This is a genomic window from Lelliottia wanjuensis (assembly GCF_030238365.1).
GTDB classification, from domain to species: Bacteria; Pseudomonadota; Gammaproteobacteria; order Enterobacterales; family Enterobacteriaceae; genus Enterobacter; species Enterobacter wanjuensis.
In genome coordinates this window covers 1-115343 of sequence record NZ_JASSOT010000067.1, presented here as the reverse complement: position 1 = coordinate 115343, position 115343 = coordinate 1, and the positions used below count along the sequence as shown (strand labels likewise).

Below are 115343 nucleotides of genomic sequence, written 5' to 3'. Positions count from 1 at the left end.
GTAACCCCTTTCACAGTGACATAGGTTGTACAAATCAGGCCAGGGACAACAAATCTTGTACAAATTCGGCTTGAACCCTGGTGATTTGTTAGTTATACAATGAGTTTGTACAATCTGCTAAAGTTGAACAGGTTTGGTATGGAAGTATTGCGTTTAAGCATGAGGGAGTTAATGGCCTTATACAGTATCGGCGAAGTCGCCGAACGATGCGGAATCAACCCCGTCACACTGCGCGCCTGGCAGCGACGCTACGGTTTGTTAAAACCGCAGCGCAGTGAAGGGGGCCATCGTCAGTTTGACGAAGAGGATATCCAGCGCATCGAAGAGATCAAACGCCTGATGAAAACCGGCATTTCGGTTGGCAAGGTAAAGGCGTTGCTTGAAGTCGGTAATCCTCTGGTCGACAGCAACTGGGTCTCTTTCCAGGAAGAGATGATGACGGTGCTGCGTTTTGCCAGTCCGGCAAAACTGCGGCTTAAAATTGCGGAATTCCGTCGTGACCACGCCGTTGAAGCCCTCATTGACCACATTTTCATCCCCGTTCGTCAACGTTTAAGCCTCGATCACAATACCGCCCGACACATGTCCAGCCTGCTGGACGGCGTGCTGATCGATTTTATTGCCACGCTTCTGGTCGAAGCGCGTAAAAAACCGGGCAAAGAGGCGTTGCTGATTGGCTGGGATACAGACGATCGTACGCGTTTATGGCTTGAAGCAGGGCGTTTGTCACAGCAGGGATGGCATGTTGATGTGCTGGCTGAGCCGATTGACTCGCCGAAACCGGAACTGTTCCCCGGTCAAAAACTCTTTGTCTGGACCGGCCATGCGCCGTCAAGACGTCAACAGGAACAGCTAGACCACTGGCGAGAGCAAGGTTTTTCCGTCTCTTTCATCGCAGGCTAACCGTCCTGTCGATAGCATAAAGGCCCTTGCGGGCCTGTCGTATTCGTTTTGCTGCTTATTTCCGGCCTACCAGTAGACCAATGATAAGACCAATCGCACCCGCCGCCATCAATCCGGTCAATGGATTATCACGGACTCTGTCTGAGACCTCTGACGCGACGTCTGATGCCTGTGCTGCGTATTTGCGAGCGGCACCTTTCAACTGATGCTTCGGTGAATCCACCGCATCGCCAAACTGTGACTGAGCCTCGCCCGCAAATTCATCGGCTTTGTTCAGGGCTTTCTTCGCCAGGCGATCGGCTTCATTTTCAAAATCATGTGATGACATAGTTATCTCCTTTAGGTGTCAGACTAAAGTTTAGTCCCTCATTGCACACCCGCTCAGGATTCGGTGTTTTCCTGGAGCGATAGACTCTGCGCAAAACATAAGCCACTGTTTTTGGGGTAATCGTTTGATTCTGTAGATTTTCTAAAACCAATTAAATAAATAGGTATTCCCGATACATATTTTCCCCTTGCGCCATTCTCACGCTTTAACCCCCTCAAATGCGTTATACATCAATAGATTAAACAATTTCGACATAGCTAAATAACCTGCGTGGCAGGGTCTATGCTTAATAAAAGTAGCCAAAAAGGGCGGTTTAGCCGAAAGCCCCTGCTGTCAGGGGGTTGAAGTGATAATCGTTATCACTAACATGGTGTAATGCCCCTGGTGGCTTAATAGATGAGGTGGACCTATGGAATTGCATTCAGAAACCTTTAATCCCGCTGATTTTGCCTGGCGTGGTTTGACGCTGACGCCCACGGCGGCGGCGCATATTCACGAGCTGGTGGCGAAAAAGCCGGAAATTGTGGGCTTGCGTTTAGGCGTTAAACAGACTGGCTGCGCCGGATTCGGCTACGTGCTGGATACGGTCAGCGTGCCCGAAAAAGATGATCTGGTATTCGAAACCGACGGGGCGAAGCTGTTTGTCGCCCTGCAGGCGATGCCGTTTATCGATGGCACTGAAGTCGACTTCGTGCGCGAAGGCTTAAACCAGTTATTCAAATTCAATAACCCGAAAGCGCAGAATGAATGCGGCTGCGGCGAAAGCTTTGGGGTATAGGCGGTACTATGTCTCGTAATACTGAAGCAACTGACGATGTGAATACCTGGAGTGGCGGGCACCTCAACTATAAAGAGGGCTTCTTCACCCAGCTGCAAACGGACGAATTAGCGAAAGGCATCAACGAAGAGGTGGTGCGCGCGATTTCGGCCAAACGTAACGAGCCGGAGTGGATGCTCGAGTTTCGCCTGAGCGCGTTTCGCGCGTGGCTGGAGATGGAAGAGCCCCACTGGCTGAAGGCGCACTACGACAAACTGAATTATCAGGATTACAGCTACTACTCGGCGCCCTCCTGCGGCAGCTGTGACGACACTTGCGCCTCACAACCTGGTGCGGTGCAGCAAACCGGGGCCAACACCTTCCTGAGCAAAGAGGTGGAAGAGGCCTTCGAGCAGCTCGGCGTGCCGGTCCGCGAGGGACGTGAAGTCGCGGTCGACGCCATCTTTGACTCCGTATCGGTCGCCACCACCTACCGTGGCAAGCTGGCCGAACAGGGGATCATCTTCTGCTCCTTTGGCGAAGCCATTCACGATCACCCGGAGCTGGTGAAGAAATACATCGGCACCGTGGTCCCGAGCAACGACAACTTCTTTGCGGCGCTGAACGCGGCGGTCGCCTCCGACGGGACCTTTATCTACGTGCCGAAAGGCGTGCGTTGCCCGATGGAACTCTCGACCTATTTCCGCATCAACGCGGAAAAAACCGGCCAGTTCGAGCGCACCATTCTGGTCGCCGACGAAGGCAGCTACGTGAGCTACATTGAGGGCTGTTCCGCGCCCGTGCGCGACAGCTACCAACTGCACGCCGCGGTGGTGGAAGTGATCATCCACAAAGACGCGGAAGTGAAATACTCCACGGTGCAGAACTGGTTCCCTGGCGATGGCAACACCGGCGGCATCCTGAACTTCGTCACCAAGCGCGCCCTGTGCGAAGGCGAAAACAGCAAAATGTCCTGGACCCAGTCCGAGACCGGTTCCGCGATCACCTGGAAATACCCGAGCTGCATTCTGCGCGGCGACAACTCGATCGGAGAGTTCTACTCCGTAGCGCTGACCAGCGGGTATCAGCAGGCCGATACCGGCACCAAGATGATCCACATCGGTAAAAACACCAAATCGACCATCATCTCGAAAGGGATCTCCGCCGGACACAGCCAGAACAGCTATCGCGGCCTGGTGAAGATCATGCCGACGGCGACCAACGCGCGTAACTTCACCCAGTGTGATTCGATGCTGATCGGTACCGACTGCGGGGCGCACACCTTCCCGTACGTCGAGTGTCGCAATAACAGCGCCCAACTGGAGCACGAGGCGACCACCTCGCGCATCGGAGAAGATCAGCTGTTCTACTGCCTGCAGCGCGGTATCAGCGAAGAAGATGCGATTTCGATGATTGTGAACGGCTTCTGTAAGGACGTGTTCTCTGAGTTGCCGCTGGAATTTGCCGTAGAAGCACAAAAACTGTTGGCCATCAGCCTTGAACACAGTGTCGGTTAAGGAATAAACATGTTAAGCATTAAAGATTTACAGGTCAGTGTGGAAGATAAAGCGATCCTGCGCGGGCTGAATATTGAGGTCCGGCCGGGCGAAGTGCACGCCATTATGGGGCCGAACGGCTCCGGGAAAAGTACGCTCTCCGCGACGCTTGCCGGGCGTGAAGATTACGAAGTGGTCGGCGGTTCCGTCGAGTTTAAAGGCAAAGATCTCCTCGAACTGTCACCGGAAGACCGCGCCGGGGAAGGGATCTTTATGGCCTTCCAGTACCCGGTCGAAATTCCGGGCGTCAGCAACCAGTTTTTCCTGCAAACCTCGCTGAATGCGGTACGCAAATACCGTGGCGAAGAGGAGCTGGATCGCTTTGATTTCCAGGATCTGATGGAAGAGAAGATCAAACTGCTGAAAATGCCGGAAGATCTGCTTACCCGTTCCGTGAACGTCGGTTTCTCCGGCGGCGAGAAAAAGCGCAACGATATCCTGCAGATGGCGGTGCTCGAGCCGGAGCTGTGCATCCTGGATGAAACGGACTCCGGTCTCGACATCGATGCGCTGAAAATCGTTGCCGACGGCGTGAACTCCCTGCGCGACGGCAAACGCTCGTTCATTATCGTCACCCACTACCAGCGCATTCTGGACTACATCAAACCGGATTACGTCCACGTCCTGTATCAGGGCCGCATCGTGAAATCCGGTGACTTTACTCTGGTCAAACAACTGGAGGAGCAGGGCTATGGCTGGCTTACCGAACAGCAGTAACGCGCTGCAGCAGTGGCATCGCCTGTTTGAAACCCAGGGCGAAACGCGATCCGAGCAGGCGCAACAGCACCTGCAACAGATGCTGCGCCTCGGTCTGCCGACGCGCAAACACGAGAACTGGAAATACACGCCGCTGGACGGCCTGCTCAACAGCCAGTTCGTCACCCGTCTGGCGGAGGTCACTCCGGCGCAGCGCGATGCCCTGGCGCTGAATGTGGACGCCGTGCGGCTGGTGTTTGTCGACGGGTGCTACCGCCCTGAACTGAGCGACAGCACCGAGGCGAGCGGCTTTGAGGTCGAGATTAATGACCTGCGCCAGACGCTGCCCGCACCGGTTCAACCAGAAGTGTTCCTGCATCTGACCGAAAGCCTCGCGTCGGGTGTGACGCACATCCGCGTGAAGCGCAACCAGCGCCCGGCGAAACCGCTGCTGCTGCTGCACATCACCCAGGGGCTGGATGGCGATGAGGTCAACACTGCGCACTATCGTCATCATCTCGAGCTGGCCGAGGGCGCGGAAGCGACGATCATCGAGCACTACGTCAGCCTGAATGAGACCAAACATTTTACCGGCGCGCGCCTGACGATGAACGTGGCGGCTAATGCCCAGCTGCATCACATCAAGCTGGCGTTTGAAAACCCGGCCTGCCATCACTTTGCTCATAACGACATTTTGATCGGCCCGGACGCGGCGGCATACAGCCACAGCTTCCTGCTCGGCGGAGCGGTGCTGCGTCACAACACCAGCACCCAGCTGAACGGCGAAAACACCACGCTTCGCATCAACAGCCTGGCGATGCCGGTTAAGTCCGAAGTGTGCGACACCCGCACCTGGCTTGAGCACAACAAGGGCTACTGCAACAGCCGTCAGATGCACAAAGTTATCGCCAACGACAAAGGTCGTGCTGTGTTCAACGGCCTGATTAACGTGGCACAACACGCCATCAAAACCGACGGGCAGATGACCAACAACAATCTGCTGCTGGGGCGTCTGGCGGAAGTGGACACCAAGCCGCAGCTGGAAATCTACGCCGATGACGTCAAGTGCAGCCACGGCGCGACGGTCGGGCGCATCGACGATGAACAGATGTTCTATCTGCGCTCGCGTGGGATCGACAAAAACGCCGCGCAGAAGATGATCATTTACGCGTTTGCCGCGGAGCTGACGGAAGCCCTGCGCGATGAAACCCTGAAACAGCAGGTGCTGGCACGCATTGGTCAGCGTTTGCCAGGAGGCGAAGCATGAGTTTTCCCGTAGAGAAAGTGCGGGCGGATTTTCCCGTCCTGACCCGTGAAGTGAACGGTCTGCCGCTTGCCTATCTCGACAGCGCGGCCAGCGCGCAGAAGCCGAACCAGGTGATCGACGCCGAGGCGGAGTTCTACCGTCACGGCTATGCGGCGGTGCATCGCGGCATTCACACCCTGAGCGCCGAAGCGACACAGCGCATGGAGAATGTGCGCACGCAGATTGCCGCGTTTCTCAATGCCCGTTCGCCCGAAGAGCTGGTATTCGTGCGCGGCACCACCGAAGGTATTAACCTGGTGGCGAACAGCTGGGGCAGCGCGCAGGTCCACGCGGGTGACAACATCATCATCACCCAGATGGAACACCACGCCAACATCGTGCCCTGGCAGATGCTCTGCGAGCGCGTGGGCGCCCAGCTGCGGGTGATCCCGTTGAATCAGGACGGAACGTTGCAGCTGGAGCAGCTGGATTCCCTGCTCGACGAGCGCACGCGGCTGGTGGCCATCACTCAGATCTCCAACGTCCTCGGCACCGAAAACCCGGTGGCGGAGATCATCGCTAAAGCGCACCAGACCGGCGCGAAAGTGCTGGTGGACGGCGCCCAGGCGGTGATGCATCACACCATCGACGTCCAGGCCCTGGACTGCGACTTTTACGTCTTCTCCGGTCACAAACTGTATGGCCCAACCGGGATTGGTGTGCTGTATGTGAAAGAGGATATCCTGCAGGCGATGCCGCCGTGGGAAGGGGGCGGGTCGATGATCGCCACCGTCAGCCTGACGCAGGGCACCACCTACGCGAAAGCGCCGTGGCGTTTTGAAGCGGGTACGCCGAATACCGGCGGGATTATCGGGCTGGGCGCGGCGATAGAGTACGTCTCGGCCATCGGTCTCGATGCGATCGCCGAGTATGAAGAGACGCTGATGCGTTACGCCCTGGAGCAGCTGGCCAGCGTGCCGGATCTCGCTCTCTACGGCCCAGACTCGCGCAAAGGAGTAATTGCCTTTAATCTGGGTAAGCATCACGCCTACGACGTCGGCAGTTTCCTCGATAACTACGGCGTCGCCGTGCGTACCGGGCATCACTGCGCGATGCCGCTGATGGCGTTTTACCAGGTCCCGGCGATGTGCCGCGCGTCGCTGGTGATGTATAACACGACAGAAGAGATCGACAGGCTGGTGACGGGGCTAAAACGCATCCATCACCTGCTGGGATAAAAGAGAGGCAAGACATGGCCGCGTTGCCGGACAGAGAAAAGCTGTTGCGTAACTTTAGTCGTTGCGCCAACTGGGAAGAGAAATACCTGTATATCATTGAGCTGGGGCAGCGTCTGCCAGCCCTCAGCGACGAAGCGCACAGCCCGGAGAATACCATTCAGGGCTGTCAGAGCCAGGTCTGGATCGTCATGAACCCGCGGGACGATGGGGTGATTGAGCTTGAGGGCGACAGCGATGCGGCTATCGTCAAAGGGCTGGTGGCCGTGGTGTTTATTCTTTACCACCAGATGTCAGCCCAGGACATCGTCGCCTTCGATGTGCGCCCGTGGTTTGAAAAAATGGCGCTGACTCAACACCTAACGCCTTCCCGTTCCCAGGGGCTGGAAGCGATGATCCGCGCAATCCGCTCCAAAGCGTCCAACATTAGCTAAACTAAAAAGACTGCATTCATTCTGTTTCGCGAGGTGGTTCTCACCTCGCTGGTTTTTCGGCTTTCTGGCGTTCTGCCAGTGAATAAGGAATCTCAGTATGAAGCGCGCGTCGATAATTACACTCTTACTCATCAGTACTTTCGGTGGCCTTAATTCTGCCAGCGCGATGGATTATCCGTTGCCGCCAGCGGGCAGCCGCCTTATTGGTCAAAATCAAACCTACGCTATCCAGGAAGGGGACAAAAATCTGCAGGCGATCGCCCGACGATTTAATACGGCGGCGCAGCTGATCCTCGAAACCAATAATACGATTGCCCCGGTCTATCCCGCGCCGGGAACGGTGATTACCATCCCGTCGCAAATGCTACTCCCGGATACGCCGCGCGAAGGCATTGTGGTGAATCTGGCCGAGTTGCGGCTCTATTATTTCCCACCGGGCGAAAATATCGTCCAGGTCTATCCCCTGGGAATTGGTCAACTGGGGCTGGAAACGCCGGTCAGCACCACGCGCGTGAGCCAGAAAATCCCGAATCCAACCTGGACGCCTACGCCGGGCATCAGAGCGCGTTCGCTGGCAATGGGTATCAAGTTGCCGCCTGTGGTCCCGGCAGGCCCTAATAACCCGCTGGGGCGCTTTGCGCTGCGTCTGGGGATAGGTAACGGCGAGTATCTGATTCATGGCACCAGCGCGCCGGACAGCGTCGGGCTGCGCGTCAGCTCCGGGTGTATGCGCATGAATGCGCCGGACATTAAGGCGCTGTTCGAGCAGGCTCGCGTGGGCACGCGCGTGCAGATCATCAACGAGCCGGTGAAGTACTCGGTAGAGCCTGACGGGAAACGCTATGTCGAGGTTCATCGCCCGCTGGCGCAGGTTGAAGGGGAGAACCCGCAAACCACGCCGATTGTTCACAACGCCGGCTTTGCGTCGTTCGCTTCGCTTGACGGGAATGACAAAGCGCTGATTGATAAAGCCCTGTCGCGTCGCGCGGGCATTCCTGTGGCGGTCTCGGTGGGAAACGTACCCTCCGCGTCGGTGAACAGTTCGGTGCTGTCGGTGCAGAACAGTAGCGCGTCAAGCGCAGTCTCAGAAGTTGAGAAAGAAGTGGTGATGCAGTAGGGCGGAAAAGGGCAAAAAAAATGGCGCACAATGTGCGCCATTTTATTAACAGGTACTATTACTTACGGTATTTAGTAGCCTGGTTGTCCAGACGCTGGTTAGCGCGTGCTGCGTCGTCTTTAGCAGCCTGAACGTCAGAACGGATTGCGTTCACGTCGTTGCTCAGCTGGTCAACTTTAGCGTTCAGAGTCTGAACGTCAGAAGACAGTTGGTCGATTTTAGCATTGCTAGAACAACCAGCCAGCATAGTAGAAGCCAGGATTACCGCGCCCAGTACCAGTTTAGTACGATTCATTATTAATACCCTCTAGATTGAGTTAATCTCCATGTAGCGTTACAAGTATTACACAAAGTTTTTTAGGTTGAGAATATTTTTTTGATGGGAATACACCTATTTTTGATCGTTCGCTCAAAGAAACAACGAATCTGCCCCTTTTGCCGAAAAAGCTATGTTAAAAAAGACATTTTTCATCGGATTCATCTTAGATAATCGTCTCTTAAATAGAAAAACTCGATTTGCATTTTGAATAAATATGGCGACGCCATAAATAAAAAAAGCGCCCAAGGGGCGCTTTTTTACGAAAACAATTCGTTTGGTAATGATTACAGCACGTGAACAGAGGCAGTATTGGTCGTTCCGCTTGGAACCAGAGCACCAGAAACCATCACTACCACGTCGCCTTTACGCGCCAGGCCACAATCAACCAGCTGCAGGGCCACTTCTTTACCCAGACGGTAGAAATCGTCGGTAGAAGCGATCTCTTTCACCAGGTGTGGGATCACGCCTTTGCTCAGAACCAGTTGACGGGCAGTGGTTTCGTTGGTGGTCAGCGCCAGGATGGTGGCGTTAGGGAAGTATTTACGCACAGCTTTAGCGGATTTACCGCCCTGGGTCGCTACCACGATCAGCGGCGCATCCAGTTTCTCAGCGGTTTCTACAGCACCACGGCAAACAGCTTCGGTGATACGCAGTTTACGGCTATCGTTGCTGTTATCCAGACGGCTGGTCATCACGCGGTCAGTACGCTCGCAGATGGTGGCCATGATGGTCACCGCTTCCAGCGGGTATTTCCCTTTTGCGGATTCGCCAGACAGCATCACTGCATCGGTACCGTCGAGGATGGCGTTCGCCACGTCACCAGCTTCTGCGCGGGTAGGGCGTGGGTTTTTGATCATGGAGTCGAGCATCTGTGTTGCAGTGATAACCACTTTACGTGCACGCACACATTTCTCGATCATCATCTTCTGCGCGAAGATCACTTCTTCAACCGGGATTTCAACGCCCAGGTCGCCACGCGCAACCATGATGCCGTCAGAGGCTTCGAGGATTTCGTCGAAGTTGTTCAGGCCTTCCTGGTTTTCGATTTTGGAGATGATCTGGATCTTCTCGCCGCCGTGGGCTTTCAGGTGCTCACGGATTTCGGTCACGTCAGAACGTTTACGGATGAAGGACGCTGCAACGAAATCAACGCCTTGCTCGCAACCGAAGATCAGGTCTTGTTTGTCTTTTTCAGCCAGAGCTGGCAGTGCGATGGAAACGCCTGGCAGGTTAACGCCTTTGTTTTCGCCCAGGTCGCCGTTGTTCAGCACTTTACAAACAACGTTTTTGCCTTCGATAGCGGTCACTTCCATACCGATCAGGCCGTCATCCACCAGAACGGTGTTGCCAACGGACAGGTCAGTGGTGAAGCCTTCGTAAGTTACAGCAACGATGTCGCTGTTACCTACAACGGTTTTGTCAGTGGTGAAAGTGAAGGTCTGACCCGCTTTCAGGGAGACGTCGTTGCCGCCTTCCAGTTTGATGGTGCGGATTTCCGGGCCTTTGGTATCCAGCAGGATCGCTGCTTTTTTACCAGTCTTGCTCATCACGTTGCGCAAGTTCTGAATACGTTGACCGTGTTCAGCATAGTCGCCGTGAGAGAAGTTCAGACGCATCACGTTCATGCCGGCGTCCAGCATTTTGCTCAGCATCTCTTCAGATTCGGTTTTCGGGCCGATGGTACAAACAATTTTCGTCTTTTTCATGACAGTCTTAGTCTTTAAGTTGGGAAGGATATGGAAATCTCGCTCCGGGGGCGCACTGCCGCAGAGTCAAACCTGTGTTGCGAAATTTTAAATGACACGCACTAAGGATAGGTGACATCAAATGAGCGTGCAGAAGAAAGTGTGCCTGAGACCTGGCCCAACGAAGGAGAGGAGAAGTTGTACGTTGTTTTTTGTATTCCAAGCGCTGAAACCATTCACCCAGGGATTAGGCGCGTATTATACGCTGATTTTCAGATAAAAGGAAAATGGAAACGGTGTTTCAAAACCATTCTGTGCAGATTCACAAAGATTGTTATCAAGGCGTTAAGGCTAAACAGCATCTTGTTGCGGCAGACGCGATGTCTGCCGCAATGTGATTAATTTTTCAGCGCTTGTTCAAGGTCAGCGATCAGATCGTTCGCATCTTCAATCCCGACGGACAGGCGAATCAGCTGCGGCACGATGCCGTTGGCTAAACGCTGCTCCAGCGGAATCGACGCGTGGGTCATGCTGTAGGGCTGACTGACCAGGCTTTCAACGCCGCCCAGACTCTCAGCCAGGGTAAACAGTTTCAGCTTGCGGATTATCGCAGTGGCCTGTTGCGCATCACCTTTCACGACCACGGAGATCATCCCGCCCGGGAGCGCCATCTGCTCGCGCGCCAGCTGGTAATGCGGGTGAGATTCCAGCCACGGGAACCACACTTTTTCGACTTGCGGGTGCTGCTCCAGCCATTGCGCAATCGCCAGCGCGTTGGCGCTGTGTTTTTCGACTCGCAGGGCGAGGGTGCGAATGCCGCGCAGCGTCAGGAAACTGCTGAACGGGTCGAGCACACCGCCGACGGCGTTTTGCAGATAGCCCAGCTGCTCGGCCAGTTCGCGGTTATCGCCGACCACCGCCAGACCTGCCACCACGTCAGAATGGCCGTTGAGATATTTGGTCGCAGAGTGGACGACGATATCAAAACCAAACTCCAGCGGACGATGGATCACCGGCGAGGCAAAGGTATTATCCGCCACGCTGATGATGTTGTGGCGGCGCGCAATCTCCGCGATCCCCGCGAGGTCGGCCAGTTTCAGCAGCGGGTTGGTCGGGGTTTCCACCCAGATCATTTTGGTGTCAGGACGAATCGCCGCCTCCAGCGCCGCCAAATCCCCTGGTTTCACCCAGCTCACCTGCAAGCCGGTGCTGCGTTTGCGCACGTTTTCGATCAGGCGATAGGTCCCGCCGTACACATCGTCAATGGCGACGATATGGCTGTCTTTATCCAGTAGCTCCAGCACGGTGGAGATCGCCGCCAGACCGGATGCAAACGCATATCCGCGCGTGCCGCTCTCGAGTTCAGCAATTGCCGTTTCCAGGGCATGGCGCGTCGGGTTGCCGCTGCGGGAATATTCATAGCCCGTATGTTCCCCGGGAGAGGGTTGCGCAAACGTCGAGGTGGCGTAAATCGGCGGCATCACCGCCCCGTGCTGATCGTTAAATTCGCCGCTGTGGACGCTCAGAGTTGCCAGGGTTTTCATCGTTATTGTTCCTTATTGTTGAAGACGGTTGCGCCAGACGGTGAGGACGTCGCTGCGCGTAATCAGGCCGAGAAAGCGATCGCGGTCGTTAATGACCGCCACCAGACCGCGGTCAAAGATCGGTTTCAGTGCGCTCTCAGAGGCGTGTTTGTCGAGCACTTCCACGTGGCGGGTCATTGCCTCGGTCACGGGTAGGGCGAAACGCTCGCCGTCCCCCGCGATATGGCTGACCAGATCCCACTCGTCGACAATGCCCACCACCTGACCATTCTCTAACACCGGCAGCTGGGAGATGTCGTACAGGCGCATGCGCGCCAGTACGGTCGCGAGGGTGTCATCCGGCGCGGCGGTGACGGTGGCGCCTTCGTCGTGCCGCAGGGCGATATAGTCTGAGAGATCGCCAGTTGGCGGGCGGGAGATCAGCCCCTGCTGGCGCATCCAGTCGTCGTTGAACATTTTCGACAGATATTTGTTCCCGCTGTCGCAGGCAAAGGTCACCACCCGTTTGGGCGTGGTTTGCGCCTGACAGTAGCGCAGCGCTGCCGCCAGCAACGTGCCGCTGGAAGAGCCCGCCAGAATGCCTTCGGTTTTCAGCAGATCGCGGGCGGTGGTGAAGGCTTCACGGTCAGTCACGCGATACGCCTGCTGTACCCCCTCGATGTGCGCCAGCGGCGGAATGAAATCCTCGCCGATGCCTTCGACCAGCCACGAACCGGCGTCATGATGACGGCCCGACTCCACCTGATCTGCCAGCACTGACCCCGCCGGGTCGGCCAGCACAAACTCCGTGTGCGGCGAATGCTGCGCAAACCACGCCTGCAGCCCACCGAGCGTACCGCCGGACCCGACGCCGACGACGATAGCGTCGATTTTTCCTTCCAGCTGTTCAAACAGCTCCGGCGCGGTGGAGGTGCTGTGCGCCAGCGGATTAGCCTCGTTATTGAACTGGTCAATATAGAAACTGCCCGGAATCTCCTGCGCCAGACGCTGCGCATAATCCTGGTAATAGGCCGGATGGCCCTTGTTGACGTCAGAGCGGGTGAGCACCACCTGAGCGCCCAGCGCGCGCAGGTGGAAAATCTTCTCGCGGCTCATTTTGTCCGGCACCACCAGCACCAGCGCGTAGCCTTTCTGCGCCGCAATCAGCGCCAGCCCCAGCCCGGTGTTGCCCGCCGTGGCTTCAATGATGGTGCCGCCCGGCGCGAGCAGCCCTTTGCGTTCGGCCTCGTTAACCATCGACAGAGCCACGCGGTCCTTAATGGATCCGCCCGGATTCTGGTTCTCGAGTTTCAAAAACAGCGAACACAGGCCGGTATCCAGCTTGTGCAGCTGGATCAGCGGCGTGCGGCCAATCAGTTCGGTGACAGAGTGATAAATCGCCATGGTCTTTTCCTTAACAGGGACATGGCTGGATGATAGGACCATGAAAATTTCTCAAGAAAGAACCTTTCACTGCCTATTAGAACGGAAAGTAATATAAATGCCTGATTTGGCAGTCAAGATAGCAAGCCGTAAAGTGCTCCAGATGTGAGGATGGCTATATAAGGACAAAATGCGGGAAAAATGACCGTTTTCGAGCCTGAGGCGCTGTCTCATATCCATTCCACAGATAATCATTGCTGAAAATAAGCTATTCGTTCTGCGCCCAGTCGCCACGCCACATATTCCTCAGAGTTATAAGACATGCGATTTTGTTCATTTAAAACCTCATAACCTCTGATTACTATCGTTTGGACATCCATACTGCTAAACCGCTATATGCGTAACGGATAAGAAAAAGAATGATAGTTCTGAGGAATATTTCGAAGGTTTTTGACAACGGAAAAGTGGCGCTTACCGCCGTGGATGACGTCAATTTGACGGTTGAGCAGGGGCAGATTTACGGGATTATCGGCTACAGCGGTGCCGGAAAAAGTACGCTGATCCGTCTGCTGAACGGGCTGGAAAAGCCGACGTCAGGCAGCGTAACCATCAGCGGTCAGGAGATCTCCTCGGCGAAAGGGGAAGAGCTGCGTCAGGCGCGTCTGAAGATCAGCATGGTGTTCCAGCACTTCAACCTGCTGTGGTCGCGCACGGTGACAGAAAACATCGCCTTCTCGATGCAAATCGCGGGCGTTCCCAAAGCCAAAATCAAAACGCGCGTCGCCGAGCTGGTGGATCTGGTGGGGCTGAAAGGCCGCGAAAATGCCTATCCGTCACAGCTCAGCGGCGGGCAGAAACAGCGCGTCGGCATCGCTCGTGCGCTGGCGAATAATCCCGATGTGCTGCTGTGCGACGAAGCCACGTCCGCGCTCGACCCGCAAACGACGGATCAGATCCTCGATCTGCTGCTCGACATTAACCGTCGTTTCAATCTCACCATCGTGCTGATCACCCACGAGATGCACGTGGTGCGCAAAATCTGCGACCGCGTGGCGGTCATGGAAAACGGCAAAGTGGTGGAGGAGGGGGACGTCCTGAGCGTCTTCACCCATCCGCAAAAACCGATCACTCAGCAGTTTGTGCGCCAGGTGAGCCAGTACGCCGAGGAAGAAGCTTTCAATCCGGAGCTGGCGAACGAGCTGGAAGGGACGGTGATCCGCCTGACCTTTACCGGACACAGCACCCACAAGCCCGTCGTCGGGGAATTGACCCTGCGCTACGGCCTGCCGTTCAACATTCTGCACGGCAAAATGACGCAAACCGCACACGGCGTTTTCGGCCAGCTCTGGCTGCACGTGGTGGCATCCGAAGAACAACTGAACAATATACTCGCCGACCTGAAGCACAGCGATATTGAAGGCGAGGTGATTAAACATGCCTGAAACTCTTTTTCCGCATCTGAAATGGGACCAGCTGTGGGCCGCCACCCTGGAGACGCTCTACATGACGGCGATTTCCGGCGTCGCGACCTTTGCCTTAGGGATTGTCTTGGGCCTGGCGCTGTTTCTGACCGCGCGCGGCGGGCTGTTCCATAACCGCACGGTCTACAGCGTGATTTCAATCGTGGTGAACGTCTTCCGTTCGATTCCGTTCATCATCCTGATTGTCTTACTGATCCCATTCACTAAGACCATCGTCGGGACGATTCTGGGCGCTAACGCCGCGCTCCCGGCGCTGATTGTCGGTGCCGCTCCGTTCTATGCGCGTCTGGTGGAGATCGCCCTGCGCGAAGTAGACAAAGGGGTGATCGAGGCGACGCGTTCGATGGGCGCTCGCCTGAGCACCTTAATTTTTCGGGTTTTACTGCCGGAATCCTCACCCGCCCTGGTATCAGGCATCACGGTCACGCTGATTGCCCTGGTGAGCTACAGCGCCATGGCGGGGGTGATTGGGGCAGGAGGTTTGGGAAATCTGGCTTATCTGGAAGGATTCCAGCGCAACCACGGTGATGTCACGCTGGTGGCAACGGTGACCATTTTGATCATCGTTTTCATTATCCAGTTCTGCGGCGACGTCATTACTTCACTGTTAGATAAACGCTAAAAACAATTAATTCACAGGAACACACATCATGAAAAAGACACTGACACTGATTGCCGCCGCAACCCTGAGCGCCCTGAGCTTTGCCTCCTGGGCGGATACGCTGACCGTTGGCGCATCCAACACCCCGCACGCTGAAATTCTGGAGCAGGCGAAACCGATTCTGGCGAAACAGGGTATCGATCTGGAGATCAAACCCTTCCAGGACTACATCCTGCCTAACACCGCGTTGGCGGGCCGTGACATCGACGCGAACTACTTCCAGCACATTCCGTATCTGAACAGCGTGCTGAAAGATCATGCGGGCGACAAAGATTACGATTTCGTCAGTGCCGGGGCGATCCACATCGAGCCAATTGGCATCTACTCCAAAAAATACAAATCCCTGAAAGATCTGCCGGAAGGCGGCAAAATCATCATGCGTGATGCGGTGTCTGAAGAAGGCCGTATTCTCTCTATCTTCGAGAAAGAGGGCGTGATTAAGCTCAAGCCAGGCATCGACAAAGTGACTGCGCGCATCAGCGACATCGTGGAAAACCCGAAAAAACTGCAGTTCACCCCGAACGTCGAAGCTTCTCTGCTGCCGCAGATGTATAACAATGATGAAGGCGCGGCGGTAGTGATCAACGCCAACTACGCCATCGACGCGGGCCTCGACCCGGTTCATGACCCAATCGCGGTAGAGAGCGGTGAGAACAACCCATACGCGAACATCATCACCGTACATCGCGGTGACGAGAAGAAGAAAGATATCGTCGCGCTGGTGGACGTGCTGCACTCCAAAGAGATTCAGGACTGGATCCGCACCAAATATAAAGGCGCAGTCATCCCAGTCAATAACTAAGCACGGTCGGTCCCCTCTCCCTTTGGGAGAGGGTTAGGGTGAAGGGAAACCGCGGTTTCCCTTCACCCTTTTTTGTATCCATTCTGTTAATCATTTAAGCTGCTCCTTTACAGCAATGGAGTGATAGCAATGGGCAATGTGACTAAAGACGACGCGCTTTATCAGGAAATGTGCCGGGTAGTCGGAAAGGTCGTTCTTGAGATGCGGGATTTAGGCCAGGAGCCGAAGCATATCGTCATTGCGGGCGTACTGCGTACCGCGCTGGCGAACCAGCGCGTGAAACGCAGCGAATTGACGACAGAAGCGATGGAAACAGTGGTTAAAGCGCTGGCGGGGTGAAGCACTAGTTTACAGTTTTATCCGACAGTACTTCTTCGCAATAAGAATGCCTGCGGTACATAATTAACCGCAGGATTTTCCGATGATGAACAAAGGACAAGTCATGGAAGATAATGAGAACAATGGACAAAGTGAAGAGCAACCTGCGGTTGTAACGCCAATTGTTCTGGCGACGGAGCAAGATTTTTCCACTTTTAATTTAGACAGCATGTTATCTGGCAATACTGATTTTTCTTGCAGAATACTGGCGCGTGAATTATCTGCGCTAGCCGAAAAAGATACAGAGAGTGACGCAAACAAACGTGTTTATGAATTGATGAAAGCCATATGCAGCTTTCATTTAAGAACTGATGATCCAGCCCAACCATGGGGGCCATCATGGGAAGGCCCGACTGGTCGTACATACATACCGAGTGATTTTCGTGGTGAACAAAATGAAATTCTTTTTGCAATAGTTTCAAAAATAAACAATTTACCACTCCGTGCAAGAATTGCTGATGTAATATGGTATAACAATAAAAAGAGAAAAGAAGCAGCTGAAATAGCAATTGAGGCTTATGCAGATATTATTGCGAAAGTTGAAAGTGGTGAGTTGAACGGGGAAGATAATAATATAAAACTCAGCCATATTGAGGCAATATTTAATAGAGCAATGCAGATCTCGGCACTTACACAAAAGAAAGGTAATGTTCCGACAGGATTGAGAAAGGCATTTGAAAGTGTTCGCAAACGCGCTATTGATGCAAAACACTATGTTATATATGAGAGGGTTACTCGTCTTGGTTGCAACAAAAATCTATTAGAATGGGCGGTTATAGCTACTGAGGCCAAAGTTATAGCGAGTACGGCAGAACAGGATAGTTATCCCGAGGCAGTAAAGAAAGTATGGCATTTAGCAGCCACTGCGTTTGAAAAGACAGGTGATAATGAATCCAGGAAATTATGTTTAGATAATGTTGTCGCTCAAACATTAAGAATGAGGGACTCAGTCTGTCAGGCATCTGCGAAAGCATATTGGGTCTCAGTAGCGATAAGTGAACTTCGCGCAATAGGAGGCCGAAAAGAGCGAATTGCAAAGCTATTCGAAGAACAGCGGTTTTTGCAATTAGAGTCCCTGGATGAAATTTCAACATTTAGAACACCAATAAATACAGAGAAAGAAGAAAAAGAGATTCAGGAAATATATGCGCAACTTTCTCTTTCAGAGTGTCTACTCCAATTCGCCGTTGAAGATTTTATCATTCCGGAAGAGATACTCCGTGCCAAGGCTGATTTCAAACGTAAAGAGAGTCTTTTCAGTAATCTAATGAGTTCAGTTTATACTGACAATGAAGGGAAGGTATATGCAAAAACGCCATCAGCGCAGTTTAATGAAACTCCCTCCGAAGAATGGTATAAGGCTGAAGCTATAAAAACACTTGATATCTTCTATCAAAGACTTTTTTATTGTTTCATCCTTCCAGTTCGTTATTCGCTATCAACCAGGTTTTCGATTGAAGAAAGACACTTTGAAAATATAGTGGCACTAAGTCCTTTTGTGCCAAATTCCCATCATCATATTTTTGCATTGGGTTTTTCTCGACTGTTTCAAGGTGATTATGCCACATCGGCTTATCTCCTGATTCCACAGTTAGAGAATTCAATTCGCTTTTACATGCTAAATTTAAACCGCGAAACATCTAAAATGGATAACGATCTTCTTCAGGAAGACCGTTCCTTATCAGGTATGCTTGAGAATTTACGACCAGAACTTGAGAGTGTGTTTGGCAAAGAGTTAGTTAACACGATTGATCTATTATTCAATTACAAACCAGGACCTTCTTTACGTCATGAAATAGCTCATGGAAAACTGTCAACTCAAGGTTGTTTTAGTGCTGCCGCGATATATGCCTGTTGGGTGATCTATCGATTAGTATGTTGGCCGTTAGCTGATGCCTGGGAGGATCATATTGCCCCTGGGATTGACGAAGCTGAATGAGGTTTATTGTACGAACCAGTCAATTGTAGATTCTACATATCCTCTGGCGAGTTTAGTATTTTCCTAGCCGAGAGTTGGGGGGGGGGCCAGTCCTGGCGCAACGGTGGAGAGTTGGCCATGCAAAAATGGGTGATGTTACGGCTTTTTGTACCAAATTAGTTTGTGTCTCGAACATAGCGCAATGTGTATTAGAGCGGAAATACCGATTGGCAACCTGTAAGGTGTCGCGTTGCAAGTTTCGACCCGCAATAGTTGCATATCAAAAGATCGCGCTGGCGAACCAGCGCGTGAAACGCAGCGAATTGACGACAGAAGCGATGGAAACGGTGGTTAAAGCGCTGGCGGGGTAAATCGCCAGCGTTTCGCGACCTGCTCAAGACCACAGCAGAGCAGGTAATAGACCACGCCGGTAAAGATAAAAATGGCCGCCGGGTAAATCTGCACCCGGTTGTTCACCTGTCCGGCGACGGTCGTCAGCTCCGGCACGTTGACAATAAAGGCCAGCGACGTATCTTTCAGCAGGCTGATAAAAATCCCCAGCAGAGACGGCAGAATATTACGTAACACCTGCGGGAGCAGGATCAGCCACAGCGTCTGCTGCGTGCCAAACCCCTGGGTTAGCGCCGCTTCGTATTGCCCGCCGGGCAACGCCCGAAGCCCGGCCAGCACCGAGTGCATCACCGCCGCCGCGGTAAACCACGCCAGCGCCAGCGTGACGGTCAACGCGCCGGGCAGATCGCCGCCCGTCAGCAGCGGCAGCAAATACCACATCCAGAAAATCACGAAGATCAGCGGGATACCGCGAATCAGCTCCGCCCACAGAAACAGCGTTCTGCGCACGATACCCGGAAAACGCCAGGCCAGCGCGGCGAGGGCAATCCCGCCCGGCAAGGCCAGCGCGGCGGCGCCCAGCGCCATCAGCAGCGTCAGCAACACGCCGCCAGGTTCCCCCGCCGACATCCGCCCCCACAGCAGATAATCCAGGTTTTCAGTAATCACGTTCAGTCCGGCGATCATGCGCGTTCCCTCCCTGCACGGATGGCCGTTGGACGCGGGCGGCGTTTCACGGTCGACGGTCCAAGTTTCACCAGCAGCAGCCCGAGCACCACGCCGGTCAGCAGATACAGCACGGTGCCGACGGTAAAGGCCTCCAGCGCGTGGGCGTTGTAACTCTCAATCTGCCGCACCTGATAGGTCAGCTCGGCAAACCCGATCCCGCTTGCCAGCGACGAGAGTTTCATTAAGTTCAGATACTGCCCGACGACCGGCTGCCAGGCGTTCGCCAGCCCCTGGGGCAGAAGGATGTAGCGGAACAGCCGCCAGGAAGAAAACCCCTGCGCCAGCGCCGCCTGTCGCTGTCCGGATGACACCGCCTGTAAACCCGAGGCGATCTCTTCGATCAAAAACGCCGACGTAAACACCCCCAGCCCCCAGGCGGAACAGAGAAACTCCGGCGTAAACCACCAGACGTCACCCGGCAGAATCGACCAGCTGTGATCGGCGTTGATGTAATCGCGAAACGCGCGCGGCAGCCCGTTCCAGGCGGCGAAATACCAGAACAGCAGCTGGACCAGTAACGGCGTATTGCGAAACAGAGAGACCCACACCGCCACAAGGGCGTTGCCCGTTTTTCCGCCTGCCAGCCGCAGGAGCAAAAACAGAATCGCGAAGACGCTGGCGATGATCATGCCTGCCAGCGTCACCCACAGCGTGGTGAGAAAACCGGATAAAATCCACTGCAAGGGCTGTCCGGAAAGCACCCCTTGCCAGTCGAGGGCGGGCATCACGGTAACTCCTGATGCAGCGGGTTGAGCACCTTTTGCAGGAACTGTCGGGCGCGAGGATGTTCCGGATGGCGGAAGAACTGCTCCGGCGGGGCGGTCTCCAGGATCTGTCCGCCGTCGATAAACACCACCCGGTCGGCGATCTCGCGGGCAAACTGCATCTCGTGCGTCACGACGATCATCGTGATGCCGCTGTGGGCGAGGGCCTTCATCACCTGCAACACCTCGCCAATCATCTCCGGATCGAGGGCCGACGTCGGCTCATCAAACAGGATGATTTGCGGCGAGGACGCCAGCGCCCTGGCAATCGCCACGCGCTGCTGCTGCCCGCCGGACAGCTCCGCTGGATAATGCTCTGCTTTCTCCACCATCCCGACTTTATCGAGCAGCGTCAGAGCGCGCTCCTGAGCCTGCGGCGCTTTCCAGCCGTGCACATGCTCCAGCGCCAGGCTAATGTTCTGGCTGGCCGTCAGATGGGCGTAAAGATTAAATTGCTGGAACACAAATCCGACCCGGCTGCGCAGCTGGCGCAGGGCCGTGCCGGTCAGTTTGCCGGTGGGTTTGCCGTCGATCAGGATTTCGCCGCCGTTCAGCGACTCAAGCTGGTTAATCAGACGAATCAATGTGGACTTACCGGAACCGGACGGGCCGAGGATCGCCACCACTTCTCCGGGCGCGATGCTGAGGTTAATCCCTTTTAAAACCGGATGATCGCCGTAGCGTTTGACCACCTCGCGGAACTCAACGCTTGCCTGGTCCAGATGTGAAAAATCCGCGGCACGGGCCGCGGAGCGTGAAAATAAACCTGAGAGCATATTACTGGGCTTCTATTTTAAAGGCGCGAGGCTGAGGTGACTGAGTTTGCGGGCCGAACCAGACGTCATAGATTTTGGCCGCGTCGCCGGTTTTCTCCAGATTCACCAGCTCGTCGTTAACCACTTTCAGCAGCGCGGTTTCGCCTTTCTTCACCCCCACGCCGATCTCCTCTTTACTCAGCAAGTCCGGCAGGATTTTGAAATCGGCTTTATCTGGCGCCTGTGCCAGCAGGCCCGCCAGAATGGTGCTGTCCTGAGTAATCGCCTGCACGTTGCCGTTACGCAGGGCGGTTAACGCCAGCGGAATATCGTCATAAGAGAGCACGCGAGACTGCGGGAAACGCTGATGTAGCGCCTGCTCACCGGTGGTGCCTTTCACCGCCCCGATGCGCGCTTTGCTGTAGGCATCCAGTTTATCCGCCGATTTTGCCGGGACCAGGAACTGCTGACCGGTCACGAAATAGGGTGTGGAGAAATCGATCACCTGCGCACGCTCCGGAGTGATGGTGATGTCGGCGACGATCAGATCGGCCTTGCCCGACTGCAGCAGCGGAATGCGGTTCGCCGGGTTGGTGGCGACCAGCTCCAGCTTCACGCCGAGCTTTTTAGCCAGCGCTTTGGCGAAATCGACGTCATACCCGACGATGTCGTGGGTTTTGGCATCGATCGAGCCGAACGGCGGGTTGGCGTCAAAGGTCGCGACCTTCACCACGCCAGCGGCTTTGATATCCGCCAGCTGATCGGCCTGAGCCTGCGTCGATAAAAAGCCGCCTGCGGTCAGTAAACCCAGTGCCAGCGCCAGTCTGTGATAATGCTTTTTGTGTGTAGCCATAGTTCCCTCAAGTATCCCGTTGTTTTTGTTTTGTTCGAATACGCTCCCATAAGCGTTATGTATCGCCAAATAAGAAAATGTTCTTTGCTATATAAGAAAAGTTATTAGTGAACAGGGTGTTACGGGTAAGTGACGGGAAACGTCGCATTTGCGGATTCTGAAAATGGTCAGCTGATATTGGTATTTCCGTTAAGTCGGGTTTGGGTTTTAACTGAGTTCAGACGCAATCGAGAGGAGTCGGGCCATGCAAAACTGGGTGAATACGTTACGGCGGTTTTTTGTCGCCAAATCAGAGAGTGCGGAGAACAGCGCGCAACGTGTTATTGAATCGGTGCTGCCGATTGCCAGTCTGTATGGCGTCGATGTGGCCAACATCGACCCGGAGTGGTTCCATGACAAAACACCACGCTGAGTTACGGCGTACGCGCCTGACCTACTGGAACGAACTGTGCAGCCGATACCTGAACGTATCGGCATTTTTTTGTTCTTAATCGGTCAACCTGCTAAGGTCTAAGGCAAAAATCACCTCGCCTGAAGACCGAATGACCAGCCAAAAATTGATCCGACGAGCCCTGGTGGTGTGGATAATTCTCTGCCTGCTGAGCAGCGTCCTGCTGTATGCCGAACAGATCCGTCGCCAGTTCTGGGAGCGCGATCGCGAATTCACCGCGCTCTTCTCCGGCATCAGCGCCGTGCTGACGCAAAACGAGTCCGTGCTGCCGCTGCTCAATGGCGATGAAGACCTGACGGCGCTGCGCAAAAAATTCCCCCAGATCCTCGGCCTGGAAAAAACGCACGACCGTGCGCTGGACGCCGCCCGCGTTGAGCCGCTCGGCGACGAACAATACTGGCTCTACAACCCGTGGCGGCAGATTCGGGTGCGAATCGATCTGCGCCCGCTGCTCACGGCGGCGCATGAATTTTCCCCTCTGCACATCAATCTGTCGGCGACTGCCTCAGAACCTTCGACCGCGTTCTGGCACTGGCAGCGCGATTTCCCCCAGCATACCCAGCCCTTCACGCTGACGGCGGATGCCGAACCGCGCTGGCTGCAAATCTCCTGGGCGCTGTTCCCGCTGCTGTTCCTCGGCTGGGCGGGCATTGTCGCTGTGGGCGCGGGCGTGGTCTGGCAACGGTTGCAGCGATTAAACGCCGAGCGGCGCGCCTGGTATTATCAGCACGCGCGCCTCAACACCCTGGGGGAGATCACCGCCGGGATTGTGCACGAGATCAACCAGCCGCTGACGGCGGCACAAACCTGGATCCAGGGCGCGCAGCGCCAGTTGGGGCAGGATAACCCTGCGGCGGTTTCCCATGCGCTCGATGCGGCGCGGGTACAGACCCAGCGCATCGGCGAACTGCTGGCGCGCTTTCGCGAACATGTGGTGCAGGAAAAAGTCACCCTGAGCGAGGTCGATCTGGCCGAGTGCTGGCAGCACGTAGGCAATTTGCTGGAGCATGAGCGCAGAAATGAGCACATCACCGTCAGCCACCATTTCCCGCCGGAGGCCGCGCGCGTGCAGGCGGACCGGCTGTGGCTCGAGCAGGTGCTGCATAATCTGCTCAGCAATGCGATTCAGGCGCAGCAGGAGAACGCGCGCGGCTGGGTGCATATCACCAGCCAGCGTCAGAGCGAGGTCATAGAAATCATCATGACCGACGGCGGGCCGGGGTTCAGCCCCGAGGCGCTGAATAATGCTTTTATGCCGTTCTACAGCGGCAGAGAAAAGGGGATTGGCCTCGGGATGACGCTCACGGAATCCCTGATGCTGCGCATGAACGGCAGTATCACGCTCGGCAACGCGCCGCAGGGCGGAGCGAAGATTGTGTTGCAACTGGAACCGGGTAAAGGAGCCGCGCATGACTAATGTGGTGTATTTGATTGATGACGACGCCGCCATCCGGGAGTCGATGGCGTTTCTGCTTTCGGGCATGAACTGGGAGGTGCAAACCTTCGCCAGCATCGAGGCGTTTACGGCACAACATGACGCGGAAAAAGCGCTCACCGGCTGTCTGCTGCTGGACATGCGTATGCCGGGCAAGGGTGGCTTAACCTGGCTGGAGGAGGGCGTGTGGCCGTGGCCGCTGCTGCCGGTGATCATTATGACCGGACACGGCAGCGTGGATGCCTGCCGTCGCGCGTTTCACACCGGCGTGTTTGAGTTTTTCACCAAGCCGCTGGACGCCGATAAACTCATCGAGACTCTCGCCCGCGCGTTCGAAGAGAGCCAGCGCCGCACGGCCAACTGGCAGGAGCTGAAACGGGTGAAAGCGCTGTTTGAACAGCTAACGGCGCGCGAGCATGAAGTGCTGGCCGAACTGATAGAGGGGCGCAGCAATAAAGAGGTGGCGGCGCGTTTGAATCTTTCTCCGAGAACCGTTGAAGCGCACCGCGCGGCGCTGTTTGCCAAGCTCGGAGTGAGCAGCCTGGTGCAGGCGATACGCGAATACGACAAATTGCAATCCGTATAACTACCAGGTGGCCTGCGTAATCAACCGAATATCGCTCCATCGCGCATCCCGATAGCATCGCCTTGTCTCCCACATTCGAGGAATTGCGATGAAAAAGTTCATGACGGTGGCCGCGCTGGTGGCAGGAATGGTATCGGTATCCGCCCAGGCAGATACTTTGACGCAGAAAAATATCTCTCTGACCGAGGCGAATGCGCTGGCGAGCGCGGCGATTCAGGCCTGTAGCGCCAAAAATTATCAGGTGAGCGTGACGGTGGTGGATCGCGCGGGCGTGGTGAAAGCGGTGCAGCGCACCGATAACGCCGGTCCGCACACGGTGAAAGCCAGCGAGATGAAAGCGTTCACGGCGCTCAGCACCAAAAATGCCTCCGGCAAAGTGATGGAAGCCGCGCAGAGCAACGCGGGTGCGCAGAATATGCGTGACGTGCCGGGGTTCTTATTGCTGGCGGGTGGCTTGCCGGTGAAAGAGGGCGACGAAGTGATCGGTGCGATCGGTATCGGCGGTGCGCCGGGCGGTCAGCTGGATGAGGCGTGTGCGCAGCAGGCGCTGGATGGGTTGAAGAAGTAGTTCGGTGCGGGGTTATCGCCCGGTGGCGCTGCGCTTACCGGGCCTACAAAACCATCAATGGCATCGGTTTTTGTAGGCCGGGTAAGGCAAAGCCGCCACCCGGCAAAAAACCTCAGATCTTACACGCATCACCGCAATCATCGTCGGCAACAACCGCCTGCGCTTTCTTGTCTGCATCTTCCAGACGTTCCGCGTTGCGCTCTTGCGCTTCTTCAAGGCCGTTAAACACCAGATTATCGAGATCAATTTCCATCATACACCTGCTTTGTTCAGTTTTTGCTGTTGGCAGATTATAGGATAAAAAAGTCAGGGAAAGTACCTCACCGCACGTAACGCCAATCCCTGCCATACTCTGTCTCTGACGGATAAGAGGAGGGAAAATGATCACACTCTGCAAAACCTGCGGGACATCCTATGACACCACACCCGCGCGCTGCGCGATTTGCGACGACGAGCGCCAGTATGTGCCCGTCGGCGGGCAACAGTGGGTGGATTACGACACCGTGACGCAAAACCATACTAACAAATGGCAGCAGCTTGAGCCGGGCCTGTTAACCCTCAAAACCGTTCCCAAATTTGCCATCAACCAGCGCGCGATCCTGCTGCAAACGCCGCACGGCAACGTGCTGTGGGACTGCATCGCCACGCTCGACCCGGCCACGCTAACGCTGATTAAGGCGCTGGGCGGACTCCATGCCATCGCGATTTCCCATCCGCATTACTACACCACCATGCAGGACTGGGCGGCGGCGTTTGACGCTCCGGTCTATCTCCACGCCAGCGACCGGGAGTGGGTGATGCGCGACAGCCCGGCGCTCCACTTCTGGCAGGGCGATTCGCTGGATATTTTACCTGGCGTCCGGCTGCTGCGTCTGGGCGGGCACTTTGCTGGCGGCACGGTACTGCACTGGAATAACGACAGCGGCGTCCTGCTCGCCGGGGATATTTTGCAGGTCACCCCCGGCGCGGACCGCGTCTCCTTTATGTGGAGTTACCCGAACATGCTCCCGCTGCCCGGGTCGGCGGTGGAGGGGATCACCGATCGCCTGAAAACGGTCTCCTTCGAGCGGCTGTACGGCGCGTTCGAGGGCCAAAACATCACTGAGAATGCTCATGAAATCGTCATGCAATCAGGGGAGAAATATATTTCTTGTATGAAATAAAGCGCGGTGGGTAAACTCAGGAAGCGTGATCGCGATCATGCCTAAACTAAAACAGATAAAAGAGACATTGCTATGCAACATATCATTGAAGGTTTTCTCAGCTTTCAAAAAGAGATTTTCCCGCAACGTAAAGAACTCTTCCGCAGTTTAGCGTCCAGCCAGAATCCCAAAGCGCTTTTCATCTCCTGCTCAGACAGCCGACTGGTCCCTGAACTGGTGACGCAGCAGGAACCGGGACAGCTCTTTGTCATTCGTAATGCTGGCAATATCGTGCCGCCATTTGGTCCTGAACCGGGCGGTGTCTCTGCGACGATTGAGTACGCGGTAGTAGCGCTGGGCGTGACCGACATTGTGATCTGCGGCCACTCCAACTGCGGTGCGATGAAGGCGATTGCCGACAACGCCAATCTCGACCCGATGCCTGCGGTCTCCCACTGGCTGCGCTACTCCGATGCCGCCAAAGCGGTGGTGGAGAACAAAACCTGGGTGACGCCGACCGACAAAGTGAACGCGATGGTGCAGGAAAACGTCTTCGCCCAGCTGAGCAACATCAAAACCCATCCATCGGTGGCAGTGGGCCTGCGCAATAACGCCATCCGCCTGCACGGCTGGGTGTACGACATCGAAAGCGGCGCGATTCTGGCGCTGGATAAAGAGAGCAAAACCTTTATCTCCCTGTCTGACAATCCGCAGGTTTACTTCGAGTAAACTGTTGTCAGGGCGGGAGTTTACCCGCCCTGACACACTCCACCAGACCTTACCATTCGATCGGCGGCAACCGCCGACGCGCCCGTGACGCACGCTGCGTTATCGCTTTCGCCATCGCCTCGCCAATCTCCGCGCACACGGTAAGCCCCTGAACAAAAGGCTGATCGTGCATCAGATACGGCAACGCCCCAAAGGCAATCCGCCCACGCACGCTGTCGGGCGCGAGCAGGGTGTAATCCTCGCCGACGTCCGGGATTTCATCGCCATTTTCCTGCAGCTGCTGGCGCAGGGTCGGGAACGGCAGGTCTTTCGTTTTCAGCGGCTTCTGCCCGCGGGCATCGATAAACAGATCGAATTCCACTTTTTTACCCTCAAAGACAATCTCCGTGCGGTCGCCCTGCACATCCATTTCATACTCAGCGCCCAGCGCCACCACGCTGATAATCCCTGCCTCGCGCAACGCCAGCAGACGGCGAATCGACTGGGACGGGATGGCGGCGTAGTTGTCGATGAAAATACGTGACAGCCCGGCGTCAAAGCGTTTGCGGTCCTGTCTGGTCAGATGCGGGACGATCTCCTGCACGATTTCATGCAGGCGCAAAATGGTGTAGCGCCAGGGCACCGTACGTTTGTCGCGTTTGTTGCGCTCGACTTCATCGAGGTTTGATTGCGCCCAGCTGAAGGGATCGTGCTTGTGGCGCTCGGCGAAGTAGGCGTCGTGGAAGCTGTCGGCGTTAAGCGTCGGCAAGTTGATGGAGGCGCTCCACTGCGGGTCGGCGAGCTCGATTTCTTGAACTATCAGGCTAAACACGCGATCCAGCAGGCCGTCCGATCCGGCGGCGATTTCCGCCTCGATCGCCTGTTCGCTCACGAGCGTTAACGGTTCGTAGGGCAGCGGGCAGTAAAAATCTGCTTCCGGCAGAATGCCCGAACGGGACATCAGAACGATGTTGAGCGCTTCGCTGCCTTTATCTAGCCTGAATTCTACCGGCTGATTTTCCGGCTCGATAAAGTCGCCGTGCTGGATGGCGACGGCCATCGCTGCGTCCAGTCCGCTAAGAGACGTACCCATAATGCCGACGCGACAGGCGTTGATTTTGGCCTCCATCAGCCCGGACCAGGGGCTCGGGAAGTACGAGCGGGTCGATTCGTCATCGTCCGGCCAGACGTGTCCGGTGGCGAGTACGGCGAGATCGTAAGTCGTGGGTTCTGCCCGGTTATCCGCCCAGATTTTGACGCCCGCAGGCGTGGCTTCGAGATCCGTGACCTGGCAGGATTCGTGGACCTTAATCGCAAAGCCGTTTTCTCGGGCCTGGCGCACCAGCTGCACAAACTGGTCGCGATAGTACTCGCCCAAAAGAATGCGCGGCAGGAACTGGCGGTCATGAAGCGTGGATTTCTCCACACCGTAGCGGGCCAGATGCGCGCTGCTTTGGGTGCGCAGCCAGTCGAGGTAGGTCGAAAAAAGCGGCGGGATTTCGATACTGGCAATGTTCGCCAGCATCATCCGCGAGTTGTCTTCATCGCTGTAGGGCATGCCAACACCGGCTTCGTCGCCTTGCTCGTAGAGCGTCACTGCGAGGGGTGTCTGGTTTTTCAGCAGGGAGAAGAGGGTGTAAATGCCGGTGGGTCCGGCACCGATAATCGCAATCTGTTTCATCCACATTCACCTGTTATTATTTTTTCTTCCAGAAAACAGTGGGCTAATACTTCGCCGGGAGTTTATTGATTTTCACCAGCCGGCCTTCGTTCATTTCGACGTATCCGCCGGTTTTCAGCTCGGCCAGTATTTTCAGTATCCCGCTGCGGGATAAATGGGTTTTGGTCCGGATATATTTCTCCACCAGTGGTACTGGCGCGAAACGCTTCGCTTTCGGTCATCAACTCCATTAGCTGGTAGCGAATAATCTCATCTTAAAGAGTATACACGCTGTCAATATAACGGGCGTGACAGCGCCCCGGAATTTTCTCATCGCTGTACGCATAAAAATAATTTCACTTAAAACACTTAATATTTTAATGAGATAGCTTAAATTCACCTGTCGCCTCGCTCGAATTATCAGCAATCCCCTCGTATAGTTAGTGAGCAGCAAAATGCTGCTTACCCTATCGGAGTTCCAAATGAAATCCACCATCTTAAATGTGAATAAAGAGCAGCCTAAGCAGCCGCAACAACCACAAAAACAGCCAAACGATCACGGCAAACAACAACCGAGCAAAAGTAAATAGCTTGAGTTCATCGTATTTGACGGAGGCTTTATGGCTGAACGTCCTGATTTAATTGATCCGGTCCCTGAAGATGACCCGATTCCTGGTGACGATATCCCTGAAACACCTGATGTGAATGATCCCTTGCTACCTGAAGATCCGGATGTTGTAAAACCGCTCTGACCACATCAGCAATCAAACCGCCTACGGGCGGTTTTTTTACGCCTCAAGATGAGTTGTGCCGTGCTGACGGCCAGGCGTCATCTCACTGTTGTTATGAGCGCTTTTCAGTAAAGGTGAGAAAGTATTTAAAAAACATAAACAGTTGGCTTGAAACTCAATGGCTTTGTTATCACTCTGTTTTATTTATTACATATAAGATAAAACACCATTATTAACATTAATGATGGTGTTAAATGCTGCTTAGAAGTTAAGGGTAGCACGCCATCCTATCCGCTCGGTCATTACCCGTTGATTATTCATTAAGCAATCAGCTTAATCATAAAACTGACGATTCTTTGAAAATCTTTGTGTCAGATGAATGGCGGAATTAACTCAAAAATGTACAGGTGGGGCGGGAGGATATTTCCTTTGATAACAGCGCTTTATTATTTGAGTAAAAAACACACTTTTTACATTATGCCGAGTAAAGGGAAACATTTTTCTTGTTATTAACACGTCGTTAACATTGGAGGTGTAGTTCCACTTAAGGCATTTTGTTATGCTCCAGGTTAAATAGTACTAATGAATAAGCTCATTCTTAATTGAAATTAATCCAAAGGAAGCGGGTCTTTAATACAAGACTGACTCTGATGTTGGGTGATAATTTCGGGATGGGATCATATGTACTTTATGCGAGTCTCTTCTACTCCCTTCGAGGTAGATAAAAGAGGTGGTCATTAAAAAACATCCTTGTGGGGGTGAAAGAGAAGGACGAAATTATGAGAAAGATACTTTTCCTCGGTTCGACACTGATATTCGCTTCAATATTAATTCCGCGCGCACTGGCCTTAAACACGCCAGTGGGAACTGCCCTTGTCCCTTCAACTTCATTAAAAGAAAGTATTCTTTTTGCGTTTGATCGCGATCCCTCAATTAGCCAGCAGGCGGCACAGATGGGGATTGGACAGGCGCAAATTGATGAAGCGCGCAGTGGATGGATGCCACAAGTTGCCCTCAATGGCAGCACGGGCCACAGTCAAACCACTGACTCCAGCGGATCGCTGAAGAATTCCGCGTCCTGGGGATTAACCCTGACGCAGCTCGTTTATGACTTCGGTAAAACGAACAGCTCGATCAACCAGACTTCATCTCAGCGCGACAGCTACCGTTATCAGCTGATGGACACGCTGTCTGACGTCGCGGAAAAAACCGCCCTGAGCTACGTTGAGGTCAAGCGTTATATGGACCTGACACAGGCGGCAGAAGAGAATGTTAAGGCGCTCAAAAATGTGCAACGTCTGGCGCAGCTGCGTTCGAATGCCGGTTTAAGCTCCAACTCGGATGAGCTCCAGACCGAGACGCGCATTGCCGGTATGCAGGCAACGGTCCAGCAATACAACGCGGCTCTCCAGAGTGCGCGGGCCAGGCTTGCGGTCCTGACGGGCGTGAACGCGACGCAGCTTTCTTCCCTGCCGCAGAGCCTGGAGAACAAGCAGGATTCTCTGGATACCATTGATTACTCGATGATTCCAAAGGTTCTGGCCGCCAGCACCATGGAAACCTCCGCGCAATATGGCGTCGACCGGGCCAAATCTCAGTACTGGCCGACGGTGAGCGTCCAGGGCGGGCGAACGCGCTATGAGTCGAACAACCGTTCTTATTGGGACGATCAAATTCGACTGAACGTTGAGGCCCCTCTGTATCAGGGCGGCGCCGTCTCTGCCCGCGTGCGTCAGGCGCAGGGTGCCCGCGCAATGGCCACCTCCCAGGTGGAACAGGCGCGCTTCGATGTGCTGCAAAAAGCCTCCGTGGCCCAGGCGGACTGGACCGGTGCGCGCGGGAGAATGGAAGCCGGAAAAGTGCAGCTGCAAAATGCCTTACGCACTCGTGATATTTATAAAAATGAATACACCTTAAGCAAAAGAAGTATCAACGATTTGCTCAGCGTCGAGCAGGACGTCTGGCAGGCAACCCTGTCAAAAATAACCGCGGAATATGATGGCTGGAGTTCTGCTATTAATTATTCTTCCGCCACCAATAATTTAATGTCGCTGGTGGGGATTGATAATAATGCCGGCGTCAAAATACCCGATTTAAGTTAATACCTCGCGGTTTAACCGCATCAATAAGTTTGGAAGTCATGGGGCTAATTCCCAGGGTTTTGTACATCCCTGCATCAGGATTACCCACAGCATTAAGTACGCCTGCAATGGAGAATAATATGAATAAAACTAAAGTTGTTGATGTCATCGTTCGCAAGACGTCAGAGAAAACGGTATTGATGGGTGAAGGTAACCTGTCCGTATCGGTCTCTGCGCCGAGCGTGATTGAAATCCACGGTTCTGCCCAGGATGTGGCGCGTTATATTCGCCAGGGGAAAGATCTGCTGATTTATATGAAAGATGGCAGTGTGATTCGATGCAATAACTATTTCGTCGAAGATCCTGACACGCAAAAGCAGTCTGAACTGGTGTTTAACGATCAGCAGGAGCTGACGCATATCGCCTTTGCCGATACGGCAGAGGGGGCGGGTCTGGCGGCCACGGAGCTGACCGCTCAGGCCACGCCGATTTCCAGCATCGAACCCTTCATGGCGCAGGACAACATTTTAAGCGATGCCCCGTGGGGCTGGATCGCGGGTGCGGCGCTGGGCGGCGGCGCCATCGGCGCGCTGCTGGCGCACGGGGATGACGGCGGAACCCGAACAAAAGTTATCGACAATACCAAAGAGGTCGAGAGCGCGACGCCGACCTTTATGGTCACGGACAAAGCGGGTGACAAGCAGGGTCTGCTGAGTGCAAAAGAGATCACGGATGACAACACCCCAACCTTTACCGGCTCCGGGCAGCCGGGCGCGACCATTCAGGTCAAGGACAGCAGCGGCAGCACCATCGCCAGCACCATGGTCGGCGCGAATGGCAACTGGACCGTACAGCTGCCAACCCAGGCTGACGGCGAACACACCTGGTCGGTCGTGCAAATCGACGGTAGCAAAACCACCCCGGCGGGCAGCATCACGCTGAACGTCGCCACGGCGGAAACCAGCGTGACGCTGGCGACGACGGCGGGTGATAACGTCATTAATGCCAGCGAACAGTCGGCAGGATTTACTCTCTCCGGCACCAGCAAAAACCTGGCTGAGGACACCGCGCTGACCGTCACGCTGAACGGGAAAACCTACACCACCAGCGTGAAGGCAAACGGCACCTGGAGCCTTGAGGTTCCGGCCACCGACGCCCAGGCGCTGGGGGAGGGGAACTGGACCGTCGCCGTGAGCGGCAAAGATGCGGCAGGTAACACCGTGACCGGCAGCCAGTCGCTGATTGTCGACACCCAGGCACCGGCCCTCACCGTGAACACGCTGACGCAGGACAATATTATTAACGCCGCCGAACACGGCCAGGCGTTGATCCTGAGCGGCACCACCACCGCAGAGGCCGGGCAGATCGTCACGGTCACGCTCAATGATAAAAATTACACCGCGACCGTTGGCAGCGATGGCACATGGTCTCTGACCCTGGAAGCCAGCGACGTCCAGGCGCTGGTCGACGGCGATCACACCCTGACGGCGAACGTCAGCGATAAAGCCGGTAACCCAACGTCAACCACGGCCAATTTCGGCGTGGATACGGCAGCCCCGGTTGTCACCATCGATATCGTCTCGGGCGATGACGTGCTCAACACCACCGAGCAAGGCCAGGCGCAGATGATCTCCGGTCAGGCGAGCGGCGCGGCAGCGGGCGATGTGGTGAAACTCACCCTGGGCGATCTGACCTTTGTTGGCGTGGTGCTGGCGGACGGCAGCTGGCACATCGGTGTTCCGGCATCCGTGATTGGCGCGCTGGGCGAAGGCAGCCATGAGATTTCAGTCTCTGTCACCGACGCGGCAGGCAATACCGGCAGCGCAACCCGTGACATTTCCCTCAACGGCGCCCCGCCAGATTTTACGCTGGATACCCTGAGCCAGGATAACGTGCTGAACGCGCTGGAAGCCGTGCAGCCTCTCACCTTAAGCGGGACCAGCACGCTGCCGGACGGCAGTGCGGTGAGCGTCGCGCTCAATGGCGTCAACTACCAGACCACCGTCGAGAGCGGTGTCTGGTCCGTTGTGGTGCCGGTCTCTGACGTCCTGAACCTGGCGAACACCCTCTATACCGTCACCGTGAGCGGCACCGACAGCGTGGGCAATACCGGCTCCGCCACCGCGAACCTGCTGGTGGACACCGTTCTGCCACAGGTCATTATCAATACCTTCGCGGGTGACAACCTGGTGAACAACGCCGAAGCGGCGCAGGATCAAACCCTCAGCGGACGCGTCACCGGCGCGGCGGCGGGCGACACGGTCTCCATTACCGTCGGCGGTCAAAGCTACACGGCGACAGTCGACGCCGATCTGAACTGGAGCGTGACCATCCCGGCTGCGGATCTCACCGCCTTTGGCGATGGCGACCTGACCTTTAGCGCCTCGGTCACTAACGCCCACGGCAACACCGGCACCGGCGAGCGCGATATCAACATCAACGCCGAGCTGCCAGGCCTGCGCATCAACACCATTTCGGGTGATGATGTCATCAACGCCATCGAGCAGCAGCAGGATCTGACCGTCACCGGCTCCAGTACTCATCTGGCAGAAGGCACCCAGGTTATCGTGACCCTGAACGGCGTCGACTACCCGGCAGTGATTGCCCAGAACGGCAGCTGGCAGATCGGCGTCTCGGCGGCAGACCTGCAAAACTGGAGCGCAGGCGACGTGCTGGTCACGGCCCACGCGGTGGATGCGTGGGGCAACACCGTTACCGTCAATCACCCGATTGAACTCGACCTGAACGCCGTGGCGATCACTGTCGATACCATCAGCAGCGATGACATGCTCAACGCGGCAGAAAAAGCCGCCGATCTCACCCTCTCAGGCCAGACCCAGGGCGTGGAGCCGGGGCAGAGTGTGGTGGTGAAATTTACCGATCAGACCTTCACCGCCCAGGTGCAGGAAGATGGCTCATGGAGCCTGACGGTGCCCGCCAGTGCGATGGACGGCTTAACCGACGGACGGGCACAGATCAGCGTGAGCGTGACCAACGTTCACGGCAACAGCGCCGACGCCGCGCGCGTGGTGGTGGTTGACACCCTGGCACCGACCGTGGCTATCGACAGCCTGACTGACGATAACATCATCAACGCGTCGGAAGCCGGGCAGGATCTGCTGCTCTCCGGCACCAGCAACGCCGAAGCGGGCCAGACGGTCACCGTGACCCTGAACGGTCAACAGTACCAGACGACGGTGCAAAACAACGGCACCTGGCAGCTGAGCGTTCCGGCAGCCGACATGAGCGCGCTGGCGGATGGCAGCCTCACCGTCACGGCAAGCGTCAGCGACGTAGCGGGGAACAGCAGCAGCGTCGATCGCGTCAGCCTGGTGGATGCCACGGTTCCGCAGGTCACCATCAATCACTTCGTGACTGACACCAATACCGTCAACCAGGCGGCTCACTCTCAGGCGCAGATCCTGAGTGGCTCGGTCACGGGTGCCGCGGCCGGGGATGCGGTCAAGATCACCATCAATAGCATTGAGTACAAAACCGTCGTGGATGCCGAGGGCAACTGGAGCCTCGGCCTTCCTGCGTCCGTCGTCCAGGGTCTGGCAGACGGCACCTGGACGATTGATGTCTCTGTCACTGACGCTGCTGGCAACACCGGCAGCAGCTCGCTGGACGTGGTGGTCAACACCGTCACACCTGTGATCGCTATCGACACCCTGGCGGTAGACGATGTGATCAACGCGACCGAGAAGGGCGAAGATCTGCTCCTCTCCGGGACCAGCAATCAGCCGGAAGGCACCACCGTGACGGTGAGCCTGAACGGCATCAACTACATCGCGACCACGGCGGCGGACGGCAACTGGAGCGTCACCGTTCCGGCTTCCGCAGTGAGCGCGCTCGGCGAGGCTAACTACAGCGTGGCGGCCAGTGTCACCGACAGCGTCGGCAACAGCGCGTCTGCCTCTCACGACGTGCTGGTCGACAGCTCCCTGCCGGTGGTTTCCATCAACACTCTGGCCGGTGATAACGTGGTGAATGCCGCGGAAGTGGCGGCGGGTCAGACCCTGACCGGCAGCGTGACCAACGCGGCGGCGGGCGACACCGTCACTATCACTCTGGGCGGTCAGACCTACACCGCGACCGTGCAGGACGATCTGACCTGGAGCCTGCCGCTCGACAGCAACCTGCTGACCGCGCTCGGCGACGGCGAACTGACGGCGACTGTCAGCGTGACCAACGGCCACGGCAACACCAGCGCGTCATCTCTGGACTTCGCCATCGACGCCAACCTGCCGGGTCTGCGTATCGATACCGTGGCGGGTGACGATGTTGTCAACATCATCGAGCACGGCCAGAACCTGGTGATTTCCGGCTCCAGCACCGATCTGGTGGCGGGCAGCACGGTCACCCTGACCATCAACGGCCACGACTATGCGGCTACCGTTCTGGCAGACGGCACCTGGCTGGCAGCGATCCCGGCGGCAGATGTCGCGCAGTGGGCGGATGGCGAACTCGCTATCAGCGCCAGCGCGCAGGACAGCTCCGGTAACCCGGTCACTATCGGCACCCTGGTTGACGTTGACCTCGCTCCGGTTGCCATCAGCATCAACAGCGTCACCGACGACAACGTGCTGAACGCAGCTGAAAAAGGGCAGGTTCTGATTCTGTCCGGTTCCACGTCCGGCGTGGAAGCAGGCCAGACGGTCAGCGTTCTCTTCGGCGGCAAGGTTTACACCGCCACCGTGGATGCCGACGGCAACTGGACCACCACCGTTCCTGCCGCAGACCTCGCGGGTCAGAAAGACGGCGACGCAACCGTGCAGGCCAGCGTCACCAACGTGAACGGCAACAGCGTCAGTGCGGCGCTGGACTACAGCGTGGACATCACCGCACCGACCGTCACCATCAACACCATCAGCACTGACAACATGCTGAACGCCGCCGAAGCGGCGGCGGACCTGACCCTGAGCGGCACGTCGAGTGCGGAAGCGGGCCAGACTGTCACCGTGACCTTCAACGGCAACGAGTACCAGGCGACTGTGCAGGCCGACGGCAGCTGGACGCTCGACGTTCCGGCGGCAGACATGGCGGGGATCGCAGACGGCAACGCCGCGATCACCGCATCCGTGTCCGATAAAGCGGGTAACCCGGCGAGCACCGGCGCGTCCGTGCTGGTCGATGTCACCGTTCCGCAGATCACCTTCAACACTGTCTCCGGCGATGACGTGATCAACAGCACCGAGCACGGTCAGGCCCTGATGGTCTCCGGCTCCGTGACCGGCGCCCAGGCGGGTGACGTCGTCACCGTGACCCTGAACGGCACCGAGTACACCGCGATGCTGGATGCGAACGGCAACTGGAGCGTGGGTGTTCCGGCGGGAGACGTGGGTGCGCTGGTCAACGGCGACGTCACGATTTCAGCCACTGCCAGCGATAAAGCAGGCAACAGCACCAGCGCAACGCACGATGTGAGTGTGACTCTGGACGCGCCAGTTATCGCCATCGACACCCTGGCGGTGGACGATGTGATCAACGCGACCGAGAAGGGCGAAGATCTGCTCCTCTCCGGGACCAGCAATCAGCCGGAAGGCACCACCGTGACGGTGAGCCTGAACGGCATCAACTACACCGCGACCACGGCGGCGGACGGTAGCTGGAGCGTCATCGTTCCGGCTTCCGCAGTCAGCGCGCTGGGTGAAGCGAACTACAGCGTGGCGGCGAGCGTCACCGACAGCGTGGGCAACAGCGCGTCTGCCTCTCACGACGTGCTGGTCGACAGCTCCCTGCCGGTGGTTTCCATCAACACCATCGCCGGTGACAACGTGGTGAACGCCGCGGAAGTGGCGGCGGGCCAGACCCTGACCGGCAGCGTGACTAACGCGGCGGCGGGCGACACGGTTACGATCACTCTCGGCGGACAGACTTACACCGCGACCGTGCAGGACGATCTCACCTGGAGCCTGCCGCTCGACAGCACCCTGCTGACGGCGCTCGGCGACGGCGATCTGACGGCGACTGTCAGCGTAACCAACGGCCACGGCAACACCAGCGCGTCATCTCTGGACTTCGCCATCGACGCTAACCTGCCGGGTCTGCGTATCGACACCGTGGCGGGCGACGATGTGATTAACATCATCGAACACGGCCAGAACCTGGTGATCTCCGGCTCCAGTACCGACCTGGTGGCGGGCAGCACGGTCACCCTGACCATCAACGGCAACGACTATGCGGCGACGGTTCTGGCAGACGGGACCTGGCTGGCAGCGGTTCCGGCGGCGGATGTCGCCCAGTGGGCGGACGGTGAACTGTCCATTAGCGCCAGCGCGCAGGACACCTCCGGTAACCCGGTCACCATCGGCACCCTGGTTGACGTCGACCTCGCTCCGGTTGCCATCAGCATCAACAGCGTCACCGACGACAACGTGCTGAACGCGGCTGAAAAAGGGCAGGATCTGGTTCTGTCCGGGTCGACGTCCGGCGTGGAAGCAGGCCAGACGGTATCCGTTATCTTCGGCGGCAAGGTTTACACCGCGACAGTGGATGCAGAGGGCAACTGGACTACCACCGTTCCTTCCGCAGATCTCGCGGGCCAGAAAGACGGCGACGCAACCGTGCAGGCCAGCGTCACCAACGTGAACGGCAACAGCGTCAGCGCGGCGCTGGACTACAGCGTGGACATCACCGCGCCGACCGTCACCATCAACACCGTCAGCAATGACAACATGCTGAACGCAGCCGAAGCGGCGGCAGACCTGACCCTGAGCGGCACCTCGAGCGCGGAAGCAGGCCAGACCGTCACTGTGAGTTTCAACGGCAACGAGTACCAGGCGACTGTGCAGGCCGACGGCAGCTGGACGCTGGACGTTCCGGCGGCAGACATGGCAGGGATCGCTGACGGCAATGCGGCGATCACGGCGTCCGTGTCCGATAAAGCGGGCAACCTGGCGAGCACCGGCGCGTCCGTGCTGGTCGATGTCACCGTCCCGCAGATCACCTTCAACACCGTCTCCGGCGATGATGTGATCAACAGCACCGAACGCGGTGAAGCCCTGATGGTATCCGGCTCTGTGACTGGCGCGCAGGCGGGTGACGTCGTCACCATGACCCTGAACGGCACCGATTACACCGCGATGCTGGATGCGAACGGCAACTGGAGCGTCGGCGTACCGGCAGAGGACGTGTGGGCTCTGGACACCGGCAACTCCACGATTTCGGCGACGGTCACCGATAAAGCGGGTAACAGCACCAGTGCGACGCACGATGTGGCGGTGATCGTGGATGTCCCACAGATCGCCTTCAATTCCATCGCGATGGATAACGTGATCAATGCCACCGAGAAAGGCGAAGATCTACTGCTGACGGGGTATAGCAACCAGCCGGAAGGCACCACCGTCACGGTGAGACTGAACGATGGTTACTTCTATGCCACCACGGCGGCGGACGGCAGCTGGAGCGTAACGGTTCCTGCCAATCAGGTTGGCTGGCTGGGCGAGGCGAACTACCGCCTGACGGCCAGCGTCACCGACAGCGTGGGTAACACCGGATCGGCTGTCAGCGACGTGCTGGTCAATACGGTGCTGCCGCTCGTCACCCTCAACACCATCGCTGGTGACGACGTGGTGAACTCCGCAGAAGTCGCGGCGGGCCAGACCATCAGCGGTAAAGTGTCGAACGCGGAAGCGGGCAACACCGTCACCCTGACCATTGGCGGCAACACTTACACCGCAACGGTTCAGGACGATCTGACCTGGTCGGTGAACGTTCCGGCTGATGTATTAACGGCTATCGGCAATGGCGATCTGACCGTAACCGCCTCCGTGACCAACAACGTCGGCAACACCGGTTCCGTCGAGCGCGATATCACCATCGACGCCAACCTGCCGGGCCTGCGTGTGGATACCGTGGCGGGCGACGATGTGATCAACAGCATCGAGCATGCTCAGAACCTGATCATCACTGGGGCAAGCGATGGCCTGACCGCAGGCACTCTGCTGACCGTCACCCTCAACGGCAAAACCTACCCGGCCACCGTGCTGGCAGACGGCACCTGGTCCGCCGCAGTTCCGGCGACAGACGTCAGCGCACTGGCAGCAGGCAGCGTAACAGTCACTGTTGAAGGGCAGAGCAGCGCGGGTAACCCGGTTGCGATCAGCCACGACGTCACTGTCGATCTGGCAGAGGTCGCGATCAGCATCGACGTGGTCTCTACCGACGACGTGATCAACGCGGCTGAGAAGGGCGTCGATCTGGTCCTGTCCGGCTCCACGTCCAACGTGGAAGCAGGCCAGACTGTGTCAGTTACCTTCGGCGGCAAGTCCTACACCGCAAGCGTGGACGCCGAGGGCAACTGGACCACCACCGTTCCGGCGGCGGATCTGACCAGCCTGAAAGACGGTGATGCCAGCGTGCAGGCCAATGTCACCAACGTGAACGGCAACAGCGCGTCGGCGGGCCGCGAGTACAGCGTTGATGCCACGGCACCAGGCGTGACCATCAGCACCATTGCGGCTGACGACATGCTGAACGCGACCGAAGCGCAGACCGATCTGACCCTCACCGGCACCAGCACCGCAGAAGCGGGGCAGACGGTGACCCTGACTCTGAACGGCGTCGAGTACACCACCACCGTGGGCGCAGACGGCAACTGGAGCGTCACGGTTCCGGCGGCCGATCTGGCAGCCCTGAATGACGGTGTCCTGACTGTGACGGCAGCCGTCAGCGACAAAGCGGGTAACCCGGCGTCGGTGGATCACACCCTGACCGTCGATCTGACCGCTCCGGTCGTAACCATCAACACCGTCGCAGGTGATGACGTGATCAACCTGGCGGAACACGCTCAGGCACAGATCATCAGCGGCTCCGCCACCGGCGCGGCCGCGGGCGATAAGGTCACTGTCACTGTTGGCGGCCAGACCTACACCACCGTGCTGGACGCGGCGGGCAACTGGAGCGTCGGCGTACCGGCGAGCGTGATTTCCGCGCTGCAGGACGGTTCCGTGACCATCAGCGCCAGCGTCACTGACGTGGCAGGCAACACCGGCACCGGCACGCACGACGTGACGGTCGACACCGGTCTGCCATCCGTGGGCTTCGACGCCATTTCATCTGACAACGTGTTGAACGCGGTCGAGAAAGGCCAGGACCTGAGCGTGAGCGGCACCAGCGCGAACCTGTCCGAAGGCACCCTGGTGACCGTTTCCCTGAACGGCAAGAACTACACCGCGACCACGGCAGCCGACGGCAGCTGGAGCCTGACGGTTCCGGCAGCGGATCTGGCAGCCCTGGGCGAAGCGAACTATACCCTGAGCGCAGCCGCGACCAGCGATGTGGGCAACAGCATCAGCAACACCGCGAACCTGCGGGTGGATACGGCGCTGCCTGGCGTGACTATCAACACCATCGCCGGTGACGACGTGATCAACGCCGCGGAAGTGGCGGCAGGCCAGACCCTCAGCGGTAAAGTGGTGAACGCGGAAGCGGGCAACACGGTCACTTTGACCATTGGCGGCAACACCTACACAGCAACGGTTCAGGACGATCTGACCTGGTCGGTGAACGTTCCTGCGGACGTGCTGACGGCGCTGGGTAACGGCGACCTGACAGTCACGGCTTCCGTGACCAACGGCGTAGGCAACACCGGTTCCGGCGAGCGCGATATGACTATCGACGCGAACCTGCCAGGTCTGCGCGTGGATACCGTGGCGGGCGACGATGTGATTAACAGTATCGAGCATGCTCAGAACCTGATCATCACTGGGGCAAGCGATGGCCTGATCGCAGGCACTCTGCTGACCGTCACCGTGAACGGCAAAACCTATCCGGCAACGGTACTGGCAGACGGCACCTGGTCCGCCGCGATTCCGGCGACAGACGTCAGCGCACTGGCAGCAGGCACGGTAACCGTGAGTGTTGAAGGGCAGAGCACAGCGGGTAATCCTGTTGCTATTAGCCACGACGTCACCGTCGATCTGGCCGAAGTTGCGATCAGCATCGACGTGGTCTCTACCGACGACGTGATCAACGCGGCTGAGAAGGGCGCAGATCTGGTTCTCTCCGGTTCTACTTCCAACGTGGAGGAAGGCCAGACTGTGTCAGTTACCTTCGGCGGTAAATCCTACACTGCAAGCGTGGACGCAGACGGCAACTGGACCACCACCGTTCCGGCAGCGGATCTGACCAACCTCAAAGACGGCGACGCCAGCGTGCAGGCCAGCGTCACTAACGTAAACGGCAACAGCGCGTCGGCTGGCCGCGAGTACAGCGTCGATGCGACCGCGCCGACGGTGACCATCGACATTATCAGCGATGACAACATCCTCAACGCGACCGAAGCGCAGGCCGATCTGACCCTCAGCGGGACCAGTAATGCCGAAGCCGGTCAGACCGTCACCGTCAACCTGAACGGCGTGGATTACACCACCGCCGTAGAAGACAACGGGACATGGAGTCTGACCGTTCCAGCCGCTGACCTTGGTACCCTCGGCGATGGTACTTATACCGTCAACGCCTCCGTCTCTGACAAAGCAGGTAACCCTGCATCGGCGGCGCGCGACGTGCTGGTCGACATCACGGTTCCACAGCTGACCATCAACACCGTCTCCGGCGATGATGTGATCAATACCACTGAGCACGGCCAGGCGCTGATCGTCAGCGGCTCTGCGACCGGCGCGGCGGCAGGTGATCTGGTGACCGTCACGGTGAACGACAAATCCTACACTGCGGTTCTGGATGGCTCTGGCAACTGGAGCATTGGCATTCCGGCTGCGGACGTGGGCGCACTGACTGCCGGGGATTACACCGTTACTGCGGCGTTAACCGATAAAGCGGGCAACAGCAACAGCACCACGCACGATGTGGCAGTCAACCTGACGGCCCCTGTTCTGACCATCGGCACGGTTTCCGGCGACGATGTGATCAACAGCAGCGAAAAAACGCAGGATCTGACCATCAGCGGTACTGCGACGGGGCTGGCGGCGGGGGCGATTGTCACCGTGATGCTCAACGGCAAAGCCTACAGCGCAACGGTGGACGATAACGGCCTGTGGACGACGACGGTTCCTGCCGATCAGGTGGGTGCCCTGGGTGAAGCGCTCTACGATATCACCGCTTCGGCGACGGATAGCGTGGGCAACAGCTCCAGCACAACTCACACCGTGAATGTCGGATCGGCACTGCCTGGCGTGACAATTAACACTATCGCCGGTGACGACGTGGTCAATGCCGCGGAAGTGGCGGCTGGCCAGACTATCAGCGGCAAAGTGGTGAACGCGGAAGCGGGCAACACCGTGACGCTGACCATCGGCGGCAACACTTACACCGCAACGGTGCAGAGCGATCTGACCTGGTCGGTGAACGTTCCTGCGGACGTGCTGACGGCGCTCGGCAACGGCGATCTCACCGTTGTAGCTTCCGTGACCAACGGCGTAGGCAACACCGGTTCCGGCGAGCGCGATATCACTATCGACGCCAACCTGCCAGGCCTGCGAGTGGATACCGTGGCGGGCGACGATGTCATTAACAGCATCGAGCACGGGCAGAACCTGATTATCACTGGCTCCAGCGATGGTCTGGCACAAGGCACTCTGCTGACTGTCACCGTTAACGGCAAAACCTACCCGGCCACCGTGCTGGCAGACGGCACCTGGTCCGCCGCTGTTCCGGCGACAGATGTCAGCGCACTGGCAGCAGGCAGCGTAACAGTAACCGTTGAAGGGCAGAGCACCGCGGGTAACCCGGTCGCTATCAGCCACGACGTGATCGTCGATCTGGCAGAAGTCGCGATCAGCATCGACGTGGTCTCTACCGACGACGTGATCAACGCGGCTGAGAAGGGCGCTGATCTGGTCCTGTCCGGCTCCACGTCCAACGTAGAAGCAGACCAGACTGTGTCAGTTACCTTCGGCGGCAAGTCCTACACCGCAAGCGTGGACGCAGACGGCAACTGGACCACCACCGTTCCGGCGGCGGATCTGGCCAGCCTCAAAGACGGCGATGCCAGCGTGCAGGTAAGCGTCACCAACGTTAACGGCAACAGCGCCTCAGCAGGCCGCGAGTACAGCGTCGATGCCACGGCTCCAACCGTGACCATCAGCACCATTGCGGCTGACGACATGCTTAACGCCACCGAAGCGCAGGCGGATCTGACTCCCAACGGCACCAGCACCGCGGAAGCGGGGCAGACGGTGACCCTGAGCCTGAACGGCGTGGATTACACCACCACCGTGGGCGCAGATGGCAACTGGAGCGTCACGGTTCCGGCGGCCGATCTGGCAGCACTGAGTGACGGCACCCTGACCGTAACGGCAGTCGTCAGCGACAAAGCGGGCAACCCGGCGTCGGTGGATCACACCCTGACGGTCGATCTGACAGCACCGGTGGTCACCATCAACACCGTCGCAGGCGATGACGTGATCAACCTGGCGGAACATGCTCAGGCGCAGATCATCAGCGGCTCCGCCACCGGCGCGGCAGCGGGCGATAAGGTCACTGTCACTGTTGGCGGCCAGACCTACACCACCGTGCTCGACGCGGCGGGCAACTGGAGCGTGGGTGTTCCGGCGAGCGTCATCTCTGCATTGCAGGACGGTTCTGTGACCATCAGCGCCAGCGTCACCGATGTGGCGGGCAACACCGGCACCGGCACACACGACGTGACGGTCGACACCGGTCTGCCATCCGTGGGCTTCGACGCCATTTCAGCCGATAACGTGCTGAACGCGGTCGAGAAAGGCCAGGATCTGAACGTCAGCGGTACCAGCGCGAACCTGTCCGAAGGCACCCTGGTGACGGTTTCCCTGAACGGCAAGAACTACACCGCGACCACGGCAGCGGACGGCAGCTGGAGCCTGACGGTTCCGGCAGCGGATCTCGCAGCCCTGGGTGAAGCGAACTACACCCTGAGCGCAGCCGCGACCAGCGATGTGGGCAACAGCATCAGCAACACCGCGAACCTGCGGGTGGATACGGCGCTGCCTGGTGTGACCCTCAACACCATCGCCGGTGACGACGTGATCAACGCGGCGGAAGTCGCGGCGGGCCAGAACATCAGCGGTAAAGTGGTGAACGCAGAGGCGGGCAACACCGTGACGCTGACCATCGGTGGCAACACTTACACTGCAACGGTTCAGAGCGATTTGACCTGGTCGGTGAACGTTCCTGCGGACGTGCTGACGGCGCTCGGCAACGGCGATCTCACCGTTGTAGCTTCCGTGACTAACGGCGTGGGCAACACCGGTTCCGGCGAGCGTGATATGACTATCAATGCGAACATTCCGGGCCTGCGTGTCGACACCGTGGCGGGCGACGATGTGATCAACAGCATCGAGCACGGGCAGAACCTGATTATCACTGGCTCCAGCGATGGTCTGGCACAAGGCACTCTGCTGACCGTCACCGTGAACGGCAAAACCTACCCGGCCACCGTGCTGGCAGACGGCACCTGGTCCGCCGCCGTTCCGGCGACAGACGTCAGCGCACTGGCAGCAGGCAGCGTGACAGTCACTGTTGAAGGGCAGAGCGGCGCGGGTAACCCTGTTGCGATCAGCCACGACGTCACCGTCGATCTGGCAGAGGTGGCGATCAGCATTGACGTGATCTCCACCGACGACGTGATCAACGCGGCAGAGAAGGGCGTCGATCTGGTCCTGTCTGGCTCCACGTCCAACGTGGAAGCAGGCCAGACGGTGTCAGTCACCTTCGGCGGCAAGTCCTACACCGCAAGCGTGGACGCGGAAGGCAACTGGACCACCACCGTTCCTTCTGCCGATCTGACCAACCTGAAAGACGGCGATGCCAGCGTGCAGGCAAGCGTCACCAACGTGAACGGCAACAGCGCGTCGGCAGGCCGCGAGTACAGCGTCGATGCCACGGCACCAACCGTGACCATCAGCACCATTGCGGCTGACGACATGCTGAACGCGACCGAAGCACAGGCGGATCTGACTCTCACCGGCACCAGCACCGCAGAAGCGGGGCAGACGGTGACCCTGAGCCTGAACGGTGTGGATTACACCACCACCGTGGGCGCAGACGGCAACTGGAGCGTCACGGTTCCGGCAGCAGATCTGGCCGCCCTGAATGACGGTGTCCTGACTGTGACCGCTTCCGTCAGCGACAAAGCGGGCAACCCGGCATCGGTGGATCACACCCTGACGGTCGATCTGACCGCACCGGTGGTCACCATCAACACCGTGGCAGGTGATGACGTGATCAACCTGGCGGAACACGCTCAGGCACAGATCATCAGCGGCTCCGCCACCGGCGCGGCCGCGGGCGATAAGGTCACTGTCACTGTTGGCGGCCAGACCTACACCACCGTGCTGGATGCGGCGGGCAACTGGAGCGTCGGCGTACCGGCGAGCGTGATTTCCGCGCTGCAGGACGGTTCTGTGACCATCAGCGCCAGCGTCACCGACGTGGCGGGCAACACCGGCACCGGCACGCACGACGTGACGGTCGACACCGGTCTGCCATCCGTGGGCTTCGACGCCATTTCAGCCGACAACGTGTTGAACGCGGTCGAGAAAGGCCAGGATCTTAACGTCAGCGGCACCAGCGCGAACCTGTCCGAAGGCACCCAGGTGACGGTTTCCCTGAACGGCAAGAACTACACCGCGACCACGGCAGCCGACGGCAGCTGGAGCCTGACGGTTCCGGCAGCGGATCTGGCAGCCCTGGGCGAAGCGAACTATACCCTGAGCGCAGCCGCGACCAGCGATGTGGGCAACAGCATCAGCAACACCGCGAACCTGCGGGTGGATACGGCGCTGCCTGGTGTGACCATCAACACTATCGCCGGTGATGACGTGGTGAACGCCGCAGAAGTCGCGGCAGGCCAGACCATCAGCGGTAAAGTGTCGAACGCGGAAGCTGGCAACACGGTCACCCTGACCATTGGCGGCAACACCTACACCGCAACGGTTCAGGACGATCTGACCTGGTCGGTGAACGTCCCGGCTGATGTATTAACGGCTATCGGCAATGGCGATCTGACCGTAACCGCCTCCGTGACCAATGGCGTGGGCAACACCGGTTCCGTCGAGCGCGATATCACTATCGACGCCAACCTGCCGGGTCTGCGTGTCGACACTGTCGCGGGTGACGATGTGATCAACAGCATCGAGCACGGCCAGAACCTGATTATCACCGGTTCCAGCGACGGCCTGACGGCAGGCACTCTGCTGACCGTCACCGTTAACGGCAAAACCTATCCGGCAACGGTGCTGGCAGACGGCACCTGGTCCGCCGCCGTTCCAGCGGCAGACGTTAACGCGTTTGCGGCAGGCAGCGTAACCGTGAGCGTTGAAGGGCAGAGCACCGCGGGTAACCCGGTCGCCATCAGCCACGACGTGACCGTCGATCTGGCAGAAGTTGCGATCAGCATCGACGTGGTCTCTACAGACGACGTGATCAACGCGGCTGAGAAGGGCGCAGATCTGGTTCTTTCCGGCTCCACGTCCAACGTGGAAGAAGGCCAGACTGTGTCAGTTACCTTCGGCGGTAAATCCTACACCGCAAGCGTGGACGCAGACGGCAACTGGACTACCACCGTTCCGGCGGCGGACCTGACCAGCCTGAAAGACGGCGACGCCAGCGTGCAGGCCAGCGTCACCAACGTGAACGGCAACAGCGCGTCGGCGGGCCGCGAGTACAGCGTCGATGCCACGGCGCCAACCGTGATCATCGATACGGTGGCAAGCGACAATGTGATCAACGGCAGCGAAGCGGCGGCGGGTGTAGCCATTACCGGCTCCACGACGGCGGAAGTCGGTCAGACGGTCACCGTGACTCTGGGCGGCAACAGTTACACCGCGCAGGTTCAGCAGGGCGGCATCTGGAGCGTAACGGTTCCGACGGCAGACCTGACGGCGATGGCCGACAGCGGCTACACCGTCCAGGCGAGCGTTAACGATGCAGCAGGTAACCCAGGAAGCGCCGATAAGGTCATTACCCTGGATACCACGCCGCCGGTCATTAGCTTCAACACCGTTGCAGGCGATGACGTGATCAACCGCGAGGAGCACGCGCAGGCGCAGATCGTCAGCGGCACCACCACCGGCGCGAGCGTCGGCGATAAGCTGGTGATCACTATCGGGGCGAATCAGTACACCACCACCGTCGATGCCAGCGGAAACTGGAGCGTGGGCGTACCGGCAAGCGTGATCTCGGCGCTGCAGGACGGGACCACCACCATCAGCGCGACCATCACTGACGGCGCGGGCAACAGCAGCACCCAGACCCACGACGTGGCGATCAACACCGCATCGGTGATGTTGACCGTTAACACCATTAGCGATGATGACGTGATCAACGCGGCGGAAGCGGGCAATGCGCTGACGATCGGTGGGTCAAGCGCGCAGTTCGCCAGCGGGACGCAGGTGACGGTCACCCTGAACGGCAAGAACTATGTGGCGACCATTCAGGACGATGGCTCCTGGACGACGACCGTACCGGCAACGGACGTCGCGGCGCTGGCCGATGGCGGAAACTATGGCGTGTTCGTCTCTGCCGAGGACAGCGTAGGCAACAGCGCAACGGCATCGCACGCTATCAGTGTCGATCTCACCGCGCCGGTGGTCAGCATCGCGACCCTCTCCGGGGATGACGTGCTGAACGCAGCCGAAGCGCAGCAGCCGCTGACGGTCAATGGCTCCTCCAGTGCTGAAGCGGGTCAAACCGTGACGGTCACGCTGGGTGGGAAAACCTATACCGCGACGGTCGCCAGTGACGGCACCTGGACGCTGGATGTTCCGGCAACGGACCTGTCCACCCTGAGCCAGGGGGCCCTGACGGTCACCGCATCGGTGAACGATAAGGCGGGCAATAACGGTCAGACCACGCATACCCTGACGGTCGATACCCTTGCACCAACGGTCACGATTGCAGCGGTGGCGGGCGACGATATTGTCAACAATACCGAGCAGCTGGCGGGCCAGACGATCAGCGGGACCACCACGGCGGAGCAGGGCCAGATTGTGACGGTCTCCTTCAACGGTCACAGCTATCAGGCGACTGCGGCGGCGGATGGCACATGGTCGGTGTTCGTTCCAGGGCGTGATTTCCTCGGCCTGAGCGACGGAAGCTACACCATTACGGCGTCCGTGAGTGATAAAGCGGGCAACCCGGGCAGCGGCACGCACGATGTGACCCTCAGCGGGGATGTTCCGACCATCACCATCAACACCTTTGCCGAGGATGACATCGTCAGCGCCGCCGAGCACGGCACGCCGCTTATGATCAATGGCACCACCGACGCGCCTGCGGGCCAGACGGTGACCATTACGCTGAACGGCAAAACCTACACCACTACGGTGCAGAACGACGGGACCTGGAGCACGACGCTGGGCAGCGCAGATGTCACGGCCCTGGCCGATGGCGGCGCTTATGTCATCAATGCGCAGGTGAGCAACGCTATCGGCAACAGCGTCAGCGCAGACCACACCATCAACGTGGATCTGACCGCGCCGTCGATGGGCATCAGCATTGATTCGCTGCAAAACGATACCGGCCTGAGCGGGAGTGATTTCATCACCAGCGACAGCTCGGTGGTCGTCAACGGCTCCCTGACGGCGCAGCTCGGTAACAACGAGAAAGCGCAGATCAGCCTCGACGGCGGCACCACCTGGACTGACCTGACGGTGACCGGCACGACATGGCGCTACAGCGACAGCCGCACCCTGACCGACGGGACTTACCAGTATCAGGTTCGTGTGATCGATAACGCAGGCAACGTCGGCGCAACCGACAGCCAGGATGTGGTGATCGACCTGACGGCTCCGGCGGCCACCATCATTACCGTGGATGCGGTGACTCAGGATACGGGTCTGTCGGCGAGTGATTTCATCACCAGCGACAACCAGATCAGCCTGAAAGGAACCCTGGGTGCGACGCTCGCCAGCGGTGAGCACGCGCAGATCAGTATTGACGGCGGCGTGACCTGGAGCGATGTCAGCGTCAGCGGCACGAGCTGGACTTACGTCGATGGCCGTACGCTGGCCGATGGGGATTACAACTACCAGCTGCGCGTGATTGACGATGCGGGCAACATCAGCGCCAGCGTAAGCCAGGTGGTGACGATTGATACCACCGTGCCGGACGCCAGCAAAGTCATCACCATCGACAGCATCTCGGACGATACGGGCCTGAGCAACAGCGACTTTATCACCAACGATACGTCCCTGACGGTGAACGGAACGCTGGCGGCGACGCTCTCTGAGGGTGAGTACGCGCAGATCAGCATCGACGGCGGCGTGACCTGGCAGAACGTCAACGTGACCGGCAACAGCTGGTTCTACACTGACACGCGTACGCTGGATAACGGCACCTACACCTACTTCGTACGTGTCGTTGATGCGGCGGGCAATATCGGATCTAACGCCCAGCAGCAGGTGACCGTTGACACCGTCGCACCGGACGCGGCGATCACCGTGACCGTGGATAACATTGCCGTGGATACCGGCTTTGATAACAACGACTTCCTGACCAGCTCAACGTCGTACACCCTGAACGGCACGCTGGGCGCAGCGCTCGGCAGCAATGAGTTTGTGCAGGTGAGTATGGACGGCGGCACGACCTGGGTTTACGCCGAAGTCAATGGCACGCAGTGGAGCTACAACGACGCGCGTACTCTGACTGATGGCAGCTATAACTATCAGGTTCGCGTGGTTGACCAGGCGGGTAACGTGGGGGCAACCACCTCGCAGGCGGTCACTGTGGATACGCAGTCGCCACAGTACGGCATCACCATTGACAGCATCAGTGATGATACCGGGCAGTCCACCAGTGATTTCATCACCATGGACACCACGCTGACGGTGAACGGTTCACTGGGCAGCGCGCTGGCCAGCGATGAACGTGTGCAGATCAGCCTGGACGGCGGCAACACCTGGATCGATGCCAGCGTCACCAACCAGCGCTGGAGCTACGTGGACACGCGTGAACTGGCTGACGGGGATTACACCTATCAGGTGCGGATTATCGATCAGGCGGGCAACGTCGGGTCAACCACCTCTCAGGAAGTGACGGTTGATACCACCGTGCCAGCCACGGTGGGGACGGTGGTGAGCTACACCGATTCGGAAGGCGAGCGCCAGGGGACCTTCGGCTCCTCGGTGACCACGGACGATACGTCACCGGTGATTACCGGCACGCTGAACCGTGCGCCGGATGAGGGTGAGATCATGCAGCTGTATCGTGACGGGATCCTGCTGGGTCAGGTCACGATGAACGGCAGCGCCAGCTGGTCCTTCCAGGATAACGGCCTGAGCGACGGGAACCACACCTACGTTCTGCGTATCACGGATCTCGCGGGGAACTACACCGAATCTGCCGGGTTTGTGCTGGGTGTGGATACCAGCGTACCGACTACGGTGGCGACGGTGACCGCTCAGACGACCTCGGATACCACACCGATCGTCGGCGGGAATGTCTCTGCCGATCTGGAGAACGGCGAGTACCTGGAAGTGAAGGTGAACGGTAAAACCTACACCTCCCAGACCGGCGGTGCGGTGGTGGTCGATCCTGACCATAACACCTGGTATCTGCAGATCCCGGACAGCGATACCTTAGCGGTGGCGAGCTATGACGTGACGGCGCAGGTGAAGAGCAGCGCGGGTAACGGGAATAACACCGGCGTGACCACCGGTAGCCTGGTCATTGGTACCACGACGGTGAATACCGACTGGGCAACCACGGCGGGGAATTCGAACAACGAAGCCATGTCGGTGGGGCTGAACAGCAGCGGTCTGTGGACGATTATTGCGAACGGACAGGCTTATTCCAGCAGCGATGCGTCGACCTACGCGGCAAACGCCCTGACCAACACCCGTGGGGGGAACGTCATCAGCTATACCTCTGCGGACTATGACCGTAACGGGACGATGGACGTGTTTGCGACGGAGACCTCGTATACCAACAACACTCAGGTGATGTGGACCTACGACGGGAGCAGCTACACCGGTAGCCAGCAGGCGATGGGCGCGGCGATCTACTACGGCGGTGTGATTGCCTACGACAAGACCGGCGATGGTTATCTGGATATGGCTTACGGAGATGCGGGTATGGACTCCCTGACCTATCTGGTGAACAACAACGGCGTGCTGACGCCGGACGGCACCGGTGGGGAAGGTGGCTTCTATGGTCAGTTCGATTCCGGGCGCGAAATCTCCGGCGTCGACATCAACAACGATGGTGCTGTGGATGTGGTGCAGCACACTAACCGAAGCAGCGCCTATACGCTGACCGTGATTTCCAACAGCGGCACCGGGACTCTGTCCGTGGGCCAGGACATCACCAACGTGTTTGTCGGTAACAGCGCGAATACCACCACGGCGGCGTCAATGACGTGGGCGGACTTCAACGGCGATGGCTACATGGACCTGTATCTGGGGACCACCTACAACAACAACGGCGGGGTGATTTACTACAACGACGGTGCCGGCAAACTCCTGACCACCAAGAGTGCGGTCGAGGCGTCTAACGCCACGGCGGGTTATCTCTCCGTGGCCGTGGACTGGAACGCCGATGGCCAGATGGACATCGTCAAACTCAGCACCTACGGCGGTTCGCAGACGGCAACCCTGTTCACCAACAACGGCTACGGCTCCACCTGGACTTCAAGCCAGCTGGCGTCGGCGCTGGTGAACGTGACGGGTATGGCGGCAGTGGATTACAACTGGGATGGTGCTCAGGATCTGCTGGTGTCTCAGCAGAACGGCAAAGTGGTTCTGCTCCAGAACAGCAAGACCATCACCGACGGTACCGCGATGCACCTGCACATTGTGGATAGCGAAGGCATCAACGCCTACTACGGGAATACGGTCAATCTGTATAACGCAGCAGGTGTCCTGGTGGCATCGCAGATCATCAACGCCCAGTCGGGTGTGGGGTCGAACGACACCACGGCACTGGTGAGTTTCTACGGTCTGGATCCTAGCGAAACCTACTCGGCGCAGATTGTGAAGATCACCAACGGCGTGTCGGATAACGTTACCTGGGACGGTCTGGAAGCGGGCAACGGTAAAGAGGGCTATGTCCTAACCGCCGAAGCGGCAACCGGCGTCCACAGCGGAACGATCACCGGGACCGGGTATAACGACACCTTCGTGGCAGAAGATGGCACCTATACCTATAACGGCTCCGGCGGCTGGAATACCACCTCCGACTATGACACCTGGAGCAATACCGGTGGCATGGACGTGGTGGACTACCGCAATGCGACATCGGCGGTCACCGTTGACCTGCGTCTGTCCACGGCCCAGGACACGGGCTTTGGCACCTCGCGACTGCTGAACATTGAAGGCATTAACGGCTCGGACTACAACGACGTCATCACCGGTAACAGCAGTGATAACCAGTTCGAAGGCCGCGGTGGGAATGACACCTTCAATATCGGCAGCGGGGGTCACGATACGTTGCTCTATAAGCTGATCAACGCCTCGGATGCCACGGGCGGTAACGGCAGTGATGTGGTGAATGGGTTCACCGTCGGCACCTGGGAAGGAACCGCGGATACGGATCGCATCGACCTGCGCGATCTGCTCTCCGGCAGTGGTTACACCGGCACGGGCTCCGCGAGCTACGTGAACGGCGTGGCGGCGCTGGACAGCAGTGCGGGCAACGTTGCCGATTACATCCGTGTGGTGCAAAACGGCAGCAATACCGAGATCCAGGTTGACCTGGACGGGTCGAGCGGCCAGTTCACCCCGACGACCCTTGTGACGCTGAACGGCGTGCAAACGGACCTGGCCACACTGCTGGCTAACCATCAACTGTTGATTGCGTAAAACAACGCCGCGGGGAGCGATCCCCGCGGCCTTTTGCGTTTCTTTACACCAAATGTATTAACCCTATATTTCACAAGATTATTTTGCGGACCTGTTTAGAAACCGTTCGATTATAAATCGTTCCGCAAGGGTACTATTTCAGTGATAAATTACCGCACTGGACAGGACGTAGCATTATGAAGACACATCCGCAGTACGAACCCTGGTTGCAGGGTATGCTCATCATCGCAAAGCACTACCGGCTGGATTTCTCTGCGGAGCATGTCCGGGTCACCATTAACCACGAGAGTCAGTCCCCGCGCCAGCTGGTGCTGGAAGAGATGGCGCGCCAGCTCGGACTGGGGCTGCGTGAAGTTGCCGCAACGCCGGCCTCCTTCGACCCGTGGCGTTTGCCGCTGATCGCTGAAATGAGCGAAGGGCAGATTGCGGTGATCAACCGTATGGACAACGAAGGGAATGTCAGCCTGCAGTTTAGCGGGGATGGCGGTCTGGAAACGGTGCTGACCCGTGAGGCGCTGGGCACGCGCTTGCAGCGTTTACTGGTGCTGCGCCCGCTGGAATCCACGCCGGATGCGCGCGTCGATGACTACATCAAGCCCTACGAAAAAAACTGGTTCTGGCAGCTGGCGCTGAAAGACTGGCGTCGTTACAGCGACATTATGCTGGTGGCGATGGTCGCCAACGTGCTGGCGCTGTCCGGGATGCTCTTTTCCATGCAGGTGTACGACCGGGTGGTACCATCCCAGTCCGAAGCCACCCTGTGGGTGCTGTTTGGTGGCGTCATGATCGCCATCTTGTTCGAATTCATCATGCGCATGCTGCGCGTGCATATCTCCGATGTGGTGGGGAAACGCGCCGATCTGCGGATCTCTGAGCGCGTCTTTGCCCACGCGCTACGCATTAAAAACGGTGCTCGTTCCAAATCAACCGGCTCCTTTATCGCGCAAATCCGCGAGCTGGAGTCGGTGCGGGAACTGATCACCTCCACCACCATTGCGGCGATCTCCGATCTGCCGTTCTTCCTGCTGTTCGTGTTTATTTTGTGGATGATTGGCGGCCCGCTGGTGCTGGTGGTGCTCCTCGCCGTGCCGTTGCTGCTTATTCCTGGCCTGCTGGTGCAGCGTCCGCTGGGGAAACTCTCCAGTGAAGGGATGCGCGAGTCGGCGATTCGCAACGCCACGCTGGTGGAAGCGGTGCAGGGCATCGAAGACATCAAACTGATGCGCGCTGAACAGCGTTTCCAGAATCAGTGGAATAACACCAATGACGTCGCCGCCAACGTGGGGATGAAACAGCGCTGGCTGACGGGGCTGCTGCTGACCTGGACCCAGGAAGTGCAGTCGATTGTCTACGCGGTGGTGTTGCTGGTGGGCTGTTATCTGGTGATCAGTGGCGACATGACCACGGGTGCGCTGGTGGGCACCTCGATCCTGGCATCTCGCACGATTGCGCCGTTATCGCAGATTTCCGGGGTGCTTTCGCGCTGGCAGTCGGCAAAAGTGGCGCGCAAGGGGCTGGACGATCTGATGCAGCGCCCAATTGACGACCCTCTGCAGGGTAAGAAAGTGCATAAAGCGCACCTGCGCGGCGACTATGCCCTGGAGGACGTTGGCTTCTGGTACGACGACGAGGAAAAACTCAAGGTGCTGGAGATCGGCAAGCTGCAGATCCGCGCCGGGGAGCGCATCGCGGTGCTCGGGCGTAATGGCTCCGGGAAAAGCACCTTGCTGCAGCTACTGGCTGGCATGCAGGAACCACAGCAGGGCAGCATTCTGCTGGACGATATTGCCCTGAACCATCTCGACACGGCCGATGTGCGACGGGACATGCAGTTGCTCGGCCAGCAGGCGCGGCTGTTCTTTGGCTCGGTGCGCGACAACATCATGATGGGCAATCCGCTGGCAACCGATGATGAAATTCATCAGGCGCTGGTGAACAGCGGGGCGCTGGAGTTCGTTCGCAAACAGAAAATGGGGCTGAACTACATCATCAACGAAGGCGGCGCAGGGTTATCCGGTGGGCAGCGGCAGGCGCTGCTGCTGGCGCGCGCGCTCATCACCTCGCCGAATATTTTGCTGCTCGATGAACCGACCGCCTGGCTGGATGAGATGAGCGAGAAGCAGTTTATCCAGCATCTCGATCAGTGGCTGGGCCAGCGCCGGACGCTGGTGGTGGCGACGCATCGTCTGCCAATTCTGGATCTGGTTGACCGCATTATTGTGCTGGAAAACGGCAAAATTGTGATGGATGGCCCGCGAGACGCGATCCTGCGCCAGCACGGCATGGCCGCGCAAAAGGCACCAAAACGCACTGTCACCATGAAAGCGGCGGCGATGACTGAGGAGGGGTTGGCATGAATGATTTTTCCCGCGTTAACAGCCGTCTGAAAGAGCCGCGTCTGCCTCGTTCAACCTGGGTGGCATGGTCGCTGTTTTCACTTCTGGCCGTATTCGTCGGCTGGGCGAGTCTGTTCCAGCTCGATGAAGTGACCACCGGTAGCGGCAAAGTCATCCCGTCCTCGCATGAGCAGGTGATCCAGTCCCTCGAAGGGGGGATTATCCATAGCCTGCTGGTGCGCGAAGGTGACATCGTTGAGCGCGGGCAGCAGCTCGCCCAACTGGACCGGACGAAAACGGAGTCGGGCGTGCTGGAGAGTGAGTCCCGGCTGAATGCGGCCCTGGCAACGGCCGCGCGTCTGAATGCGGAGGTGAATAACACGGAGCTGGTGTTCCCGTCAGAGCTGGATGATGACGTCGAACTGGTCAGGCAGGAAACGGCGCTGTATCAATCCCGTCGTGAAAGCCTCGACAAAGGAGTGGCGGGTCTGCGTCAGGGTGCCGATCTTGTCCAGCGTGAGCTGTCGTTGACTCGTCCGCTGGTGACTCAGGGGGCCGCCAGCAAGGTGGAAGTGTTACGCCTTGAGCGGCAGAAAAATGAGTTTGAGAGCAAGATCACCGAGATGCAAAATCAGTATTACGTCCGCGCCCGCGAAGAGCTGGCGAAGGCAAATGCTGAAATCGAAGCGCAACGTTCGGTCATGAAAGGCCGGGAAGATTCCCTGACCCGACTGGCGTTTACGGCTCCGGTCCGCGGAATTGTGAAAGATATCGACGTGACAACCGTGGGAGGCGTGATTCCGCCGAACGGCAAACTGATGACCCTGGTCCCCCTTGATGACCAGATGGTGATTGAAGCCAAAATTTCACCCCGCGATGTGGCCTTTATTCATCCTGGTCAAAAAGCGCTGGTCAAAGTGACCGCTTACGATTATTCCATCTATGGCGGGCTGGACGGTGAAGTCACTATGATTTCCCCGGACACCATCCAGGATGAGGTCAAAAGAGACGTTTACTATTATCGGGTTTATATCCGCACAGACAGTAATCATCTGACCAATAAGCAGGGCAAAGAATTCCCTGTCTTTCCAGGGATGATCGCAACCGTTGATATTAAAACCGGCAGTAAGAGTGTGCTGGATTATCTGTTAAAACCACTGAACAAAGCGCGGGAAGCGTTGCGGGAAAGATAAAAAAATGGCGGTCGGTTAACCGACCGCCTGCTTAATTATACGGCAGCGTGAAAACTGATTGCCGCCAGCCGTTCTTTAGGGTGAATATTCAGATAGTGAGTGACATAGGCAAAGTATAACCCGCAATAATTTTCCACCAGTTGAATAAAGCTGGGGTAAATCGTAATAAAACCATCTTCCCGATCTTTGAGATATCCTGCCTCCTGCGCCGCCTTAATGATGCGATTAACATGGATGCGCGAAACATAAAATTCCTTGGCAATCACGCTCGCCGAATAGTCAATAATCGCGCCATGGGAATTTCTGTTTTTCATTGCCTGTAAATAGAGATACAGCATGATCATGCGCCCCCCATCTTTATCAATAAACAATCCCACGTCGGGCAAAATCTTTTTAAAGGTCACGCCCCGGAAAAGATACTCAGCGGCACGATGAAAAAAACTATGGCGCAGCGCCGTATTGTCCAGGAGATTAATATTGATATTGTAATCTGGATATAATGTGCTCACCGGTAAAAACGCACCCGACATATAGCGCTTAAGTTCATCCAGCCCTTTTTGCGTCGGCTCGATCAACATTTTTCGTCGGTCCTCGCTGCAGCGCCAGGTACTGATTCTGCCGGTCGTTCGGAGTAAGGTAATAATCGCGATCACGCTATTCGGGCTGGCTATTTTATACCGTGCGCATAACTCTTTGATTTCTGAGACGGAAGAGGCCTGGTTGCCGAACACAAAGCAGCACATCGATAACACAATGTTAAGCCTGGATTCCTGAAGCATTGTTTTATAGAACAGGGGTTGTTTCTTGTAGATTGAATCATTAATGGTGAAATGCTGTTTTATAGCTTCACTGAATCGAGGGTTATTTTTGATAACGTCCCTTCGATGCAGCAATGCCCTGGATGAAATGAGTTTATCCATGCGGTTGCCCTATATTAAAGCGAGCCAGTAAGTGCTGTGTTGATGTCAGTCGGAACTTTCGTAGATAATATTATACATTGGGTGAATGTATTTTACTTTTGTTATTTTAAAAGATAACACCCTCAGACGCGATAAGAATGTAATTGGATGTAATTGCATTAGCAACGCAGGGAAATTAAATCAAATATGTACGCGCTCATTCTGTATTGTTATTGGCATTAAATGCTTTTAATGTCTTTTATCTGTAAAGAAGCGGTTTTTTACTCTTTTTAAAGACGTCTTTTATGGTGGTGATAATAAGGGTTTGGTATGATATTTTACGTTTCTTCTTTACGAAGTTCATTGCATCTACTCTTTTTACAGGAGGTCATTGTGGCCTGCGAAGCGCTTATCTATTACCCGAATCCTATTAAACATAAATTCGTCATTACGCCCTGCGGTTTTACCTGGCAGGGCTATGATATGCTGCTTGCACGTGATGCCATCCGTTCTTCACGTATTATGACTCAGGGTGATACGGCCACCGAACGAGAAGTCAATGACATCTGTGGTGATGCTGACAGGTGTATTTCTGTTTTTTTAAAAGGCGATCTGCCCACTATTTTGCTGACGTTAAAGAAGAGCATTTCATTACTCAACGCGCTTCCCTGTAGTGTGACGATGACTATTTACTGTAGTCTGCCCGCTACCTGGATTTACCGTATGGTGTTGAGTCTCATCAAAGACAGATATAAGCTTAAAACCATCCGCATTGCCAGTTTGTCGCACTCCTGTGAGGATATTCTTCACAATGATTTCCCTCGTCTGGAAGATGCTGTACGGCTCGATGAAATGTTAACCGGCAATCTGGCAAAAGGACTGACATCACGAGAGCTGGATGTTGTGCTTAACGCCTACCGCGGAATATCGGTTAAACAACAATCAGAAATGTACGGTCTGGACGTCAAAACGATATATACGCACCGTACGGAAGGGCTGCGTAAATTACAATTTATTCAGCCCTGGCTGAAGGATGTCTCTTTTATTCGCATCAGTGCAGATCCAGCAGACGTGGAGAGTGAAAAGCATAGCGATCGTCAGTCTGAACTGATCAGGGCATTGATGAGGCGGGAAATTTTCCCTGTTTATCAGGTGATTACGGACGGAAATAAAAAAGTGGTCGGGTTTGAAATTCTCTTACGCTGGGATCGTAACGGCGAGATCCTTAAACCTGTGAGCTTTTTGACCGATCTTCATGATAAAAAAATCTGGCTGCAGATGACGGCCCTTGTGATTGATGCGGCAGTGAAAGGGATCAATAAATACAATGGCAAATATTATTTCTCGGTCAATATTCCCCCGGAATTAGCCGGAGGGAACGCATTACCTGATATGGCAAAAAAAGCGGTCGAATTACTCTCGAACGTGGCCTGGGCAGAGAAGCTGGTATTCGAATTTGCTGAGACCATTGATGTCACGCAGAATAAAGAAATTCCTTTCGCGATGCAGCGTATTCGTGATACCGGGTGTCGCCTGTTCCTCGATGACTGTTTTTCCAGCGACTACGCGATGTTTCCTGTCAGACAGATACGTTTTGATGGGCTGAAATTAGATCGCGATCTTGTTGATAAATTCTCGGCAAATGAAGACGACTACAGTTTGATTAAGGCTATCCAGTTTTACAGCGATATGACCGGCGGAGCTTGCGTGGCAGAAGGGGTCGACAGTGAGGATAAGTTCGAAAAACTGGCCGCAGCAGGGGTGAAAAGTTTCCAGGGATATTACCTTTCGAAAGCCGTCAGGGAAAAAGATCTCGACCGAATGATCAGGCAGTTTAGTTAGTCCTGGGTGTCGAAAATGAAAAATCCACGCAAGGGCGTGGATTTTTGCTGTTTGTGAGTCGTGATAAGACAACCGAAACGAGTTAAACGTCCAGCTTACGGCCCGTCAGCCACTCCACCATGGCGGGATCGCGGTGAGAAAAGAACGCGCTGGTGGCGGTATCAAGGGCAGCAATCTGCAGCATATCTTCAGCGCTGAGTTCAAAATCGAGAATGTTGATGTTCTCTTCCATACGCGCTTTGCGCACCGATTTCGCCAGCGAAATGATGCCTCGCTGGAAGATCCACCGCAGCACAACCTGACCCACGCTTTTGCCGTACTTCTGGCCTATCGCCGTTAACACCGGATGCTGGAACAGACCATTTTTGCCTTCCGCAAAAGGCGCCCAGGCTTCCGGCTGAATGCCGCGGCTCTGCATCCAGGGCACCGCGTGAAGCTGCTGGTTGAAGGGATTCACTTCAACCTGGTTTACCGCCGGGACAATGTTGTTGAAGGCGATAAAGTCGGCCAGTCGGTCGGGGTGGAAGTTACTCACACCAATGGCGCGAATTTTCCCCGCCTGCTGCAGCTCTTCCATCGCTCGCCAGGCCCCGTGGACATCGCCATAAGGCTGGTGAATCAGATACAGGTCAACGTAGTCCAGCTGCAGCCGGTTCAGCGAGCGCTCAAACTGGGCTTTAGCCCCCTCGTAATGCGTATCCTGCAGCCAAAGTTTGGTGGTCACAAAGAGCTCGTGACGTGCGATACCGCTCTGTTTCAGGGCGTTCCCGACCTGAGTTTCATTCTGGTAAGACGCGGCGGTATCGATCAGGCGGTAGCCCGTGTCGATAGCGTCGATCACGGCGCGCTCGCATTGGGCGGCATCCGTCATCTGGAAGACACCAAAGCCCAGCAGGGGCATGTCAATACCGTTGTTCAGAGTTACTGATTGCATGAGGTTATCCTTTCGCTGTTGTGTGGGAGAAGCATAACGGGGAATGATTTATTTGATTAGGTAGGGTAATGCGCTAGGGTTTATTAGGTAGGCTCATTAATTGGGTGGGGTCAGCTTCGTGCCATGAGCGGAAGATGGCGTTTTGTATAGTAAGTAGGTCAAAACCTGACAAATCACTTAGTGATCTTCTGGAGTCAAGCAATATCAGTGCTTGCTTATAGATGAAATTGTGCTAATACCTCGAATCTGAAATGGACACTAGGGTAATTTATTTTTTCATTTTATCCAGAATTGCTTTGAACAATTCGAGACACCTCCAAATGTCATCATGTGTATCACCATCCCAATCGGGAATAGTGCACAACTCCGCATTGAGCTGCTTTATAAGGATATGCGCATCAGCAACTTCATCCTTACGACATTTTGATGCGATACGAGATATCGCTCTCGGAGAAAGGCTGTCGTAGGGGGACGTGGTGGTGCGTTCAGATAAAATGAGTTTTTGTAATTTACGCATGGAATCGACATACCCGGCTAAGTAGTTCGGCAACAGAAAGTTATGGCACATGCTGATTATTCCTGATTCAGTACGCTAAGCAAACAATAACATCTTAAACCTCCGCTCCTCATTCATATCTGACCTGACATTAGCCACACTCCCTCAGAAAGCAGGGAGATCAGCACGATCGCCCCGCGTCGTTGGCTGAGAGATGACAATAAATTCGACTGGAGATTGAGTTCTGTTGCAGGTCTGACGCAGTGATTCGTGTAAATTATTCCGACCAACACATTGATTTAAATGATGTAATCATCTGAAGGAAATTACATTCAACAACGAGATCCTCCTTCCAGTAATACCCATTGTCGATATCCGGTTATCGCCGTATTCTTCTTTCGCACCTGCAAAATCAGGTACCGGGATTGACCTCCCGAACTACACATTGAGGACACACTTGGCGCAATCGCACCATTTTTGTGTCGTGCACACGGCTACGCTACAATGACGGGCCGGGTGGGGGCGTCGCAAGACGCGCCGATATCCAGTGTGGTCGGTAAGGTCAACCCCGCCCGGTTCTGTCACCCGTGAGATTGACCTCTCCAGTGACGGTAATTTCAAAACACACATTGGAGTTTTCCCCATGACTACCATTTTCACCCCCGCTCACGATTTACTGAGCGTCCCGTTCAGCGCCGCGACAGACTTCACCGAGCTCGCCGACTGCTGCGACCGTTTTGCTGAAACCCTGATGGAGTGCCATGAACCCGCGTACAAACTGGCGCTGCTGGGCCGAATCAGTGCGTGCCTCGCGTTGCTTCGCCCGACGCTTAGCGAACCCATCCCTGCGCATCTGATCGAGCGCTTTACCGTCGACACGCTGCCGGAAGCGCCGTCTTATTTTGAGCCGGATGCCGAAGCCTTGTGTGATTACTGCCAGGCGCTGACTCAGCTGCTGTGCCAGCAGTCGCTGTTACCGGACATGGAAAAATCGCTGCGCGGTTTGCTGTGCGAACTGATGTGGATGTTCGCCGGGGAGCTAAATGCACCGCGCTGGTCCTGTCAGCAGACTGCGCACTAAAAAGCGGTGTAAAACCTGTAGGCCGGATAAGCGGCAGCGCCATCCGGCTTTTTTGTTGATGGGGGAGTGGTCTACTTTGTGCCAACAGCAGACCTTTTACCCTTACATGTGTATAAGCTCGTCCTCAGTCCTAAATTCTCAATGTATCGATAACCGCTCGTAGAGCAGGCGACACATTGCGGTGCGGATAATATAGAAATGAGCCTTCCAGGCGTTGGCTGTAACGTTGTAAAACTCTGATGAGCGAACCCTGTTCTAAATCCTCAGATACCAACTCCTCCGGAACATAAGCCAGTCCCAGGCCCAGCCTGGCCGCTTTGGCCTCCATATAGCTGTCCGCGAAAACCCACTGCCCCTGCGGCCGATGGGTGATTTTTTTACCGTTATGGTGAAGTTCCCATGAGTACAGTTTCCCGTCGCCAAACTGATAAGCGATGCAGGGATGAACCGCTAAATCTGTGGGGGCTTGCGGAAAGCCATAGCGACGAAAATGGTCAGGCGTGCCGACAACAGCCATCTCCATGTCTGGGGAAATACGCACAGCAACCATGCCACTACCTACTTCAGGCCCCAGGCGAACACCCGCATCAAACCTTTCGGCAATAATATCGACAAATCGGCTTTCGCTAATGAGTTCCAGTCGGATATCCGGGTAGCTCTTCTTAAATACCGCAAGCTTTGGCAGAAGCAATTTATCAATAGCATGCTGACTGGCATTGATGCGTACCGTCCCCGATGGGGACTGGCGATAATGAGCCAGCGTGTCCAGTCCCATATCTAAAGCGTCGAATCCTGCTTCAATGGTCCGGTAGAGCTTTTCACCGGCATGGGTGAGCGATAATCTGCGCGTGGTGCGCACCAGGAGCTGAACTCCCAGTCGTTCTTCAAGTTCCCGAACTGAACGGCTTATTCCTGATTGTGCCAGGCCAAGGCGATGTGCTGCTGCTGTAAAGCTCCCTTCCCGTACCACCTGCATAAACAGGTACAAATCGTTATAGTTTTCCCGTTTCGCCATCATTCTGCTCCCGAAACCACATCTTAATTTAGAATAATTTGGTATTAATCCTAGCACTTAACACCCTCTAATCAGCACTATTTCTGCTAACTATAATGAGCGCATTGCTACAAAGCACAGCAGTGTTGTCCGTATGAAACCTGTTTCAATCACGTTTTATAAGGGGAGTTTTGATGACTGTTTTCACCCAAAAACTGGCAACTGCGATACCCGCCATGCTGCTATGTGCATCATTAAGTGGAGTCACAAACATGAGTTATGCTGATACAACTAATCCGAACGCGCCTGTTTCGCTGGTCGAAAAATGGGATAAAACATTCCCTGAAAGCAAGAAAGTGGATCACCGTAAAGTGACCTTCCAGAACCGTTATGGGGTCACTCTAGTGGGGGATCTCTACATCCCGAAGGATCGTGGTGAGCGTAAGCTGGCGGCCATTGCCGTCAGTGGGCCTTTCGGCGCAGTGAAAGAGCAATCTAGCGGACTGTATGCACAAACGCTGGCAGAACAGGGGTTTGTTACCCTGGCGTTTGACCCTTCGTATACGGGAGAAAGCGGTGGCTCTCCACGTAATGTCGCCTCTCCGGATATTAATACCGAGGATTTCAGCGCGGCAGTTGACTTCTTAGGTCTGCAAAAAGAGGTTGATCGCGACCGTATCGGGCTGCTCGGTATTTGCGGCTGGGGCGGCATGGCCTTAAACGACGCCGCAATGGATACCCGCGTGAAAGCGGTGGCGACCAGCGTGATGTATGACATGAGCCGTGCGATGGGGCATGGTGTGGGTGATGGTAAAGACCGCTATTCAACTAAAGATCGTCGCGCAGTACTACAGTATCTGAACGCACAGCGTTGGAAAGATGCGGAAAATGGCACTTACGCGCCCGGCGGCCATGACATTAATGTTGATGAGAAGGGTAACGTCAGTGCATCGGATCGTGTTTTGCCGGAAACGTTACCTGCCAATCCTCATCCTGTTTTGAAAGAGTTCTTTGACTATTATCGCATGCCGCGTGGTTTCCATGCGCATTCGGTCAATTCAACCGGGGCCTGGAATGCGACTATGCCGCTGTCATTTATGAATATGCCGCTTCTGAGTTACGCCAATGAAGTCACTATCCCTACACTTATTGTGACCGGCGAAAAAGCCCACTCACGCTATTTTGCCGAAGATGCCTTTAAGGCCATTGGCAGTAAAGAGAAAGAGCTGGTGATTGTTCCGGGGGCAAACCACGTTGATTTGTACGATAACGTTGCGGGCAAGATCCCTTTCGATAAATTTGAGCAGTTTTTCAAAGCTAATTTAAGATAACGACCTGAAACCGCCTGCTAATTGCAGGCGGTTTTAATCGTTCGCTCCCCATTCTCATCCACATGTTCTCGTTATTCTCTGAATAGCGTCTGTCCCGGCTGTTCTGAATCTCGCCGCGTCCATATAAAGAGATGCTGATAATGTCCATAGTAAGTCTTAAAAAATCACCTAAAAAAACAGATGCGCACTGGGGTGGCGTGTTTGCCATGACGCTCTGCGTTTTTGTACTAATCGCTTCCGAATTTATGCCGGTCAGCCTATTGACGCCTATTGCCCGCGAGCTGCACATCACGGAAGGCCTGGCAGGCCAGGGAATTGCAATATCTGGCGCGCTGGCGGTACTGACCAGCCTGACTATCTCCCATATCGCCGGAGATCTGAATCGTAAATATCTTCTGCTGGGGCTAGCTGTCCTGATGGCCATATCTGGATTGGTTATCGCCGTGGCACCCAGCTATCCGGTTTATATGCTGGGTAGGGCCCTGATTGGCGTCGTCATCGGTGGATTCTGGTCACTCTCAGCTGCAACCGCCATTCGGCTCGTACCGCAGCATCAGGTTCCCCGTGCGCTGGCGATTTTTAATGGTGGGAACGCGCTGGCTACCGTTGTGGCTGCGCCACTTGGTAGCTATCTGGGGACAACTGTCGGCTGGCGTGGGGCCTTTTTATGCATCGTCCCCCTGGCGATAGCCGCGTTCATCTGGCTATGGGTCAGCCTGCCCACTATGAAAAGCGATAAAAAACAAAAGCTAGAGGGGACTCTGCTTCGTCTGTTCAGCGACGCCATTGTACTAACAGGACTGCTAGCTTGCGGGCTCTTCTTTATTGGGCAGTTTGCCTTATTTACCTATGTGCGCCCCTTTCTTGAGAACGTGACCAACGTAGGTCCTGCTGGGTTCTCACTGATTTTGCTCGCAATAGGCGCAGCAGGTTTTGTCGGCACATTAGCCGTATCGATATTCCTGAATGCCAGGTTGTATCAAATTTTAATAATGATTCCCCTGCTTATGGCAACGGTAGCCGGTACATTATTGCTGTTCGGACACAGCATCTGGGCGGTTACAGTTTTGCTAAGCCTGTGGGGGTTACTGGCCACGGCGGCGCCAACGGGATGGTGGACATGGATTGCACGGGCGCTGCCCGAAGATGCAGAGACGGGTGGTGGTCTCATGGTTGCAGTGATCCAGCTTTCGATTGCACTTGGTTCAACGGCAGGAGGAGTGGTATTCGACAGTCTGGGATGGCAAAGTGCTTTCGGCTTGAGTGGGTTACTACTGCTGGGGGCGTCAGCGATGACTTACGTCACATCTCTTCAAAACAGTAAAGCGCACTAGCACAATCCATTTATTTCAGGCGTGCGCTTAATTATGGCATATAGCAGAGAGCCGAATGTCTGCTTTTCGCTCATAGCAGACATTCACGCTTAACAGCCTCCCGCCAGGATTCGGCCACTTTTACAACGCTGATGCTCATATTGAGCTTTCACCAACGAAGGCTCATTCCCATCTCATCCTACTCTAGCCTTTTCTCTTTCAGAAACTCACACACAAAATCCGCAATCTGTACGTTATTCAGGTCAGAGAACGGGAAGTGGGTATTCCCTTTAATCCCTGACTCGGGCAGATGCGTCACCGTCACATCCCCGCCATGCTTATTGACCACGTCACGCCACTCGCGAGCCATCGCCAGGCGTACGCGCCAGTTGTCCTGCGCGGGCATGGCGACAGGTTTATCCGGGATGTTATCGCCGTAAATAATCAGAATCGGGATTTTCGTCAGCGCCATAAACTGTTCCAGCGGTACGGGCTCACCTTTCAGCGTGTCGAACGCGCTTGGCATAGGGGCGGGGGAGTTCTTTCTCCGGGAAGACAAAACTGCTGCCGGGCTCGAAGGCGACAATGGCTTTGACCTTGTCGTTTCGAGACCTATTGGGTGCCTAAATACGTTGACCAGGCGTTGCAAAAATTAGACGTCTTCTTCGATAAGAATATCTAATCCGACGCGGTGCCAGACTTTCCGGCTGGCCTTTTCATAAACGCATCGCGAACCCAAGATTACCAAAAGCGGAGTGAAAGATAATTACGTGAAATAACCAGGGGCTATGAATGAAATTCATAAATCAAAAGGGGAGAGGTTTGCCAGCAGAAAGGTATAACTGCAGTATGGCTTTTGGAATTTAACAGGGAGAATTCAGAAAACTGAGGAGTAAAGCGAAATGGTGCGTCCGAGTGGACTCGAACCACCGACCCCCACCATGTCAAGGTGGTGCTCTAACCAACTGAGCTACGGACGCACTGTACAGATTTTTTTGAATGGTGCGTCCGAGTGGACTCGAACCACCGACCCCCACCATGTCAAGGTGGTGCTCTAACCAACTGAGCTACGGACGCATCATGTTGTCTGTGACAACGGGGTCGAATATTAGCGACAGTGAGTGGATGAGGCAAGAGGGAAAATGCAATTTTCTTCCGTATTTCACGCGATTGCTGTATTCCCGCGCAAAATGAGGAGAAAGTAGCCGCCCGAAGGCGGCTTACGGATAATTAACGCGCAGCGCGCTGCAAAATGATAGTCGACGGCTGGCGTTGCAGGAAGCGCATGCGCAACATCATCAGGATTGCGGCGGAGGTTAAGCCGATGATAAAGCCCATCCAGAAACCGGCCGGGCCCATTCTGTCGACCACCAGATCCGTCAGCGCCAGCACGTAGCCGCTCGGCAGGCCGAGCACCCAGTAGGCGATAAACGTGATATAGAAGATCGAGCGCGTATCTTTATAACCACGCAGAATGCCGCTGCCGATCACCTGAATCGAATCGGAAATCTGATACACCGCCGCCAGCAGCATCAGCTGTGAAGCGAGGATCACTACTTCCGGGTTGTCGTTGTAGAGCAGGGCGATTTGCTCGCGCATCACGACGGTGAAGATCGCGGTACAGGCCGCCATGCACACGCCGACCATCAGGCCGGTCCGTGCCGCGGTTTGCGCATCCAGCGTCGAGCCCTGGCCCAGACGATAGCCGACGCGGATGGTGGTGGCTGCGGCGAGCGACATCGGCAGAACGAACATCAGCGAGCTAAAGTTGAGGGCAATCTGGTGGCCCGCCACGTCGACAATCCCCAGCGGCGACACCAGCAGGGCGACGACCGCAAACAGCGTCACTTCAAAGAACAGCGCCAGCGCGATAGGCAGGCCCAACTGGACCAGACGCTTCATGACCTCCATATCCGGCTTACTGAAACGCGGCTCGTTACGGATATCACGCATCGAACGCGCGCGTTTGACGTACCACAGCATGCTGATAAACATCACCCAGTACACCGCCGCTGTCGCCACGCCACAGCCCACGCCGCCGAGTTCCGGCATGCCAAAATGGCCGTAGATAAAGACGTAGTTCACCGGAATATTCACCAGCAGACCGATAAAGCCGAACACCATGCCGGGTTTGGTTTTGGCCAACCCTTCGCACTGGTTACGCGCCACCTGGAAGAACAGATAGCCCGGTGCGCCCCACAGCAGCGCCCGCAGATAGCCGACGGCTTTGTCGGCCAGCACTGGGTCGATATTGTGCATCGAGCGAATAATATGGCCCGCATTCCACAGCACAATCATGATAAGAACAGAGACCGAACCGGCGAGCCAGAAGCCCTGGCGCACCTGGTGGGCAATTCGATCGCGTCGGCCTGAGCCGTTAAGCTGGGCGATAACCGGGGTTAAGGCCAGCAGCAGCCCGTGGCCGAAAAGAATGGCCGGGAACCAGATAGAGGTACCGATCGCAACGGCGGCCATATCGGTGGCGCTGTATCCGCCCGCCATGACCGTATCCACAAATCCCATTGCGGTTTGAGCGACCTGCGCGATGATCACCGGTATTGCCAGTGCTAATAACTGACGCGCTTCATTCATGTACTTCTGCACGTGAACACCTTTTGTATTGTTGTTATTTGAGAGACTAAAAAACCCGCCAAAACTGGCAGTAAGAAGAAGATGCAGGGGGAATGCCAGCTATTGTAGCGGGGATTCTCTATTTATCTAGTGAAAAAATCGCCAGAAAATGCGCTCCGCTGGCAACCTCTTTTTCCAACTGTTATTGTGATGCGATTAAAACGGTGTCACCACCGTTGGGATAAAACAGGAGTGGTAAGCATGTTTACTGGTATTGTGCAGGGCACCGCAAAACTGGTGTCCATTGATGAAAAACCCAATTTCCGTACCCATGTAGTGGAGCTGCCGGAATATATGCTCGACGGTCTGGAGACCGGCGCATCGGTGGCCCACAATGGCTGTTGTCTGACGGTGACAGAGATTAACGGGAATCGCATTAGCTTTGATCTGATGAAAGAGACGCTGCGTATTACCAATCTCGGCGAGCTGGTGGTGGGCGATATGGTCAACGTTGAGCGCGCGGCGAAATTCAGCGATGAGATCGGCGGGCATTTAATGTCGGGCCATATTATGACCACCGCTGAAGTATCCAAAATTCTGACTTCGGAAAATAATCGCCAGATCTGGTTTAAGGTCCAGGACTCCTCATTAATGAAATACATCCTGTACAAAGGATTTATTGGCGTGGATGGGATTAGTTTGACGGTAGGTGAAGTCACGCCGACGCGTTTCTGCGTGCATTTAATTCCGGAAACCTTGCAGCGTACGACGCTGGGGGCGAAAAAACTCGGCCATCGCATTAATATCGAAATTGATCCGCAGACCCAGGCGGTTGTGGATACCGTTGAGCGCGTGCTGGCGGCGAAAGAATTAGCGAGTCAATTGACGTCGGAAGACGAATAAAATAAACCCCGGATTGCCGGGGTTTATTCATTGAAGATGAGCACGTTTGTTGCCGGGTGGCGCTGCGCTTACCCGGCCTACAAAACCATTTAACTCACCGCGCCACGCGCAATCCGTGCTCTACGCCACGGCTAAACACCACCTGCCAGAGCTGAATATCCCGGGCGCGAAACGCCCCTGCGCAGGCATTCAGGTAATAGCTGAACATCCGTTTGAAGCGTTCCGAATAGTTATCAGCAATTTCCGGCCATGAGGCGATAAAACGCGAATGCCAGGCCATCAGGGTCGTGTCGTAATCCGCGCCAAAGTTGTGCCAGTCTTCGACAATAAAGTGCGACTCGCTGGCATCGGCAATCTGGCGAACCGAGGGCAGGCAGCCGTTCGGGAAGATGTATTTGTTGATCCAGGGGTCAACGGAATGGTCGGTTTTTTTGGAGCCGATGGTGTGCAGCAGGAAAAGCCCTTCCGGTTTCAGGTTGCGGTCAGCAACGGTGAAATAGGTGTTGTAATTCTTCGGACCGACGTGCTCGAACATCCCCACGGAGACGATACGGTCAAACTGGTCGTCCAGATCGCGATAGTCCTGCAGCAGAATGGTCACATCCAGACCCGCACAGCGCTCCTGCGCCAACTTCTGCTGCTCGGCGGAAATGGTCACGCCGACAACGCTCACGCCGTAATTTTTCGCCATGTAATAAGCCAGTCCGCCCCAGCCGCAGCCGATATCTAAAACCCGCATGCCGGGCTGAAGCTGCAGTTTTTCGCAGATTAAACGCAGCTTGGCCTGCTGTGCGTCTTCGAGGGTGGTAGCGTCTTTCCAGTAGGCGCAGGAATATTGCATGAACGGGTCAAGCATCCGGCTGAAAAGATCGTTTCCGAGATCGTAATGCTCTTTCCCGACAATCCACGCCCGCTTTTTACTTTGCAAATTGAGCAATCGCGCAGAGGCGATACGCAGGGTGTCTTTCAGGCGGTGAGGGAGCTGGTTTTCCAGCCCGGCGCGCAGAACGTTATGGAAAAACATATCCAGCCGCTCGCAATCCCACCAGCCGTCCATGTAGCTCTCGCCCAGACCGAGCGAACCTTCCTGCAGAACGCGTTTGAAAAAATCGGGGTGTTTTACCTGAATATCGGATGGGGCAGACCCGTTAATCGCGACGCCCGCCCGACTCAGTAATTCATTGACGATCCGAAACCAGTCATTGTCCCGGACATTGACTTCTTCTATACACGATGAACTCATAGCTTCTCCATCACCTGCTGTGATCAGAACCTTCAAACAGCGTAGCCGTTTTTTATGGTTTGTGAGAAATCCCACGGTTTTTCCGCGAGGCTAATATCCGACGTAGAACAGAGGAAGGGAGATAACCCTTACCGAAAGGCCTTCCATGGTAAAACGGGAGCACTCCGGCTCCCGTTAACACATAATATTTATCGTATTTGTGTGAAGCAAATTTAGTATAGGCTGCAAAAAACGGTGATTCAACCGAAAGTTATTAGCAGCCTAATCACTGAAATGTCACATAATTGCTGGCGCGATTATGCCTGCGCCGTTTCGCTTATCCGATCTTTCGCTGAGGCCTGCATGCGATAGCCCAGCGCGGCGAGAACCACGGTCGCCAGCATCACGCTGGTGGTGGTCATCAGCGGGGTGGCGATGAGCGCCGAAACAATCAGGCTTGCCAGGAAGCACAGACCCAGCTGCAGGGTGTTTTGCAGCGCCGCTGCACGCCCCGTCGCATGCGGGAACGGACGCAGCGCCTGCGCCACCACGATAGGGTAGATCGCACCGTTCGCCACGGCCATCACACAGAACGGGATCAGAATCTCCGTCAGCCCGACGTCTGGAATAAAGCCAACGGCCCAGGTCCCAATCACACTCACCGCGAAGAGCACCAGCAGCCACGGCAGCAGCTGCTGTCCAGGCCATTTTTGCAGCGCCGCGCGGCAGCCATAACCACCGACCAGGAAGGCGATGGTCTGCGGGACATAGCTCAGGCCAATCACCGCCGGGCTGTAGCCCATATCGTGCAGAATAAACGGCGAACCGGTCAGCCACGCAAAGAAGCTGGCGGAGCAGGCGGCGTAGACCAGCACGTTGCCGCGATAGGCGCGGGAGCGCAGCAGGGAGAGGAAGGTGACGCGATTATCCGTCGTTTCAGCCGGTTTGGCTGGCGCCGGTTTCAGCGCGAAGGCCGGTAACATCAGCACCAGGGTGATGATAAACAGGGTGGCGAAGATCGCCTGCCAGTCAAAATGCACCAGGATCCAGCTGCCGAGCAGCGGGGCCAGGGCCGGAGAAAGACCGACCAGCGGCATGATGGTGGCAAAAATGCGGTTCACGCGTGACGCGGGATAGTAGTCCGTGACCAGCGCCTGCCAGGTCACCGCCGCGGCACACACGCCGAACGCCTGGATAAAACGCAGTACCAGAAGCCAGGTCGCATCGCGCACCCAGAGCATGCCCAGACAGCCGACGGCAAAAATCGCCAGACCTAAGAGTAAAATCGGTTTACGACCATAGCGGTCGGAGAGCGGTCCCCACAGCAGCTGCGCGAAGGCAAAACCGGCGAGGAACAGACTCAGGCTGGCGCTGATGGCGGCGGCAGGGGTCTGTAAATCCGCCTGCATCGCGGCAAACGCGGGCAGGTACATGTCGGTGGCCAGGAAGCCCAGCACGCTTAAGCCGCCGAGCCAGACCAGGAATCCTTTGTTGGGTTGCATTGTTTTTATTTCCTAAAGAGGGCAGGTATTCACTGGCGCAGAGTGTAGGGAGTGCAAACTGCCTTGTGAAACGCTAATATTTGGTGGTTGCATTCAAAAATTTTGCAGGCAAAAAATGTGGTCTGAATATTCCTTAGAAGTGGTCGATGCAGTTGCGCGCAACGGCAGCTTTAGCGGCGCGGCCCAGGAACTGCACCGCGTTCCGTCTGCGGTGAGCTATACCGTGCGTCAGCTTGAAGAATGGCTGGCAGTTCCGCTGTTTGAGCGCCGCCACCGCGACGTCGTCCTGACGCCTGCGGGCGTCTGGTTTTTGAAAGAAGGGCGATCTGTTATCAAAAAAATGATGATCACCCGCGAGCAGTGTCAGCAGATTGCCAACGGCTGGCGCGGTCATCTCGCCATTGCGGTGGATAACATCGTCAAACCAGAGCGCACCCGCCAGATGGTGGTCGATTTTTATCGCCACTTCTCGGACGTGGAGCTGCGCGTGTCGCAGGAGGTGTTCAACGGCGTGTGGGATGCGCTCTCTGACGGCAGGGTGGAGATGGCGATCGGTGCCACGCAGGCGATCCCGGTGGGCGGGCGCTATGCCTTTCGCGATATGGGAGCCCTGAGCTGGACCTGCGTCGTGGCGCGCGATCATCCCCTCGCTGCCATTGAAGGCCCGCTGAGCGATGACACGTTGCGCAACTGGCCGTCGCTGGTGCTGGAAGATACGTCCCGATCGCTGCCAAAACGCATCACCTGGCTGCTGGATAACCAGCGGCGCGTGGTGGCTCCTGACTGGGAAACCTCGGCAACCTGTCTTTCCGCAGGGCTGTGCGTCGGGATGGTGCCGGTGCATTTCGCGCGTCCGCGCATCGATCGCGGTGAGTGGGTGCCCTTAACGCTGGAGAACCCGTTCCCGGATGCGGCCTGTTGCCTGACCTGGCAGCAAAACGATATGTCACCGGCGCTGGCGTGGCTGCTGGAGTATCTGGGGGATAGCGAGACGCTGAACAGAGAGTGGCTGAAGGAGCCGGAATAACCGGCCCCTCAGAGATGATTAACGGCGGTAATCGCGGAACGGACCGTCAGCGACGGAGCGGCGCTCAATCAGGCGCGGGTGGACTTCAATCGACTGCGACTCTTCGCGTTTGCTGACGATGCGGTCCATCAGCATGTTGAAGGCCGTTTCACCCAGCGAGTCTTTCGGCTGGTGAATGGTCGTCAGCGCCGGGGTGAAGTAGCGGGCGTTGCGCACGTTATCGTACCCGATCACAGAAATGTCCTGCGGGACGCGCAAACCGAGTTCGTCGGCTGCGCAAAGGGCGCCCATTGCCATAATATCGCCGCCGATGAAGACCGCGGTCGGACGATGTGACTGGGAGACAATCTGCTGCATGGCGCGATAGCCGGATTCCGGCTCGAAGTCGCCCTGCACGATCCAGTTTTCCGGCACCGTGATCAGCGCTTCTTCCATCGCTTTCATGAAGCCAGCCAGACGGCCTGCGCCGGTGTTGCGCTCCAGTGGACCCGGGATCACGCCGATTTCGCGGTGACCGCGTTCAATCAGGTAACGGCCCGCCATGTAGCCGCCTTCAAAGGCGTTGTCGTTCACGGAGTCGGTGAAATCGGCGCGGGTATCGCCCCAGTCCATCACCACCATCGGGATGTGACGATACTCTTCCAGCATCGAGAGCACGGATTCCGGGTATTCAGAACACATCACCAGCAGGCCATCGACACGCTTTTGCGCCATCATTGACAGGTAAGCGCGCTGCTTTTCCTGGCTGTTCCAGGCGTTGCCGAGAATCAGGGTGTAGCCCTTCTGGAAGCAGTTTTTCTCAACGGCTTCGATGATCTCCGCGAAATAGGCGGCTTCGCTGCTGGTCGCCAGCAGGCCGATCGATTTGGTGTGGTTCACTTTCAGGCTGCGCGCCACGGCACTCGGAGAGTAGTGCAACTCTTTGATGGCAGCCCATACGGCGTTGCGCGTCTCTTCCGCAACAAAACGCGTTTTGTTAATTACATGTGATACGGTTGTAGTGGAAACGTTTGCGCGTTTCGCCACATCTTTAATTGTTGCCATTACATGTCACTCCAGACCATATCTTAAACTCCTGAAATACTTAAAGGTAAACGTTTGCCTTCTCTCACCCTTATCTCGCAATGTGAATTGCGATACGCCGGGAAAACGACTCAGAACGTCAGGAGGGGGTCAGTGGCCGGTACGCTTATAAATTTAGCGTGGAATTTTGTCTTATCTTGATGAAAAGGGGAAGAGCAAAAACGGTTATCAGTCTAAATCCAGGAAGATTTTTGGGGTAAACTGTGTAAAAATGAGCAAGCTCACTTTTCGTAAGGTGATTAAAAGGAGAAAAATTGATGAGTACCGATCTGAAGTTTTCGCTGACCACGACCGTTATTGTGCTGGCTTTGATTGTTGCAGCAGGTCTGACCGCAGCCCTGCACTGATTTAAGCGGGGGAGAGTCCTCTCCCTCGTCTCCTCTCCCTGATTGTTACCCATCCTGCAAAAATCTTTTGCTAATTTGTTAACTTCTCATTTTTTGTGATTGATGTCATGCTTTTGCCATCTTAGTCCCGTGTCGCGCGATGACGACGACACGGCATCCGGAGTTAACAATGAAAATCAATTTTCCCCTGCTGGCCCTGGCGATTGGCGCTTTTGGCATCGGCACCACCGAGTTTTCCCCGATGGGGCTGCTGCCCGTCATTGCTAAAGGCGTGGACGTCTCCATTCCAGCGGCGGGGATGCTCATCAGCGCCTATGCAATTGGGGTGATGATCGGTGCGCCGCTCATGACACTGCTGCTCTCGCATCGCGCCCGCCGCAATGCGCTGATCTTCCTGATGACGATTTTTACCCTCGGCAACGTGCTGTCGGCGATTGCGCCGGATTACACGACGCTGCTGCTGTCGCGCATTCTGACCAGCCTGAACCACGGCGCGTTCTTTGGCTTAGGCTCAGTGGTGGCCGCGAGCGTGGTGCCAAAACATAAGCAGGCAAGCGCGGTGGCGACCATGTTTATGGGCCTGACCATCGCCAACATTGGCGGCGTTCCGGCGGCGACCTGGCTCGGTGAAGTCATCGGCTGGCGGATGTCGTTCCTGGCTACCGCCGGGCTGGGCGTGGTAGCGATGATCGCGCTGTTCTTCTCCCTGCCGAAAGGCGAGGCGGGCGAGCGCCCGGATGTGCGCAAAGAGCTGTCGGTGCTGGTGCGCCCGCAGGTGCTGTCTGCCCTGTTAACGACGGTGCTCGGCGCAGGCGCGATGTTTACGCTCTACACCTATATCTCTCCCGTGCTGCATGACATCACCCACGCCACGCCGCTGTTTGTGACGGCGATGCTGGTCCTGATTGGCGTTGGCTTCTCACTCGGTAACTATCTCGGCGGCAAGCTGGCGGATCGCTCGGTTACCGGTACTTTGAAAGGCTTCTTAACCCTGCTGATTGTGATTATGCTCGCCATTCCCTGGCTGGCGCGTAACGAATTCGGGGCGGCCATTGCGATGGTGGTGTGGGGCGCGGCGACCTTTGCGGTGGTTCCGCCGTTGCAGATGCGCGTGATGCGTGTGGCACACGAAGCGCCGGGTCTGTCGTCGTCCGTGAATATCGGCGCGTTTAATCTCGGTAATGCGCTCGGCGCGGCAGCGGGTGGGGCGGTGATTTCGGGCGGGCTGGGATACAGCTTTGTCCCGGTGATGGGGGCGATTATTGCGGCTCTTGGTCTGCTGCTGGTTCTCACATCCGGTCGCAAACAGCCGGAACCGGCAAGCGTGACGGAATAAACCAAAAACGCAGAAGGGCAAAACCCTTCTGCGTGTCTCTTACGCGGCGAAGTTCTTCGCCACAAATTCCCAGTTCACCAGCGCCCAGAAGTGCTCAAGGTAGTTCGGGCGAGCGTTACGGTAATCGATATAGTAAGCGTGCTCCCACACATCGACGGTCATCAGCGGTTTCGCGCTGGTGGTCAGTGGGGTGCCTGCGTTAGAGGTGGAAACGATAGCCAGTTTGCCATCTGCCTCTTTCACCAGCCACGTCCAGCCAGAACCGAAGTTCTTAATTGCGGCGTCAGTAAACTTCGCTTTGAAATCTGCAAAGCTGCCAAACGCGGTATTGATCGCTGCAGCCAGTTCACCGGTCGGTTCGCCACCGGCGTTCGGGGCCAGGCAGTGCCAGTAGAACGTGTGGTTCCAGACCTGAGCCGCGTTGTTGAACACGCCACCTTCAGAGCTACGCACGATCTCTTCCAGCGTTTTGCCTTCAAACTCAGTGCCTTTCACCAGATTGTTCAGGTTAGTGACATAGGTCTGATGGTGTTTGCCGTAGTGATACTCCAGGGTTTCCGCGGAAATGTGCGGAGCCAGGGCGTCTTTTGCATACGGTAATGCAGGTAATTCGAACGACATTGCTTCTCTCCTTATTATAGTGTTGCACGCCAATAACCCTATTGAGTGCAAGGATAGAGTAGCAAATTGAAAGGGTATGCAAAAGAGGAACTTACCCTGCCGACGGCGCGGCAGGGCAGGGATTAGCGAATGGTTTTCGGCGTCATCACGCGGCGAGCGCCAACGTAATGGCGGACCCAGTAATCTTCGCTCAGGGAGGTGATTTGAATGTCCTGGCCGCTGCGAGGAGACTGAATGAATTTCCCGTTGCCGACGTAAACGCCCACGTGGTCGGCGGTGCCGCGACCCTGGGTGCGGAAGAACACCAGATCGCCGCTCTCCAGTTCACCGCGATTAACCGACGCGGCATCGCGCAGGTGATACATCTCGTTCGCGGTGCGCGGAATGCGGAACTTCACCAGATCTTTATACGCGTAATAGACCAGACCGCTGCAGTCGAAACCGGTGCGCGGGGAGGTGCCACCCCAGTGATACGGTTTGCCAATCTGACCCATCAGTTTGTTCATCGCGGTTTTTTGCGCTTTCTGCACGCGCACTTTATGCACCTCAGAGAGCTTCGCCGTTTTGCCCACTTTCACGCAGTTAGTTTTGTGGCCTTTACGCACGGTGCATTTTTCCGGAGTCACTTTTGCGGTGCGGGTCGGTTTGCTTCGGGTTTTACTGGTGAGGGCCTTACTGGAGGTGGACTGCTTGCGAGCGGTGGTGGTTTTTTTCTTTTCGCTTTTACTGGAGCTGGTGGTTTTTTTCTTACGTTCTGTGGTTTTCGCCAGATGCGATTTCTGCACGGCAGAGTGCCGCGCCTGCTCGGAGGCGTTAGCCGCTGGCGTGAAAACAAGTGATGTAAATAGTAAAGCACAGAGCGTGATCGAGATTTTTGTTATCCGCGCCACTGAGCATTCCTCTGAATTAGGAGCAGGTCATCAATAATGCCTGCGTATGATTTACAAAGCCCGTCGATTCTAATCTAAAAATCTGCGAGAAGTTAATAGCATTTATCGGCAAAAAAGTCTGTTTCGTTAGCGAGTGCAAAAAAAAACGTCAGACTGTTACCTTATTGCTCACTCCTTAAGCGAAAGCGCGCGCGGCTTAGGGTTAAGCTATCTTAGGAATGCAACTTCAGCAGACAACCGTTATGATATATACAGGTGACGAAAATGTTATTTTCCGATGTCTGTCTGACCCGCTACAATGTCAGACGAATGCCGTAACAGAAGTTTAAGGAAGCAAGACATGAGCACGACTATTGAAAAAATCCAGCGCCAGATCGCTGAAAACCCGATTCTGCTGTACATGAAAGGTTCACCGAAGCTGCCAAACTGCGGTTTCTCTGCACAAGCCGTGCAGGCGCTGTCTGCCTGTGGCGAGCGTTTTGCTTACGTCGATATCCTGCAGAACCCGGACATCCGCGCTGAGCTGCCAAAATACGCCAACTGGCCGACCTTCCCGCAGCTGTGGGTAGACGGAGAGCTGGTTGGCGGTTGCGACATCCTGATCGAAATGTATCAGCGTGGCGAACTGCAGCAGCTGATCAAAGAGACCGCTGCGAAGTACAAAACCGAAGAGCCAGACGCAGAGTAAGTTTGCTGCGGAGATAAAAAAAGCGACCTGAAGAGGTCGCTTTTTTTTTGCCGGGTGGCGCTGCGCTTACCCAGCCGACGATTAGCGATCTGTCTCATCGCCCATCGGCAGCGGCCAACCGCCGAGACGCTTCCAGCGGTTCACAATCTCACAGAACAGTTCTGACGTGCGTTCCGTATCGTACAGCGCCGAGTGCGCCTGGGTGCCGTCGAAATCAATGCCCGCGGTGATACACGCCTTAGAGAGCACCGTTTGCCCCAGCGCCAGCCCGCTCAGCGCGGCGGTGTCGAAGGTGACGAACGGGTGGAACGGGTTACGCTTGAGGGACGCGCGCTCGGCGGCGGCCATCATAAAGCTGTGATCGAAGGTCGCGTTATGCGCCACCATGATCGCGCGATTGCAGTTGCTGTCCTTCATGCCTTTGCGCACCATTTTGAAAATGGCGTGCAGGGCATCGTATTCACTCACCGCGCCGCGCAGCGGGTTAGTCGGGTCGATGCCGTTAAAGGCCAGCGCTTCGGGCTGCAGGTTTGCGCCTTCGAAGGGTTCAACATGGAAATGCAGCGTGGTGTCCGGTGTCAGCCAGCCCTGTTCATCCATTTTCAGCGTGATGGCGGCGATCTCAAGCAGCGCATCGGTCTTAGCGTTAAATCCGGCTGTTTCTACGTCAATCACAACAGGATAAAAACCACGAAAACGGTCGCACAGACCGGTAAGTTGAGCGTTATCGGACATCAGGGTCTCTTACAAGGGGAAAAAAGCAGTGCGTATTATGGCAAATTTTGCGCGGGGATGCAGTAAAACAACGGGCGCAGAACGCGCCCGGAGGGATCAATTGCCCAGACCGCGACCGGCGTCTTTGGCTTCGATCAGTTCGATTTTATAACCGTCTGGATCTTCAACGAAGGCAATCACGGTGGTGCCGCCTTTGACCGGACCCGCTTCGCGCGTCACGTTGCCACCGTTGCTGCGAATGCGCTCGCAGGCTTCTGCTGCGTTATCCACTTCCAGCGCGATGTGGCCGTAAGCGGTGCCCAGCTCGTAGCTATCGACGTCCCAGTTGTAGGTCAGCTCGATAACCGCTTCGTCACTTTCCGGGCCGTAGCCAACGAACGCCAGGGAGTATTTGTATTCCGGGTTTTCGCTGGTGCGCAGGAGCTGCATGCCCAGTACGTTAGTGTAGAAATCGATAGAACGTTGCAGGTTGCCAACGCGCAGCATGGTGTGAAGTAGGCGCATATTTTCCTCTTAACCACCTCAGTGGCTTATCTTTTTGAACAGAAACGATGTTTTAGTATAGCGGCGAATCATCGCCGCTATCAATGGACAACCGAGGAATTACAGGGAAGGGTAGTCGGTGTAACCTTCAGCGCCGCCGCCGTAGAAGGTCTCTGGACGCTGCGGGTTCAGCTCGGCTTTACGCTGCAGACGCGCCACCAGATCCGGGTTAGCGATGTAATCGCGGCCAAAGGCGACGGCGTCGATCAGCCCTTTGCTGATCAGATCTTCGGCTTTCTCTGGGGTGTACGCACCCGCACCGATAATCACGCCCTGGAAACGCGCACGCACTTTCTCACGGAAGGCTTCGGAGTAAGGCTGACCGCCCGCCCAGTCCGGCTCGGACATGTGCAGGTAGGCGATACCGCGTTTCGCCAGCTCTTCAATCAGATACAGGGCGTCGGCTTCTTCGTTCGGGCCGTTATCCACGTTCTGGAAGGAACCGATCGGGGAGACACGGATACCGATGCGGTCCGGGCTCCACTCCTGGCACACTGCATCTACCACTTCCAGCACCAGACGGGCGCGGTTTTCCACGCTGCCGCCGTACTGATCCGTGCGCTGGTTTGACGACGGAGAGAGGAACTGGTGCAGCAGGTAGCCGTGTGCAGAGTGCAGCTCAACCAGGTCGAAACCGGCTTCGCGGGCATTGGCGACGGCCTGGCGGAAATCATTCACGATGCCTGGGATTTCGTCGAGTTCCAGTGCGCGTGGGGTAGAGGTATCCACACGAATCGCATGACCGTTTTCGTCACGCAGGGACGTGCGCGTACCGGCGTTCAGAGCAGAAGCTGAAACCGGTGCCTGGCCGCCAGGCTGGATGCTGTTATGGGAGATACGGCCCGTATGCCACAGTTGAACCGCGATGCGGCCATCGTCAGCGTGAACACCGGCAGTGATTTTTTTCCATGCGGCGATCTGCTCTGGGCTGTGCAGGCCCGGAGCGCCCGCATAACCTTTCGCTTGCGCGGAGATTTGGGTCGCTTCGGAAATGATCAGGCCGGAGCTGGCGCGCTGGCGGTAGTATTCGCCCATCAGCGGCGTCGGGATATCACCCGGCTCGATGCTGCGCAGACGAGTGAGCGGGGCCATCAGTACGCGGTTTGGTGCAGTAACCGCACCGATTTTCAGTGGGGTAAATAATTTTTCAGTTGACATCATGACTCCTGAGTAGACCGGTCGACTAGTGATTTGGTAAATAAAAACGCCTGTTAAACGCCAGGCGCTGTAATGCTGTTCTTCACATGCGCCAGTGCGCTTTCAAGCGGCACGGCGCTGCGGGAAATTTTGGCCTGCAAATTTGCGCCTAACCACAGCGCATATAACACCTGGGCCTGAGTCAAAGGATCGCCGCTAAAATTCAGCGTTTTTTCGTCGCGACCTTTTTCCAGCGCCTGAGCCAGAAGGGCGATGACGCCGCAGGCCCCTTTGTCCATCGCCGTGCGCATATCTTCTGAGAGATCGCACACTTCGGCGGACAATTTGACGGTCAGGCAACCGCTGATAATGCCCTGCTGGCAGAACTGGTTCAGCGTTTCCTGATAATAGTTGAGCACACGATCGCGATAGCACCCTTCGCCGCTGGCAAAGTGGGTGGCGAGACGCTGATGGTACCCGGCATAGTGCCGTTCCAGCATCGCCACGCCAAACGCCTCTTTGGAGCGGAAGTAGTGATAGAACGAACCCTTCGGCACCTCAGCGGTTTTTAACAGCTCGCTAAGACCCATTCCGGTAAACCCGCGATGCATGCAAAGACGCTCGCCGGTAGCCAGAAGATGTTCGCGTGTATCGTGTTCAGTATTTTTGCTCATGGCGCTGAATGTACTAGACCAATCGGTCTAATGCAAGTCTCAGGATTTGCGACAGGTGTTAATGATGTCCATCTGCGGCTGATAAACCGCTGATTTGACGTTCATCATGCCGAGAACCGTCGAGAATAAATTATCCTGAGAAACCGCCGTTTTGGCCGCCTGATCGCGTAAACACGGCTCGTTGATGCTGTAGCTGTTCACGTAGTCCGGCGACAGCCAGAACATAAACGGAATATGCGTCTGCTGCGTTGGGGCAATCAGGTACGGGGTGCCGTGCAGATACAGGCCGTTTTCACCCAGCGACTCACCGTGATCGGAGAGATAAATCAGGGCGGTATTCATCGTCGTCTGACGCGCTTTCAGGGCATCAATGGTTTTGCTGACCACGCTATCCGTATAGAGGATGGTGTTGTCGTAGGTATTCATCAGCGCCTGATGGTCGCAGTCCTGAATCTGGTTGGTGTCGCAGGTTGGGGTGAACTGGCGATACTCCTTCGGATAGCGCTGGTAGTAGGCCGGGCCGTGGCTGCCCATCAGATGGATCACCAGCACCGAATCCTGCTTCAGGCCGTCGAGCACGTTGTCCAGACGGTGCAGGTTCACGTCGTCGATACAGGATTTATCCTTGCAGAATTCATCCAGTTTCCACTGGGTCATGTCCGTATGCGGGATACGATCGCACGCCCCTTTACAGCCCCCGTCGTTTTCGCGCCACAGCAGGTTAACGCCTGCGTGGGCCAGCACATCGAGCAAGCCTTCCTGATGACGGGCCAGATCCGCGTCGTAATTTTTGCGCGGCATGTTGGAGAACATGCAAGGTAAGGAGACCGCCGTTTCGGTGCCGCAGGAAGAGGCCTGCGGGAAGTTAATCATGTTCTGTTTTTTCAGCTGCGGGTTGGTGTCGCGCGCATAGCCGTTCAGGGAGTAATTTTCCGCACGTGAGGCTTCGCCGACGACCAGCACCAGCACCGTTTTTTTCTTCTGCGCCAGAATCACCGGCCCTTTCTGAGCGTCCTGGCCGATACGCACCAGCGTCTGATCGCCTGCAAACCAGCGGTTTTTGCTGTATTTGGCGATGGCGCTGACGTAGTTCGCCGGGGTCACCATCTTGACGATGCTTTTGTTATTGCGGAACAGGGAGGCGTAATCCTTATAGAAGACGGAGGCGACCAGGATAATCACCATCAGCGCCCCGAGGATTGCGGCAACGCGCATCAGGAGCGTGTACCACCATTTACCGGAACGAATGCGAACGAACATCAGCACGATGGACGGGATCAGGCCGATAATCGCAATCCACAGCAGCATCTGCGGGGTCACCAGCGCGGTGGCTTCCTGCGAGTTGGTCTCGAAGACGTTCACCATCATGTTCTGATCGATGACGGCACCGTAGGTGTACATAAAGTACGTCGCCCCGGCGCAGCCCAGGGTCAGCAGGATCATCAGCGGCTTACGGATAAACGGAATATTGAGCAGGCTGAACACAATCACCCAGCCACAAAACAGGACCAGCGGAACCGATGCCGCAAACAGAACATCGTGCAGATGAGCGGGGGCAATAATCTCCCAGCTGCGTTGAATAAACAGCGCATTCAGCACGGTAAAGAACAGGGCACAACCCAGAGTGAATTTAATATCGTTACACTGTAACTTTTTAACGGACCACATCATAAAGAAACCATCTGTTTTATTGATGAGGCGAGTATAGGGAGTGAAGATTAGTGAAACCTTAATGCCACAATTCTGTGTTAAAGCCCTTGCAGACGCCGCAATTAGCGTCTTCACTGAAGGTGAGAATCGATTTCGGGAGGTGTGTGTGGCAGAGCAACTGGAGTTTTTCCCCATCCAGAGCCCGTGCCGGGGAATTTGTCAGTCTGATGAGCGCGGTTTTTGCCGGGGCTGCATGCGCAGTCGCGATGAGCGTTTCAACTGGCAAAACATGAGCGACGTGCAGAAACAGGATGTCATCCGTCTGTGTCGCCAGCGTTTACTGCGCAAATTACGCGCAAACAAACCGTCGGATACCGAAGAACCCCAGCAACCTTCACTTTTTTAGCGGCGGATATGCGTATACTCATGACATCACTTCCTTGAGGAAATTGTTATGGTTCAGCGTATTGCCCTTGCCCCGCAGGGCCCAGAGTTTTCGCGTTTTGTCATGGGTTACTGGCGTTTGATGGACTGGAATATGTCCCCGCGTCAGCTGGTCAGTTTCATTGAGGAACATCTCGACCTCGGGATTACCACTGTTGACCACGCCGATATCTACGGCGGGTATCTGTGCGAGGCGGCGTTTGGGGAAGCCCTGAAGCTGGCTCCGCATCTGCGTGAGCGCATGGAGATCGTCTCCAAATGCGGCATCGCCACCACCGCGCGCGCAGAAAACGCCCTCGGTCATTACATCACCGACAGCGATCACATCATCAAAAGCGCCGAGCAGTCGCTGGTGAATCTCGCCACCGACCATCTCGACTTGCTGCTGATCCACCGTCCCGATCCATTGATGGATGCCGATGAAGTCGCGCAGGCGTTCCTCGCGCTGCATCAGAGCGGGAAGGTACGTCACTTTGGCGTGTCGAACTTCACCCCGGCACAGTTCGCGCTGCTGCAGTCTCGTCTGCCGTTTACCCTGGCGACAAACCAGGTGGAGATCTCTCCGGTGCATCAGCCGCTGCTGCTGGACGGCACGCTGGATCAACTCCAACAGCTGCGCATTCGTCCGATGGCCTGGTCTTGCCTGGGCGGCGGTCGTCTGTTCAATGACGACGAATTCCAGCCGCTGCGCGATGAGCTTGAAACCGTTGCCCGCGAGCTGAACGCCGAGAGCATTGAGCAGGTGGTATACGCGTGGATCCTGCGTCTGCCATCGAAACCGCTGCCGATTATCGGCTCTGGTAAAATCGAACGCGTGCGTTCAGCGATCGCCGCCGAAGAGCTGCAGATGACGCGTCAGCAGTGGTTCCGCATTCGCAAAGCGGCCCTCGGTTACGACGTTCCTTAATCGTCTATGCCGATGACTTTCCGGTGAAATCCTTGCCCCTGGTCTAAACTTTAGGGGCAAAATCAACCCGAGGAGGTCATATGAAGCGTTTTGCTCTGGCAGTGATGACGCTGGTGGTTTGCGCAGGCGCGCAGGCTGCCAGCGACAAAGTTGAAATGAATCTCGTCACCTCGCAGGGGATCGGCCAGTCCATCGGCAGTGTCACCATCAGCGAAACCGATAAAGGGCTGGAGTTCGCGCCCGATCTCAAAGCTCTTCCTCCCGGTGAACATGGCTTTCATGTTCATGCCAAGGGCAGCTGTCAGCCCGCCATGAAAGACGGAAAAGCCTCGGCAGCTGAAGCGGCTGGCGGCCATTTTGACCCGCAAAAAACCGGTAAACATGAAGGACCTGAGGGCGCAGGGCACGAAGGCGACTTGCCGGTGCTGGTGGTTAACAATGACGGCAAAGCCACCGATCCGGTGGTGGCTCCGCGTCTGAAAAAACTGGAAGAGATAAAAGGCAAAGCGCTGATGATTCATGTCGGCGGGGATAACATGTCCGATCAGCCTAAACCTCTGGGCGGTGGCGGGGCGCGTTACGCCTGCGGGGTGATCTGATCCGTAATCGTCCCTGGCGGCGGAGCCTGTTCCAGCTGAGAGAGCGAACAGTGCAGACGCCAGATCAGCGACGCGAGATCGCGCGCTGCCGGTAGATGGTGGCGCGCCAGCGTATCGCAAATGCGCTGTAGCTCTGCGAGCGTCATCGCCAGCGGGCGCTGCTGAACGCCGCGTTTGCTCATCACGTCCCGCAGCAGGGAAATGCAGATATCACGCACCTGCGACAGGGGATCTGAGCGGGTTTCCCATGCGCGCAGTTGCCACACCACATGCGAACAGTTCAACAGCACCACGCCCCAGCGCAGCAGCCAGCGACGCGATAGCTCATCCTGGCTGTTATTCAGCTGACTCACGTGATGATAAACCAGCGATTCGTATTCACTCTCACGCAGGTGCGGCTTGCGGCTGAGCTGATCGACAAACCCTGCGCGCAGCTCGCGGATGTGTCGCCGACTTTTCCGCGCGTCCGAGCCGGGGCGCAGGACCGCAAAGGCCAGCCACGCCAGCCCCACGCCCAGAATCTTCGCCAGATTGTCATTCATAAAGTCGGCAAAATTGTAAACCGGCGGATTGGTGACGGAAATGAACGACCCCATAAAGACGATCAGTTGCCCCCACAAGCCCGCGAGTTTCGGCATCTGCAATTTCAGCAGCTGCATCGTGGTGAGCAGCGGGAACAGGAACAGCAGGAACTGCCACAGATCGGTGATTTGCACCATCAGCCCGAATTTCACGGCGAAGCTGAAGAGCGAAAGCAGCACCAGCGTACGCATCAGCAGTGTCAGAGAGTTAAACGGCGAGGCAGCCACGGAGTAGAGCACGCAGCTGATCGCCGCCAGCGTCAGCGCCGCCGAGCCCGACTCCCACTGGGTGGTGATGCTCCAGGCACCGACCAGCGTCAGGGCGCAGAAGGTGCGAAAACCGCTCCATAACGCTTCTTTGTTATCCGTATGCCTGGTCAGCGCAGGGCTGCCCGGCACGTTAAATTCGGTAATGGGTGTGGCATTTTCAACGGCGCTGATCCAGCGACTGCTGCGCAGGTATAAGCGGCAAAAGTAGAGCAACCGCTGCCAGAACGCGCGATGGCGGTAATCAAACTCATCCGTCGGCGCGAGAGGCGCAATGATACGCGCCACCGCCAGCATATCCGTCTGCGGATTCGCCAGCGCCGCCAGCAGACGGTCGATCACTTCGCGCGTGTTGTCCGGCGGACTGGGCCAGTTGAGCAATATCCGGCGCAGGCCCGAAAGGGCGCTGGTCATTCTCAACTGCTGGTGGAGAAGGTAGTTCAGTAATTTATTCTGCCGACGAAAGCGGTAATGGCTCCAGAACGCCTGGATGCGCAGGAGGTTCATGGTCAGGATCTGGCCGATGACTTTCTCGTGGGCCAGGCGAACCGCATCGCTGGAATCGGGCTGCCAGAGCAGACTGGCGTGCTCCAGCAGGCGCGCATGCATGGTTTTTAACGCCGAGATGAGCGTGGTGCCGTCAGAGGTGCTCGGCAGGATCATCATCATCACCCCGCCGCACAAAATACCGATGATCACTTCGCACACGCGCGCCTGGGCGATATCCCAAAGCTCCGTGGTGTCGAGAATATTGACCACCGGAAAGGCGATAATCGCGGCGGTATAGCCCGCCAGCTGGAACGCGTAGGCGACGTTATTCGTAAAATGGGCGCAGGCCCAGGTACAAACGCCGAGCCAGGCGGCCATGCTGAGCAAAAAGAGCCAGGGATCGTTGAGCGTATGTCCGGCGATAATCAGCGCCGCCGTCGCACCAAGCAGGCTCCCGGCGACGCGCCCAAGACTTTTACTGATGACGCCGCCGACGGTCGGAAAGCTGACCACCGCCGCAGAAGTCATGGCCCAGTAGGGCTCATCCAGATTCAGGTAATAGGCCACCGACAGGGCCAGACACATGGCGATCCCGTTGCGCAGGGCGTAGCGCCACTGCGCCGGGTTTGCTTTAAACCACGGCATTTTACGCCAGGAGAAAGCAGAGAGGTCCATCAGTGGGCTCCGATCGACACGGTACAGGTGGTCCCGGAGACCAGGGTGATATCGTTCGGCAGGTTATCGAACTCCACGCGAACCGGCACGCGCTGGGCGAGGCGCACCCACGGCACGTTGGGTTTGATATCAGGCACCAGGCCGGAATCGGTCTCGACGCTCTGATCGTAGATTGCGCGGCCAATGCTGGAAACGTGACCCTGTAACACACGGGAGCCGCTGTACAAGGTGATTCGCGCTGCAGCGCCTTCCTGAATGTGGCGCAGTTTGGTCTCTTCGAAATAGCCCACGACATAGAAAGAGTGGCTATCCACAAGGGCGAACAGCGGTTTTCCCTGGGTGGCGTAATCCCCTTCGCGAGTGGATAAGTTGGTGACCCAGCCGTCAACGGGTGCTTTGACCACCGTCTGTGTGAGCTGCCATTGCGCCTGTTTCAGCGTCGCTTCTGCCACTTCCACGCTGGCCTGCATCGCTTTCACGTTAATGTTCGCGGTATCGAGATCTTCGGCGGAGATAAAGTTTTGCGGCAGATGGCGGCGACGGTTGGCTTCGTTATTGGCTTTCGCCAGATCCGACTGCGCTTTTGCCAGCTGCGCCTGGGCATTCAGCACCGCGATATGGTAGGGCGTTTCATCGATGCGAAAGAGCACATCTCCCGCTCTGACTTTCTGGTTATCTTTCACCCGCAGCGTGGTGATGCTGCCGGAGACTTGCGGGGTAATGCTCACCTGCTCAGCGCGGATTTTGCCGTCGCGCGTCCAGGGAGACTGCATGTAATAATTCCATAACCACCAGCCAGCGACCAGCGCCAGAGCCAGCACCAGCAGGCTCGAAAAGTATTTAACGGTTTTCAGCGACATATTCACCACGCAATCAACAGAGCCAGACCAAGACAGACCGAAAGGGTAAACAACGAAAGATCCATCAACATGGGATGCCAGATTTCACCGGAATACATCCAGTCACGAAGCAGTCGGTGTGCCACAAGCCAGATCAAAAAGCCCAACATCACGGCTTTGAAAATCGGGGGGAAATAGACAGATGCGCCGACAATCAGGTCCTGTAGGGGTAAACCCGCGGAGCTATAAGAGAACTTCACGAGAAGAGATCCTTTGCTGTGGAGAAGAGGCGAGTGTTAACACGATGAAGCGCCTTCAATAAGTGTAAATCATTCGTTCGATTTTGATGAATGCAGTATTGCATTTGTTTTGCCAATATAAATGCTGCACACTATTCTAAAATCAGTATAATAACTTAGCAAGCTAATTATAAGGAGATGAAATTGGAATCGCCATTAGGTTCTGATCTGGCAAGGTTGGTACGCATCTGGCGTGCTCTGATTGACCATCGCCTGAAACCTCTGGAATTGACACAGACGCATTGGGTTACGCTGCATAACATTCATCAGTTGCCGCCCGAGCAGTCACAAATTCAACTGGCAAAAGCGATTGGCATTGAGCAGCCGTCCCTGGTGCGCACGCTCGATCAGCTGGAGGAGAAGGGGCTGATTTCGCGTCAGACCTGCGCCAGCGACCGCCGTGCCAAACGTATTAAGCTCACTGAAAAAGCAGCGCCTATCATCACCGAGATGGAAGCTGTGATCAGTAAAACGCGCGGCGAGATCCTCTCCGGGATCTCACCGGCCGAGCTGGAACAGCTGATTGACATGATTGCTCGCCTTGAGCAGAACATCAATGAGCTCCAGACCCGCGACTAACGTCATAACAAAGCCTTGCATCGCAAGGCTTTCTTTTTAGCTGAACACCACCACCCGATTTCTTCCCGTCTCTTTGGCCTCATACATCGCCTTATCCGCGCGCTCGACGCACTCTTCAGCGGTCACGGCAGAGGAGGTCGCGGTGTAGACCCCCATGCTGATGGTGATCGGTTCCGGTAGTTCCCCGTGCGTCGTTTCACGATCAAAACTGGCTAACAGAATACGGATCCGTTCAGCCACCTGTTTAGCCGCCTCTGACGAGGTATTGGGAAGCAGTAAAACAAACTCTTCGCCGCCGATGCGTGCGGCAATATCCTGCGGGCGTACGGAGTCCATCAGCAGGTTGGCGACAAACTGCAAGACCTTGTCGCCCTGCAGGTGCCCATAGGTGTCGTTGATGCGTTTGAAACGGTCGAGATCGCTCACTATCACCGACACGGGTTTGCTGCCGGTAGTCGTACTGAGCGAGTGACTCAAGGATTCGTAAAAATAGCTGCGATTGTAGAGGCGCGTGAGGGCATCACGAATCGAGTTCTGGTACGACTGCTGATATTTCAGATGCGACTGGCGATAGAGGCTAAACACATCCTGCAGCAGGGTGAAGATAATCACCAGGGTGGCGATAGCTTCAAAAAATCTCGCCCGGTACCAGACGAACCCTCCCACATAGTCGGTGGTCATCAGCGTCGATAAGGTAATGATATAGCAGACACACAGAAAACAGCCGCTCAGCCAGAATAGATTTCTCAGCCGAGTAATAACCAGCATGGTTATTAATGTACTCACCCAGAACAGGATCAGGATAATATTGATGACTTGCGTCCATAATATCGTGTTCTGTCGGGTGTCATTATTGACTAAATCCAGCGAGAGCAACGCGCTATGGCTGGAGTAGAGCCACGCGAGAATTATCATCAGCGCGGTAAAAATAAATAATAGCCCTACGATGGATCCGTACATTAACCGTGTTAATGCCGAGTGACGCAATGTAAAAAGTACCGTCGAAAGCGTAAACAGACTGGCCATCATAATGTTGCGCATCATGAAATAAATCATCGCATCGTTATAGTTATTAGGATGCAGGCTGTATGGGTTTAGCCACGTCGGGAAGCAGCTCAGGGTTCCCGCCATCAGTAGCGCTGAGCCCACAAAGGCAAAGGCGATGGCGAGCAGGAACACGCGCTGTTTGTCACACCAATATTTCATGATCATAAAAATGGCAATAAACAGATGAAACACCAGAAGAAATACGGTCAGCGTCGGGAATAAAAATGGCGACAGCGTCGGGACAGTACGTTCTATATTATTAAATATCGCATGTAATATGCCAAAGAAAACGAGGCAAGTCAGAGCGAAGGAAACATATCGGTTTCCCAGATGTCGGTTAATCACAATCATACGTTTGTTAGCGGGCAGATATTGCGTTATTGAGCTGAAGGAACGAACGTGGAGACTAGCGTGATGACGTGGGAAATACTTTGCGCAGGAACAAGGGAAACGCCATTAATTAATTCACATATTACATGTGTTTAATTGTATTAATGAGTTGGGGGAGAGTAATGGATGTGGCCGAAAGCCACATCCATTAAGGAATTAGCGTGGGGAAACAGTAACCTGGCTACCGTTGCTCGCCAGTACAACACGCTGACCGCTAGAGAATCGAGTGTTGCCCTGTTTCTGCACCACCATGATGGTGTTGCCGTCGTCTTTACGGATTTCCAGCTCAACGCCCTGGGTTTTGTTCATCGCACCCTGAACGCCCTGACCGGCTACGCCACCGGCAACCGCACCTGCGGCTGTCGCCAGAGAACGCCCGGTGCCACCACCGACGGTGTTACCCAGGAAACCACCCAGCACAGCACCGCCAATTGCGCCAATCACGTTGCTGTCATCGCCGCCCTGGATCTGAACCGGACGCACGTTAACAACAGTACCGTAAGTGACGTTTTGCACTTGTTTGGCTTCGGAGGCAGTGTAAACGTCACCGGAAAGGGAGTCGTTATTCACGCAGCCAGCCAGAGTTAAACCAATCAATGAAACGCCCAGTACACGTAAAATCATTTGAATCTCCTGTTCACCCAAAACGCTCAATCTGAGCATCCGTTATGGCTCAATTATATGGCATCGGCAGCCATAGATCATATCTTTGCACTAACAATAAGAAAATTGTACTTGAATTTAGCTTAACGAGACATAAACGGACGGCCTGGGGTGTTTGAGATCTGACATTGTTAAAAAATATTATCGCGTCATAGAAATGACCCTAACTTTATGGTGGAGTGTTAACCCCAAGCCCTGAAAACTTAAGGAAAGCGCATGAAATCGGGTCGCTATATCGGTGTGATGTCTGGCACCAGCCTTGACGGTGTCGATGTTGTCCTTGCTGCAATTGATGAAAATATGGTGGCGCAGCAGGCCAGCCTGACCTGGCCGATCCCCGTTGAGCTGAAGGAAGCGATTCTGAGCATTTGCCAGGGCCAACAGCTGACCCTGTCGCAGCTGGGGCGGCTGGACGTACAGCTGGGATCGCTGTTTGCTGATGGCGTGCTCGCACTGATGCAGCAGGAAAATCTGCAGCCGAAAGACGTGGTGGCGATTGGCTGTCACGGCCAAACCGTCTGGCACGAGCCGGTCGGGGACGCGCCGCATACGATGCAGATTGGCGACAACAACCAGATCGTGGCGAAAACCGGTGTGACGGTGGTGGGCGATTTCCGCCGTCGCGATATCGCGCTTGGCGGACAGGGCGCGCCGCTGGTTCCAGCGTTTCACCAGGCGCTGCTGGCGCATCCGCTTGAACGCCGGATGGTGCTCAATATCGGCGGTATCGCCAATCTCTCCATGCTCATTCCAGGCCAACCGGTGCGCGGCTACGATACCGGCCCCGGCAATATGCTGATGGATGCCTGGATCTGGCGTCAGCGCGGCAAAGCCTACGACAAAGACGCACAGTGGGCCAGCGAGGGGAAAGTGATCCTCCCGCTGCTGCAATCGATGCTGAGCGATCCCTATTTTGCAGCACCTGCGCCGAAGAGCACCGGTCGGGAATACTTTAACTACGGCTGGCTTGAGCGCCAGCTGACGCCGTTCCCGGCGCTGGCCGCGCAGGATGTGCAGGCGACGCTGGTGGAGCTGACGGCAATCTCAATCTCTGAACAGGTCTTGCTGAGCGGCGGCTGTGAACGCCTGCTGGTGTGCGGTGGCGGGAGCCGTAACCCACTGGTGATGGCGCGTCTCGCCGGGCTGCTTCCTGGCACCGAGGTGACCACCACCGACGTGGCCGGGATTAGCGGGGATGATATGGAAGCGCTGGCCTTCGCCTGGCTTGCCTGGCGCACGGTCGCCGGACTGCCGGGAAATCTGCCCTCTGTCACCGGTGCGCGCGAAGCCAGCGTATTGGGGGCCATTTTTCCGGCCAACCCACGTCAGAATCAGAGTTAACTGAAACAAAGCCCGGTCTGTTGCGGTTAAAATCCACAGGAATACAGGAGGGTGACTTCACCCTCCATGACCAGGATAGTCTTCGGAACAGGCCCATGAAAAAACTTCTGCTTGCTTTTGCCCCTCTCTTACTCGCGGGTTGTAGCTACTACAACCAGTTCGTCGATCGCATGAACACCGACACGCTGGAATATCGCTGCGACGAAAAACCGCTGACCGTGAAGCTGAATAACCCGCGTCAGGAAGCCAGTTTCATCTATGACAATAAAGTGCTGAACCTGAAACAGGGAATGTCCGCCTCCGGGGCGCGCTATACCGATGGGATTTACGTCTTCTGGTCGAAAGGTGACGATGCCACCGTCTATAAACGCGACCGCGTCGTGCTGAACAACTGCGTGCTGCAGAATCCGAAGCGTTGAGATTTTTCCAGGGGCGGCGCACAATAGCGCCACCCAATTCTAATTTCAGCTAACGCCATGTCAGATAACGATGAATTGCAGCAAATTGCGCATCTGCGCCGTGAATACACCAAAGGCGGCCTGCGTCGCCAGGATCTTCCCGCTGAACCCCTCGTCCTTTTTGAGCGCTGGCTGAAACAGGCCTGTGAGGCCAAACTCGCCGATCCGACGGCGATGGTCGTTGCCACCGTCGATGAGCACGGCCAGCCGTATCAGCGCATCGTCCTGCTGAAACACTACGACGAAAAAGGGCTGGTGTTTTACACCAACCTTGGCAGCCGTAAGGCCCATCATCTGGAAAACAATCCGCGCATCAGCCTGCTGTTCCCGTGGCATATGCTGGAGCGTCAGGTGATGGTGACCGGCAAAGTCGAACGCCTTTCGACGCTGGAAGTGCTGAAGTATTTCCATAGCCGTCCGCGCGACAGCCAGATCGGTGCCTGGGTCTCCAAACAGTCGAGCCGTATTTCGGCGCGCGGCGTGCTGGAGAGCAAATTCCTCGAGCTGAAACAGAAATTCCAGCAGGGCAAAGTGCCGCTCCCGAGCTTCTGGGGCGGATTCCGCGTGCCTGTTGAACAGATGGAGTTCTGGCAGGGCGGCGAACATCGTCTCCATGACCGCTTTTTATACCAGCGTGACAGCGACGCGTGGAAAATCGACCGACTGGCCCCGTAATCCGCGAAATTTGTTGTCGTAAGCGCTAGCGCTGGATGGGCTGGCGCTTTATTCTATGTCACTTTCGCGTTAGGCGAAAAGTCGTGTACCGACAGAGGTGCAGTCGTTTATACATGGAGAATTTGATGGCAAGCAGTAACTTGATTAAACAATTGCAAGAGCGGGGCCTCGTGGCCCAGGTGACGGACGAAGCAGCGTTAGCAGAGCGACTGGCGCAAGGCCCGATCGCGCTCTATTGCGGCTTCGATCCCACCGCTGACAGCTTGCACTTGGGGCATCTTGTTCCATTGTTATGCCTGAAACGCTTCCAGCAGATGGGCCATAAGCCTGTGGCGCTGGTGGGTGGTGCGACCGGTCTGATTGGTGACCCGAGCTTTAAAGCCGCCGAGCGTAAACTGAATACGGAAGATACCGTGCAGGAGTGGGTGGATAAAATTCGCAAGCAAGTTGCGCCATTCCTCGATTTCGATTGCGGCGAAAACTCCGCGATTGCGGCCAACAACTACGACTGGTTTGGCGGCATGAACGTGCTGACTTTCCTGCGTGATATCGGCAAGCACTTCTCCGTTAATCAGATGATCAACAAAGAAGCGGTCAAGCAGCGTCTGAACCGTGACGATCAGGGCATCTCCTTCACCGAGTTCTCCTACAACCTGCTGCAGGGTTATGACTTCGCCTGTCTGAACAAACTGCACGGCGTGGCGCTGCAGATTGGCGGTTCCGACCAGTGGGGCAACATCACGTCCGGTATCGACCTGACGCGTCGTCTGCATCAGAACCAGGTGTTCGGTCTGACCGTTCCGCTGATCACGAAAGCCGATGGCACCAAATTCGGTAAAACCGAAGGCGGCGCGGTGTGGCTCGATCCGAAGAAAACCAGCCCGTACAAATTCTACCAGTTCTGGATCAACACCGCCGATGCGGACGTTTATCGCTTCCTGAAGTTCTTCACCTTCATGGACATTGAAGAGATCAATGCGCTGGAAGAAGAAGACAAGAACAGCGGCAAAGCGCCTCGCGCGCAGTATGTGCTGGCCGATCAGGTCACCAGCCTGGTTCACGGTGAAGAAGGCCTGGCGGCGGCGAAACGCATTACTGCCAGCCTGTTCAACGGTACGCTGAGCGATCTGAGCGTGGAAGATTTCGAGCAGCTGGCGCAGGATGGCGTGCCGATGGTTGAGATGGAGAAGGGCGCAGACCTGATGCAGGCGCTGGTGGATTCCGAGCTGCAGCCGTCCCGCGGTCAGGCACGTAAAACTATCGCTTCTAACGCCATCACCATCAACGGTGAAAAACAGGCCGATCCGGAATACACCTTCGCAGAGAGCGATCGCCTGTACGGCAAATACACGCTGCTGCGTCGCGGTAAGAAGAATTACTGTCTGGTTTGCTGGAAGTAATCACAAGTGTTTGAGGGGCGTGGGAAACCACGCCCCTTTCTTTTTTCAGGGTTGTGGTAAGAAAAATGAATAACATCCTCGCCATTCAGTCCCACGTTGTTTTTGGACATGCCGGCAACAGCGCCGCTGAGTTTCCCATGCGCCGTCTCGGTGCCAACGTCTGGCCACTCAACACCGTTCAGTTCTCCAATCATACGCAGTACGGCAAATGGACGGGCTGTGTGCTGCCCGCGTCGCACTTGACGGAGATTGTGCAGGGTATCGCGGATATCGACCAGTTGAAGCGCTGTGACGCCGTGCTGAGCGGTTATCTCGGCTCTGCAGAGCAGGGCGAGCATATCCTCGGTATCGTGCGTCAGGTGAAAGCGGCGAACCCGTCGGCCAAATTTTTCTGCGATCCGGTGATGGGTCATCCCGAAAAAGGCTGTATTGTCGCGCCGGGCGTGGCGGACTTCCACGTGCGCCATGCGATGCCCGCCAGCGACATTATCGCGCCGAATCTGATTGAGCTTGAGATCCTGTGCGAACACCCGGTGAACAGCGTGGAAGAAGCCGTGACAGCGTCACGTGAGCTGATCGCTCAGGGGCCGGAGATCGTGCTGGTGAAGCATCTGGCGCGGGCTGGCATCAGCCACGACCGTTTTGAAATGCTGCTGGTGACGAAAGATGACGCCTGGCATATCAGCCGTCCGCTGGTGGATTTTGGTGCGCGTCAGCCGGTTGGTGTGGGTGATGTGACCAGCGGGTTGATGTTGGTGAAACTGTTGCAGGGCGCATCTCTTCGCGACGCACTGGAGCATGTGACCGCCGCGGTGTATGAAATCATGATCGCGACCAAACAGATGGATGAGTATGAGTTGCAGGTAGTGGCGGCGCAGGATCGTATCGCGAAGCCGGAGCACTATTTTAGCGCGACGCAGCTTTAAAGCATTGCCGGGTGGCGTTCACGCTTACCCGGCCTGTCACATCGAAATACGCTGTTTTGCCGGGTGGCGGCTTTGCCTTACCCGGCCTACAAAACTGTAGGCCCGTGCAAGCGCAGCGCCGCCGGGCAAAACAGACCGCTCCGTTAGTTCAACCCTTCCGCCTTCAGCGCCGCCGCCACGCCCGGACGCGCCGCCATACGTTCCATATACGACTCAATGTGGCTTAACCCTTCCAGATTCAGCTTCACAGCGCGCGCCCAGCGCAGAACCGTAAACAGATAGGCGTCAGCAATGGTAAAACGCTGGCCGCAAATCCACTGATCGTCTTTCAGGGATTCGTTGATGTACTGCAGTTTTTTCTCAAGCAGGGCACGAACGGTCGGTTTGTACTCCTCAGGCGTATCCGGGCGGAACAGCGGCGTAAAGCCTTTGTGCAGCTCGGTGGCGATGTAGTTCAGCCACTCCAGGGTCTTATAGCGGGAAATGCTGCCGGTCGGGGCCAGCAGCTGGCGATCGGGAACGGTGTCTGCCAGGAACTGCATGATCGCCACGCCTTCGGTGAGCAGGGTGCCGTCGTCCAGCACCAGAGCCGGAACCTGTCCTTTCGGGTTAATCGCGAAGTAGTCCTCGCCATTCTCCAGACGCTTTTTCATCAGGTCGACGCTATCGAGCGTGAAATCCTTGCCGCTCTCGCGCAGGGTGATGTGTGAAGCCAAAGAGCATGCGCCTGGTTTGTAGAACAGTTTCATCGGTAACTCCTTTTTGCTGAGGTTAGAAGCATGTTAATGCGCGGGCTCATAAAAAAAAAGCCGCTAACGCACAGTTAGCGGCTTCTCTTCAGTCGTTTCCCGATGACAATTACGCGGTAGCGGTATCCGTCGCTTTTGCGGCTTTGTCGTCGTCCTGAGTCATACGATTCAGTTTAGGTGCAGTCAGCAGCATCAGCACAGCAATAACTGCGGTCGCGATACCGATCTGCATGAAGACGCGACCGTAAACTTCCAGGGAGACCAGTGGGTCAGTCACGTTTTCTGGAACCGCCATCAGGTTTGCAATCTTACCAGCAATGATCGCCGCACCCGCGGTAGTCAGGAACCAGCTACCCATGATGAAGCCCATCAGACGCTGCGGAACCAGCTGTGCAACCATCGCCAGGCCCAGACCAGAGATCATCAGCTCACCGATAGACTGCAGCGCATAGCTCAGAATCAGCCAGTTTACAGACACGATACCCGCGTCGGTCGCGAACTTGGTGCCCAGAGGCAGAACCAGGAATGCGCCAGAGCACAGCACCATACCGATGGCAAACTTGTGCGGCATTGGCAGACGGTCGCCCATCTTGTTATAGATAGCGGCCAGAATCGGGCTACCAATCATGATCCAGAACGGGTTCAGTGCCTGGAACTGCTCAGGTTCGAACGCGATGCCCAGAATGGCGTGCTCAACGTTACGAATTGCGAAGAAGTTCAGGGAGGTTGGCATCTGGCTGTACAGGACGAAGAAAACAACCGCCTGAATCATCAGAATGAAGGCCACGATCATCTTACGACGCGCTGCGCCCTGCATTGCGAACGCTTCTTTCGCGAAGATGCAGATGATACCCAGAGCCACTACGCCCAGAACGGCACGTGCAACGCCCTGGTTGTGCAGCAGCCAGGTGGCGATGGTCGCAAGGATCACGACACCGACGATGGTTGCCAGCAGTTTGCCCATGTGAACCGGTTCGAAGTCAGGTTTTGAACCGTAGTTTTTGACCCAGCGTTTGCAGAAGGCAAAGTTAACCACGGTGATCAGCATACCTACGACGGAGAGGGAGAACGCCACGCTCCAGCCGAACTTCGCGGCCAGCCACGGAGTCGCCAGCATAGAGAAGAAGGAACCGATATTCACCGACATGTAGTACATGGTGAATGCACCGTCGAGACGCGGGTCATCTTTGCTGTAGCAGGTAGACAGCAGGGAAGACGGGTTAGCTTTGAACAGCCCGTTACCGACGGCAATCGTCGCCATACCCATGTAGACAACCGCTGCATCGTGACCGGACCACGCCACCAGCGCATAACCGATCGCCAGAACGATGGCGCCCAGCATGATGACGCGTTTGGTGCCCAGGACTTTATCGCCTAACCAGCCGCCGACGGCGACCAGGCCGTAAACCAGTGCGCTGAATGAGGAGAACAGTGTGATGGAGTCAGCTTCGGACATACCCAGTTGTTTAACCAGGTAAACAGCCATAATCCCTTGCAGGCCGTAAAAACCAAAACGTTCCCATAACTCGATAGAGAAGATGAGATAGAACGCTTTAGGTTGTTTGAAAGCGTTTAAACTTACGCTCTCTTCTGTTGGTTTATTGTTTGCAGTAGACACATATACCTCTTTTTTTACATCCCATATTAACGGGGGTGTTCATAGCGTAATCGACCGGAATCCATTCGCCTTATAGTTATATTGGGAGGGGAAACGGCGGGTAATGTTCACTATCCTGGCCCATCTGGCAATACATTTGTAATACTCTGTTACATATAACCGACATGGTATAATCAGCGGGTCAGGCAAATGTTATTTAGCGTTAAATCTCACAGCCAGAGAATTGGTGGTTTTTTTCACTACGGAATGCCCTTAAAAAGCCCCGCATGGCGATATGTTCTGCTATATGCCCTTTCAGGCAGTCAGATGACCCATAATCCGAAAATGAACTGGTTTAATCTGTGGGTAACGATCGGTCATAGCCTGTGCAGGCAAGGGCTTATCAGGTTTTTAGATACAAAAATCCAACATGACGTTATCACAGTGATCTCTGTCACAGATGTATAGAAAATTTCGCTGACGAAAAAACAATTAACCTGCCTGAGTGTTAATGAACCGAACAATCAACAGGTCTAAAAGTCAGCGCAGCGGATAATAAATGGGCAAAAGGAAGGTTCACGGTTAGACCTTCCTTTTGTAAGGGATTGATTGCGTGAGAGGATAACAAAATGCAGCAGATATCAGAGATCGACTTTCTCTTTAAACTCGCATAAATCTTCAATCAGGCACGAGCCGCAGCGCGGTTTACGGGCGATACAGGTATAACGCCCGTGCAAAATCAGCCAGTGATGGCAATCGACTTTAAACTCGGCAGGAACGACTTTGAGCAGCTTCTCTTCGACCTGCTCAACGTTCTTCCCCGGCGCGAAATTAGTGCGGTTACAGACGCGAAAGATATGCGTATCGACGGCAATCGTCGGCCAGCCGAAGGCCGTGTTGAGCACCACGTTCGCCGTTTTACGCCCGACGCCCGGCAGCGCTTCGAGCGCCGCGCGGTCTTCCGGCACGTCACCGCCGTGTTGTTCGACCAGAATACGGCAGGTCTTAATCACGTTTTCGGCTTTGGTGTTAAACAGGCCGATGGTCTTGATATACGACTTCACGCCGTCCACGCCCAGCTCGAGCATCGCTTGTGGCGTATTGGCGACGGGGTAGAGCTTTGCCGTCGCTTTGTTGACGCTGACATCAGTCGCCTGCGCGGAGAGCAGGACCGCGATCAGCAGCTCAAAAGGGGAGCTGAAGTTCAGCTCCGTTGTCGGATGCGGGTCGTTGTCACGCAGGCGCGACAGAATCGCTATGCGTTTCTCTTTATTCATACAGCCTTCTCAGGAAGTCCTTCCTGCACGCTGCGCTCGGCGGCGCGGCGCTTACGTTTCTCATCAATGAGGTATTTTATCGCCAGCATCATGCCAAGGCCAATAAAGGCACCCGGCGGCAGCATCGCCAGCAGGAACGGCGTGTCGGTATGGAAAACTTCAATGCGCAGGACTTTCGCCCAGCTGCCCAGCAGCGCATCCGCGCCATCGAACAGCGTGCCGTTGCCGAGGATTTCACGCAGCGAGCCCAGCACAAACATCGCGCAGGTCGCGCCCATGCCGATGGCAAAGCCATCCAGGGCGGAGATCAGCGGATCGTTCTTCACCGCGAAAGCTTCCGCACGGCCCACCACAATACAGTTGGTGACGATCAGCGGGATAAAAATCCCCAGCGACTGGTACAGGCCAAACGCGTAGGCGTTGATCAGCATCTGCACGATACTCACCACCGAGGCGATGATCATCACGTAAATCGGGATACGGATTTCCGCTGGCGTCCAGCGGCGCAGGGCAGAGATCGACAGGTTGGTCAGGGTCAGTACCAGCGTCGTCGCCAGCCCCAGACCCAGGGCGTTGGTGGCGGTTGATGTTACCGCCAGCAGCGGGCACATTCCGAGCAGTTGCACCAGCGCGGAGTTGTTCTTCCAGAGACCCTGGACAATAACCTCTTTAACCTGGCTCATGATTACTCCTCACACCCGGGAAGATTGTTAAGTTGCGCGGGCAGCGTTTGGGCATACAGCCCGGCGCGTTTAACCGCATTCACCACCGCGCGCGGCGTAATGGTCGCACCGGTAAACTGGTCGAACTCGCCGCCGTCTTTTTTCACCGCAAAGGCAGTGTCGTTTTCACCGTGAATCACTTTTCCGGCGAAGTGCAATATCCAGTCGCCGAGGCGCAGCTCGATTTTATCGCCCAGGCCCGGCGTTTCGTGATGCTCGGTGACGCGCGTACCCAGTACGGTACCGGAGAAGTCGGTCCCGACCAGCAGCTGGATCGCACCGGAGTAGCCGTCCGGAGCGGTCGCTTCCATCACCGCGCCCACGGCGGTATCGCCTTTGCGCGCAATGAAAATGCGGTGTTCACCTTTGCCTAACTGCGGGGCCTGTACGATAAAGCAGCTTTTCTGCAGGTCATTATCGTAGAAGTCCGACGGGATCACCTGATCGAACAGCGCTTTTTGTTGCTTCGCCGCTTGCTCTTCAATGGTGTTTTTAGTCAGTTCATTCACCAGCGCGGTCAGACCGGTCAGGGCGGCGGCGAAGATCGCCAGCGTCACGCCGTGTTTTTGCATCGTTTTCAGCATGGCGAATCCCTTAGCGGTGGCCATACACGCGAGGACGCGTGTAGTAGTCAATCAGAGGCACCGTAATATTGGCGAGCAGAACGGCAAAGGCCACACCGTCTGGATAACCGCCAAAACTACGAATCAACCACACCAGCAGACCCGCCAGCGCACCAAAAATCAGGCGTCCACGGTTGGTGGTGGAGGCGGTGACCGGGTCGGTCAAAATAAAGAACGCGCCGAGCATGGTAGCCCCTGAGAGCAGGTGCATCTGTGGGCTTGGCAGCGGCTCGGACGAGAACGCCCAGCCGAGCGTGGCACAGATCGCCAGCGTCACCAGGAAGCTGACCGGAATGTGCCAGCGAATCGCTTTCTTCCACAGCAGGAATACGCCGCCCAGAAGATAGGCGATATTCACCCACTGCCAGCCAGCGCCCGCCAGCACGCCGCTGTAGATCGGGTACTGCATGATCTGCTCCAGGCTGTGACCGGCATGCAACGAGGTTTTAAAGGTGTCGAGAGGTGTCGCCTGGCTTACCCCGTCCACGCCCATGCGCAGGGTGTTCATATCGCCACCCGTCGCCGTATGCCCGGTGAAGATCACCTGCAACGCATCCATAAAGCCCGGCACCGTCGCGGCAATCTCATGCGGCGGCAGCCAGCTGGTCATCTGGACCGGGAAGGAGATCAGCAGCACCACGTAACCGATCATCGCCGGGTTGAACGGGTTATGCCCCAGCCCGCCGTACAGCTGTTTGGCGATAATGACCGCAAAGACCGTACCCAGCACCACCATCCACCAGGGAGCAAACGGCGGAATACTGATCGCCAGCAGCAGGCCCGTCAGCAGGGCGGAGTTATCGGCGAGGATGCGGGTAACGGGCATTTTGCGCAGTCGAAGCACCAGCGCTTCAGCGGCCAGCGCACTACCGCCGCCGAGGAGGATCTGAAACAGTGTCCCCCAGCCAAAAAACCAGAACTGCACGGCAATGCCCGGCAGGGCCGCCAGGCAGACCAGCATCATAATGCGCGACGTCTGGCGCTGGTTATGGGTGTAAGGGGAACTTGCGATTCTGAAAACCATTTAATCCTCGTTTACTGCCTGCTGTGCGGCTTTCTTAGCCTGAACGCGCGCAATCGCGGCGGCGACTGCGGCTTTGCGTGGGTCGTCGTTTGCTGCGAGTTCGGCTTCCTGCTGGGCCGCTTTACGTGCTTTCGCACGGGCGATAGCCGCTTCAACGGCGGCTTTACGCGGGTCGACGGGAGCTTCCGGCGCGGCTGGCGCTTCCTGCTGGGCCGCTTTACGGGCTTTAGCGCGTGCGATAGCCGCTTCAACGGCGGCTTTACGCGGATCGACGGCAGCTTCCGGCGTAACAGCTTCTTCCTGCTGCGTCGCTTTGCGCGCTTTGGCACGAGCAATCGCCGCTTCCACAGCCGCTTTGCGCGGGTCGATTTCTGCGTCCTGCGCTTTCTCCGCCTGACGCGCGCGGGCCTGCGCTTTACGCGCTTCGCGGGCGGCGATGGCTTCGCTGTTATCCGGTTTTTCACCGGCAGGGATAATCACCGGCTGGGCAGCAGAGGCTTTCTTCTCGCGAACGCGTGCCAGCGCGGCATTGATCGCATCCTGATCTTTTTCGGCTGGCTGCACCGCAGCCTGCTTATGACGCTCCTGGCGCGCCAGTTTTTCGCGCTCAAGACGTGCCTGACGCGCTTCAAAGCGAGCTTTGGCTTCCGCCGCGCGTTTGTCTTCCAGCGAAATAGCGTAAATCTCGGCCTTTTCCTGGCGGAAATATTGCACCAGCGGAATACTGCTCGGGCAGACCCATGCGCAGGCCCCGCACTCGATGCAGTCGGCCAGATTGTGGGCTTTGGCTTTGTCGTGCAACTGGCCTTTGCTGTACCAGTAGAGCTGCTGCGGGAGCAGATCCGCCGGGCAGGCGTCGGCGCAGGCGCTGCAGCGAATGCAGCCTTTCTCTTCCTGCTCTTCGCCCATTTCACTGGCGGAAGGCGCCAGCAGACAGTTGGTAATTTTCACCACCGGCACGTCGAGCCAGGGGAGGGTAAAGCCCATCAGCGGGCCGCCCATGATCACCATCTGATCGCTGCCCGGACAGAATCCGGCCTGCTCCAGCAGATGGCGCACCGGCGTACCCAGACGCGCCCAGACGTTGCCCGGCTGCGAAACGGATTCCCCGGTCAGAGTCACCACGCGCTCGGTCAACGGCTCGCCGTCGATCACCGCGCGTTTCACCGCGTAAGCCGTACCGACGTTTTGCATCAGCACGCCGATATCGGACGAACGGCCGCCGTGCGGAACCTGTTTGCCGGTTAAAATTTGCGTCAGCTGCTTTGCGCCGCCGGACGGGTATTTGGTCGGAATGACGCGCAGGCCAATATCGTGGCTGCCTGCCAGCACCGCACGCAGCATGGAGATCGCCTGCGGTTTGTTATCTTCGATGCCGATCAGCACTTCGCGCGGCTGCAAAATGTGGGCAAGAATGCGAATGCCTTCCACGACCTGCGCGGCGCAGTCCTGCATCAGCCGGTCATCGGCGGTGATGTAAGGCTCGCACTCGGCGGCATTGATGATCAGGGTCTCGATCTTGTCGCCACCGCCGCGCAGTTTGGTCCCGGTCGGGAAGCCAGCGCCGCCGAGACCGGCCACGCCGAACTGATGGATGCGTTCGATTAGCGTCTCGCGGCTCTGGGCGCGATAATCGCTCCAGCCGTCGCGCTCAATCCAGCGGTCTTCGCCATCCGGCTCGATAGTGACGCTTAATTCAGACAGCGCCGAAGGGTGGGGCACCGTGTGTGGGGCAATCGCCACCACTGTCCCGGAGGTCGGGGCATGGACCGGGAGCATACGCCCGCGGCCGAAAGTCAGCTGTTGGCCGCGCAGGACGGTGTCGCCGACCTTGACGCACAGCTCGCCTTCCGCGCCGATATGCTGTTTCAGCGGCATGACGAAACGGGTCGCCAGCGGGATCTGGCGCAGCGGCGTGCCGCTGGACTGGGTTTTCATCTCCGGCGGATGAATGCCGCCGTCGAAATCCCAAATCTTCTCTTTTCTGAAAGCAGAAAATAACTTAAGCATGGTGTTCCACAGGAATTATACGAACTGGAATGGTTTGAAGATCCCACTTCCAGCTGTCAGTCGTCGTCTCGACCGGACGCAGCTCGATGCATTGCGTCGGGCAGGGGGCCACGCAGAGATTGCAGCCCGTGCACAGATCCGCCATCACGGTGTGCATCGCGCGGGTCGCACCGACAATGGCGTCAACCGGGCAGGCCTGAATGCATTTGGTGCAGCCGATACAGTTGGCTTCGTCGATCACCGCCAGGGCGCGCACCGGCTCTTGCGCCGTTTCGTCGCCATCCACCGGCTGCGGATCAACGTTCAGCAGCGCGGCGATTTTCAGCATCACGGCTTCGCCACCCGGCGCACAGCGGTTAATTTTTTCACCGTTGCCGACGGCCTCAGCATACGGACGGCAGCCCGGATAGCCGCACTGGCCACACTGGCTTTGCGGCAGGAGATCGTCAATTTTTTCCACGACAGGATCGCCTTCGACCGCAAAGCGGCGCGAGGCGTAACCCAGAATAATGCCAAAAAACAGCCCCAGCACGCTGATGGAGGCGATGGCAATCCAGATAGCATTCATTACAACTTCACCAGACCACTGAAGCCCATAAAGGCCAGAGACATCAAACCGGCGGTGACCAGCGCGATGGCGTTACCGCGAAACGGTGCCGGAATATCGGCAGCGGCCATGCGTTCGCGAATCGACGCAAACAGTACCATGACCAGTGAGAACCCGACCGCGGCGGAAAAACCGTACAGCGCGGATTGCAGGAAATTATGCCCAAGGTTGATGTTGAGCAGCGCCACGCCGAGAACGGCGCAGTTAGTGGTGATCAGCGGCAGGAAGATGCCGAGCAGGCGATAGAGCGCCGGGCTGGTTTTACGCACCACCATTTCGGTAAATTGCACCACAAAGGCAATCACGAGGATAAACGCCAGCGTGCGCAGATAGGTCAGGCCTAGGGGGATCAATATCCAGGTATCAATCCACCAGGCGCAAATAGAGGCCAGCGTCATCACGAAGGTGGTCGCCAGCCCCATGCCCATCGCGGTCTCCAGTTTTTTGGAAACCCCCATGAACGGGCACAGGCCAAGGAACTTCACCAGCACGAAGTTATTAACCAGCACAGTTCCGACAAAGAGCAGTAAGTAATCGGTCATTATTTAGCCTGAAATAAAAAAGCCGCCTATTATCGGATAAACCACAACGGGCGACAACAGGATAACTGTAGGGTTATTACGGATTCACAAAGGTCTTTTTCACGCGGGCAGAGCGCCTGAAATAGGGTGCGAAGATCGCAGCGGCCAGCAGCGGGAACAGAAGCTGGCGGGTCGCCAGTAAATCTGACACCGGGGAAAAGGCAAACGCCTTAATCGCCAGCAGCACAGAGATCAGCAGCCAGATAATATAGTGCTTAGGCACTTTCTGACGGCGTTTAAAGAAGGCGATGGTCAGCCACAGGGTGTAGTACCACATGGCAATAGCAAAAGCGAATGAGACAAACCACAAGGCAATATTCAGCGTGCTTTGGGAGGTCAGATTTTTTAACGCATACGGCGTCACGAGAGCCGTGGTGTACAGCAGCAGCGCCAGCGATGCGCTTAACAAAGCAACCAGTAACCAGGCGAGCGGGGCGAGTAACCAGCCTCCGATTTTTTCTCCAGGCGATGTGGTCATGTTATCTCCCTCAGTCTGCGCGAAATGATACCCGGCAAATTTACCGGGGCGTGAGTATATAACATTTCGCGCCGATGGCTACCGTCTTACAGCACGTAGCGCCAAACTGATTTAGGGACTTCGCCGATATTGAACAGACGACCGCCGGAAACCAGCTCTGCGCGGCGGTGATCGGCAGCGCGGTACATATTGATGATGTCCTGATTATCGGTCAGCGTGTAGTTCAAATGATCAAACAGTTTTTCCAGGCTCTCGAGAGAACTGATTTTGCGAAATTTTAATAAATAGTCCTGAACTGTCATGGTAATAAGCTTCCATTTTAAAAGTAAATCATACAAGTAGGGTAATTCGCTCGAATAATAAACGGATAAATAAGGACGTAAACTGCCCACTCAAGGATTAAAGCTAAATTAGGAGTTTTCTTTTATAAATTCAGGCGTCGAACGACGCCCGGAGAAGAAGGTTAACCCTGATGACTGCGGCTGGCAACAAGCAACTGACAGGATATGTCACTCTTTTGGCAGCAAAAGCTATTTCGCCTGCGAAGCCGCAACGGGCTCCGGCGGCTGGTAGTTATCAATATGGCTGGCAACGCCGAGCAAAATGACAGAAACACCCAGGACAACCCATCCCGCTAATTCAACGATTCTATTAATGATTGACGTCATAATCTTTTGTTTGTGATTTATCCATAAATACAGGTTGAGAATGTTACAGCGTGATTTCGGCTATCGCAAGCCCTTCGGGAACGGTTTCCCTTCATGAATTCAGCAGGTTATATAAATGTAACAAAGACCTCCGGTGAGTCATGCTGGTTTTAGTTTTGTAATCCATTACAAAACTATTGTGACAGCAATGTTGATAGTGTGAGAATGGGTGAAAGACAAGACGAGAGGCAACGACATGAGTGACAAAATCCGCGTCGGATTAATTGGTTATGGTTACGCGAGCAAAACGTTTCACGCGCCGCTGATTGCCGGTACGCCTGGAATGGAGCTGGCGGCGGTTTCGAGCAGCGACGAGGCTAAAGTTCACGCTGACTGGCCCTCGGTGCCGGTAGTGTCTGAACCTAAGCACCTGTTTAACGATCCGAATATCGATTTAATCGTCATCCCCACGCCGAACGATACCCACTTCCCACTGGCGAAAGCGGCGCTCGAAGCGGGCAAACACGTGGTGGTGGATAAGCCCTTCACGGTGACGCTCTCTCAGGCGCGCGAACTGGATGCGCTGGCAAAAAGCCTGGGGCGTCTGCTGTCTGTATTCCATAACCGTCGCTGGGACAGTGATTTCCTGACGGTGAAAGCGCTGATGAACGAAGGGACGCTGGGAGAAGTGGCGTACTTCGAGTCTCATTTTGACCGCTTCCGTCCGCAGGTGCGTAACCGCTGGCGCGAGCAGGCCGGTCCGGGGAGCGGCATCTGGTACGATCTGGCCCCGCATCTGCTGGACCAGGCGGTGAACCTGTTCGGTCTGCCGGTGAGCATGACGGTGGATCTCGCGCAGCTGCGCCCGGGCGCACAGGCGACGGACTACTTCCACGCCATTTTAAGCTATCCGCAGCGTCGCGTGGTGCTGCACGGCACCATGCTGGCGGCCGCAGAATCTGCGCGCTATATCGTGCACGGCACGCGCGGGAGCTACGTGAAGTTTGGCCTGGATCCGCAGGAAGACCGCCTTAAAAACGGCGAGCGTTTGCCGCAGGAAGACTGGGGCTACGACATGCGCGACGGCGTGTTAACGCGCGTTGAAGGGGAAGAGCAGGTGCAGGAAACCTGGCTGACCCTGCCGGGGAACTATCCGGCGTACTACGCGGGGATCCGCGACGCTCTGAACGGCACGGGCGAAAACCCGGTTCCGGCAAGTCAGGCGATTCAGATTATGGAACTGATAGAGCTGGGCATTGAATCCGCGAAACACCGCTCGACGCTCTGTCTGGCGTAACGCAAAAAAGGGCCGGCGAATTTGCCGTAATGCTGGCCAGTTAAGCATCTGAGGTTGTTCCGTTCACCTTATGTTCAGCAGAATATAATCGCGTCACAACCTGTGAACGTGCAAAGGGGGCCACGCGGCCCCCTTTGCAATCCCCGCGCCCCGCCATGAAATCGGTGCTTCGCACTGCGCTCACCTTCCGGCCTGCTGCCTGCGGTCGGCTCGACTCGTGATTACTCGTCCCATCCATGGGACTCGCCCCTTCGGGGCCAGCGCAAGCGCTGTTCAAAATTGCTCCCGGCAATTTTGTCCTGTCTCGTTTCGCCTCTGGCCGCCATCCCTGGCGTCCAGCCCTTGTCATCTGGCCTCCGGTTCGCCGATTTCTGCGGGGACCCAACACCGGTGCCACATTCAAACGACTAAGAAGGTTGAGGGATCGTGAGTCCGGCTGAAAATCGCCGAAGCGTTTCCTGGAGGCTGGGTCGAGGCGCAGGGATGCGCCGAGAGGGGGCGACCTGCATGGATGCAGGATCGCGCCCGACCCGAAAGCCGTAAGGAATAAGCTGAGGGCACCGCGAAGCGGCGATTTTCTTTGCCGGGAGCCGGGGTTGCCAGGGTGGTGGCGATTGAGCCACCCTGGCACGTTCACCGCAGAGAGATGGACCGGAAGCAGAGGAACGAAAGTGAACGGAACAATACCACTGATGCCATAAAGGTCCTGGGACAGGCAAAATAATGAATTTAAATTCATTATTTTGCTTAACTGACTGGCATTACGGCGAATTTGCCGGCCTTTTATATTCATTTGTAGGCCGGGCAAACGAAGTGCCGCCCGGCAAATGGCTATCACCCTGCAACTTTATCGCGCAAGGCCTGTTTCTCTTCTGCGCTTAAGAACGCAATTTCCAGCCCGTTAATCTGCGCCTGACGAATCTGTTCCCGGCTTAGACCCGCCTGCGGTGCGGCAACATTATACTCATGAACAATATCGACACCCTGAACTGCCGGGTCGTCGGTGTTCAGCGTTGCCAGCACGCCGTGCTCGAGGAAAGTTTTCAGCGGATGCTGCGCCAGAGACGCGACCGTGCTGGTCTGGATATTGGACGTCAGGCAGGATTCGATACCGATGCGCTGCTCGGCCAGGAAATCCATCAGGGCCCGGTCTTCAACGGCTTTCACGCCGTGACCGATACGCTCAGCACCCAGCTCACGAATCGCCTGCCAGATGCTTTCCGGACCCGCCGCTTCGCCCGCATGGACGGTGATATGCCAGCCCGCGTCGCGCGCACGGTTGAAGTGGGAAAGGAACAGACTGCCAGGGAAGCCCAGCTCATCACCGGCCAGATCGACGGCGGTGATGTGGTCGCGGTGCGCCAGCAGCGCTTCGAGCTCCTGCAGACAGGCCGCTTCACCAAAGGTGCGGCTCATAATACCGATCAGACGCGCCTGAACGTTAAAGGCTTTACAGCCTTCGTGCACGCCTTCAATGACCGCTTCCACCACGCCTTCAACAGGCAGGTTGTGGTTCATCGCCATATAGCCCGGAGAAAAACGCAGCTCGACGTAGTGCAGGCCATTGCGCGCCGCATCTTCGATATTCTCAAACGCCACGCGACGGCAGGCATCCAGCGACGCCAGCACTTTCACGCCCCAGTCCAGTTTGCTGAGGAAGCTGACCAGATCCGGCTCGTTAGCCGTCACCTGAACATGTGGAATCAGGGTTTCAATGGTTTGCGCGGGGAGAGATAAATTAAACTGGCGGCCAAGATCGAGAATGGTTTGGGCACGAATGTTGCCATCAAGGTGACGGTGAATATCGGTTAAAGGCAGGCGGGTATCAATCATGGTCGCACTCTTTTTCTGGTTAAAGTGCAGCGCATTATACAATAATTTATAGAAAATTTAACGACAGGTTAGCAGGCGTGCCTGAGAATATGAAAGGAGGCTGCTTGTGAAACTTCCTGGGCAGTCTCCGTGTTTCACGATCCTTGTTGAACGTATTGATTCTGAGGGCTAGTAGTTTTCAGGTAAGTGATGAACCTCTTTGAGTATCCCTTTGACAATAACGATGTAACCTCCATCTTTTAAATCAGAAAGAATACGCATTATACCGCTTCGTGAGATGCGCGTTTTGCTGCGTATGTAGGTTTCGGCCAGGATGTTATCGCGCACCTCTTCCGGCATATTAATCAATTCATAGAGTTGATACCGAACGATATTGTAAGTAGTCGGGGCCGTCAGTTTAAATATCTTTTCAATGCTGATGCTGTTGATGGCCAACTGGTGCCTTGCGAAAAGCTCCCAGAGCCGATGGCGGTGTAGCAGCTCAAATAAGTCTTCACGATTAATGATAGCAATTTCCGAGGGCACGATGACTTTAATGGTATAGATGGACTCAGTTCCTGGAGGCAAAGGGATAGCGCCTCGCAGCGTTGGCGCATCAAACAACTCAACGAGGATATCGTCAGGCTGTCTGTACACGGAGACCGCTCCTTTGCGCACAAAATAGCAAACGGGTTTTTGGGTTGCGCCAATCGTAAAGCGGGTATTGATGGGAATGTCGCGGTATTGCAAAAAAGGCTCAAGCTTATTCATCAGAGCCAGTAGGTTTTCAGGATCTGTCTTGGTTGCCATTTGGACAACTTGAGTCATTGTTGAAGTAATCATAAATGGAATATTATTTTTAATAAATATTAATTAGAGAGTAGACAGTGAAAAAGGTTTAGTCAAATTTAAAATTATTAATTCATGCACATGAGGGTTAATTTCCATGCCCGAACTGTCTGTGTTAATCAAAAATCGTATTAAATAACCTCTTCGCTTATCACTATATTATCTGTACTTAAATGAAATATGCTGCCTTATGAATTGAGTGCCAGAGGAGGTATCGACAGTCGTTCATACTTTGGGGGGCACTTGTGTTATCTCTCTTTATAGGCGAACACTCAACATATATCAATCTACCATCCTGGCAATATAAAATCTGACTGTATTTGATCCAGATTTGGATTGGGGAGAGATGGGCTATGAGGGATTTATAAGATTTCGCCCAATCTAAATTGGGATCGGTTTTGCGTTGATACATAAATACACACTCTGCATAATTCATTCCGAGTTAACGACTAAGCGTATAAGTAGATGCATATAATTTTATGCATTGCTGTCGACATTCGTTAATTGTTGAAGTTTGAAATGATTGATGGAACATATCTCTGGATCTTAGAGCTTCAATTATTAACCACATCCCAATCAAGGAATTTGTAATGAAAAAGAATTTTATCGCTATTGCGGTAGTTGCTACTGCTGCTGTTTCTATGTCTAACGCTTTTGCTGCGGCAGGCACCGTGAATTTTACCGGCGAGATTCTTGATAAAGCATGTACCGTTGACGTTGATTCTCAAAATCAGACTGTTGCACTGGGTTCATATAATAAATCTGAGTTTACTGCCGCTGGCAGCGTAACAGCCGCAAAAAAATTCGCCATCGTGCTGAAGGATTGTCCGGCGGCTGTAACAACGGCTCATGTACGTTTTGATGGTACACCAGAGCCTACCGATTCCACGCTGCTGGCAATCGACGGTTCAGTAGCCGGTGCGGCAACAGGTGTGGCTATTAACCTGATGTCAGCCGACAAGAATCAGCTGCCACTGCATAGCGATAACAGCTATCGCTACACACTGAGCAGCACTGCGGATAACACCCTGGATTTCTACGCACAGTACAAATCCACCGCTGCCACTGTGACTGCAGGTCCTGCTAACTCTGTAGCCAGCTTCTCTGTTGTTTACAATTAATTCCCTCGACGGGAAGTAATATGAGGCCGATTTTCGGCCTCATTTTAATTGAGGTATAAAATGAATTTTCTTCGCAAAACTTTTATTGCCAGCGCTTTAATTATTGCTGGTGCTTCTGTCGCTCATGCTGGTGTCATCATTGGTGGCACCCGCGTAATATATGATGGCAATAAAAAGGAAGCCTCCATTAGCGTAAACAATCCGGACGCCACGCCTTATCTTATTCAGTCATGGATAGAAACGCTAAACGGAGGGGTTGAGAAAGCTCCTTTTATTATCACACCGCCACTGTATCGTCTCGATAAAGATCAGCAAAACGTTGAGCGTATTATTATGGCGGGTGCATTACCTCAGGATAAGGAAAGCCTGTACTGGCTAAATATCAAAGCGATTCCGTCTGCACCTAAAAAAGAAAATAGTTTACAGGTCGCAGTAAAAACACGGATCAAGCTGATTTACCGACCTGAAGCCCTTAAAGGCATCGCACCGGAAGAACTGGCTGAAAAATTAACCTGGAGTCATTCGGGTGACCAGCTTCGTGTCACAAACCCGACACCTTATGTAATGAATTTCAACCAAATTAGCGTCGGCGGAAAACAGCTGGAAGACGTGTCGTATGTTCTGCCGGGGGCGACGGCGCAGTTCACTCTGCCTAAAGGCGTGAGCAGTGGGGCACTGACATTTACTGTGATTAATGATTATGGCGGCCCAGGGAAACCCCATAAGAATGCGATTTAAGTTAATGAAACAACAATATTCAAATGGATTTTCAGGTTGATGGTGATGATGAAACAAACGTTCAGTTTTAAACCGGCCAGGCTGGCACTTTTTATTGCGGCTGCGCTGGGCATGATGACTCATGTAGTCAATGCCCGCGATGAATTCAATCCCGAGCTGCTTGAAGTGGACAATCCAGGTGCCGGTAAAACTGACCTGTCAGCGTTTGAAGCTGGTTCCCAGGCTCCAGGGACTTATCATGTGGATATTGTTCTTGATGAGCAACTGATGGACACGCGCGATGTTGATTTCAAAGGGACGACAGATACCAACGGTGAAACCGTTTTACAGCCTTGCTTGACCCTGGAACAGCTTAAAGCCTGGGGAGTTAAAACAGAGCTCTTCCCCAGTCTGGCAGCCTCTGGGCAGTGTGTTGATCTGGCGGCTATCCCTAAGGCCTCGGCGGATTTTCAATTCGCGACCCAGCGCCTTGTGATCAGCGTGCCTCAGGCAGCGTTAGTCCCTCAGGCCCGCGGCTATGTACCGCCTGAGCAGTGGGATGAGGGCATCAATGCAGTAATGCTGAATTACAGTGCCAGCGGCTCAAATAACTGGCAGCGTGGGAATAATGGCGGTTCAGATAATAGCCAGTATGCGAACTTGCGTCCGGGCGTGAATATCGGTCCATGGCGTCTGCGTAATTATACCACCTGGAACCGTGACACTAACGGTCAGGATAAGTGGGACACGGTCTATACCTACGCTCAGCGTGATGTCATCCCCCTGAAGGCTCAGTTCACCGCCGGTGACAGTAATGCACCGAGTGATATTTTTGACAGTATGCCGTTTCGTGGTGCGCAGTTAGCGTCTGACGACGACATGCTCCCGGACTCGCTGAAAGGCTATGCGCCAGTGGTTCGTGGAATTGCCCGCACTAACGCTCAGGTAATTATTCGCCAGAACGGCTACCAGATTTATCAGAGCTATGTCGCACCCGGTGCCTTTGAAATTACCGATATGTATCCCACCGGTGGCGCGGGCGATCTGGATGTAACGATAAAAGAAGCCGACGGCAGTGAACAGCATTTTACGGTGGCGTTTGCATCGCTTCCGGTACTGCAGCGTGAAGGCCGTTTTAAGTATGCCCTGACAGGAGGGCAATATCGTTCTTATGACAGCAGTGTCGATAAAACGCCGTTCGGTCAGTTGACCGGAATTTATGGCCTGTCGTATGGGGTAACGATTTACGGCGGTGTGCAGGAATCGAGCAAATACCAGTCTCTGGCGAGCGGTATCGGCAAAAACCTGGGGGACTTTGGTGCATTCTCTGTGGATGTGACTCAGGCCTGGTCGACACCGAAAGATGAGATCAAAACCAGCGGTCAGTCCTGGCGCGCGCGTTACAGTAAAAACATTCTTGATACCGGTACCAACTTCGCTATTGCAGGTTACCGCTATTCCACCAGCGGATATTACGGCATGCAGGAAGTACTGGATTCCTACAGCAATAACGGTGGTGTGATTGATCGCCGTCGTAATCGTATGGAACTGACGGTCAGTCAGACCCTGGGGCAAGATCTGGGCTCACTTATGCTGAGTGCGGTACGCGAAGATTACTGGAATTCTGAACGCACCATGCAGTCGTACAGTGCGGGGTATAGCAACTCCTGGCGCGGCATGAACTATGGCCTGACCTACACCTACAGTAAAAATGGTTCAGCAACAGGTAATGGCGATCAGACCTATTACGATAAAGACCAGCAGTTGGCGGTGAATATCAGTATTCCGCTGGAGAAATTCCTGCCGCAGTCGTGGGCCAACTACAGCATGAACGCCAGTAAAGAGAATGGCACTACGCACACGGTCGGCGTGAGCGGTATGGCAATGGAAAACAATGCGCTTAACTGGAACGTGCAGCAGGGTTATGGCACCGACGACGTGGGTTATACCGGCAGCATGAATGCTGACTATAAAGGCACCTACGGCGAGATGACCGCAGGCTATGGTTACGATAAAAACAGTGATCGTGTGAACTACGGTATCCAGGGCGGCATCCTGGCGCATGAAGATGGCATTACCTTTAGCCAGCCGCTGGGAGAAACCAACGTGCTAATTAAAGCGCCGGGTGCAAAAGGGGTTGATATTCAAAACCAGACTGGCGCAAAAACCGACTGGCGCGGTTATACCACCGTCAGCAACCTGACGGTTTACCGTAAAAATGATGTGGCGCTGCGCACAGATTCTCTGCCGGATGATGTGGAGCTGGATCTGACCAATAAAGCGGTTATTCCGACACGTGGTGCGGTGGTACGTGCTGACTATATTGCCAGTGTGGGTATGCGAGTGCTGATGACGATAACTCAGGCAAATGGTCAACCAGTGCCTTTTGGTGCAATAGCAACGCTTGAGGGTCAAAAGACAAATGGCTTTATTATTGGCGATAACGGACAAGTATATTTATCCGGGTTGCAGCAAAGCGGTCGGATGAATATTAAGTGGGGGGAATCCTCTCAGCAAAATTGTAGCCTGAGCTTCCATTTACCTGAACAATCCAAAGGTGTCGCCATGCTGAACGAGCAGTGTCAATGATGGAAATTTCGATGAAATATATAAAACTAGTATTCTTACTCTTTATTGGTGTGTTTCTTTTGCCTGGTTATTCGTTTGCCAGTTATAGCTGTTCACCTCTGTCTGGCTCTATTTCAGTCAATTTAAATACGATCACCGTGCAACGAGACACGGCCGTGGGCACACTTTTGGCAACCATTACTGGGCCCAACGCATCAGCCTATAGTTGCTACGTGTCAAACCCGTCATCAGGTACGACTTTAGTTCTTGGTGTGCAATCTATTCTTGGTTACTACGGGCACATGGATGGGATCAGTGTCTACAGAACGAATGTCCCAGGAATCGGTATTGGAATCGGTGGTGCTGGATCAATGAACGGTTTTAACTACACGACCTATGTTGGCGATGGTACCTCATCGTGGTATGGATCAGATTGGAACAGTGTCGTAGTTACAGCAACTTACGATAGTAAAACTATTTCATCTTACATTTCACCGATAATAAAAGTGTATAAGATTGATGACGCTAGCTCCGGAGTTATATCCGGACAGGTAGGGGCGGTCATTATGGGTATGAGCAACGGTTTTAACACAAGCTATGTGAGTAGTTGGGCTCAAGATATTCCACTGATGGTGACGGGTACGATTAATGTGGTGGCCTGTTCAATTAAAACACCAACGCTCAATTTCCCAATAGGGGATGTACTGGCCTCGAAATTTGGTTCAACTGTTGGGACCACACCATCGGACGCTCAAAATACGCAAAATCTGGGTCTGGATTGTGACCCTCAGGCAAATATCAATGTCAGTTTATCCGGAACTCAAAACCCGGATGTCGGCACCACCAGCGTGCTGGCATTAACAGGGCAAGGTGACGCTGGCGTCGCTCAGGGCGTGGGCGTGCAAATTGTTTATAACGGCTCTCCGCTGACATTAAACAACCGAATTGTCTTGAAAAAATCCGCAGGCGGCCAGGAAACTTTTCCTTTAACCGCTCGCTATTATCAAACCAGAACATCTGTGACCACGGGTACGGCAAATACATCTGCAACGCTGAACTTAACCTATCAGTAAAAAAGGAATTTATAATGAAAGTTAAAATGTTATCAGCCGCGATGCTTATGTTATTCAGTGCACTATGTCATGCATCGGATCCGGTAAGTTTACAGGTGACAGGGAATATCATCGCCTCGCCGTGTCAGATTAGTAGTGAAAGCGTCAATAAAGCCGTTGACCTTGGGCAGGAAATCCAGTTATCCGATCTGCAAACTGCGGGTGGTGCCTCGCCCTGGGTTAATTTCACGCTGGATGTGGATTCTTGTCCACAGGGGACAACGAAAGTCACTATGACGATGCATGGTACCGCAGATGCCACCAATCCCGCTGATATGTATGTCAGCACCGGTGTGGCGGAAAATGTTGCGGTGCAGGTACAAAGCCAGGCAGGGGACGCATTAGGTGATGGGAAATCGATTACGGGTAATATCGCTAGCAGCGCGTATTCATTTCCGCTGCGTGCACGAGTATACAGTGAAAACGGTGATGCTACCGCAGGCTCAGTGAAAACAACCATTACAGCAACCTTTGTCTACCAGTAAAAATTCGCCCGGCGGCGCTGCGCTTGCACGGGCCTACTGGTTTTGTAGGCCGGGTAAGCGCAGGGTATGAACCGGAAACATGGGTAACACTTTAGACCGGATACATGGGTAACAGTTATAACTGGCATAGAAGAGGAGACTCACTATGCCCTGGACTGAGACCCGAC

The 115343-nt window shown here is 55.8% G+C and carries 95 protein-coding genes, 2 tRNA genes and 3 pseudogenes (1 of these 100 running past the window's edge); 50 read left to right on the top strand and 50 right to left on the bottom strand.

All coding sequences use genetic code 11. The annotated features are described in order from the left end of the window. A protein-coding gene (locus QQF33_RS20335; RefSeq protein WP_285158488.1) for a diguanylate phosphodiesterase crosses the window boundary here: on the top strand, positions 1 to 4 show its 3' end. It extends 1217 nt beyond the left edge of the window; only the last 4 of its 1221 coding nucleotides appear in the window; the start codon falls outside the window, past its left edge; its stop codon occupies positions 2 to 4. Positions 5 to 171: 167 nt separating this feature from the next. Further along, positions 172 to 903, top strand: coding sequence for a MerR family transcriptional regulator (locus tag QQF33_RS20330; protein WP_285144711.1), 732 nt, complete (start codon positions 172 to 174; stop codon positions 901 to 903). A gap of 55 nt (positions 904 to 958) precedes the next feature. On the opposite strand, the gene QQF33_RS20325 is transcribed toward QQF33_RS20330, so the two are convergent. Beyond that, the gene (locus QQF33_RS20325) at positions 959 to 1231 is read right to left on the bottom strand and encodes a DUF883 family protein (RefSeq protein WP_100780447.1); all 273 of its coding nucleotides are present in this window, start codon (positions 1229 to 1231) and stop codon (positions 959 to 961) included. A gap of 409 nt (positions 1232 to 1640) precedes the next feature. Here QQF33_RS20325 and sufA point away from each other — a divergent pair, with 409 nt between their 5' ends. From sufA to ldtE, 7 genes are all read left to right on the top strand, one after another. Then, on the top strand, positions 1641 to 2009 hold the full coding sequence (gene sufA / locus QQF33_RS20320; protein WP_285158487.1) for a Fe-S cluster assembly scaffold SufA: 369 nt from the start codon (positions 1641 to 1643) through the stop codon (positions 2007 to 2009). Between the two features lie 8 nt (positions 2010 to 2017). After that, entirely contained in the window at positions 2018 to 3505 is a 1488-nt protein-coding gene (gene sufB, locus QQF33_RS20315; protein WP_095281755.1) for a Fe-S cluster assembly protein SufB, read from the top strand. Positions 3506 to 3514: 9 nt separating this feature from the next. Next, positions 3515 to 4261, top strand: a complete 747-nt coding sequence (gene sufC / locus QQF33_RS20310; protein ID WP_282491959.1) for a Fe-S cluster assembly ATPase SufC — start codon at positions 3515 to 3517, stop codon at positions 4259 to 4261. Continuing rightward, on the top strand, positions 4236 to 5507 hold the full coding sequence (sufD, locus tag QQF33_RS20305; protein WP_285158486.1) for a Fe-S cluster assembly protein SufD: 1272 nt from the start codon (positions 4236 to 4238) through the stop codon (positions 5505 to 5507). The genes sufC and sufD overlap by 26 nt, the downstream gene beginning before the upstream one ends. Then, positions 5504 to 6724: a cysteine desulfurase SufS gene (gene sufS / locus QQF33_RS20300; protein WP_282491957.1), complete on the top strand. Its 1221-nt coding sequence runs from the start codon at positions 5504 to 5506 to the stop codon at positions 6722 to 6724. Before sufD ends, sufS begins: the two co-directional genes overlap by 4 nt. Before the next feature lie 14 nt (positions 6725 to 6738). Further along, the gene (gene sufE, locus QQF33_RS20295; RefSeq protein ID WP_285158485.1) at positions 6739 to 7155 is read left to right on the top strand and encodes a cysteine desulfuration protein SufE; all 417 of its coding nucleotides are present in this window, start codon (positions 6739 to 6741) and stop codon (positions 7153 to 7155) included. 97 nt (positions 7156 to 7252) lie between these two features. After that, the gene (gene ldtE / locus QQF33_RS20290) at positions 7253 to 8272 is read left to right on the top strand and encodes a L,D-transpeptidase LdtE (protein ID WP_285158484.1); all 1020 of its coding nucleotides are present in this window, start codon (positions 7253 to 7255) and stop codon (positions 8270 to 8272) included. Between the two features lie 58 nt (positions 8273 to 8330). On the opposite strand, the gene QQF33_RS20285 is transcribed toward ldtE, so the two are convergent. From QQF33_RS20285 to QQF33_RS20270, 5 genes are all read right to left on the bottom strand, one after another. Further along, positions 8331 to 8567: a major outer membrane lipoprotein gene (locus QQF33_RS20285; protein ID WP_095281761.1), complete on the bottom strand. Its 237-nt coding sequence runs from the start codon at positions 8565 to 8567 to the stop codon at positions 8331 to 8333. A gap of 308 nt (positions 8568 to 8875) precedes the next feature. Continuing rightward, complete coding sequence (gene pykF / locus QQF33_RS20280) at positions 8876 to 10297, bottom strand: pyruvate kinase PykF (RefSeq protein WP_154125223.1); 1422 nt, start codon at positions 10295 to 10297, stop codon at positions 8876 to 8878. A 7-nt stretch (positions 10298 to 10304) separates the two neighbouring features. Next, positions 10305 to 10499 (bottom strand): protein YnhH, encoded by a 195-nt coding sequence (gene ynhH / locus QQF33_RS25950; protein WP_452233249.1) that lies wholly within the window; start codon positions 10497 to 10499, stop codon positions 10305 to 10307. Positions 10500 to 10674: 175 nt separating this feature from the next. Then, the gene (locus QQF33_RS20275; RefSeq protein WP_285158483.1) at positions 10675 to 11820 is read right to left on the bottom strand and encodes a trans-sulfuration enzyme family protein; all 1146 of its coding nucleotides are present in this window, start codon (positions 11818 to 11820) and stop codon (positions 10675 to 10677) included. Between the two features lie 12 nt (positions 11821 to 11832). Beyond that, positions 11833 to 13203, bottom strand: coding sequence for a cystathionine beta-synthase (locus tag QQF33_RS20270; RefSeq protein ID WP_285155019.1), 1371 nt, complete (start codon positions 13201 to 13203; stop codon positions 11833 to 11835). A gap of 398 nt (positions 13204 to 13601) precedes the next feature. On the opposite strand from QQF33_RS20270, the gene QQF33_RS20265 reads away from it, so the two are divergent. The 6 genes and pseudogenes from QQF33_RS20265 to QQF33_RS20240 form a co-directional block, all read left to right on the top strand. Next, positions 13602 to 14624, top strand: a complete 1023-nt coding sequence (locus QQF33_RS20265; RefSeq protein ID WP_285144702.1) for a methionine ABC transporter ATP-binding protein — start codon at positions 13602 to 13604, stop codon at positions 14622 to 14624. Continuing rightward, entirely contained in the window at positions 14617 to 15285 is a 669-nt protein-coding gene (locus tag QQF33_RS20260; protein ID WP_285144701.1) for a methionine ABC transporter permease, read from the top strand. Before QQF33_RS20265 ends, QQF33_RS20260 begins: the two co-directional genes overlap by 8 nt. A gap of 28 nt (positions 15286 to 15313) precedes the next feature. Continuing rightward, positions 15314 to 16126 carry a MetQ/NlpA family ABC transporter substrate-binding protein gene (locus tag QQF33_RS20255; protein ID WP_006174916.1) on the top strand — a complete coding sequence of 271 codons (813 nt, stop codon included), beginning with the start codon at positions 15314 to 15316 and terminating at the stop codon, positions 16124 to 16126. Between the two features lie 129 nt (positions 16127 to 16255). After that, a complete protein-coding gene (fumD, locus tag QQF33_RS20250) occupies positions 16256 to 16465 on the top strand; it encodes a fumarate hydratase FumD (protein ID WP_045401410.1) in 210 nt (69 codons plus the stop codon). An 82-nt stretch (positions 16466 to 16547) separates the two neighbouring features. Beyond that, positions 16548 to 18443, top strand: coding sequence for a DUF4209 domain-containing protein (locus QQF33_RS20245; RefSeq protein WP_285150202.1), 1896 nt, complete (start codon positions 16548 to 16550; stop codon positions 18441 to 18443). A gap of 266 nt (positions 18444 to 18709) precedes the next feature. Continuing rightward, positions 18710 to 18793, top strand: a pseudogene (locus tag QQF33_RS20240) (DUF2767 family protein); the annotation flags it as partial. On the opposite strand, the gene QQF33_RS20235 reads toward QQF33_RS20240, so the two are convergent. Genes QQF33_RS20235 through QQF33_RS20220 form a run of 4 tightly spaced genes read right to left on the bottom strand, consistent with a single transcriptional unit; the run spans position 18774 to position 21874 of the window. After that, positions 18774 to 19460 carry an amino acid ABC transporter permease gene (locus QQF33_RS20235; RefSeq protein WP_285158482.1) on the bottom strand — a complete coding sequence of 229 codons (687 nt, stop codon included), beginning with the start codon at positions 19458 to 19460 and terminating at the stop codon, positions 18774 to 18776. The pseudogene QQF33_RS20240 and the gene QQF33_RS20235 overlap by 20 nt on opposite strands. After that, positions 19457 to 20227: an amino acid ABC transporter permease gene (locus QQF33_RS20230; RefSeq protein ID WP_285158493.1), complete on the bottom strand. Its 771-nt coding sequence runs from the start codon at positions 20225 to 20227 to the stop codon at positions 19457 to 19459. Before QQF33_RS20230 ends, QQF33_RS20235 begins: the two co-directional genes overlap by 4 nt. Beyond that, positions 20227 to 21042: an amino acid ABC transporter ATP-binding protein gene (locus tag QQF33_RS20225; RefSeq protein ID WP_285144699.1), complete on the bottom strand. Its 816-nt coding sequence runs from the start codon at positions 21040 to 21042 to the stop codon at positions 20227 to 20229. The genes QQF33_RS20230 and QQF33_RS20225 overlap by 1 nt, the downstream gene beginning before the upstream one ends. Position 21043: 1 nt before the next feature. Further along, entirely contained in the window at positions 21044 to 21874 is an 831-nt protein-coding gene (locus tag QQF33_RS20220; protein WP_285150204.1) for an ABC transporter substrate-binding protein, read from the bottom strand. 244 nt (positions 21875 to 22118) lie between these two features. On the opposite strand from QQF33_RS20220, the gene QQF33_RS20215 reads away from it, so the two are divergent. The 4 genes from QQF33_RS20215 (at position 22119) to QQF33_RS20200 (ending at position 24914) form a co-directional block, all read left to right on the top strand. Then, on the top strand, positions 22119 to 22286 hold the full coding sequence (locus QQF33_RS20215) for a hypothetical protein (protein WP_165790602.1): 168 nt from the start codon (positions 22119 to 22121) through the stop codon (positions 22284 to 22286). Between the two features lie 130 nt (positions 22287 to 22416). Continuing rightward, the gene (locus QQF33_RS20210; protein ID WP_285158481.1) at positions 22417 to 23742 is read left to right on the top strand and encodes a sensor histidine kinase; all 1326 of its coding nucleotides are present in this window, start codon (positions 22417 to 22419) and stop codon (positions 23740 to 23742) included. Further along, the gene (locus tag QQF33_RS20205; protein ID WP_285158480.1) at positions 23735 to 24346 is read left to right on the top strand and encodes a response regulator transcription factor; all 612 of its coding nucleotides are present in this window, start codon (positions 23735 to 23737) and stop codon (positions 24344 to 24346) included. Before QQF33_RS20210 ends, QQF33_RS20205 begins: the two co-directional genes overlap by 8 nt. Before the next feature lie 88 nt (positions 24347 to 24434). After that, entirely contained in the window at positions 24435 to 24914 is a 480-nt protein-coding gene (locus QQF33_RS20200; RefSeq protein ID WP_282491946.1) for a GlcG/HbpS family heme-binding protein, read from the top strand. A gap of 112 nt (positions 24915 to 25026) precedes the next feature. Here the strand turns inward: QQF33_RS20200 and QQF33_RS20195 are convergent, their stop codons facing one another. After that, positions 25027 to 25167 carry a hypothetical protein gene (locus QQF33_RS20195; protein WP_095281773.1) on the bottom strand — a complete coding sequence of 47 codons (141 nt, stop codon included), beginning with the start codon at positions 25165 to 25167 and terminating at the stop codon, positions 25027 to 25029. 127 nt (positions 25168 to 25294) lie between these two features. Here QQF33_RS20195 and QQF33_RS20190 point away from each other — a divergent pair, with 127 nt between their 5' ends. Further along, complete coding sequence (locus tag QQF33_RS20190; RefSeq protein ID WP_285158479.1) at positions 25295 to 26077, top strand: MBL fold metallo-hydrolase; 783 nt, start codon at positions 25295 to 25297, stop codon at positions 26075 to 26077. Between the two features lie 72 nt (positions 26078 to 26149). Next, positions 26150 to 26785, top strand: coding sequence for a carbonic anhydrase (locus tag QQF33_RS20185; protein ID WP_285158478.1), 636 nt, complete (start codon positions 26150 to 26152; stop codon positions 26783 to 26785). A 49-nt stretch (positions 26786 to 26834) separates the two neighbouring features. Here the strand turns inward: QQF33_RS20185 and QQF33_RS20180 are convergent, their stop codons facing one another. Both QQF33_RS20180 and QQF33_RS20175 read right to left on the bottom strand, forming a co-directional pair. Further along, positions 26835 to 28445 (bottom strand): FAD-NAD(P)-binding protein, encoded by a 1611-nt coding sequence (locus tag QQF33_RS20180; protein ID WP_285158477.1) that lies wholly within the window; start codon positions 28443 to 28445, stop codon positions 26835 to 26837. A 43-nt stretch (positions 28446 to 28488) separates the two neighbouring features. Then, positions 28489 to 28696, bottom strand: a pseudogene (locus tag QQF33_RS20175) (helix-turn-helix domain-containing protein); the annotation flags it as partial. 348 nt (positions 28697 to 29044) lie between these two features. Here QQF33_RS20175 and QQF33_RS20170 point away from each other — a divergent pair. The 5 genes from QQF33_RS20170 (at position 29045) to QQF33_RS20150 (ending at position 56502) form a co-directional block, all read left to right on the top strand. Continuing rightward, on the top strand, positions 29045 to 29176 hold the full coding sequence (locus tag QQF33_RS20170) for a hypothetical protein (RefSeq protein ID WP_285144692.1): 132 nt from the start codon (positions 29045 to 29047) through the stop codon (positions 29174 to 29176). Positions 29177 to 29934: 758 nt separating this feature from the next. Further along, positions 29935 to 31257 (top strand): TolC family outer membrane protein, encoded by a 1323-nt coding sequence (locus QQF33_RS20165; protein WP_282491923.1) that lies wholly within the window; start codon positions 29935 to 29937, stop codon positions 31255 to 31257. Between the two features lie 119 nt (positions 31258 to 31376). Continuing rightward, complete coding sequence (locus QQF33_RS20160; RefSeq protein ID WP_285158476.1) at positions 31377 to 52973, top strand: Ig-like domain-containing protein; 21597 nt, start codon at positions 31377 to 31379, stop codon at positions 52971 to 52973. 176 nt (positions 52974 to 53149) lie between these two features. Continuing rightward, on the top strand, positions 53150 to 55330 hold the full coding sequence (locus QQF33_RS20155) for a type I secretion system permease/ATPase (RefSeq protein ID WP_285150210.1): 2181 nt from the start codon (positions 53150 to 53152) through the stop codon (positions 55328 to 55330). Then, entirely contained in the window at positions 55327 to 56502 is a 1176-nt protein-coding gene (locus tag QQF33_RS20150; protein ID WP_285150211.1) for an HlyD family type I secretion periplasmic adaptor subunit, read from the top strand. The genes QQF33_RS20155 and QQF33_RS20150 overlap by 4 nt, the downstream gene beginning before the upstream one ends. A 35-nt stretch (positions 56503 to 56537) precedes the next feature. Here the strand turns inward: QQF33_RS20150 and QQF33_RS20145 are convergent, their stop codons facing one another. After that, entirely contained in the window at positions 56538 to 57422 is an 885-nt protein-coding gene (locus tag QQF33_RS20145) for a MarR family transcriptional regulator (RefSeq protein WP_285144688.1), read from the bottom strand. Between the two features lie 372 nt (positions 57423 to 57794). On the opposite strand from QQF33_RS20145, the gene QQF33_RS20140 reads away from it, so the two are divergent. Further along, positions 57795 to 59243, top strand: a complete 1449-nt coding sequence (locus QQF33_RS20140; protein WP_285150212.1) for an EAL domain-containing protein — start codon at positions 57795 to 57797, stop codon at positions 59241 to 59243. An 82-nt stretch (positions 59244 to 59325) separates the two neighbouring features. Here the strand turns inward: QQF33_RS20140 and QQF33_RS20135 are convergent, their stop codons facing one another. Next, positions 59326 to 60177: an aldo/keto reductase gene (locus QQF33_RS20135; protein WP_285150213.1), complete on the bottom strand. Its 852-nt coding sequence runs from the start codon at positions 60175 to 60177 to the stop codon at positions 59326 to 59328. 268 nt (positions 60178 to 60445) lie between these two features. After that, the gene (locus QQF33_RS20130; protein WP_285150214.1) at positions 60446 to 60745 is read right to left on the bottom strand and encodes a hypothetical protein; all 300 of its coding nucleotides are present in this window, start codon (positions 60743 to 60745) and stop codon (positions 60446 to 60448) included. 571 nt (positions 60746 to 61316) lie between these two features. Here QQF33_RS20130 and QQF33_RS20125 point away from each other — a divergent pair. Then, the gene (locus tag QQF33_RS20125) at positions 61317 to 61754 is read left to right on the top strand and encodes a hypothetical protein (RefSeq protein WP_285150215.1); all 438 of its coding nucleotides are present in this window, start codon (positions 61317 to 61319) and stop codon (positions 61752 to 61754) included. Between the two features lie 130 nt (positions 61755 to 61884). Here QQF33_RS20125 and QQF33_RS20120 read toward each other — a convergent pair whose 3' ends face one another. Further along, positions 61885 to 62769: a LysR family transcriptional regulator gene (locus QQF33_RS20120; protein WP_285150296.1), complete on the bottom strand. Its 885-nt coding sequence runs from the start codon at positions 62767 to 62769 to the stop codon at positions 61885 to 61887. 173 nt (positions 62770 to 62942) lie between these two features. Between QQF33_RS20120 and QQF33_RS20115 the strand changes: the two genes are divergently transcribed. Together QQF33_RS20115 and QQF33_RS20110 are read left to right on the top strand one after the other, a co-directional pair. Continuing rightward, entirely contained in the window at positions 62943 to 64079 is a 1137-nt protein-coding gene (locus QQF33_RS20115) for an alpha/beta hydrolase (protein WP_285150216.1), read from the top strand. A 140-nt stretch (positions 64080 to 64219) separates the two neighbouring features. Then, complete coding sequence (locus QQF33_RS20110; RefSeq protein WP_285150217.1) at positions 64220 to 65413, top strand: MFS transporter; 1194 nt, start codon at positions 64220 to 64222, stop codon at positions 65411 to 65413. A gap of 178 nt (positions 65414 to 65591) precedes the next feature. Here the strand turns inward: QQF33_RS20110 and QQF33_RS20105 are convergent. From QQF33_RS20105 to mdtK, 4 genes and pseudogenes are all read right to left on the bottom strand, one after another. Continuing rightward, positions 65592 to 66000 (bottom strand): annotated as a pseudogene (locus QQF33_RS20105) (alpha/beta hydrolase); the annotation flags it as partial. Positions 66001 to 66295: 295 nt separating this feature from the next. Further along, positions 66296 to 66372 (bottom strand) — tRNA-Val (locus QQF33_RS20100). Between the two features lie 20 nt (positions 66373 to 66392). Then, positions 66393 to 66469: transfer RNA gene (locus QQF33_RS20095), tRNA-Val, on the bottom strand. Positions 66470 to 66622: 153 nt separating this feature from the next. After that, a complete protein-coding gene (gene mdtK / locus QQF33_RS20090; RefSeq protein WP_282493297.1) occupies positions 66623 to 67996 on the bottom strand; it encodes an MdtK family multidrug efflux MATE transporter in 1374 nt (457 codons plus the stop codon). Positions 67997 to 68224: 228 nt separating this feature from the next. On the opposite strand from mdtK, the gene QQF33_RS20085 reads away from it, so the two are divergent. Continuing rightward, positions 68225 to 68866, top strand: coding sequence for a riboflavin synthase subunit alpha (locus QQF33_RS20085; protein ID WP_285155283.1), 642 nt, complete (start codon positions 68225 to 68227; stop codon positions 68864 to 68866). Between the two features lie 94 nt (positions 68867 to 68960). Here QQF33_RS20085 and cfa read toward each other — a convergent pair whose 3' ends face one another. Beyond that, entirely contained in the window at positions 68961 to 70109 is a 1149-nt protein-coding gene (gene cfa, locus QQF33_RS20080) for a cyclopropane fatty acyl phospholipid synthase (RefSeq protein WP_285150219.1), read from the bottom strand. A gap of 296 nt (positions 70110 to 70405) precedes the next feature. Beyond that, entirely contained in the window at positions 70406 to 71590 is a 1185-nt protein-coding gene (punC, locus tag QQF33_RS20075) for a purine nucleoside transporter PunC (protein ID WP_285158475.1), read from the bottom strand. 115 nt (positions 71591 to 71705) lie between these two features. On the opposite strand from punC, the gene punR reads away from it, so the two are divergent. Next, complete coding sequence (punR, locus tag QQF33_RS20070) at positions 71706 to 72617, top strand: DNA-binding transcriptional activator PunR (protein ID WP_285158474.1); 912 nt, start codon at positions 71706 to 71708, stop codon at positions 72615 to 72617. 18 nt (positions 72618 to 72635) lie between these two features. Here punR and purR read toward each other — a convergent pair whose 3' ends face one another. After that, a complete protein-coding gene (gene purR, locus QQF33_RS20065) occupies positions 72636 to 73661 on the bottom strand; it encodes an HTH-type transcriptional repressor PurR (RefSeq protein ID WP_095281798.1) in 1026 nt (341 codons plus the stop codon). Between the two features lie 296 nt (positions 73662 to 73957). On the opposite strand from purR, the gene cydH reads away from it, so the two are divergent. Both cydH and QQF33_RS20055 read left to right on the top strand, forming a co-directional pair. Continuing rightward, positions 73958 to 74047, top strand: a complete 90-nt coding sequence (cydH, locus tag QQF33_RS20060) for a cytochrome bd-I oxidase subunit CydH (RefSeq protein WP_282493292.1) — start codon at positions 73958 to 73960, stop codon at positions 74045 to 74047. 169 nt (positions 74048 to 74216) lie between these two features. Further along, positions 74217 to 75383, top strand: a complete 1167-nt coding sequence (locus QQF33_RS20055; protein ID WP_285158473.1) for an MFS transporter — start codon at positions 74217 to 74219, stop codon at positions 75381 to 75383. Positions 75384 to 75422: 39 nt separating this feature from the next. Here QQF33_RS20055 and sodB read toward each other — a convergent pair whose 3' ends face one another. Further along, the gene (gene sodB, locus QQF33_RS20050) at positions 75423 to 76004 is read right to left on the bottom strand and encodes a superoxide dismutase [Fe] (protein WP_285158472.1); all 582 of its coding nucleotides are present in this window, start codon (positions 76002 to 76004) and stop codon (positions 75423 to 75425) included. A gap of 122 nt (positions 76005 to 76126) precedes the next feature. Continuing rightward, positions 76127 to 76894 carry a C40 family peptidase gene (locus QQF33_RS20045; protein ID WP_285144675.1) on the bottom strand — a complete coding sequence of 256 codons (768 nt, stop codon included), beginning with the start codon at positions 76892 to 76894 and terminating at the stop codon, positions 76127 to 76129. A gap of 340 nt (positions 76895 to 77234) precedes the next feature. Here QQF33_RS20045 and grxD point away from each other — a divergent pair, with 340 nt between their 5' ends. After that, on the top strand, positions 77235 to 77582 hold the full coding sequence (gene grxD, locus QQF33_RS20040) for a monothiol glutaredoxin 4 (RefSeq protein ID WP_095281803.1): 348 nt from the start codon (positions 77235 to 77237) through the stop codon (positions 77580 to 77582). An 81-nt stretch (positions 77583 to 77663) separates the two neighbouring features. On the opposite strand, the gene rnt is transcribed toward grxD, so the two are convergent. The 5 genes from rnt to eptA all read right to left on the bottom strand — a co-directional run bounded on the left by rnt (position 77664) and on the right by eptA (position 82339). Beyond that, positions 77664 to 78317, bottom strand: a complete 654-nt coding sequence (gene rnt / locus QQF33_RS20035; RefSeq protein WP_282493288.1) for a ribonuclease T — start codon at positions 78315 to 78317, stop codon at positions 77664 to 77666. A gap of 96 nt (positions 78318 to 78413) precedes the next feature. After that, positions 78414 to 78821: a lactoylglutathione lyase gene (gene gloA, locus QQF33_RS20030; RefSeq protein WP_012017189.1), complete on the bottom strand. Its 408-nt coding sequence runs from the start codon at positions 78819 to 78821 to the stop codon at positions 78414 to 78416. 99 nt (positions 78822 to 78920) lie between these two features. Further along, positions 78921 to 80018 (bottom strand): alkene reductase, encoded by a 1098-nt coding sequence (gene nemA, locus QQF33_RS20025; RefSeq protein ID WP_285155290.1) that lies wholly within the window; start codon positions 80016 to 80018, stop codon positions 78921 to 78923. Between the two features lie 53 nt (positions 80019 to 80071). Beyond that, positions 80072 to 80671 carry a TetR/AcrR family transcriptional regulator gene (locus tag QQF33_RS20020; RefSeq protein ID WP_285158471.1) on the bottom strand — a complete coding sequence of 200 codons (600 nt, stop codon included), beginning with the start codon at positions 80669 to 80671 and terminating at the stop codon, positions 80072 to 80074. Positions 80672 to 80710: 39 nt separating this feature from the next. Continuing rightward, positions 80711 to 82339, bottom strand: a complete 1629-nt coding sequence (gene eptA, locus QQF33_RS20015) for a phosphoethanolamine transferase EptA (protein ID WP_285144814.1) — start codon at positions 82337 to 82339, stop codon at positions 80711 to 80713. A 148-nt stretch (positions 82340 to 82487) separates the two neighbouring features. Between eptA and QQF33_RS20010 the strand changes: the two genes are divergently transcribed. The 3 genes from QQF33_RS20010 to sodC all read left to right on the top strand — a co-directional run bounded on the left by QQF33_RS20010 (position 82488) and on the right by sodC (position 84271). Beyond that, the gene (locus QQF33_RS20010; RefSeq protein ID WP_282493284.1) at positions 82488 to 82727 is read left to right on the top strand and encodes a DUF1289 domain-containing protein; all 240 of its coding nucleotides are present in this window, start codon (positions 82488 to 82490) and stop codon (positions 82725 to 82727) included. A gap of 48 nt (positions 82728 to 82775) precedes the next feature. Beyond that, on the top strand, positions 82776 to 83672 hold the full coding sequence (locus QQF33_RS20005; RefSeq protein ID WP_285150224.1) for an aldo/keto reductase: 897 nt from the start codon (positions 82776 to 82778) through the stop codon (positions 83670 to 83672). A gap of 80 nt (positions 83673 to 83752) precedes the next feature. Continuing rightward, positions 83753 to 84271, top strand: a complete 519-nt coding sequence (gene sodC, locus QQF33_RS20000; RefSeq protein WP_282493282.1) for a superoxide dismutase [Cu-Zn] SodC — start codon at positions 83753 to 83755, stop codon at positions 84269 to 84271. Here the strand turns inward: sodC and QQF33_RS19995 are convergent. The 3 genes from QQF33_RS19995 to QQF33_RS19985 are packed head-to-tail and all read right to left on the bottom strand — an operon-like array spanning position 84250 to position 87382. Continuing rightward, positions 84250 to 86283: an FUSC family protein gene (locus QQF33_RS19995; RefSeq protein ID WP_285150225.1), complete on the bottom strand. Its 2034-nt coding sequence runs from the start codon at positions 86281 to 86283 to the stop codon at positions 84250 to 84252. The genes sodC and QQF33_RS19995 overlap by 22 nt on opposite strands. Continuing rightward, entirely contained in the window at positions 86283 to 87143 is an 861-nt protein-coding gene (locus QQF33_RS19990; protein ID WP_282493280.1) for an efflux RND transporter periplasmic adaptor subunit, read from the bottom strand. Before QQF33_RS19990 ends, QQF33_RS19995 begins: the two co-directional genes overlap by 1 nt. A 2-nt stretch (positions 87144 to 87145) precedes the next feature. After that, positions 87146 to 87382: a DUF1656 domain-containing protein gene (locus QQF33_RS19985; RefSeq protein ID WP_282493279.1), complete on the bottom strand. Its 237-nt coding sequence runs from the start codon at positions 87380 to 87382 to the stop codon at positions 87146 to 87148. Between the two features lie 177 nt (positions 87383 to 87559). Between QQF33_RS19985 and slyA the strand changes: the two genes are divergently transcribed. Further along, complete coding sequence (slyA, locus tag QQF33_RS19980; RefSeq protein ID WP_282493278.1) at positions 87560 to 88000, top strand: transcriptional regulator SlyA; 441 nt, start codon at positions 87560 to 87562, stop codon at positions 87998 to 88000. Positions 88001 to 88036: 36 nt separating this feature from the next. Here the strand turns inward: slyA and QQF33_RS19975 are convergent, their stop codons facing one another. Next, a complete protein-coding gene (locus QQF33_RS19975; protein WP_285158470.1) occupies positions 88037 to 89398 on the bottom strand; it encodes a sensor domain-containing diguanylate cyclase in 1362 nt (453 codons plus the stop codon). A 195-nt stretch (positions 89399 to 89593) separates the two neighbouring features. Further along, a complete protein-coding gene (slyB, locus tag QQF33_RS19970) occupies positions 89594 to 90061 on the bottom strand; it encodes an outer membrane lipoprotein SlyB (RefSeq protein ID WP_282493276.1) in 468 nt (155 codons plus the stop codon). Positions 90062 to 90316: 255 nt separating this feature from the next. Here slyB and anmK point away from each other — a divergent pair, with 255 nt between their 5' ends. The 5 genes from anmK to pdxY all read left to right on the top strand — a co-directional run bounded on the left by anmK (position 90317) and on the right by pdxY (position 94900). After that, positions 90317 to 91441, top strand: a complete 1125-nt coding sequence (anmK, locus tag QQF33_RS19965) for an anhydro-N-acetylmuramic acid kinase (RefSeq protein ID WP_285158469.1) — start codon at positions 90317 to 90319, stop codon at positions 91439 to 91441. Between the two features lie 95 nt (positions 91442 to 91536). After that, the gene (gene mliC, locus QQF33_RS19960; protein WP_282493274.1) at positions 91537 to 91860 is read left to right on the top strand and encodes a C-type lysozyme inhibitor; all 324 of its coding nucleotides are present in this window, start codon (positions 91537 to 91539) and stop codon (positions 91858 to 91860) included. Positions 91861 to 91917: 57 nt separating this feature from the next. Next, complete coding sequence (pdxH, locus tag QQF33_RS19955; protein ID WP_285158468.1) at positions 91918 to 92574, top strand: pyridoxamine 5'-phosphate oxidase; 657 nt, start codon at positions 91918 to 91920, stop codon at positions 92572 to 92574. 125 nt (positions 92575 to 92699) lie between these two features. Next, on the top strand, positions 92700 to 93974 hold the full coding sequence (tyrS, locus tag QQF33_RS19950) for a tyrosine--tRNA ligase (RefSeq protein WP_282493272.1): 1275 nt from the start codon (positions 92700 to 92702) through the stop codon (positions 93972 to 93974). Positions 93975 to 94039: 65 nt separating this feature from the next. Continuing rightward, a complete protein-coding gene (gene pdxY / locus QQF33_RS19945; protein WP_285158467.1) occupies positions 94040 to 94900 on the top strand; it encodes a pyridoxal kinase PdxY in 861 nt (286 codons plus the stop codon). A 143-nt stretch (positions 94901 to 95043) separates the two neighbouring features. Here pdxY and gstA read toward each other — a convergent pair whose 3' ends face one another. From gstA to blr, 12 genes are all read right to left on the bottom strand, one after another. Further along, complete coding sequence (gene gstA, locus QQF33_RS19940; protein WP_282493270.1) at positions 95044 to 95649, bottom strand: glutathione transferase GstA; 606 nt, start codon at positions 95647 to 95649, stop codon at positions 95044 to 95046. A 109-nt stretch (positions 95650 to 95758) separates the two neighbouring features. Further along, positions 95759 to 97267, bottom strand: coding sequence for a dipeptide/tripeptide permease DtpA (dtpA, locus tag QQF33_RS19935; RefSeq protein ID WP_282493269.1), 1509 nt, complete (start codon positions 97265 to 97267; stop codon positions 95759 to 95761). A 620-nt stretch (positions 97268 to 97887) separates the two neighbouring features. Further along, positions 97888 to 98523: an endonuclease III gene (gene nth / locus QQF33_RS19930; protein WP_285150230.1), complete on the bottom strand. Its 636-nt coding sequence runs from the start codon at positions 98521 to 98523 to the stop codon at positions 97888 to 97890. Then, entirely contained in the window at positions 98520 to 99206 is a 687-nt protein-coding gene (locus tag QQF33_RS19925) for an electron transport complex subunit E (RefSeq protein ID WP_285150231.1), read from the bottom strand. The genes nth and QQF33_RS19925 overlap by 4 nt, the downstream gene beginning before the upstream one ends. A 2-nt stretch (positions 99207 to 99208) precedes the next feature. Continuing rightward, positions 99209 to 99829 carry an electron transport complex subunit RsxG gene (gene rsxG, locus QQF33_RS19920; protein ID WP_285144664.1) on the bottom strand — a complete coding sequence of 207 codons (621 nt, stop codon included), beginning with the start codon at positions 99827 to 99829 and terminating at the stop codon, positions 99209 to 99211. A gap of 10 nt (positions 99830 to 99839) precedes the next feature. Then, positions 99840 to 100892 carry an electron transport complex subunit RsxD gene (rsxD, locus tag QQF33_RS19915; RefSeq protein WP_285144663.1) on the bottom strand — a complete coding sequence of 351 codons (1053 nt, stop codon included), beginning with the start codon at positions 100890 to 100892 and terminating at the stop codon, positions 99840 to 99842. Continuing rightward, the gene (rsxC, locus tag QQF33_RS19910; RefSeq protein WP_285158466.1) at positions 100893 to 102902 is read right to left on the bottom strand and encodes an electron transport complex subunit RsxC; all 2010 of its coding nucleotides are present in this window, start codon (positions 102900 to 102902) and stop codon (positions 100893 to 100895) included. Then, positions 102895 to 103470, bottom strand: coding sequence for an electron transport complex subunit RsxB (rsxB, locus tag QQF33_RS19905; protein ID WP_282493263.1), 576 nt, complete (start codon positions 103468 to 103470; stop codon positions 102895 to 102897). Before rsxB ends, rsxC begins: the two co-directional genes overlap by 8 nt. After that, the gene (rsxA, locus tag QQF33_RS19900; RefSeq protein WP_095281828.1) at positions 103470 to 104051 is read right to left on the bottom strand and encodes an electron transport complex subunit RsxA; all 582 of its coding nucleotides are present in this window, start codon (positions 104049 to 104051) and stop codon (positions 103470 to 103472) included. Before rsxA ends, rsxB begins: the two co-directional genes overlap by 1 nt. 76 nt (positions 104052 to 104127) lie before the next feature. Further along, positions 104128 to 104568: a DUF2569 domain-containing protein gene (locus tag QQF33_RS19895; protein WP_282493262.1), complete on the bottom strand. Its 441-nt coding sequence runs from the start codon at positions 104566 to 104568 to the stop codon at positions 104128 to 104130. 86 nt (positions 104569 to 104654) lie between these two features. Next, a complete protein-coding gene (gene ydgT / locus QQF33_RS19890) occupies positions 104655 to 104870 on the bottom strand; it encodes a transcription modulator YdgT (RefSeq protein WP_064325909.1) in 216 nt (71 codons plus the stop codon). Positions 104871 to 105098: 228 nt separating this feature from the next. Beyond that, the gene (blr, locus tag QQF33_RS19885) at positions 105099 to 105224 is read right to left on the bottom strand and encodes a division septum protein Blr (protein WP_174348432.1); all 126 of its coding nucleotides are present in this window, start codon (positions 105222 to 105224) and stop codon (positions 105099 to 105101) included. A 247-nt stretch (positions 105225 to 105471) separates the two neighbouring features. On the opposite strand from blr, the gene QQF33_RS19880 reads away from it, so the two are divergent. Next, positions 105472 to 106512 (top strand): oxidoreductase, encoded by a 1041-nt coding sequence (locus tag QQF33_RS19880; protein WP_282493261.1) that lies wholly within the window; start codon positions 105472 to 105474, stop codon positions 106510 to 106512. An 834-nt stretch (positions 106513 to 107346) separates the two neighbouring features. Here the strand turns inward: QQF33_RS19880 and add are convergent. After that, positions 107347 to 108345, bottom strand: a complete 999-nt coding sequence (add, locus tag QQF33_RS19875) for an adenosine deaminase (RefSeq protein ID WP_285150236.1) — start codon at positions 108343 to 108345, stop codon at positions 107347 to 107349. A 168-nt stretch (positions 108346 to 108513) separates the two neighbouring features. Beyond that, positions 108514 to 109134 (bottom strand): helix-turn-helix domain-containing protein, encoded by a 621-nt coding sequence (locus QQF33_RS19870; protein ID WP_285144657.1) that lies wholly within the window; start codon positions 109132 to 109134, stop codon positions 108514 to 108516. A gap of 629 nt (positions 109135 to 109763) precedes the next feature. Here QQF33_RS19870 and QQF33_RS19865 point away from each other — a divergent pair. The 5 genes from QQF33_RS19865 to QQF33_RS19845 are packed head-to-tail and all read left to right on the top strand — an operon-like array spanning position 109764 to position 115176. Next, the gene (locus QQF33_RS19865) at positions 109764 to 110294 is read left to right on the top strand and encodes a fimbrial protein (protein ID WP_285144656.1); all 531 of its coding nucleotides are present in this window, start codon (positions 109764 to 109766) and stop codon (positions 110292 to 110294) included. Positions 110295 to 110354: 60 nt separating this feature from the next. After that, the gene (locus QQF33_RS19860; RefSeq protein ID WP_285144655.1) at positions 110355 to 111032 is read left to right on the top strand and encodes a fimbrial biogenesis chaperone; all 678 of its coding nucleotides are present in this window, start codon (positions 110355 to 110357) and stop codon (positions 111030 to 111032) included. 39 nt (positions 111033 to 111071) lie between these two features. Further along, positions 111072 to 113600, top strand: coding sequence for a fimbria/pilus outer membrane usher protein (locus QQF33_RS19855; protein WP_390888434.1), 2529 nt, complete (start codon positions 111072 to 111074; stop codon positions 113598 to 113600). After that, on the top strand, positions 113597 to 114652 hold the full coding sequence (locus tag QQF33_RS19850) for a fimbrial protein (RefSeq protein WP_285144653.1): 1056 nt from the start codon (positions 113597 to 113599) through the stop codon (positions 114650 to 114652). The genes QQF33_RS19855 and QQF33_RS19850 overlap by 4 nt, the downstream gene beginning before the upstream one ends. Before the next feature lie 14 nt (positions 114653 to 114666). Then, positions 114667 to 115176, top strand: a complete 510-nt coding sequence (locus QQF33_RS19845) for a fimbrial protein (RefSeq protein WP_285144652.1) — start codon at positions 114667 to 114669, stop codon at positions 115174 to 115176. Positions 115177 to 115343: the final 167 nt, after the last annotated feature.

Coding starts and splice junctions, on each gene's coding strand:
- QQF33_RS20190 (WP_285158479.1), top strand. CDS start 25,295: ATGATCACACTCTGCAAAACCTGCGGGACATCCTATGACACCACACCC.
- cfa (WP_285150219.1), bottom strand. CDS start 70,109: ATGAGTTCATCGTGTATAGAAGAAGTCAATGTCCGGGACAATGACTGG.
- slyA (WP_282493278.1), top strand. CDS start 87,560: ATGAAATTGGAATCGCCATTAGGTTCTGATCTGGCAAGGTTGGTACGC.
- QQF33_RS20260 (WP_285144701.1), top strand. CDS start 14,617: ATGCCTGAAACTCTTTTTCCGCATCTGAAATGGGACCAGCTGTGGGCC.
- eptA (WP_285144814.1), bottom strand. CDS start 82,339: ATGTGGTCCGTTAAAAAGTTACAGTGTAACGATATTAAATTCACTCTG.
- QQF33_RS19925 (WP_285150231.1), bottom strand. CDS start 99,206: ATGAGCCAGGTTAAAGAGGTTATTGTCCAGGGTCTCTGGAAGAACAAC.
- rsxG (WP_285144664.1), bottom strand. CDS start 99,829: ATGCTGAAAACGATGCAAAAACACGGCGTGACGCTGGCGATCTTCGCC.
- QQF33_RS20110 (WP_285150217.1), top strand. CDS start 64,220: ATGTCCATAGTAAGTCTTAAAAAATCACCTAAAAAAACAGATGCGCAC.
- QQF33_RS20225 (WP_285144699.1), bottom strand. CDS start 21,042: ATGCTCTCAGGTTTATTTTCACGCTCCGCGGCCCGTGCCGCGGATTTT.
- QQF33_RS19855 (WP_390888434.1), top strand. CDS start 111,072: ATGGTGATGATGAAACAAACGTTCAGTTTTAAACCGGCCAGGCTGGCA.
- QQF33_RS20255 (WP_006174916.1), top strand. CDS start 15,314: ATGAAAAAGACACTGACACTGATTGCCGCCGCAACCCTGAGCGCCCTG.
- QQF33_RS20130 (WP_285150214.1), bottom strand. CDS start 60,745: ATGTGCCATAACTTTCTGTTGCCGAACTACTTAGCCGGGTATGTCGAT.
- QQF33_RS19975 (WP_285158470.1), bottom strand. CDS start 89,398: ATGATTGTGATTAACCGACATCTGGGAAACCGATATGTTTCCTTCGCT.
- sufE (WP_285158485.1), top strand. CDS start 6,739: ATGGCCGCGTTGCCGGACAGAGAAAAGCTGTTGCGTAACTTTAGTCGT.
- sufB (WP_095281755.1), top strand. CDS start 2,018: ATGTCTCGTAATACTGAAGCAACTGACGATGTGAATACCTGGAGTGGC.
- rsxD (WP_285144663.1), bottom strand. CDS start 100,892: ATGGTTTTCAGAATCGCAAGTTCCCCTTACACCCATAACCAGCGCCAG.
- fumD (WP_045401410.1), top strand. CDS start 16,256: ATGGGCAATGTGACTAAAGACGACGCGCTTTATCAGGAAATGTGCCGG.
- sodB (WP_285158472.1), bottom strand. CDS start 76,004: ATGTCGTTCGAATTACCTGCATTACCGTATGCAAAAGACGCCCTGGCT.
- sodC (WP_282493282.1), top strand. CDS start 83,753: ATGAAGCGTTTTGCTCTGGCAGTGATGACGCTGGTGGTTTGCGCAGGC.
- nth (WP_285150230.1), bottom strand. CDS start 98,523: ATGAATAAAGAGAAACGCATAGCGATTCTGTCGCGCCTGCGTGACAAC.
- sufD (WP_285158486.1), top strand. CDS start 4,236: ATGGCTGGCTTACCGAACAGCAGTAACGCGCTGCAGCAGTGGCATCGC.
- QQF33_RS20230 (WP_285158493.1), bottom strand. CDS start 20,227: ATGCCCGCCCTCGACTGGCAAGGGGTGCTTTCCGGACAGCCCTTGCAG.
- QQF33_RS20020 (WP_285158471.1), bottom strand. CDS start 80,671: ATGAGCAAAAATACTGAACACGATACACGCGAACATCTTCTGGCTACC.
- QQF33_RS20325 (WP_100780447.1), bottom strand. CDS start 1,231: ATGTCATCACATGATTTTGAAAATGAAGCCGATCGCCTGGCGAAGAAA.
- QQF33_RS20180 (WP_285158477.1), bottom strand. CDS start 28,445: ATGAAACAGATTGCGATTATCGGTGCCGGACCCACCGGCATTTACACC.
- pdxY (WP_285158467.1), top strand. CDS start 94,040: ATGAATAACATCCTCGCCATTCAGTCCCACGTTGTTTTTGGACATGCC.
- QQF33_RS19895 (WP_282493262.1), bottom strand. CDS start 104,568: ATGACCACATCGCCTGGAGAAAAAATCGGAGGCTGGTTACTCGCCCCG.
- QQF33_RS20150 (WP_285150211.1), top strand. CDS start 55,327: ATGAATGATTTTTCCCGCGTTAACAGCCGTCTGAAAGAGCCGCGTCTG.
- QQF33_RS20085 (WP_285155283.1), top strand. CDS start 68,225: ATGTTTACTGGTATTGTGCAGGGCACCGCAAAACTGGTGTCCATTGAT.
- anmK (WP_285158469.1), top strand. CDS start 90,317: ATGAAATCGGGTCGCTATATCGGTGTGATGTCTGGCACCAGCCTTGAC.
- QQF33_RS20285 (WP_095281761.1), bottom strand. CDS start 8,567: ATGAATCGTACTAAACTGGTACTGGGCGCGGTAATCCTGGCTTCTACT.
- QQF33_RS20145 (WP_285144688.1), bottom strand. CDS start 57,422: ATGGATAAACTCATTTCATCCAGGGCATTGCTGCATCGAAGGGACGTT.
- QQF33_RS20270 (WP_285155019.1), bottom strand. CDS start 13,203: ATGGCGATTTATCACTCTGTCACCGAACTGATTGGCCGCACGCCGCTG.
- slyB (WP_282493276.1), bottom strand. CDS start 90,061: ATGATTTTACGTGTACTGGGCGTTTCATTGATTGGTTTAACTCTGGCT.
- QQF33_RS20125 (WP_285150215.1), top strand. CDS start 61,317: ATGACTACCATTTTCACCCCCGCTCACGATTTACTGAGCGTCCCGTTC.
- rnt (WP_282493288.1), bottom strand. CDS start 78,317: ATGTCCGATAACGCTCAACTTACCGGTCTGTGCGACCGTTTTCGTGGT.
- sufS (WP_282491957.1), top strand. CDS start 5,504: ATGAGTTTTCCCGTAGAGAAAGTGCGGGCGGATTTTCCCGTCCTGACC.
- QQF33_RS20160 (WP_285158476.1), top strand. CDS start 31,377: ATGAATAAAACTAAAGTTGTTGATGTCATCGTTCGCAAGACGTCAGAG.
- QQF33_RS19990 (WP_282493280.1), bottom strand. CDS start 87,143: ATGTCGCTGAAAACCGTTAAATACTTTTCGAGCCTGCTGGTGCTGGCT.
- QQF33_RS20235 (WP_285158482.1), bottom strand. CDS start 19,460: ATGATCGCCGGACTGAACGTGATTACTGAAAACCTGGATTATCTGCTG.
- ldtE (WP_285158484.1), top strand. CDS start 7,253: ATGAAGCGCGCGTCGATAATTACACTCTTACTCATCAGTACTTTCGGT.
- QQF33_RS20195 (WP_095281773.1), bottom strand. CDS start 25,167: ATGGAAATTGATCTCGATAATCTGGTGTTTAACGGCCTTGAAGAAGCG.
- punR (WP_285158474.1), top strand. CDS start 71,706: ATGTGGTCTGAATATTCCTTAGAAGTGGTCGATGCAGTTGCGCGCAAC.
- rsxA (WP_095281828.1), bottom strand. CDS start 104,051: ATGACCGATTACTTACTGCTCTTTGTCGGAACTGTGCTGGTTAATAAC.
- QQF33_RS20170 (WP_285144692.1), top strand. CDS start 29,045: ATGGCTGAACGTCCTGATTTAATTGATCCGGTCCCTGAAGATGACCCG.
- QQF33_RS20265 (WP_285144702.1), top strand. CDS start 13,602: ATGATAGTTCTGAGGAATATTTCGAAGGTTTTTGACAACGGAAAAGTG.
- QQF33_RS20185 (WP_285158478.1), top strand. CDS start 26,150: ATGCAACATATCATTGAAGGTTTTCTCAGCTTTCAAAAAGAGATTTTC.
- QQF33_RS19845 (WP_285144652.1), top strand. CDS start 114,667: ATGAAAGTTAAAATGTTATCAGCCGCGATGCTTATGTTATTCAGTGCA.
- QQF33_RS20275 (WP_285158483.1), bottom strand. CDS start 11,820: ATGAAAACCCTGGCAACTCTGAGCGTCCACAGCGGCGAATTTAACGAT.
- mliC (WP_282493274.1), top strand. CDS start 91,537: ATGAAAAAACTTCTGCTTGCTTTTGCCCCTCTCTTACTCGCGGGTTGT.
- QQF33_RS19870 (WP_285144657.1), bottom strand. CDS start 109,134: ATGGCAACCAAGACAGATCCTGAAAACCTACTGGCTCTGATGAATAAG.
- QQF33_RS20005 (WP_285150224.1), top strand. CDS start 82,776: ATGGTTCAGCGTATTGCCCTTGCCCCGCAGGGCCCAGAGTTTTCGCGT.
- grxD (WP_095281803.1), top strand. CDS start 77,235: ATGAGCACGACTATTGAAAAAATCCAGCGCCAGATCGCTGAAAACCCG.
- QQF33_RS19850 (WP_285144653.1), top strand. CDS start 113,597: ATGATGGAAATTTCGATGAAATATATAAAACTAGTATTCTTACTCTTT.
- QQF33_RS20055 (WP_285158473.1), top strand. CDS start 74,217: ATGAAAATCAATTTTCCCCTGCTGGCCCTGGCGATTGGCGCTTTTGGC.
- QQF33_RS20215 (WP_165790602.1), top strand. CDS start 22,119: ATGCAAAACTGGGTGAATACGTTACGGCGGTTTTTTGTCGCCAAATCA.
- QQF33_RS20165 (WP_282491923.1), top strand. CDS start 29,935: ATGAGAAAGATACTTTTCCTCGGTTCGACACTGATATTCGCTTCAATA.
- QQF33_RS20155 (WP_285150210.1), top strand. CDS start 53,150: ATGAAGACACATCCGCAGTACGAACCCTGGTTGCAGGGTATGCTCATC.
- pdxH (WP_285158468.1), top strand. CDS start 91,918: ATGTCAGATAACGATGAATTGCAGCAAATTGCGCATCTGCGCCGTGAA.
- punC (WP_285158475.1), bottom strand. CDS start 71,590: ATGCAACCCAACAAAGGATTCCTGGTCTGGCTCGGCGGCTTAAGCGTG.
- QQF33_RS19880 (WP_282493261.1), top strand. CDS start 105,472: ATGAGTGACAAAATCCGCGTCGGATTAATTGGTTATGGTTACGCGAGC.
- QQF33_RS19860 (WP_285144655.1), top strand. CDS start 110,355: ATGAATTTTCTTCGCAAAACTTTTATTGCCAGCGCTTTAATTATTGCT.
- gloA (WP_012017189.1), bottom strand. CDS start 78,821: ATGCGCCTACTTCACACCATGCTGCGCGTTGGCAACCTGCAACGTTCT.
- gstA (WP_282493270.1), bottom strand. CDS start 95,649: ATGAAACTGTTCTACAAACCAGGCGCATGCTCTTTGGCTTCACACATC.
- sufA (WP_285158487.1), top strand. CDS start 1,641: ATGGAATTGCATTCAGAAACCTTTAATCCCGCTGATTTTGCCTGGCGT.
- QQF33_RS20200 (WP_282491946.1), top strand. CDS start 24,435: ATGAAAAAGTTCATGACGGTGGCCGCGCTGGTGGCAGGAATGGTATCG.
- QQF33_RS20120 (WP_285150296.1), bottom strand. CDS start 62,769: ATGGCGAAACGGGAAAACTATAACGATTTGTACCTGTTTATGCAGGTG.
- QQF33_RS20220 (WP_285150204.1), bottom strand. CDS start 21,874: ATGGCTACACACAAAAAGCATTATCACAGACTGGCGCTGGCACTGGGT.
- QQF33_RS19995 (WP_285150225.1), bottom strand. CDS start 86,283: ATGGACCTCTCTGCTTTCTCCTGGCGTAAAATGCCGTGGTTTAAAGCA.
- sufC (WP_282491959.1), top strand. CDS start 3,515: ATGTTAAGCATTAAAGATTTACAGGTCAGTGTGGAAGATAAAGCGATC.
- tyrS (WP_282493272.1), top strand. CDS start 92,700: ATGGCAAGCAGTAACTTGATTAAACAATTGCAAGAGCGGGGCCTCGTG.
- add (WP_285150236.1), bottom strand. CDS start 108,345: ATGATTGATACCCGCCTGCCTTTAACCGATATTCACCGTCACCTTGAT.
- QQF33_RS20210 (WP_285158481.1), top strand. CDS start 22,417: ATGACCAGCCAAAAATTGATCCGACGAGCCCTGGTGGTGTGGATAATT.
- pykF (WP_154125223.1), bottom strand. CDS start 10,297: ATGAAAAAGACGAAAATTGTTTGTACCATCGGCCCGAAAACCGAATCT.
- nemA (WP_285155290.1), bottom strand. CDS start 80,018: ATGTCAACTGAAAAATTATTTACCCCACTGAAAATCGGTGCGGTTACT.
- QQF33_RS20330 (WP_285144711.1), top strand. CDS start 172: ATGGCCTTATACAGTATCGGCGAAGTCGCCGAACGATGCGGAATCAAC.
- QQF33_RS20115 (WP_285150216.1), top strand. CDS start 62,943: ATGACTGTTTTCACCCAAAAACTGGCAACTGCGATACCCGCCATGCTG.
- QQF33_RS20205 (WP_285158480.1), top strand. CDS start 23,735: ATGACTAATGTGGTGTATTTGATTGATGACGACGCCGCCATCCGGGAG.
- QQF33_RS19865 (WP_285144656.1), top strand. CDS start 109,764: ATGAAAAAGAATTTTATCGCTATTGCGGTAGTTGCTACTGCTGCTGTT.
- rsxB (WP_282493263.1), bottom strand. CDS start 103,470: ATGAATGCTATCTGGATTGCCATCGCCTCCATCAGCGTGCTGGGGCTG.
- rsxC (WP_285158466.1), bottom strand. CDS start 102,902: ATGCTTAAGTTATTTTCTGCTTTCAGAAAAGAGAAGATTTGGGATTTC.
- purR (WP_095281798.1), bottom strand. CDS start 73,661: ATGGCAACAATTAAAGATGTGGCGAAACGCGCAAACGTTTCCACTACA.
- cydH (WP_282493292.1), top strand. CDS start 73,958: ATGAGTACCGATCTGAAGTTTTCGCTGACCACGACCGTTATTGTGCTG.
- ydgT (WP_064325909.1), bottom strand. CDS start 104,870: ATGACAGTTCAGGACTATTTATTAAAATTTCGCAAAATCAGTTCTCTC.
- QQF33_RS20135 (WP_285150213.1), bottom strand. CDS start 60,177: ATGCAATCAGTAACTCTGAACAACGGTATTGACATGCCCCTGCTGGGC.
- QQF33_RS20245 (WP_285150202.1), top strand. CDS start 16,548: ATGATGAACAAAGGACAAGTCATGGAAGATAATGAGAACAATGGACAA.